Origin of the sequence: Amycolatopsis sp. cmx-8-4, from assembly GCF_046548675.1 — a bacterium.
In the GTDB taxonomy this organism is placed as follows: domain Bacteria; phylum Actinomycetota; class Actinomycetes; order Mycobacteriales; family Pseudonocardiaceae; genus Amycolatopsis.
This window is the reverse complement of sequence record NZ_JAEBDZ010000007.1, coordinates 169334-281700: the sequence shown is the minus strand read 5'-3', so window position 1 is coordinate 281700 and position 112367 is coordinate 169334. Positions and strand designations below refer to the sequence as shown.

Below are 112367 nucleotides of genomic sequence, written 5' to 3'. Positions count from 1 at the left end.
GCTCACGTGGTAGTGCCCCCGGTCGCGAGCCAGGTCCACCCCGATGTGCGCGCCCGGCGGGACCACGACGTTCTTGTCCAGGATCGCCCGCCGCACCACCGCGCCGCGGCCGACCCGGGCGCCGTCGAGCAGCACCGAGCCCTGGACGACCGCGCCCTGCTCCACGATGACGTCAGGGGAGAGCACCGAGTCGACGACCTGCGCGCCGGAGATGATGCAGCCGGGGCTCACGATCGACTGGTTCGCCGAGCCGCCTTCGACGAACTTCGCCGCCGCGCGCTGGCCGGGGTGGGCCAGGATGGGCCACTTGCGGTTGTAGAGGTTGAAGATCGGGTGCGTGGAGATCAGGTCGGTGTGCGCGTCGTAGTAGCTGTCGATCGTCCCGACGTCGCGCCAGTAGCCGTGGTCGCGTTCGGTCTCACCCGGCACGACGTTGCCGCTGAAGTCGTAGACCGCCGCCTCGCCGGACTTCACCAGGGCCGGGATGATGTCGCGGCCCATGTCGTGGTGCGACGCGGCGTTCTCGGCGTCGGCGTGCAGCGCCTCCAGCATCACCTTCGTCGTGAAGATGTAGTTGCCCATCGACACGTACGACTCGTCGGGGGAGCCGGGCAGGCCCGGCGGGTCGGCCGGCTTCTCCAGGAACGCGTCGATCATCAGGCCGTCGGTGGTGCGGATGACGCCGAACGAGCTCGCCTCGGCGCGCGGCACCCGGATCCCGGCGACCGTGACGCCGGCGCCCGAGGAGATGTGGGTCTCCAGCATCTGCCGGGGGTCCATCCGGTAGATGTTGTCCGCGCCGAACACCGCGATGTACTCGGGGTCCTCGTCGTAGACCAGGTTGAGGCTCTGGTGGATGGCGTCGGCGCTGCCCTGGTACCAGCGCGGGCCCAGCCGCTGCTGCGCCGGCACCGGCGTGACGTACTCGCCGGTGAGCGCCGAGAGCCGCCACGTCGTCGAGATGTGCCGGTCGAGCGAGTGCGACTTGTACTGCGTGAGCACGCACAACCGCCGGATCCCGCCGTGCACCAGGTTCGACAGCACGAAGTCGACCAGCCGGTGCACACCCCCGAAGGGCACCGCGGGTTTGGCGCGGTCGGCGGTGAGCGGCATCAGGCGCTTGCCCTCGCCGCCCGCGAGCACGATGCCCAGAACGTCGGCTCCACTGTTCACGAGGACCTCCCGCACGCTTCGTAGAGGGCGACCGTCTGCTCGGCGATCGCCTTCCAGCCGAACTCGCCGACCGCGCGCTCGCGGCCGGCGGTACCCATCGCGGCGGCCCGGTCCGGGTCGCCCACCAGCTCGTTGAGGGCCGCGCCCAGCCGCGCCTCGTACCCGGCGGTGTCCGCCTCGTCGTAGTGCACGAGCAGGCCGGTCCGGCCGTCGTCGACGACCTCCGGGATCCCGCCGACGTCGCTGGCGACCACGGCCGTGCCGCACGCCGCCGCTTCCAGGTTCACGATGCCGAGCGGCTCGTAGACCGACGGGCAGGCGAACACCGCGGCGTGGGTGAGCAGCTGCACGACCTCGGGCCGCGGCAGCATGTCCGGGATCCAGCGGACGCCGGTGCGGGTCTTCTCCAGGTCGGCGACCAGGCCGCGGAACTCGGCGTCCAGCTCGGGGGTGTCCGCGCCGCCCGCGCACAGCACCAGCTGCGTGTCCGGGTCGAGTGCGGCACCGGCCCGGACCAGGTGCGGGACGCCCTTCTGCCGGGTGATCCGGCCGACGAACAGCACGTACGGCCGGTCCGGGTCGACGCCGTGCTTCGCGAGGACGTCGGTGCCCGGGTCGGGCCGGTAGAGCGTGGTGTCGATGCCGTTGTGGATCACGTGGACGCGCTCGGGCGGCACGGCCGGGTACGCGGTGAGCACGTCCTGGCGCATGCCGGCGCTGACCGCGACGATCGCGTCGGCCGACTCGTAGGCCTCGCGCTCGATCCACGACGAGACGCGGTAGCCGCCGCCGAGCTGCTCGGCCTTCCACGGCCGCAGCGGCTCCAGCGAGTGCGCGGTGACGACGTGGGGGATGCCGTGGGTCATCTTCGCCAGGTGCCCGGCCAGGTTCGCGTACCAGGTGTGGCTGTGCGCGAGGTCGTGGCCTTCGAGGGCGTTCGCCATCGAGACGGCGATGTCCATGGTCGTGAACGCCGGCTGGCGGTAGCCGTGCGGGTCGGTGTGCCCGGTGGCGTCCGGGCGGTCCGGGCCCCAGCAGTGCACGTCGAGGTCGACGAGCGACCGCAACTCCCGGGCGAGGAACTCCACGTGAACCCCGGCTCCGCCGTAGACCTCCGGCGGGTACTCCCGGGTGAGCAGGCCGACCTTCATGAGGAGAACCCTATGGCCTCACCACCCCGGGGCGCAGTCTGGCGTCCCGGCGAATCTCCAGGAGTTTCCGGTGACCGATGCGGTAGGGGCGGTCAGAGGTCGTAGAGCCGGGTCCAGTTCTCCCGCGAGGTCAGCTCGGGCATCGCGCCCTGGTACCGCGCCTGCGCCCCCGCCCCCTCCTTGCGCAGCCGCTGGATCACCTTGACACCGCGTTTGGCCAGGTCGAAGGTCTTGGCGCGGTCGTAGGAGCGGACGCGGACGCCGTCCTGGTTCGCGTCAGTGACGACCACGGTCGAGAACAGCGACGTGTGCCACCAGTGGGCCTCGTCGGCCGGCACGGCACCCAGCCCGAAGCGGTGCCGGCCCCGGGTCTGGTCGAGCAGCCGCTTGAGCAAGATCACCACGGTCCGGCTCGGCGGAGGGGCGCTGTTGATGATGCCGATGTCGTTCGACGCGATCCCCGGCACGTCGGTGGCCTTGTGGCGTTTGGTCTCCGGGTACTGGTCCCGGATCCGGCGGATCTCCTTCATCGCTTCCACGCCACCGTCGCGCAGGACCTCAGGGCCTTCGAGGAAGTCCTCCACCGCCTTGATCAACGTCGCCGACAGCCCGTACTGCATCCCCAGCAGGTACCGCACCAGCTGCGCCAGCAGCACCCGGGAGAGCAGGTTCAGGTTGAACGGCGAGTGCAGCGCCGCAGTGATGATGGAGTTGCGCAGGTTGAAGTAGCGGTGCCACTCGTCCCAGTCCTTCATGTGGAAGTCCGCGTGCCACACCCCCGCACCCGGCAGCGTCACCGTCGGGAAACCGTGGGCGCGGGCCCGGTAGGAGTACTCGGCGTCGTCCCACTGGAAGAAGAACGGCATCGGGTACCCGGTGGCCTGCACCACCTCGTACGGGATCAGGCAGGACCACCAGCCGTTGTACCCGGCATCCAGGCGGCGTTCCTGCCGGTTCGGCTTCAGCGTCTCCTCGTCCACCCCGAGCAGGTCCGCGGTGGTCAGCGAGTGCTCGACCGGCTGACCGGGTTCGAGGGTGTTGAGGCGGGCGTATTCGGCGCCGACGTGGAGCTGGTTGGGGTGGAACAGGTTCAGCATCTGCCCGCCGACGATGATCGGGTTGGCGGCGCGGTTGGAGAACGCCGTCATCCGGATCACCAGGTCCGGCTCCAGCAGCACGTCGTCGTCCATGAACAGGACGTTGGCGTGGGCGGTGGCGGTGTGCCCGGCGACCTCGTAGAGCCCGCGGGTGAACCCGCCGGCGCCACCGAGGTTCGGTTGCTTGATGTAGTGCAGCTTCTCCCCGAGGTCCTTCACGACCTGGTCGAACCCGTCGCGGGATTCGACGAGGTCGGTGCCCTGGTCGGCGACGTAGATCGCGTCGAGGGTGTCGAGGGAGGACACGTCCGCGGCCAACGCTTGCAGGTTTTTGAGGCAGTCGTCGGCGCGGTTCATGGTGCAGATGGTGACCGCGGTCGGGCGGATCGTCTCGGGGGCTTCGACGGTCCAGCGGACCTGCTCCACCCGCAGGGTCTGGCCGCCTTCGGTTTCCAGGTCCAGCCAGAGCGCGCCGCCGTCGTAGAACTTGTCCAGCTTCCCGGTCAGGGCGATTTTGTGCTGGGTGACGTCGGTGACCTGCTCGGCCTCGATGACCCGCGGTTCCCCTTCGACGTCGGAAGCACCCATGGACAGCAGCCCGGTGCCGGTGACGACGGCCTCGACCGAGACTTCGGTGACGGTGGTCCAGCGCTGCCAGTAGGAGGCCGGGAACCGCCCGAAGTACGTATTACCCGACACCTTCGTGCCCGGGTCCAGCCGGATCGAGCCGCGATCCCGGATCGCCGAGCCGGTGCAGACCTCGGCGTAGAGGTCTTTGCTGACGATCGGCGCCGGGCCCGCGTACAGGCCGCGCTGCGCGGTGAGGTCGGTCATGTGTTCAAGCTCCGCTTCCGTTGCCCCGGACGAGATACAGCTGCTGGGTGCCGGCCCACGGCGACGACAGTGTCCAGTGGGCCAGCGCACCCGGCGGCGGATCACCGCGCACCAGGGCGTAGTCGGTGACGATCGGCCGGTCGCCGTGGTCGAAGTACCGGAAGTTGACGTCCACGAGCGCCCGGCCGAGCGCGCCGAGGTCGGCCTTCCGTGCGGTGATGGCCGGGCCGACGGCGCCACGGTCGTCGAAGAGGTCGACGATCGCGCAGCCGCAGCTGTAGGCGAGCACGCCGATCTCCCCGCCGCTGCGGACCGTGCCGCCGCCGACCAGCCGGCCCAGCTCCGGGCCGATCCGCTCGTAGTCCGCCGTCGAGTCGTGGTTGGACATCAGCGGCGCGAACCGCCGCGGCAGGCCGTCGGAGACGTAGCAGCCGACGCTCAGGACCAGCACCCCGGTGACGGCGACCGCGCCGGCCACCCGGGCGGGCAGGCGCACGCACGCGGCCGCGGCGGCGACCAGGAAGAGCGTCACCGTGACCAGGCTCGGCCCGTAGTACCAGTGGTAGGGCGGCACGTGCAGCCGCGTGTAGGCGAGGTAGTGCGCGAGCCCGGCGGGCACGAGCGGGGCGAACGGCAGCACCTTCGTCCACTGTGGACCACGACGGCCGGAACCCGCCAGCCAGAGCGCGAAGGCGCCCAGCGCGAGGGCGGCGGGCAGGAACGACAACGCCGTCGCCCACGGGAAGACCCGGGCGTACAGGCCTGGGCCGTTGCCGAAGTCCCAGGTACCCCAGGACTTCTGCAGCGTCTTGATGATCACCGTGTCCGGCACGGCCGACCCGAGCACCACCCAGCTGAAGGCGAACCAGGGGAGCGCGACCGCCGCCGCGGCGAGCACCGTCTGCCACGCCTTTTCCCAGAACCGGCGGCGCAGCAGGAAGAGCACCAGCGCGACCACGACCAGGTCGAGCCGGACCAGCGCGACCAGGCCGGTGAGCACGCCGAACGCGACCGGCCGCCGTTCGCCGGCGCACACCAGCAGCCAGGCGATCCCGGCCGCGCCGAGCTCGACCTCCAGCCCGATCGACGACAGCAGCAGCGGGTTCACCGTGAGCAGCGCGACGGCGGCCGGCGCGAACCAGGGCGGCAGGCCCGCCCGCGTCCCGGCCCGGCGCAGCGCGAGCACCAGCGCCACCTGGCCGAGCACGAACAGCACGCCGCAGGCCAGCACGGCGTCGCGCAGCACGAACGTCAGCACCGCGAGCAACAGGACGTTCAGCGGTGACGTCGCGGTGTTCGACGTCTCCGCCGTGATCAGGCCCCAGTGCCCGTGGAAGGCGACGTTGCGGGCGTAGGACAGGGTGATGAACGTGTCGTCGATCAGGTGCGGGCGCACGGCGGCGAACACCAGCGCCGACCCCGCGGCGACCGCCACGGGCAGCACCCAGCGTCGTGGCGTGCGGGGCCGCGGTTCGGGAGCCGTGTCCACAACGGGCTCCCGATGGGCGACGCTCACGGCTCGCGGGTGAGGACGAAGTGCCCGACGCCCTTGGCCGCCGAGTACACCTGCCAGCTGTCCGGCCCGGTGGCCGGGCCCGAGGCGTACTGCAGCCGGTAGTCCGGCTTGCGCGGCCCGGCCGAGCGGTCCAGCCAGTGGTAGTTCACCCGCAGCGCCAGGCTCATCACCGGGCTCGCGTTCGCGATCCGTTGCTGCACCAGCGAAACGGCTTCACCGCGGTCGGAGAAGACGTCGAGGATCGCGCACTGGCAGTAGTAGGCCAGGGTCCCGATCTCGCCGGGACTGGCGACGCTCGCCCCGTCGAGCCGCTGGCCGAGCTCGGTGCCGACCCGCGCGTAGTCGTCCGCGCTGGCCCAGTTCCCGAACACCACGGGCGACTTCCAGGGCAGGCCCTGCGCGGCGTCGACCGCGGCCCCGCTGAGGACCAGCAACCCGGTCAGGCCCAGCGCGAGCAGCGGGGGACCGGTCCGCAGGGCGGGGCGTTCGCGCGTCTGGGCGTACCAGGCGCCGAACGCGGCCACGGCGAACGCGCTCGTCGCGGTCACCGGCGCCACGTAGTACCAGTGGAACGGGCCTACTCCGAGGTAGGAATAGGCGATGTAGTAAAGGATCCCGCCCACGGCCAGCGCGGCGAGCGGACCCAGCGGCGGGAAGTCGGGCCAGCGGACGGCGAAGCGCGCCGCGGCCCAGCCGGCGAGCGCGACCACGCCGACCAGCGCCGGGAGGAACGACACGAGCACGGTGACCGGCCAGCCGAGGTAGTACATCATCGGCCCGGTGCTGTAGCTCCACGGCGCGAACAGCCCCGCCTGCGACTGCTTGATCACCAGGGTGTCGGGCACGAACGAGCCGAACACGATCCAGCTGACCAGGAACCACGGCGCCGTCGTCAGGACCGCGAAACCCGCCGCGGGCAGCAGCCGCCGCCGGATCGCGGGGGTGCCCAGGGCGATCACCACGACGAACACGACGAGGTCCAGCCGGGTCAGGATGGCCAGCCCGCCGGCGACGCCGAACCAGACCGCCCGGCCTTCCAGCGCGAGCGCCGTCAGCACCAGCAGCACCGCGGGGATGAGCAGGACTTCCAAGCCGATCGCGGACAACACGAACGGGTTCAGCAGCACCAGCGTGATGCCCAGCACCCCGGCCGCCGTCGGCAGCGACAGCACCCGGCCGATCCGCTGCCACGCCCAGCCGAGCGCGCCACCGCACACCACGGTCAGGATGCCCAGCGCCACCACCGGGTGCGAGCCGCCCGCGATCCGCGTCACCAGCGTCAAGGCGCCGAGGAGCAGCACGTTCAGCGGGGACGTCGCGGAGTTCGCCGGGGATCCGGGGATGATGCCCCATTCGCCGTGTTCCGCGAGGTTCTTCGCATAGGCGAGGGTGATGTAGCTGTCGTCGGTCAGGCTGCCCCGCACCACGAGGAAGACCAGCGCGCCCAGCACCGCCCCGAAAACGGGCAGCACCCAGCCGCGCGACACTCTTGTTTTCTCGGTTTCTACCGCAAGCACCTGTTCACCTCGCGGAGCCGCCACCGGCGCGGGGCCCGCCATTTGCCCGATCGACATGCCCCGGGGACCGTAATGACCCTTCATTACGAGAGTGCTACGCCCTTGTTAGGTCCACGGGCCCGCGAGGTACTTCACCCGATGGTGACACGGACCTCGTGAGCCCGCAGTGTGAAAGATCGGTCCATTGTGGAGTTACGCCTGCCGGGTCACCGGGTGCGGCGGCGGACGGTCACGAGCACCAGCGCGGTACCCCCGGTGACCAGCAGGGCACCGAGGCCGAGCAGCGGGCCGGCGTCGGTGCCGGTGTCCGGCAGGCTGCCGGAACCGCCGCCGGTGATGGTCGGCACCGGTGCGGGCGTGCTGCTGGACGTCGTGGTGTCCGTGGTGGTCGTTTCGCCGGTGGTGCTCGTCGGCACGGTGGCCGTGCTCGTGTCCGTGGTGGTCGTCGACGTCGGCCCGGTCGGGGTGGTGCTCGCGGTGTCCGTCGTCGGTGCCGTGCTGGTGGTGGTCGGTTCGCCGGTGGTGGGCTCGGTGGTGCTGGTGGTCGGCTCCGTCGTGGTGGGAGCCGTGGTCGTGGTGGGCTCGGCGGTGGTCGTCGTGGCCGGGCCGGTGGTCGGGGTCGTCGATGTCGTCGAAGTGGTCGTCGTCGTGCTGGTGGTGGGCGTCGTCGGCGTCGTCGTCGGCTCGGGCTTCGCGCACGACGGCAGGTCGCCGGTGAACGGGTACGCGTGGAACTCCTGGCCGGTGCCCGCGCCGGCGCCGGAGCCGTGGACGAGGTTGCCCGCGGTGAAGAACCGGCCGTTGCTGCCGGGCAGGGTCATCGTCGTGGTGCCGTCCGGGTTGCCGGCCAGCACGCTGCCCTGGAACTGGCCGCTGCCGGTCAGGGTGACCGTCGCCGCGTCCGGGACGTTCCACAGCAGCCGCGACCGGAGCTTGTTCAGCGGGTCGTTGTCGTCGAGGGTGCCGCTGTAGGTGTTGATCGTGCGAGGACCACCGATGAGGTTGACCAGCACCGTGGCGCCGGCCGGGATGCCGTCGAACGTGATGCCCTGCGTGCTGCCGCCCGGCCCGGCGATGTCGGCGGTGAGGTTGAAGACCTGCAGCGCGGACTTGCCGTCGCCGGTGAACGTCGTCTCGTAGCCGTGGTTGACGACGGTTCCGGTGGCGGTGCGCAGCCCGCCGTCGACGCGGGCGTAGCACTGGCTCGCGGCCGTCAGCTTCTCGCGCAGGCCCGCGTACGGCTTCATCGCCGCCGGGTCGTGGACGACGGTGCCGATCACGGTGCCCGTCAGGGATCCGGCGTGGCGCACCACGCCACCGCCCGAGTCGCCGACCGCGTCGAGCCGCTGGGTGTCGGCGACGGTGAGATCGCCGCCCACGGTGAGGAAGTCGGCCCCGTCCGGTGGCGGCACGCGTGAGCCGACCCCGGCCACGCCGACGTTGTAGAGCGACGAGCCCGCCGTCTTGCGCAGCGTGAAGTCACCGCCGACGACCACCCGGCCCTCGGCTTCGGCCGCGCTGCCGGTGACGCGCATGGTGCCGCCGACGAAGACGTTCACGCCGTTGTCGCGCCCGGCGAACGACCCGTTGCCGACCGGGGGAAAGGTGCCGGGGCAGGTGCCCGGCACGCACGGGCCGAGGCCGCCGGGCAGCGGGTCGGCGTGCGCGGACCACGGCGCGGGGAGCGCGAGCAGCACGAGCCCGCAGGCCGCCAGCGCCGCCAGAGCGGCATGGGTCACACGCACGGGGTCCCCTCCCAGTCCAGCCTTGGTCCATTGTGGACGCTTCGACCGGACGATAACCGCCTGACCCGCGCCGATCCGCCCATCGAGCGGTTATCCACCCGATGGGGGTCACCCACGCGTGCCCGGGTGTGCCCGGTGTCACAGGCTCGGGTTGAGCATCCTCGGAACAACTAAGTTGAGTCGGTAGTTGTCAACTTTGCGAGGGCGCGGCCACCACCGCCCCGGCCACGAACCCCTGGTGGGAAGGAGATCCGAAATGGTGCTGCGTACCGATCCGTTCCGCGACTTCGACCGGCTGAGCCGGCAGTTCTTCGGCGCCACCGGCACGGCGAGCCGTCCGGCGAGCGTGCCGATGGACGCCTACCGCGACGGCGACGACTTCGTCGTCCAGTTCGACCTGCCCGGCGTCACGCCCGGCTCGATCGACCTCGACGTCGAGCGCAACGTCCTGACCGTGCGCGCCGAGCGGCCCGCCAACCCGGCCGAAGGCGCTCGGTACCAGGTCAGCGAGCGCCCGCGCGGGGTGTTCACCCGCCGCCTGCTGCTCGGCGACACGCTCGACGCCGACCGCATCGAAGCGGACTACGACGCCGGCGTGCTGACCGTCCGGATCCCGGTGGCGCAGCGGGCGCAGTCCCGCCGCATCACCGTCGGTTCCGGTGCGGCCAAGGAGGAAGTCACCGCCTGACCACCCCGCGCAAGCCGGTCCCGGAACCCTCCGGGGCCGGCTTTCGCGCGTTCGGGGAATGACCACAGTGGACGGCGTTACCCTGGTCCGGTGAACGCCCCGCGGATCCTGGTCGTCGAGGACGCCGAGGCGATCCGCGTCGCCGTCGAGACGGCGCTGAGCACCGCCGGGTTCGACGTCCGGGCGCTGCCCGACGGCGCCGGGCTGGAGGCCGAGCTGTCGCGCGCCCGGCCGGACCTCGTGGTGCTGGACGTCATGCTGCCGGGCCGTGACGGGTTCGAGCTGCTGCGCGTGATCCGCCGGCTGTCGGCCGCGGGTGTCGTGATGCTGACCGCGCGCGACGGCGTCGAGGACCGGCTGCGCGGGCTCGGCGAGGGCGCCGACGACTACGTGGTGAAGCCGTTCGTGCTGGCCGAGCTGGTCGCGCGGGTGACGGCCGTGCTGCGCCGGACGGGACGCGCGCCGGCGGCGGTGGAGGTCGGCGAGCTGGTGGTCGACGTCGAGGGTGGCCGCGTCCGGTACGGCGCGGCCGAGGTCGAGCTGACCTCGACCGAGTGGAAGCTGCTGGTCTACTTCGCGCGGCACCGCGAGCGGGTGGTGGGCAAGACGCAGATCCTGACCGCGGTGTGGGGCTACGGCGACTACGCGGCGAACCTGGTCGAGGTCAACGTGAGCACGTTGCGCCGCAAGCTGGAGGCGCACGGCCCGCGGGTGCTGCACACCGTGCGCGGCCAGGGCTACGTCCTGCGCGGCGAGCCGTGACCGGGCTGCGGACGGTGTCACTGCGCCGCCGGGTCACCGTCACGGTGCTGGTGGTGCTCGCGGTGGTGCTGGTCGCCGTCGGGTTCGCCGTCGACACGGTGTTCCGCGCCCAGGCCGAGAAGGACGTCAACGGCCTGCTCACCGCCCGCGTGCAGCTGGCCCAGCAGCTGGCGAAGCAGAACGCGGCGCCGCAGAACCTGTTGCGGCGCATGGAAACCCGGGGCGTGCAGGCGTCACTGGCGCTGCCGGACGGTACGTTCCTCGGCGCGGCCGACCTGCCGCCCGCCGACCGGATCCGCCAGGTCCGCGCCACGCTGTCCGGCCCGCCCCGGATCAACGGCGCGAAGCTGACGCTGACCGCGGACGAGACCCTCGTGGCGGCCGCGGAGCAGAGCCTGCGGTGGGTGCTGCTCGGCACCGGGCTGGCCGCGCTGCTCGTCGCCGCGGTCGCCCTGCTGCTGGCGGTCCGGTTCGCGCTCGCCCCGTTGGACGCGATGACCCGGCTGGCCCGCTCGATCGTCGCCGGCCGCCGCGGTGACCGCCTCGCGCCGGAGCGGGCGACGACGGAGCTGGGCCGCGCGGCCGCCGCGTTCGACTCGGCGCTCGACGCCCTCGAAGGCGCGGAACGAGCGGCGCGGGCGTCGGAGGCGCGCACCCGGCGGTTCGTCGCGGACGCCGCCCACGAGCTGCGGACGCCGTTGGCCGGCGTGCAGGCGGCGGCCGAGGCGCTGCTGCAGCTGCCACCGGACGCCGACCCGGCCCGGCTGCAGCTGCTGGTGGTCCGCGAGTCGCAGCGGGCCGGGAAGCTCGTCGCGGACCTCCTGGACCTGGCCCGGCTCGACGCGGGCGCGGAGCTGGACCGCGCACCGGTGGCACTGCTCGCGCTGGCCCGGGCCCAGGCCGACCGCCTGGAGCTGACGGCGCCCGAGGTGACGGTGGCGGTCACCGGCCCGGACGCCCACGTGCTCGGCGACAGCGCCCGGCTGACGCAGATCCTGGCCAACCTCGCGGACAACGCGGTCCGCGCGATGGCCGGGCCCGGCACGCTGACCCTCGAGGTCGCGCCGGACGGCGTGACGGTGACCGACACCGGCCCGGGCGTCCCAGGCGCGGACCGCGAGCGGATCTTCGACCGCCTGGTCCGGCTGGACGAGGCCCGCGGCCCGGGTGGCTCGGGCCTGGGGCTGCCGATCGCGCGCGGGTTCGCCCGGGCCCACGGCGGCGACCTGTGGTGCGAGGCGGCGCCGGCCGGGGGAGCGCGGTTCCGGCTCGCCGGGCTGCCGCCCGCGTGAGGCAGCCGCAGCGGTCGTGAGTGTTTAGGAGGGTTCTAACCCTCCTGAACACTCACGACAAGCCGCGGCAGACCGCTCACCGGTGCCCCGCCTGAGTCCTAGGCGAACAAGCCGGTCAGCCGGCCGCTGTGGCCCGGCAATACCGGACCCGCGTCGGAGCCGAGGACGTCCTCCACCATCGTCGCGTAGACGTCGCGGAAGTCCGTCGTGAGCTTGAGGTCGCCGTCGTCGAGGTCGGTCAGGCTCGGCTCGGCGCCGTGGAAGCCGCCGTGGACGTTCGCGCCCAGCACGAACATCGGGCCCGCCGTGCCGTGGTCGGTGCCCTGGCTCGCGTTGGCCGTCACCCGCCGGCCGAACTCCGAGTAGACCATCACCACCGCCTGCTTGCCGCGGTCGGTCTTCGCGAGCCGCTGCACGAACGGCGTCAGCGCGCCGTCCAGCTCGGTGAGCAGCCGCTGCTGGGTGCCACGCTCGTCGGCGTGCGTGTCGAAGCCGCCCAGCGACACCGAATACGCCCGCGACGGCACGCCCGCCTCGATCAGCCCGGCGACGACGTCGAGCTGCGCGGCCAGCTCTCCCTTGCGTGGCTGGGCCTTTCCCTTGTCCTTTGTGGACACATGCGCCCCGAGCGTCGCCACCGCGCGGTGCAGGTCGCCGACCGAGCGAGCCGCGCGGGCCTGCCAGTAGCCCTCGCCGGACTGGGTCGCGCCGAGGCCCTGGAACGCCGTCCCGAGCGCGCCCTTCGGCAGGGTGAGCCCGCCGACCGGCAGCGACGCGGCCGCCGTGCGGGCGCCGGCCAGCAACGGCGGCAGTACCGGGTCGACCGACACGGCGCGCAGCGGGTCGTCGCCGGTCGCGTCGAGCCAGCGGCCGAGCCAGCCGGTCGGCACCGACGTCTCCGGCGACGCGGTCTGCCAGATCGCCATCGACCGGAAGTGGCTGTGGTCCGGTTTCGGGTAGCCGACCCCGCGCAGGATCGCCAGCTGCCCGCTGTCCCAGAGGCTCTTGAACCCCTTCAGCCCCGGGTTGAGGCCGAGCCCCTCGCCGACGTCGAGCACCTCTTCGGGTTTGTAGGCCAGCTCGGACCGGGCGTTCTGGTAGGCGCTGTCGCCCGCCGGGACGACCGTGTTGAGGCCGTCGTTGCCGCCGTAGAGGGTGACGACCACGAGCACGCCCGCGTTCGGGTCGAGCGGGTTCTCCTGCGCGGCCGACATCAGCCGCGGCCAGTCGACCTGGGTCGCGCCGGCGGCGAGCGCCGCGGCGGCCGTCACCCCGGTCGCGGTGAGGAACCGGCGTCGGTTGACCTGCACGATCGTCACCCACTCACTACGTATTCGGGGGCACAGGCGGCCACGGTGGCCAGCTGCCGGACGTCGCCGGAGACGCCGGCCAGCGCGGCCCGCGTCCGGTCCGACCACGCGTCGACGCCGAGCAGCTCGCCGATCGCCGCGGCCTTGTCCGACGCCTTGGCGACGACGCCGAGGTCGGCGTGCCCGGCGACCAGCTGGGCCAGGTGCAGCCGGGCCACCCCCGCGGACGTCGTCAGCCAGGCGCCGCCCGCCGCCCAGCCCCCGACGCTGGGCGGCAGGAACGGCACCTGACCGAGCCCGCGCAGCCCGGCCGGCAGCTGCGCGCGCGTCTTCTCGTCGAGCGAGCCGGGCCGCACGCCGAACGCGCGCAGCAGCCCGGCCAGCCACTCGACCGGCTGCTTGACCAGCGACGTCGCGCTGTCGCGGAACGCCGGTTCGGCGGTGATCGCCCGCAGCAGCGCGCGGATGTCGCGGCGGCTGCCGTAGGCGGCGACCAGCCGGTTCAGCACGTCGGGGGCGGGCGGCGCCGAAGACACCAGCCGAAACCAGATCCGCCCGGTGACGAACGGCGCCGACTCCGGCCGGCCCAGCACCAGGTCCACAAAGGACTGGGCGGCGAATTCGCCGGTGGCGCCGAGGATGTGCTTCTCGCCATCGTCGTGCCGCTTCGGCACCAGCTTCGCGGTGGTCGTGTCCCGCTGGGCCGTCCAGCCGGTGAGCGCCCGCGCGGCTTCGCGGACGTCGTCCTCGGTGTAGTGCCCGACGCCGAGGGTGAACAGCTCCATGAACTCGCGGGCGAGGTTCTCGTTGGGCTTGCCCGCCTTGTTGCTGTTGCCGTCGAGCCACAGCAGCAGAGCCGGGTCGACGACCATCGCGCGCGCCAGGTCGGTGAAGCTGCCGAGCGCGTGGTCCCGCTGGGACTGGTTCTGCGCCAGCATCAGCTCCGGGCTGCGGACCTTCTGCTCACTCGTGGCGAAGTGCCCGTGCCAGAACCAGGTCAGCCGCTCCACCGACGCGACGTCGGCGGCGGTCATCCGGTCCAGCCACCAGAGGGTGGCCTGGGCGGCCTGCGCCTGCAGCTGCTTGGTGGCCGCTTGCTTCGCGGCCTTGTCCTGCTTGTCCTGCTTGCCGGGCCGCTCGGGCGGCGCACCGGGGGCGGGCATCGGCGTCGCGGCCGCGCCGGCGTCGGGACCGGTGCCCAGCAGCCGGTCGCGCGTCTCGGCGAACCCGCGGTCGAGGTCGCCGGGCCGCGGGCCGAAGCCGAGCCGGTCGTGCAGCCGCCGCACCGCCGCTCGTTCGGAGAGGACCACCATGCCCTCGATCCTGGGGTGCCCGCCACCGGTGCCGCGACCGTGCGGCCGGTTTCTTCAGCCGATCCACAGGGGCGTCAGGAAACGCGGGTCTCCGGCCACCGGCTGACGGCCGCGCGGGCCGCGCCGAGGTCCGCGTAGAGCGGCAGCAGCGCGTCCAGCCCGAGGATCTCGAGCGGCCGCACGACCGAGGCCCGGTCGGCGGTGATGGCGAACGGGACGCGGCCGGCGCGGGCCTCCCGGTGCACGTCGACGAGCACGCTGAAGATGGTGGAGTCGCACAAGGTGACGGCGCTCAGGTCCGCGACCACGCCGCGGGCCGCCTCCCGGACGGCGGTGAGCAGCAGCCGGCGCAGCCGGGGCGCGCAGCCGAGATCGAGGTCGCCGGAACCGCTGACGGTCACGAGCGCGGCTTCGGTGGCACGGCCGATGGCGGCCGCGGTGCGATGGTCGTCCATGGGGTGTCTTCCGTGCTCGGCGATGGGAACCGCCTCCCCGGACGGGTGGTACCCCGGGGACCGGGAAACCACACGGCGGTCATCCGCGCGGGGGATCTTCCGGTGGGTACCGCATCCGTGCGGCAACGATGCCCGACCGTTGCGGGCCGGGTGTAGCTTGGCCGGGACGGGACAGCGCTTCCCGGCCGTCGCGGGTGCCGGCCGCCCGTGACCGGCAGGTCGCGAGGCGGATCACCGGTGCCGGTCGTCGCCCCGGCCGCGGCGTCTCCGCGCCGGCGCCGTGCCGCGCCGGCCCGTCGCTATGCTTCCGCCAGCTCACCCGGCCGGTGGGTGCCAACAGGACGGTGGATCCGGATGGACGTCGGCGCGATACCCGTCCCGGCCGCGGGATCGTGGGCGCCGGGCAAGGTCGCCGAGCTGCTCGGCGTCTCGCCCGTGACGCTGCGCAGCTGGAGCGCGCGGTACGGGATCGGGCCCTCGGCCCGCAGCGAGGGCCGGCACCGCCGCTACTCCGACGCCGATGTCCGCCGCCTGCAGCACATGCAGCGGCTGATCGGGCGCGGCATGCCAGTGCGCGAGGCGGCCGCAGCGGCCTTCACCACCGCGCCGCGGCCGCGCGTCCCGGCCACCCGCCGGGTGCGGGAGCTCGCCGAAGCGGCCGAGGACCTGGAGTTCGAAGCCGTCGCCGCGCTGATCGACGAAACGCTGGCCACGCTGGGCGCGGCCGCGGCCTGGACCGACGTCCTGGTCCCGGTGCTGCGGGAGCTGGGCGACCGCTGGCAGCGCGGCGACGTCTGCTTCGCGTCGGAATGGGCCCTCACGACGGAAGCTTCCTTCGCTCTCGAACGCTTCGGCCGCCGGTTCCCGGAGACGGTGCCGGGCCGTCCGGTGCTGCTGGCGTGCTGCCCGGCCGAACGGCATTCGCTGCCGATGGAGGCGCTGCGGGCGACCCTGGCCGAGTCCGGCGTACCGGTGCGCTACCTCGGCCAGCTCGTGCCGGCCGAAACGCTCGCCGAACTCGCCGAGCGCCTCGACCCGGTGCTGGTCGTGCTGTGGTCGATGGCCGCCCCGACCGCCGACGACCGCCTCGTGCTCCGGCTGCGCGACCTCGGCCTCGACGTCATGACGGCGGGGCCGGGCTGGGCGCACCTGGGGGAGTGCGGCTTCACGGTGGTCGACGACCTTCGGATCGCGGCCGACGTGGCCGCCCGGCGCATCAGCTCGTCTTGAGCCGCTCCAGCGCGGTGGTCAGCTTCGGGACCACGGCGTCGCCGAGCCCCTCGAAGACCCGCTTGAGCAGCGGGCTCGCGAGCTTCGCCAGGCCGTGGAAGACGATCGTCGCGCGGTAGTGGACCGTCGTGCCGTCCGGGCCCGGCGTCAAGGTGAAGTCGTCGGTCGAGGTGGCCGTCTTGTTCTGCCCGACGAAGGTGACGCGGCCCGGCTCGAGCCGGGTCAGCTCGTAGTCGAGCTCGGTCTGCTTGCCGCGGAACTCCGAGACGTTGTGCCACCGCGCGCCGAGGGCCACCGGACCGGCGTCGGTGCGGGTGCACCGGACCGTGCCCGGGTCCCACTCCTCGGTGTGCGCGAAGTCGGCGAGGTAGCCCGCGACCTGGTCGACCGGCGTGCGGACGGTGACGGTGCGTTCGACCTGGACCATGGCGTGCTGCCTCCTCGGGTGAACCCGCCCCGGAGCTTCGGTGCGGAGTCGACGCAACCGTACCGAGCGCGACCCCGTCCGGCAGGACGACGTCACCGCTGAGCGGGAAGCCGCACGTCGTACGATCCGCGTCGACCCGGCGCGCCGGGTGCCGCAGGCCCGGCTGCAGGTGGAGGCGTACAACGTCGCGGCCAAGCTGACCTGACGGCCGGTTTCTTAGTTCGTCGATTTCGACGAACTCGGGGGCTGATTTCGTCCCCGCCGACCAACTAGGCTGACCTCGTCCCGCCTAGCTTCGGGAGGTGCTCGTTTCCGTGAACCTGCGCCCGCACGCCAGCCTCGGCCGCGTCCTCGACGACCTGGGCGGCACCCTCCTGGACCTGGTGCTAGGCGACGGCGACCGGGCCGGCGGCATCGGCGGCGTCGCCATCCACGACCCCCTCGACGAACCGGCGTTGCCGCAGCACGCCCTCGTGCTCGGCGTCGGCCTCGGCGACCCGGACGAGGTCGTCCGGCAGCTGCGGATCCTGGCCCGCCACGACGCCGCGGGGCTCGTCCTGCGCGCGCCGGTCACGGTGACTGACGCGGTCCGGGCCGCCGTCGAGGAGACCGGCGTCGCCCTGCTCTCCCTGACGCGCGGTGCGTCCTGGACCCAGCTCGCGGCGATGCTGCGGTCGCTGCTGGCCGAGGGCGACGTCGGCGACGCCGAGCCGGAGACCCTCGCCGGGCTGCCCTCGGGCGACCTGTTCGCCGTGGCCAACGCGATCGGGGCGCTCATCGACGCGCCCGTCACCATCGAGGACCGCCGCTCCCGCGTGCTGGCCTTCTCCGGGCGGCAGGACGAAGCCGACCCGTCGCGCGTCGAGACCATCCTCGGTCGCCAGGTGCCCGAACGGTTCGCGCGCATGCTGTCCGACCGCGGAGTGTTCCGCGAGCTCTACCGCACCGACAAGCCGGTGTACGTCGACCTGCCCGTCGAACGCCTCGACGGCCTGACGATGCCGCGCGTGGCCGTCGCCGTCCGGGCCGGGGACGAGATCCTCGGCTCCATCTGGGCCGCGGTGTCCGAGCCGCTGACCGCCGACCGCACCCAGGCGCTCTGCGACGCCGCCCGCCTGGTGGCGCTGCACATGCTGCGCGTCCGGGCGGGCGCCGACGTCGAACGCCGGCTCCGCGCGGACCTGCTCAGCACGGCGCTGGAAGGCGGGGCCGCCGCTCGCGAGGCGCTGAGCCGGCTCGGCCTGGCCGACCAGCCGGTCGTCGTGCTGGCGCTGGCCGTGCTCGACAGCGGCGAGGCCGCCGACGCCGGCCTCGCCACCGAACGGCAACGTCTCAGCGACGGCCTGGCCATGCACCTCAGCGCCGTCCACCCGCGCTGCGCGGCCGCCCTCGTCGGCGACACGGCCTACGGCCTGGTCCCGGTGAGCCGCGACGCCGACGGCGAACAGCGCGCGATGCGCATCGCCCGGGACTTCCTGGACCGGGTGGGCGACCGCGTCCGCGCGGTCGTCGGCATCGGCCCGGTCGCCCGCAGCGCGGCCGAGCTGCCGGAAGCGCGCGACAGCGCCGACCGCGCGTTGCGGGTGCTGCGCACGGGCAGCGGCGCGGGCCGCCGGGCCGCGCTGCTGGCGGACGTGCACGTCGAGGCGCTGCTGCTGGAGCTGCAGGACTTGGTCGCCGCGCGGGGTGACCGCCCGACCGGCACGGTCGCCCGCCTCCTGGAGTACGACGAGCTGCACCACGCCCACCTCGTCGAGACGCTCCGGGCCTGGCTCGACGCCTTCGGCGACGTCATCGCCGCGTCGGCCGCCGTCCACGTCCACGCGAACACCTTCCGGTACCGCCTCCGTCGCCTGGCCGAGGTGGGTGGCTTCGACATGACGGACCCGGAAGCCCGCTTCGCGGCGATGCTCCAGCTCCGAGTGGTCGCCCCACCCCCGACTTCCTGAGCCCCGCCGGCCGACACGCGTGATCCAGAGGTCAACTCGCGTGATCCAGAGGTCAACTCGCGTGATTGGGGAGTCGACACGGCGCGTCCGCCCGGGCCTCGTCGTGTCGACCCCTCAATCACGCGTGTCGACCTCCTGATCACGCGAGTTGGCGTTCCAGTCACACGTGGTGTCTGCCGGGGGCGTCCGAAATGTCGGTGATTTAGCAACCGTTACCTGATCTCAAGTGGTCAGTTACCTACTTTCAGCCGGTGTGCTCACCCTTCGGGGCATGTGAACCTGCACGGACTTCACGTCAGGTGATCAAGACCTTCCACGGAGGTGTACCGGGTGTCACGCAAACGGGTCATCGTTGGGACAGCGACAGCGAGCGCTGCCCTCGTCGCGGTATCGCTGGTCGTGACCGGCTCGCCGGCGTCCGCGACCATCGCGCAGCCGTCGATGCGCGCGATGAACGCCCAGGCGATGCCGTTCGGCAGCGTGCTGCGGTCGCAGCAGGAGATCGGCGGGGTGCCGGTCTTCGGCGGGCAGACCGTCCAGATCCGCGACAAGGCGGGCGCGGTGCTCGCCACGCACGGCCGGACCACGAAGAAGACGGCGGGCGCGTTCCCGGCGAGCGACGCGGGTGCCGCCGACGCGGCCATCACCGACGTCGCCAAGCGCACCGGGCTCGCCAAGACCGCGCTGAAGGCCGACGCGCCGCGCGCCTACTGGTTCGACCCCACGCTCGGCGGGGCGAAGGGCGACAGCGTCGCCGTGTCGACCTACCAGGTCACCGTGCACGGCCAGAAGTTCCAGGACAAGTGGACCGAGGTCGTCAAGGCCGGCACGCCGCAGGTCCTGACCTCGTGGTCCGAGGTCCGCGAGGCGAACCGCGACGTCTGCGACGCCAACCGCAAGGTCGTCAGCGGCACCACCGACTCGGTCCGCTGCGGCACCGCGTTCGACGTCGCCCGCAAGGAAGGCGCGGCCGAGTCGAGCGTCGAGGACGTCAACCACGTCTACGACTTCTTCGGCCAGGCCTCGGACTTCTACTCGAAGTACGTCAACGTCGACCTGACCGGCCTGATCGGTGCCGACTACAGCGACGGGACCGGCAAGGCCCTGCGCGGCACCGTCCGAATCTGCGTCGACGGCGAATGCCCGTTCGCCAACGCCTTCTGGGACGGTGAGCAGATGGCCTTCGGCGAGGGCGTCACCACCGACGACATCACCGGCCACGAGCTGACCCACGGAGTCACCCAGGCCACCTCCGGGCTCAGCGGCGGTCAGGCCGACTCGATCAACGAAGGCCTCTCGGACGTCTTCGGCAAGTTCATCGGCATCACCTCGAACGACCCCAACGACACCGGCGGCAACCGCTGGCTGCTCGGCGCGGGCTCGTCGCTCGGCGCGATCCGCAACATGCAGGACCCGCGCTCGTCGCTGTCCCCGCAGCCGGACATGGTCAACGGCCCCGGCTGGGAGACGAACAACCCGGACGAGCACATCAACGACGGCGTCGTGAACAAGGCCGACTACCTGATCACCGACGGCGACACGTTCAACAACCAGACCGTGCGCGGGCTCGGCCTCGACAAGTCGGTCCAGGTCTGGTGGGGCGTCGAGAACACGCTGACCCCGAGCGCGACGTTCAAGGACGTCGGCGAAGCCCTCAACTCCTCCTGCGCCGCGCTGTCGAAGGCGGGCACCGCGGGCATCACCGACGACGACTGCACCCAGGTCGCCAACGCGGTGAAGGCGACGCAGCTCGACCAGGACCCCAGCTGATCCCGACCTGACCCTCCGAAAGGCCACCCCGGCAACCGTCCGGGGTGGCCTTTCGGCTTTCACGGCCGGAAAACCGGTTGGTGCCCGGCGGGGCCGTCGCTACGCTGCCCCGGAACCGCACACCCGCGCCGAACGAGAGGAGCCCGCCATGCGTCCGCGCATCGCCGTCTCCCGTTCGCGCTTCGAGGTGATCCTGGTGTCTTCGGGCCCTCGGTGCCGGCCGCGCGGCTGACACCGGACCCGTGACACACCTTTGTGGACAGTCACGCGGAATCGCGCTGCCCTGAACCGGATCACACCGCTTAGGACCGCACCGTGCGCACCTCGAACCTGGACAACGTCCGCAACCTCGGCATCCTCGCCCACGTCGACGCCGGCAAGACCACCGTCACCGAACGGATCCTGCACCGCACCGGCGTCATCCACCGGACGGGCGAGGTCCACGACGGCACCACCGTCACCGACTTCGACCCGCAGGAACGCGACCGCGGCATCACCATCTTCGCCGCGGCCGTGAGCTGCGCGTGGGCCGGCCACCGCCTCACCCTCATCGACACGCCCGGCCACGTCGACTTCACCGACGAGGTCGAGCGCTCGCTGCGGGTGCTCGACGGCGCCATCGCCGTGTTCGACGCCGTCGCAGGCGTCGAGCCGCAGAGCGAAACCGTGTGGCGCCAAGCGGATCGGCACGGCGTGCCGCGGATCGCGTTCGTCAACAAGCTCGACCGCGCGGGCGCCGACCTCGACGCCGCCGTCGAGTCGATCCGGCGTCGCCTGCACCCGGCGCCGCTGGTCGTGCAGCTGCCGATCGGACGGGAGGACGGCTTCACCGGCGTCGTCGACCTGCTGCGCCCGCACTCGGTACCCGACGCACTGACGGAGGAGGTGCGGCGACGCCGTCGCCGGCTGGAGGAGGCCGTCGCCGAGCTGCACCCGTTGGCGTTGGACGAGTTCTGCGCCACAGGGACCGTCTCGGCGGAGACCCTCGAGAAGGCCCTGCGCGACCTGACCCGCACCGGCGACGGTCTCGTGGTGCTGTGCGGCTCGGCCTACCGCGACCGCGGTATCGAGCCGCTGCTCGACGCCGTCGTGGCCTACCTGCCGTCGCCGGCGGACGTCACGCCGGTGCGTGGTGACCGGCCTGCCGACCCGGCGGCGCCGCTGGCCGCGCTGGTGTTCAAGGTCGTCGCGACGGCCACCGGCCGGCTGACGTCGGTCCGGGTGTACTCGGGAACGCTGCGGAAGGGGGAGCAGGTGCTGGACGCCGGAACCGGGCGCACGGAACGGATCGCGCGCATCCTGCGCGTCCAGGCCGACCGGCACGCCGAAGTGGACACCGCGGTGGCCGGCGACATCGTCGCGCTGGCCGGGCCGAAAGCGGCCCGCGTCGGCGCCACCTTGTGCGTGGCGGGCGACCCCGTGCTGCTGGAACCGCCGGTGCCGGCGGACCCGGTGGTCTCCGTGGCCGTCGAGGCGCGCCGGTCGGCCGACGGCGAGCGGCTGGCCTCGGCGTTGGCGCGGCTCGCCGAGGAGGACCCGTCGCTGGTCGTGCGGACCGATCCGGAGACCGGGCAGACGCTGCTGTCCGGGCTGGGCGAGCTGCACCTGGAGGTCGCGGTGGAGAAGCTGCGGCTGACGCGCGGCCTCGAAGTCGCGGTCGGGCGGCCGGAGGTCGCCTACCGGGAGACCGTCGTGCGCGGGGTGTCGGGGCTGGTCTACCGGCACGTCAAGCAGGACGGCGGCGCCGGGCAGTTCGCCCACGTCGTGCTGGACGTCGAGCCCCTTGACGAGGGGTTCGAGTTCGCGTCGGCGATCGTCGGCGGGCGGGTGCCGCGCGAGTACGTGCGCGCGGTCGAAGCCGGCTGCCGCGACGCCCTGGCCGAGGGTCCGCTGGGCGGGCACCCGGTGACCGGCGTGCGCGTCACGCTCGTCGACGGCGCCACGCACGTGAAGGACTCGTCGGAGCCGGCGTTCCGCGCGGCGGGCCGGTTCGGGCTGCGGGAAGCGTTGCGCGCCAGTGAGATGCGGCTGCTGGAGCCGGTCGCTTCAGTCGTCGTCACGGTGCCGGACGACGTCGTCGGCGGCGTGCTCGGCGACCTCGCCGCACGCCGGGGCCGGGTGGCCGGCTCGGCCGTGCGGTCCGGCACCGCGGTGGTCACGGCCACCGTGCCGCTCGCGGAGCTGTTCGGCTACGCGAACCGGCTGCGCAGCCGGACGCAAGGCCGTGGCACCTTCACGGCCCGCCCGTCCGGTTACGCCCCGGCGCCGTAACGGTCGTGAGTGTTTAGGGCGGTTCTAACCGCCCTAAACACTCACGACAAGCCGCGGCAGACTCATCAGCCGACGGCGACCGCGGCGACTCCGGCCACGAGGCGGTCGACGTCGGTTTCGCTGGTGTACGGCGCGATTCCCGCTCGCACCGCGCCGGCGTCGGCGATCCCGAGGTGACGGGCCGTCTCGATCGCGTAGAAGGTGCCGGCGGGGGCGTTCACCCCCTGGGCGGCCAGGAAGCTGTAGACCGCCATCGGCGCGACGCCGTCGACCGTGAAGAGCACGGTCGGCGTGCGCTGCCGGTCCGGTGCGCCGTACCGGGTGACGCCGGGGATGGCGGCCAGGCCCGTTTCCAGGCGCGTGAGCAGCAGGTTTTCGTGCTCCTCCAACGCCTTCAGCGACCGGGCGAGCCGATCGCGGCGCAGGCCGGGACCCTCGACGAGGTTCGAGAGGAAGTCGATGGCCGCCGTCGTCCCGGCGAGCAGCTCGTACGGGAGGGTGCCCAGCTCGAAGCGTTCCGGCACGACGTCCGTCGAGGGCAGCAGCTTGTCCGGGTGCAGCGTCTCCAGCAACGCCGGCGCGGCGGCGACCACCCCGAGGTGCGGGCCGAGGAACTTGTACGGCGAGCAGGCGTAGAAGTCGGCGCCCAGCGCGGCGACGTCGACGATCGCGTGCGGGGTCAGGTGGACGCCGTCGAGGTAGAGCAACGCGCCGGCGTCGTGCGCCGCCACGGCGATCGCGGGCACGTCCGGCCGGGTGCCGAGCAGGTTGGACGCGGCGGTGACCGCGACGAGCCGGGTCCGCTCCGACAGCAGCCCGGCGACGGCGTCCGTCGCGAGCACCCCGGTGGTCGGGTCGAAGTCCGCCCAGCGCACGGTCGCGCCGACCGCTTCGGCGGCCTGCACCCAGGGGCGGATGTTCGCGTCGTGGTCGAGCCGGGTGACGACGACTTCGTCGCCGGGGCCCCAGTTCTTGGCCAGCGTGCGGGCGAAGTCGTAGGTCAGCTGCGTCATGCTCCGGCCGAAGACGACGCCGTCCGGGGACGCGGCGAGCAGGTCGGCCACGGCCTGGCGGGCCCGGGCGACGACGTCGGAGGCGCGCCGTTCGGCGGGGGTGACGAAGCCGCGATTGGCGATCGCCGAACAGAGTGTCCCGGCCACCGCCTCGCCGACGACGTCGGGGACCTGGGACCCACCCGGTCCGTCGAAGTGGGCGGCGCCTTCGGTCAGCGCGGGAAAGTGCTGGCGGATCTTCTGCACGTCGTAGGCCACGCAGCCAGCATGCCGGGTATCAGTGGAGCTGGCGAGCCCGTACGGGCACCGGCGGCGGGACCGCGGCTCGCTTCGGCGCGGGCGCGCGCAGGTGCCGTCGCAGCCGTTGGGTCGGTTTCTCGACGTAGGTCCAGGACAGCTGCCCGACGACGTAGGCGCTGGGCAGCGCCAGCAGGATCAGCAGCCACACCTCCCGCACTCCGGCGAAGATGAACAGCTGCTGGATCGGGAAGCCCCAGATGTAGGTGCCGTAGCTGCCGTAGACCCACGGCCCGGCCGCTTCGAGGCGCTTCGGCCAGTGCATCGCCAGGGTGATCGCGCCGTAGGCGGCGCTGAGCGCCAGCGCGTACCGGCTCGCCGGCGTCTGGCTCAGGCCCAGGTAGGCGGCGAACAGGATCCACGCGTACAGCGGCCGGAACGGGATCCTGCCCCGGTAGCTGTGCAGGATCACGCCGATCACGAACGGGACCAGGAACGACACCGTCGACCCGATCGGCACGACCAGCAGTGAGCCGCCCAGGCCGTGCTGCTCGAACGTCGCGTGCAGCACCGTGTCCGTGTAGACCATGCCGCCGAGGACCAGGAACAGGAACCAGCGCGGCATCCCGATCAGGATGATGATGCCCACGACGAGGACCAGCGCGTAGCCGAGCAGCTCCATCGGCAGCGTCCAGAGCGCGCCGTTGACGGAGAACGGGTACGGGTTGCCGCTGAACACCCCGGGCAGCTCGTGCTGCATGTAGAACAGGACCGTCGTGCCGACCAGGTAGCGCCAGGTCTGGATGTGCGTCCAGTAGTCGTGCGCCGGCCAGGTCGTCACCAGCGGGCCGATGACGAACACGGTCACCAGCAGTACCACGACGAGCGGCGGCATGATCCGCAGCAGCCGCCGCGCGGAGAAGCGCCACCACGACGGGTCGCGCTCCCAGCTGTCCTGGATCTGGTAGCCGCTCATCGCGAAGAACCCCATCAGCGCGATGTAGCCCGGCGACATGTGCCAGGACGCGGGGAAGATCGTCAGCCGGTCCGGGTGCAGCAGCGGCATGCTGTGATCGACGATCACGGTGATCGCGCCGATCATCCTCAGCCAAGCGAAACCGATGTTCGGGTCGGCGTGAATCTTTGGCGAGGTCTTCGGCACGGTGGCCAATGTTAGCCCATCCGTCTGTTGGGGTTACGCCGAACGGGGTGGAAGTCCCGGTTACCCCTCACCGGCCCCGGTTGCGCGCGTGGTTGCGGGCCTGCCGCTCGTTGCCGTGCTTGTAGTTGCCCGTCGCTTTCGCCATCGCCAGCTGCGGGTCGTCCTTCTCGACGGCCGCGAGGAAGCGCGCGGCGGTGCCCCCGCGGAGCGTCCCGGCGGGACGGCCGTGGTGGGTGATCGTCACGGTGCCGCGCTCGTCGACGTCGTAGGCGAAGCCGCCCGGAATGCCCATCGGCCCAGGTTGGCCGGTTCGCTCACGCTCGGCAACCGGATTTCCCCGGGGTGGATCCGGGGGATACCCGGATGGCGCAGCCGCGGGGAACCGCCAGAATGCGAGGAGAGACGAAGGGGGGAGCGGGGTGCGGCGACGGCTGGGGAACAAGTACGTGCTGCTGGGGGCGCAACTGCTCCTGCTGGTGCCACTGCTGGTGTCGGTCACCGGCGACCGGTTGCGGTTCCCCGCGTACCGCGTCGACCTGGACGTCTACCGGCTGGGCTCGGCGGCGCTGCTGCACGGCGACGCCCTCTACGGCGCGCTGCCGCAGACCCAGGACGGGCAGTTCCTGCTGTTCACCTACCCGCCGTTCGCGGCGATCGTGCTGACGCCGCTCACGATCCTGCCGTACTGGCTCGCCTGCCTCCTGCTGACGCTGGTCACGCTCGGCCTGCTGGCCGTGGTCCTCTCGACCGTGCTGGGCGCGCTCGGCGTGCTGCCGCCCGGACTGCGGGGCTGGCGCCGGATCACGGCCGTGCTGCTGCTGGCCGAGGTGCTCGAACCGGTCCTGCGCACGGTGTACGCGGGCCAGATCGACCTGCTGCTGCTCGCCCTCGTCGTGCTCGACGTCCTGGTGGACACTCCGAAGTGGCCGCGCGGCCTGCTGATCGGCATCGCCGCGGCGGTGAAGCTGACCCCGGCGGTGTTCCTGCTGTACCTCCTGCTGCGCCGCGACACCCGCGCCGCCATGACCGCCGTCGTGACGTTCCTCGCCGCGACGGCGCTGGGCTTCCTGCTCGCCGGAGCGGACTCGTTCCGGTACTGGACGGGCGCGCTCTGGGACACCGGCCGCGTCGGCGAGCCGACCTACGCCGGCAACCAGTCACTGCTGGGCCTGCTGGCCCGGGCCGGCGTGCCGGCCGACGCGCGGACCGCGTGGTGGCTGCCCCTGGTGGCCGTGGTGCTCGTGCTGACGGCGTGGGGCGTGCGACGCGCGCTGGCCGCGGGGGAGCGCACGATCGCACTCGGTGTCAACGCCGTCGGCGGCCTGCTCGTCTCGCCGATCTCCTGGACACACCACTGGGTGTGGGCCGTGGTCGTGCTGCTCGGCTGGGCGGAGCTGGCGCGCCGCACCCGGCGTCGCGGCCTCGCGGTGTTCGCCGGGGTGGGCGCGGTCCTGTTCGTCGCGGGCCCGCAGTGGTGGTGGCCCCGCGGGGAGCAGGTCGAGCGCCACTGGACGTTCGTCCAGCAGCTGACCGGGAACGGCTATGTCCTTTTCGGACTGTCACTGCTGCTCGCCGCGGTGCTGGTGCGGTTCCCCGGCCCGGAGCTCCTCACCGCTCGCGCGGCGGTGCGTACCGGAGCCAGCCCGCGCCGAGGATGACCATCGCCGTGCCGAACCCCAGTGCGAGGCAGACGCCGGCGCCGTTCATTGGCATGACGTCGGTGACGGCGTCGGGCAGCGGGAGCAGGCCGGCGATCCCCAGTACGACGTAACAGATCCCGCCCACGAGCAGGAACCGGCTCGCCAGCGGGGCGGACCGGGTGCAGAACACGGCGGCGGCGCCGGTCAGCAGGTGCACGAGCGTCCACACCCCGGACACGGCGAACACGCCGAACAGCTGGTTGTCGGCGGTGACCCCCGGGATCAGCTCGCACGCGCCGAGCACGAGGAAGAGCAGGCCGACCAGCATGCCGATGCCCTGCACGGGGGCCGGTCCGGGTTTCGGCACCGGGGCCGCGGGTTCGATGGGCGTCATGTGACACGGGTTCCCCGCCGGTGGCCGTGTCAATCGCGCCACGGGGTGTGGACGCACCGCGCGCGGGTAACCCGCCCAGGACCGCGAACGCCCCCGAGGAGCCCCCGATGACCGAATACCGGTACACCGCGACCGCCGACCTGCCCGCCGACGAGCTGTTCTCCTTCCTCAGCCACCCGGAGAACCTGCCGCGGTACTTCCCGGCGATGAAGGTCGCCGAGCCGACCGGTGGCGAGAGCGTGCACGTCGAGGCCGAGGTGCACGGTCACCGCGTCGAGAGCGAGGCGTGGCTGCACACGGACGCGGCCACGCGCACGCTGACCTGGGGTGCCGAGGGCCCGGACGACTACCACGGCGAACTGCGCGTCGCGGACGCCGGAGCGGCGTCGGCCGAGATCACGGTCACGCTGCACAGCGTCCGCGAAGCCGACGGCGGTGAGGTCCAGAAGGGCCTCGAGCAGACCGTCGCGGCGATGACCCACGCGGCGTCGGCGGACGCCGACGTCGACGCGGCCGAGAGCGAGGGCGGCTGGGCGTCCTACGACGAGAGCCGCTGAGCCAGGACGGACTCGTCGAGTTCCGGCGGGTACGGGCCGTAGGCGTTGCCGCGCGCGCCGCGGGTGCGCAGCGCCGGGATCGCGAACAGCGCCCGCAGGAATCCCGGCGGTGCCGCGCTCTTGCCGCGGGCGCGGGCTGACGCGGACCGTTGTTCGACGCGGACCTGGTCGGCCTGGACGCGTTCGATCGCCCGGATCCGGTCGGCCTGCACCGCGGCCAGGTCCGGGGTTTCGCCTCGGCGCAACGCCGGGACCAGGCGGTTCGCCGCCGCGACGGCGTCCTGGATCGCCATCAGGATCCCGTTGCCGCCGACCGGGGAGATGACGTGCGCCGCGTCACCGAGCAGCAGCAGGCCCGGGCGGTGCCAGCGTTCGACGCGGGAGATGTCCACCGACAGCAGCGTGGTCTGCGTGAAGTCGGCGAGCAGGTGCGCCCGGTCGGCGAGCCACGGCACGCGCTCGCGCAGGAACGCGCGGATCGGTTCGACACCGCCTTCGCGCAGCGCGGCGTAGGAGCCCTTCTCGATGCTGTAGCCGACCTGCCAGTCGTGGACGCCGCCGAGGACACCGACGTAGGCGTCGCGCCCGAAGTACAGGTCGAGGTCGGCGTCGCCCGGGTCGGCGGGCGAGCGCGGCAGCCGGAACCAGAGCTGGTCCGTCGTGGCGCCCAGCGACTTCGCCGGCAGCCCGGCCAGGCGGCGCACCGTGGAGAACCGGCCGTCGGCGCCGATGACGAGCGACGCCGTCAGCTCGCCGCCCCGGTAGCGGACACCGGTCACGGTCCCGTCGTCGTCCTCCAGGAGCCCGGTGACCTTGGCGCTCGTCCGCAGGGTGAACGTCGGCAGCGCGCCCGCGCGCTCGGCGAGGAAGTCGAGGAACCGCACCTGCGGCATCAGCGCGACGTAGCCGAACGGCGTCGGGAGGCGGTCGTAGTCGGCGCAGCTGTACACCCCGCCCGGGGTGTGGAAGCGGAACGAACGCGCCTTGAAGTGGTCGAGTTCGAGGAGGTCGTCGGCCAGGCCCAGCCGGTCGAGCAGTTCGAGGGTGTACGGGTGCAGGGAGTCGCCGCGGAAGTCGCGGTCGAAGCCGGCGTGGGACTCGAGGACGGTGACCTCGACGCCGGCCCGGGCGAGCAGGTAGCCGAGCACCAGCCCGCCGGGACCGCCGCCGACGACGGCGACACTCACCGCTCGTCCTTGTCCGACAAGCGGAAGACCGCCATGCCCGGCAGGTGCTCGCGGATCTGCGCGGGGGTCGCGTCCTGTGCGACGGGGAACGCCTTGATCGCCCATGGCACCGACATGGCCGCCAGGTACGTCGCGACCACCTCGGCCGCCTCCGCGCCGCTCGCCTCCTCGACGTGGCACTCCTGGCGCCCGGCCGCCGACAGCAGCGCGCACTCCGGCGTGCCGACGAGGTTGGCGACCCAGTCGCGGTCGCGGACCGGGGAGACGAGGTAGTGCCGCCCGGACCGGGCGACCACGGCAAGGGGGACCTGGCGCGGCGTGCCGGTGCTGCGGCCGCGGGTCTCGACCACACGCAGCGCGTATCCGCCTTCGGGTGGCGTCTCGGCGGGGGCGTCGCTCAGCTTAGCCGCCATTTCGGCGTTCATCGCACGGATGTCCACGGAGGTGCCTCTCGTCGGGGTCGCTAGACAATCTAGCAACATTCGCTAGATTGTCTAGCGACCCCTAGGATGGCCGGGTGGAAGACAGCTCCGTCGCGTTGCGGGTGAACCTCGCCCTGCGGGAACTCCTGGCGCTCGCGCACGACGTGCAGCAGGCCCTCGCCCGGCGGCTCGCGCTCGGCCCGACCGACGTGCAGGCCCTGCAGCACCTGGCGGGCGGCGGGCCGATGGGCACCGTCGACCTCGCGCACGCGCTCCGGATCCGCTCGGCGTCGGCCACCGTGCTCGTCGACCGCCTCGAGGCCGCCGGGCACGTCCGCCGCGGCCCGCACCCGAGCGACCGGCGCCGGATCACGCTCACCGTCACCGACCCGGCGCGCGCGGAAGTCCGGGCCGCGCTGGCACCGCTCGTCGACGCGATCACCGCGCTCACCGACGGCCTCGAACCGGACCACGCCGAGAGCGTCGCGCGTTTTCTGGGCGCCACCACGGAAATCCTGCGGTCCTACGCCGCCGGGCCTGCGGAACCGGCGGGTCCGCGTTAGGTTCGCCGCATGTCAGGACAGACGGCCCTGTGGCTGTTCGCCGACCAGCTCGGACCCCACTTCCACAGCACACCGGAGCACCGGGACCGGGACGTGCTGCTGATCCGCTCGGCCGCCGCGTTCGCCGCGAAGCCGTTCCACCGGCAGAAGCTGCACCTGGTGCAGGCCGCCCTCTACCGGCTTGCCGAGGACCTCGGCGACCGTGTCACCCTCCTCGACGCCCCGGACTACCGGACCGGCCTGCGCCGTTTCGGCCGCCCGGTGCTGGTGCACGAGCCGAACTCCCACGCCGCGGACACGCTCGTCCGGCGGCTGCGCGACGAGGGCGTCGTCGAACGGATCCTGCCCACGCCGGGATTCGTCCGGTCCAAGGAGGACTTCGCGGCGTGGGCGTCCGGGCGGACGCGGTTCGTCATGGAGGACTTCTACCGCGACCAGCGGGGCCGGTTCGAGGTGCTGCTGGAACCGGACGGCTCGCCCGCGGGCGGCCACTGGAACTACGACCGCGACAACCGGGAGCCACCGCCGAAGACCACCCGCCTCGACGTGCCCGCGCCGTGGCTGCCGCGGGAGAACGCGATCGACGAACGCGTCCGCGCGGAACTGGACCGGGCCGAGCGTGACGGCGCTGTCCACCCCGTCGGCGCCGACGGCCCCCGCCGGTTCGCCGTGGGCCGTGACGAGGCCCAGCGGGCCCTGCGCCGGTTCCTCGACCACCGCTTGCCCGCGTTCGGGCCGCACCAGGACGCGATGCTGACCCACGACTGGGCGATGGCGCACGCCCTGCTGTCGGTCCCGCTCAACCTCGGGCTGCTGGACCCCCTGGACGTCGTGCGCCAGGCCGAGCGGCGGTGGCGCGACGGGACGGCCTCGCTCGAGAGCGTCGAAGGCTTCGTCCGGCAGGTGCTCGGCTGGCGCGAATGGGTGTGGCACCTGTATTGGCACCTGGGCCCGGACTACCTGCGCCGCAACGCGTTGCAGGCGCGGCGAAAGCTGCCGGCGTGGTGGCGTGAGCTGGACGCGGACGCCGTCGAAGCGGCGTGCCTGCGGACCGCGCTGGCCGGCGTGCGGGACCGCGGCTACGCCCACCACATCGAACGGCTGATGGTACTGGGCAACCACGCCCTCCAGCGCGGCTACGACCCGGCCGAGCTGACCGCCTGGTTCGCCACGGCGTTCGTCGACGGCTTCCCGTGGGTGATGCCCGCCAACGTGATCGGCATGAGCCAGTTCGCCGACGGCGGCATCGTCGGGACCAAGCCGTACGCGGCGGGCGGGGCGTACGTGAACCGGATGAGCGACCACTGCGGCGGCTGCGTCTACGACCCGAAGCGGCGGACGGGTCCGCGCGCGTGCCCGTTCACCGCGGGCTACTGGGCGTTCCTCGACCGCAACGCGGAACGGCTGCGCGGGAACCACCGGATGCGGCAGCCGCTGAACGGGTTGCGCCGGCTGGCCGATCTCGACGAGGTCGTCGCCCGGGAAGCCGAGCGCGACCACTTCTGAGTTCACTCCATTGTGTGGCTAGCCGGTCACGGCGAGTTCTTCTACGGTGGTTGTCTCCCTTCCCCCGGCGAGAGCGATCCCCGATGCCCGACGTGTCCTCGGCCCGCGCCGGCGTGCTGTCCAAACGCGCGCTGGTGACCGCGTCCCACGCGGTCGAACGCGCGGCGCTGGCCGAAGGCACCGGCGCGGACACCGTGGTGTTCGCGCTCTTCCAGCGGCTGCCGTACTTCGAGCGGGAGCGCGAGGTGTACGCGCGGATCGCCCGGACGGCCGCGGTGACGGTCGTCGGCATGGTCGACTCGGGCCGCCCGGACCTGCCCCACGGCGTCACCCCGGTGCTGCTGCGCCCCGACGAGAGCATGGCGCGCGAGTGGTCGGTCGCGGTCCTGTCGCCGACGTTCGGCGCGTCCGTGGTGGCGCAGGACCTCGACGACGTCGACCCGCAGGCGACGTCGGTCGAGTCGGCGCGGCTGTTCCGCGGCCGCTGGGGCCTGCGCCGCGACGAGGCGTACGCCGAGATCGTCCGGCTGCGCGACGCGCTGGGCGACCGCCTGCCGCCCGCGGTGCGGCACAAGGTCGGCGAGGTCCTCGCGTCGGTGGCCGCGCCGGCGGCCCTCGACGTCGAAAGCCGGTCGGAGGCCGCGTTGCGGCACGTGGCGGCGCGGCTGGAGGCGCTGTCGCCGGCGGCCGCGGGACCGGTCGACGCGGAGACGGGACTCGCGACGCTGGCGGGCATCACGCCGTGGCTCGGCGACGCGACGGACACGGTCCCGCTCGGCTTGGTGCTGGTGACGGTCGACGACCTGACCGCGGTGGAACGCCGGCACGGCAACCGGATCCGCATGCACACCGAGCAGAACATCGCGGACCTCCTGCGCGACGGCCTGCGCCCGCTGGACCGCGCGGTGCGCCTGGGCCCGGGCGAGTTCCTGGTGGTGCAGCCGGTGGTGGGCCCGGAGGAGCTGACCGACCGCGGCCTCCGCCTGGAACGCCGGCTGGCGGCCCTGCACGCGACGTACCCGTTCGTCGACCTCCACCCCCGCACGACGACGATGCTGACCCGCCGCCGCCCGCTCCCGTTGAACACGTTGCGAAGCCGGCTACGCCACATCCCGGCGACGACGTTGTGGCCCCCGAGCCAGGGTTCGCTGCCGATAGCGCCCCGCAGCCCGGCCACCCGCGGCGGCGGTTGGTTCCGCTGAGGCCACCCGGACCGACCGGCGGCGCGGGGTCGTGAGCGGGAAACAGTGTTCTGGCCCTGTTTCCCGCTCACGACCGCCTCCGCGGGTCCCCGCTCACGGGCGGGCTCCGGCCTCGCGACGCCTGTTCCGGCGGAAGGCGGTGGCGAGCGTGGCCAGTGCGAACGCTCCACAAGCGACACCCGCCGATACCTGCAATCCCGCCGCGCAAGCCGTCCGGGCCGCGGTGAGCAGGTCCGCCGCCATCGGTGCCGGCAGTCCCGCCGCCGCCACCTCCGCCTGGGCCGGGCCCGCCGCCGCCAGCCGGTGCGCCGCCGGTGGGAGACCGGATGGCACGGACAAGTGCGCCGCGTAGACCGCCGCGGACAGGGAACCGAACAGCGTCGTTCCGAAACCCGCGCCCAGCTCGTAGCCCGTCTTCTCCACCGCCGCCGCCCCGCCGGCCGAGGCGGCCGGGGTGGCCGACAGCAGCGTGTCCGTGCTCGACGTCAACGCCAATGCCATCCCGAAACCCAAGCCCGCCAACGCGAAACCCAGTAAGCCGACCGCCTCGAGCGCGGGGGCCAGCAGCGACACCGCGGTCACCGCGAACCCCGCCGTGCGGACCCGGGCGTTGCCGAACCGCTCCAGCAGCGCCGGGGTCACCACGCTGCCCGCGGCCGACGCGCCGAGCACCAGCAGCAGCCGTGCCGCCGCCGCCGTGGGGGACAGGCCCAGCACCAGCTGCAGGTACTGCGCGAACAGCAACCCGAGCCCGACGAGCGTGCTCATCACCAGCAGCACCCCGCCGACCGCGGCCGGCACGCCCGGCCGCCGGAACAGCGCCAGGTCCAGCAACGGCGCGTCCGACCGGCGCTGACGCCGCACGAACAGGCCGATGAGGACGCACCCGGCCAGCGCCGGCAGCACCCCGCCGAACGCGATCCCGAACACCCCGCCCGCCGCGAACAGCGCGCTGACGCCGTCCCAGCGCCGCCGCGCGGGCGGGGTCCGCGGCAGCCACCGCAGGGCGAGCACGATCGCGGCCAGGATCACCGGCGGGTTGACCAGGAACGTCGCGCGCCAGCCCCACGTCTCGACGAGCACCGCGCCCAGCGCCGGCCCGAACACCGACCCGGTGCCGGCGATGCCGCTGCACACCGCGATCGCCGTCCGCCGCCGGCGCTGCTCCGGGAACAGCTCCCGCAGCAGCGACATCGTCGCCGGCATGATCATCGCTCCGCCGCAGCCGAGCACCGCGCGGGCCGCGAGCAGCGCCGGGACGCCGGGCGCGAACGCGCAGCCCAGCGAAGCGATCCCGAACACGGCGTAGCCGGCGACGAGCACCCGGCGCCGGCCGTAGCGGTCGCCGAGCGTGCCGAACGGCAGCAGCAGCGGCGCCGCGGTGAGCGGGTAGATCGCCACGATCCACACCTGCTCCGACGCGCTGGGCCGCAGGTGCCGGACCAGGTCGGGCAGCGCGACGTGCAGCACGGTGGCGTCCACCGCGACCAGGAACAGCCCGGCGCCGAGCACCGCGAGCAGCGGCCACGCGCGGGCGGGAGCCCGGGTCACGACCACAGCAGGCCCGCCAGGTGCCGCGCGACGACGTCGACGTGCGGCGGGTCCACGACCGACAGGTGGTGCGCGGGCACCGGTACGATCTCCAGGCGCGGGCACAGGTCCGCCCAGCCCGCCGCGGCGTCGGTGCGGGAGTACCGCGGTTCCATGGCCAGCCCGGCGGCGTACGGCTCGGTCGCCCGGTAGAGCACGACCCGGCCGTCGTACCGCGGCGGCACCGCGCGTTCGGCGGCGAGGGTGTCCAAAAAGGACTGACGCTGGTGCCGCAGCACGCCGGGGCCGAGCAGCCCGGCCTCGGCGACCCGTCGCATGGTCAGCTCGATCTGCTCCTCCTCGGGCAGCGGCGCGAGCTCGTCGTGACCGAGGCGGACGGCCCGGCCGTAGGTGCCTTCGACGTACCCGGTGAACCGCAGGAACCGCCGCGCCGACGACGCCCGCGGGTCGAGGTCCGGTTCCGGCAGCGGCAGCATCGTGTCGATGAGTGCGACGAGGTCGACGTCCGCACCCTCGCCGGCGAGCCTCACGGCGACGCCGTAGGCCAGCGCCCCGCCGAACGACCAGCCGGCCAGCCGGTACGGCCCGTCCCGCTGGGCTTCGCGGACCAGCGGCAGCAGCCGCTCGACGCGCTCCTCGACGCTGCCGCCGGGGACGCGTTCGAAGCCGACACACGGCAGCTCTTCGGGCAGCCGCTCCAGCAGCGGCCGGTAGACCGTGCACGTGCTGCCGCCGGGGTGGAACAGCAGCAACGGCGACGCGCCGGCGGTCCCGCGCGCGAGGACGTGGACGGGCCCGCGTTCCTCGCGAGTGTCGAGGACGGCCCGCGCGACGTCGGCGATCGCGGCCAGGGAATCGTGCCGCAGCAGGTCGGCGGCGTCGATCGGGGTGTCCAGCTCGGCCGCGAGCCCGCCGGCGAGCAGCTGGGCGAGGCGCGCGGGCTGGTCGGTGCCGGAGAGCAGGACGTGCGTGCCGCTCGGCTCGGTCCCGGTGTGCGCGGCCCACAGCCGCAGGACCAGCCGGTCGGCGGCGTCCCAGGCGCGCCCGCGCGCCGGCCGCGGGAACTCGTCCCGCCGGAGCGCGAGATCACCGTTGAGGTCGGCGAGGGTGGCGCCCCGCAGGACGGCCGCGGCATCGGGTTCGGTGCCGAGCTCGCGCCGGACGCTTTCACGGATCCGGTTCGCCATCAGGGAGTCCAGCCCGAGTTCGACGAGCGGCACGTCGGCGTCGAGCCGCTCGGGCCGCAACCCCATGACGGCGGCGACGATCTCGGTGAGCCGATCGGTTTCCGCGCGCGGCGCCGGCCCGAGCGGGCCCGGTGGCGCCACGGCGGGCACGGCTCCGGACCCCGATCCGGAACCGTGGTCCAGCTCGGCAGGCCCCCCGGCCGTCGAGGTGAACCAGTGCCGCTCGTGGCGCCACGGCATCGGCGGGACGTCCACCAGCCGGGCCCCGTCGTGCGGCTCGGCCGGCGTGACCCGCACTCCCGCGCAGTACAAGGCCGCGGCCGCCGCCCCGAACGCGCGCACCTCGTCCTGACCGCGCCGCAGCGTCCCCGTCACGACGGCGTCGTCGATGCCCGCGGCCGAGAGCGTCCGCGCCACCGAACCCCGCAGGATCGGGTGCGGGGACACCTCGACGAACGTCCGGTACCCGTCCGCGGCCGCGGCCGCCACCGCCTGCCGGAACCGCACCGGACGGCGCAGGTGCGCGGCCCAGTACCCGGCGTCGAAGTCCGGAAGTTCGCGCGGGTCGGCCAGGACCGTGTCGTACCAGGGCACAGCGGGACGCCGCCCGCCCAGCTCGGCCAAGGCCTCCCGCAGCGCGGCCAGCACCGGGTCGACGCCCGCCGAATGCCCCGGGACCTCCACCGGCAGCCGGCGCGCGGTGCGGCCCGCGGCCGCCAGCTCGGCGACGAGCCGATCCAGCACCCCGGCGGACCCGGCCACCGTCAGCTGCCGCGGCGCGGAGTCGACGGCCAGCTCGACACCCGGGTACGCCGCCAGCTCCGCCGGCGACAGCTCGACCGCGGCCATCCCGCCGGCCGGAAGCGTGCCCAGCAGCCGCGCCCGCGTCGCCACCAGGTGGACGGCTTCGCCGACGTCGAGCGCCCCGCTCACCACGGCGGCGGCCGCCGAGCCGAGGGAGTGCCCGATGACGGCCGCGGGCCGGACGCCCAGGGCTTCCCACCGCGCGGCCAGCGCGACCTGCGTCCCGAAGATCGCCGCCTGCGTCCGCGGCAGCGGCAGCGGCTCGGACGTCGTGAGCAGCGCGCGCAGCGACTGCCCGGTGTGCTCGGTGAACCGGTCGCCGAGCTTGTCGACCTGGGCCGTGAACGCCGGTTCGGTGTCCAGGAGCCCGCGGCCCATCCCGGCCCACTGCGAACCGTGGCCGGAGAACACGAAGACCGGGCCCTCGGTGTCCCGCGCGGTGCCGATGGCCGCGCCCGCGGGCAGCGGGTCGGCCTCGACGGCGCGCAGCAGCGACGCCAGCTCGGCGGTGTCGCCGGCGACGAAGGCGGCCCGGTGCCGGGCGCCGTTGTCGCGCCGGAACAACGTGTGCGTGACGTCGGCGAGCGCGTGGGGCGACGTCTCCAGCCACGTCGCCAGCTGCGCGGCCCGCTCGGTGAGCCGATCGCGGGTCCGGGCGGACACCAGCGCGAGCCGCACGCCCGCGCCGGCCGAAGCCGGGCTCGGCGCGGCCTCTTCCACCACGACGTGCGCGTTCGTCCCGCCGAACCCGAACGCGGACACCCCGGCGGTGGCGCGCCCGGCGTGCCGGGGCCACGGCGTCGGCTCGGCGACGACCCGCAGCCGCAGCTCGTCGAACGGGATGTGCGGGCTGGGCGCGGTGAAGTGCAGCTGCGGCGGCAGCTCGTCGTGGGTCATGGCCAGCACGACTTTGATCAGCCCGGCGATCCCGGCCGCGGCCTCGGCGTGCGCGATGTTCGTCTTCACCGAGCCGATCAGCAACGGACGCTCGGGAACCCGGCCCGCACCCAGCACCGCGCCCAGTGACCGGGCCTCGATCGGATCGCCGAGCAGGGTGCCCGTGCCGTGGGCCTCGACGTAGTCCACAGTGGACGGATCGAGCCCGGCGCCGCGGTAGGCGTCGCGCAGCATCGCCTGCTGGGCCACGGGATTGGGCGCGGCCATGCCGTTGGACCGGCCGTCGGAGTTCACCGCCGAGGACCGGATCACCGCCAGCACGCGGTCGCCGTCGACCTCGGCGTCGGCCAGCCGCTTGAGCACGACGACGCCGCACCCCTCGGCGCGGGCGATGCCGTCGGCGGCGGCCGCGAACGTCTTGCAGCGGCCGTCGCCGGCGAGCAGCCCGGCCGCGGCGAACGCGGCCGTCGGCCCGGGCAGCAGCATCAGGTTGACACCGGCGGCCAGGGCCAGGTCGGCCTCGCCGTCGCGCAGCGCCCGCACCGCGTGGTGCACCGCGACCAGCGACGACGAGCAGGCGGTGTCCACGGCCATGCTCGGCCCGCGCAGGTCGTAGACGTAGGACAGCCGGTTGGCCGCGATGCTGCCCGCCGCGCCGGTGGCCGTCCACAGGTCGACGCCGTCTCCGCCCATGGTCAGGTGGCCGTAGTCGTGGGTGGCGATCCCGGTGAACACGCCGGTCCGGCTGCCGCGCAGCGACGCCGGCGCGATCCCCGCGTGCTCCAGGGCCGCCCAGGTCACCTCCAGGAGCATCCGCTGCTGCGGGTCCATCGTCGCGGCCTCGCGCGGCGTGATGCCGAAGTGCTCGGCGTCGAACCCGGCGACGTCGTCGAGGAACCCGCCGACGACCGGCGCGGCGTCGGCGCTCCAGCGGCCCGGCGGTGCGGTCCGGACGGCGTCCCGCCCGGTTCGCAGCAGGTCCCAGTACTCGTCGAGGCCGTCCGCGCCGGGCCAGCGGCAGCCGAGCCCGACGACGGCGACCGGGTCGGTGCGGCGCCGGTCCGTGGCCGGGGCGACGTCGGGCTCGCCGCCCCCGGTGAGGCTGCGGGCAAGGTGGTCGATGGTCGGGCTTTCCCACAGCAGCGTCGACGGCAGCCGCGTGCCGAGCAGGTCTTCGAGGTCCGCGGCGATGCCGACGGCCTGGCGGGAGGACAGGCCGTAGTCGCCGAGCGGGCGGTCGGGTTCGAGCCGGGCGGCGTCGACGCCGGTGTGCTCGGCGACGGTGTCGAGCAGCCAGCGGCGCAGCGCGCCGGGCGAGAGGTCTCTCATCGCGCCAAGGCCTTTCCGTACTCGTGGGCGAGGTAGCGGTCGCGGCACGCGCTCCGGGCGATCTTGCCGCTGGACGTCCGCGGGACCTGGCCCTGCGGCACGAGGACGACGTCCCGCAGCGCCAGCCCGTGCGCGTCGGCCACGAGCCGCCGGACCGTCGCGGCCAGGTCCCGTTCGGACTGCTCGGTCAGCTCGGCGTGGCCGCGGTGTTCCGCGACGACGACCGCGCCCTCGGTGTCGGCGCCCTCGACGGCGAACGCGGCGACGCTGCCCGGCCGGATCGCCGGGTCCGCGCCGGCGACGGTCGCTTCCACGTCCTGCGGGTAGTGGTTGCGGCCGTCGACGATGAGGAGGTCCTTCAGCCGGCCGGCGATGTAGAGCTCGCCGTCGTGCCGGACGCCGAGGTCGCCGGTGCGCAGCCATGGCCCGGCCGGCAACCCGTTGTGGTCACTGTGGTCACTGTGGTCGCCGGTCAGCCGGGCGCCGAAGGTTTCCGTGCTGTCGATCGGCCGCTGCCAGTACCCGTCGCCGACGTTGGGGCCGTGGACCCAGATCTCGCCGACCGACTCGTCCGGGAGCGCGACGGCGGTGTCCGGGTCGACGAGCGCCACGTGCTGGCCCGCCGGCGCACCGCAGGCGACCAGCCGGACGCCGGTACCCGCCTCCCGCGCGACGCCCTCGCCGAGCGCGTCGCGGTCGAACGTCGTGACGCGCGGAGCGGCGTCGGCGGCGGTGGTCACGAAGACGGTCGCCTCGGCCAGGCCGTAGGACGGGCGCGTCTGCCGCGGCCGGTAGCCGGCGACGGCGAAGGCCGTGTGGAAGCGGTCGAGGACGTCCGGGTTGATCGGCTCGGCCCCGTTGATGATCCCGGCGACGCCGCCGAGGCGCAGCCGGGCGCGGTCGGCCTCCCGCACGCGGCTCGCGCAGTAGTGGAAGGCGAAGTTCGGCGCGGCGCTCCACGCGCCGGGCCGGTCGCCGAGCAGTTCCAGCCAGCGGATCGGGCGTTCGATGAAGGCCAGCGGGTCCATCAGCACCGAGCGCAGGCCCAGCACCAGCGGCGTGATCAGGCCGAGGACCAGGCCCATGTCGTGGAACAGCGGCAGCCACGAGACCGTCGTGGCCTCCCGCGGGTCGAGGCCGAGCCCCTGGGTGACCTGCCGGACGTTGGCGATCACGTTCGCGTGGGTCAGCACCACGCCGGCGGGGGAGCGGGTCGAGCCGGACGTGTACTGCAGGTACGCGACGTCGTCAGAGCGCGCCTCCGGGGCGGGCCAGGTCCGGGCCGCGTCGACGCGGTCGACCGCCACGATCTCCGCGCTTCCCGCGAGGAGCTCCTCGACGGCGGGCCGCGCGGCGGACGTCGTGACGACGGCCGCGGGCGCGCAGTCGGCGAGCACCGCGGTGAGCCGTCCGGCGTGCCCGGGCAGACCGGGGTCGAACAGCGGCACCGCGATCGCGCCCGCGGCGAGCGCGGCGAGGAACCCGACGACGTAGTCCACGCCCTGCGGGCAGAGCACGGCCACCCGGTCGCCGGGCCGGACCGGCAGCGCGCCCGCCGTGACGTCGACGCGCCCGGCCAGCTCCCGCCAGGTGAGGGTCCGCCGCCGCCCGTCGCGGTCGGCGCTGAAGTCGGCGAAGGTCAGCGCGGGGTTGTCGGCCTTGACCGTCGCCCAGTGCCGCAGGCACGCGGTCAGGGTGTCGCTCGCCGGGCTTTCCGGGGTCAGGTTCATGGGGTTCTCCTCCGGTCTATCGGCCCAGCCGCGGCGCCGCGTGCTGCCACGCGGTGACGGCCAGGGTGTCGAGGTCGAGGTCGGTGGCTCCGGCGTCGCGAAGCACGACGAGCACGTCACCGGCGGCGATGGCGACGGTGCGCAGCCGCAGGCCCGGCAGCTCGGCCGGCTGGCCGGGCAGCGTCAGGACTTGCTGGTAGGACAGGGTTTCCGCGCCGGGGACGGCGGGTCCGGGGCGTACGGTGAGCGTCGAGACGGCGGTGCCCTGCGGGTCGTCGACGGTGACCTGGCCGCATCGGCGGGCCTGGTCGGCCCATACCGGCAGATCGATCGGGTGGGCGGTGCGGGCGACGAGTTCGGAAACCTGGCCGCCGGCCACGGCCGACTGGAAGCCCTGTCCGGCGGCGTCGCCGGGCCGCAGCAGCCGCCCGTGGACGACGTCGTCGCACCCGCTCCCGACGTCCGTGCGGTCCGAAGTGGACAGTGCGGTGGTGAGGTCGAAGGTGTCGCGCGGAGCCGCCGGGACCACCTCGGGCGGCAGCAGGACGCCCTGCGGAATGGCGGGCGGCCGGGAAACCGGAGGCGTCGTTTCCGGCTTCCCCGCCGATCCGGAAATGGTGACGGCCGCGGCGGCGGTGACCAGAAGCGCGGCGGCGCGCACCGGCGGAAAACGGGACGGGCGACGAATTCGGGCAGTCATGGACAAGCCCTTTCCGGTGGGGTTCGAGGGGTTCGCGGTCCCCGCGGTGGGACGGTTTGCCGGGGCGTGCGGTGGGTGCCGGCCCGGGCGGCACAGGGCGAAGGCTACGACAGGTAATCGGTTACCGGAAGAGTGTCAAGAAAACGTAAACACCCTGATCTACGCGGGGTGAGCTGCGGAATCGCCGGAATCCGGCCGGTGAGGTGCGGGGTTACCCGTGAGTACGCCAGCCATGGTCACGGTGGGTGATCGCAGGCTCACCCGCGCGGGGGAGGCTTGCGATTTTCTGTTCTTCTCCCATTCACATTGTCCGGCTGTGTGGCGGACAAGACAATTGCTGTTCGCGGCCGGTTTCCTCTAGCTTGTGCACACGCCTCGGACGTTTTCCGGGTGATCGCCGTCACTTTTCCGGATTCGATCGAACGACCGGAGAAAGGAATACGTATGCGCATGAATCGCCGCCGGCTCCCTGCCGTCGCGCTGCTGACCGCCGTGAGCTGCCTGCTGTCGGCCGGTGCCGCCGCACCGGCCCGGGCCGCCGAACCGCCGGACACGCGCGCCGACGACGGGTCGCACGTCGTCGCCGAGACCACCGTCGGCGGCGATCCGCGGACGCTGGACCTGACCGTGCGCTCGACCGGCGTCGGCGGCTACGCCATGGTGCGGCTGATCCTGCCGGCGGACTGGACCGCGCACCCGGACCGCACGTGGCCGGCGGTGTACCTGCTGGCGGGGGAGACGCGGCTGCAGGACTACCGCGGCTGGAGCGCCAACACCGACGTCCGGCAGCTCGCCGACGACGCCGGCGTCCTGGTCGTGATGCCCGGCGCCGGCCCGGCGGGCTTCTTCACCGACTGGTGGAACTACGGCAAGGACATCGCGCTCAACCAGTGGGAGACGTTCACCGCGGTCGAGCTGCCGCAGCTGATCGACCGGGCCTACCGCGGCGACGGCCGTCGCGCGGCGGCCGGGCTCTCCCTCGGCGGGTACGGCGCGATCGAACTCGCCGCGCGCCGGCCCGGCGTGTTCCGCTACGCCGCGTCCTACAGCGGGAACCTCAACCCGGCCGGCCCCACCGGCGAGCTGCTGACCGACGCCATCGTCACGTCGGCGAAGCTCGACCCCGAAGCGCTGTGGGGCGATCGGCGCCGGGAGTCGGCGGTGTGGGAGGCGCACGACCCGCTGGTGAACGCCGGCCGCCTGCGCGGCACCGAGCTGTACCTCTCGGCGGGCAACGGGCTGCCGGGGCCGCTGGACGGCAAGCTCCCGATCGACGTCCTGCCCGGCGCGATGCTCCTGGAGTACCTGTGCGGCGGCCAGACCACCGCGATGGCCGATCGGCTGCGCACCCTCGGCGTCCCCGTGACGACCGACCTCTACGGCGCGGGCACGCACCAATGGGCGTACTGGCAGCGGCAGCTGCACCGGACGTGGCCGCGGATGCTGCAGGTGCTGGCCGCGGGGGCGGCGTCGTGACGCGACTGTCCTATGTGGTCACCGGCGCGTCGTCCGGCATCGGCCGGGCCTGCGTGGCCGAGCTGGTCCGGCGGGGTGCCCACGTGTGGGCGAGCGTGCGCACCGACGCCGACGAAGAGGAGCTCGAGTGCGCGTACGGCGACGCGGTGACGGTGCTGCGGATGGACCTGCGAGACGCGGACTCGATCGCCGCGTGCGGCGCGCGGGTCGTCGCCGGCGGACCGCTGCACGGCCTGGTGAACAACGCCGGCCTCGCGCGCCCCGGCCCGCTCGAATACGTGCCCCTGGACGTGTTCCGGGAGCAGCTCGACGTGAACGTCGTCGGGCAGCTCGCCGTCACGCAGGTGATGCTGCCCGCTCTGCGCGTCGCCGAGATGCCGCGGGTGGTGACGGTCGGCTCGATCGGCGGGCGGGTCGCCGGGCCGATGATCGGGCCGTACCACACGTCCAAGTTCGCGCTGGTCGGCTTGACCGACACCCTGCGCGCCGAGCTCGCGCCCGAGGGCATCGACGTCGTGCTCGTCGAGCCGGGCGCGGTCGCCACGGCGATCTGGCCGCGGGCCCGCGCGGCCGCCGAGGAGGTGCGTGCGGCGCTGCCCGACGCGGGTCTCGTGCGCTACGCGGCCCAGCTGGCCGCGGCGGAACGCAGCGCCGCCCGCTCGGCTCGCTCGGGAGTGCCGCCGCGACGGGCCGCGCAGGTCGTCGTCCGCGCGCTGACCGCCCGGCGCCCGGCGCCGCGGTACCTGGTGGGCGCCGACGCGCGGGTGGCGGCGGTGCTGGCGAGCCTGCCGTTCCGGTTGCGCTACCGCGTCACCGCGGCGAAACGATGAGCCGCCAGGTGGTCGTGATCGCGCCCGGCTCCCGGGGCGACGTCCAGCCGTGCGTCGCCCTCGGCCGGGGCCTGGCGGCGGACGGCGACCGGGTGCGCGTCCTCGCCGCGCCTCGCTTCCGCGCGCTGGTCGAAGAGCATGGCCTGGCGTTCGCGCCGCTGTCGGCGGATCCCGGCGAGATCCTCGGCTCGGCCGCCGGGCAGGCGTGGACGACGGGTGGACCGTTGACGTTCGTGGTCCGGCTGCGCGAAGTCCTGCGGCCGGTGCTGGACCGGCTGCTGGCCGACGTCCACGCCGGTTCGGCGGGCGCGGACCTGGTGCTCGCCCCGACGCTCGGGTTCCTCGGCGCGCACGTGGCCGCGCACCTCGGCGTCCCGGACGCCGAACTGCACTACCAGCCCAGCGTGCCGACGCGGGCGTTCCCGCACCCGCTGCTGCCGTGGGCCGGCCGGCTCGGGCCGTGGGGCCGCCGGCTGAGCTTCGGCGCGGTCGACACCCTCGCCTGGCGGCTCCTGCGGTCCACTGTGGACGGCTGGCGCACCGGGACCCTGGACCTGCCCGCCGCCGGTGCGCGGGGCCCCCGGCGGGACTCCCCGGTGCTGTGCGGGTTTTCGGACGCCGTCGTGCCCCGGCCGCCGGACTGGCCGGCGCGGGTGCACGTCACCGGCTACTGGTTCCTCGACCCGCCGCCCGGGTGGCGCCCGAACCCGCGGCTGCGCGACTTCCTCGCGGCCGGCCCGCCCCCGGTGTACGTCGGCTTCGGCAGCATGCGCCCGGCGGAAGCCGAGCAGACGTTCGCGGAAGTCCGCACGGCGTTGCGCCGCGCGGGCTTGCGCGGCCTGCTGGGCACGGACGCGTCCGTCGAACCGGCCGACGACCTGCTGCCGGTCCACGACGTCCCGCACGCCTGGCTGTTCCCCCGCACCGCGGCGGTGGTCCACCACGGCGGCGCGGGCACCACGGCGGCGGCCCTGCGCGCGGGCGTCCCGTCCCTGGTCTGCCCGGTGTTCTCGGATCAGCCGTACTGGGGCGACCGGGTGTCCCGCCTCAGCGCGGGCCCCTGGCCGCTACCCCTGCGCGACCTGACGGCGGACACGCTGTCGGCCCGCCTGAGCGAGGCGACGGGCAACCCGCTGTTCCGCCGCGGCGCCCAGTACGTCGGGGCGCGACTGCGGTCCGAGGACGGCGTGGCCCGGGCGTGTTCGGTGCTGCGGGAGGTCTAGGTGGTCCGCGGCCGGATCGCCGGGACGGCACCCTCGACGGCGGCGACCAGGGCCCGCAGCGCGTCCAGTTCCGCGGCGAGGGCCTTGCGACCGGCCGGGCTGATCGAGATCCACGTCCGCGGGCGCTTGCCTTCGTAACCCTTCTCGACGTCGATCAGGCCGGCCTCGTCGAGGATCGTGACGTGCCGGGACAGGTTGCCCGCCGTCATGTCCAGGGTCCGGCGCAGGTAACCGAAGTCGACCTGGCCCGCCTCGGCGGTGATGGTCAGGATGCCGAGGCGGTGGCGCTGGTGCACGGTCTCGTCGAGGCCTGCGGCGGGGTGGTCGCTCACGTGCGCGCCCCGCGCTCGTGGAACCACGCCACGACGCCGCCGACGAGGAGGATGAGGCCAGGCAGCAGCGAACTCCTGAACACGTGCGCCGTTTCGCCTTCGTAGCGCGCGAAAACGCCGAGGTTCGCCAGCAGGGCCGAGGCGGCGAAGAGACCACTGATCACGCCCAGCAGCCTGCTCCGCTCCAGCCACGCCAGCCCGACCAGGCCGAGCCCGATGGTCACGAGCGACGCGTAGGGCCGGTAGGGCGCGAACCGGAGGTCGAGCGCACTCAGTGCGACGAGGCCGGACAGCACAGCGGCGGCCGTGACGACGCCTCGGGCGGCGTGGCCCGTCAGGGTGGATCGCAGCCACAGCAGGCCACCCAGCACCGCGGTGGCGACGATCATGACAGGCCCGGTGACGGGCGCCTGGGCGTACGGCGACCGCGCGACCCGGTAGGCGAAGGACGCCACCACCGGCATGCCGAAGGAGATCGCGACGACCCCGACGAAGCCGACAGCGAGGTATGCACCGATGGGGGTCCGCACCCCGCGGCGCCGGCCGCGGTGGAGGTACCAGCACGCCGTGGCGAGGAACCCGCCGGTCACCGCGACCAGCCAGTACAGCTCGAGGGGCGTGCCGAACCAGAGGCCGGCGACGCCGAAGAGTGCCGGTCCGCCGGACGACCACAGCGGGGCGAGCAGCACGAGCACGCCGAACAGCAGCAGCGGCGGCACGTACGCGTGCCGGTCCGCCCGGGTCCGCGTCTTGAGCCGGGCCAGCTCGTCGAGCAGGACGGCGGGCGGCAGGTCGGTCATACGGTACCTACTTCGTAACTAGTTTATTTGGCAAACCAGATCCGGTGGTGAACCTACCATGGGATCATGGCCGCATGAAGCCACGCCGCTGGAATCCCGAGACCGTCGCGCCGCCGCTGGGCCGGTACAGCCACCTGGCCGAGGTGCCGCCGGGGCACCGGCTGGTGTTCCTCTCGGGGCAGCTCGGTGTCCTCCCGGACGGGACCCTCGCCGGCCCGGACGCCGAGACGCAGGCGCGGCAGATCTTCGTCAACCTCGAGACCCTGCTTACCGCGCACGGCGCCGGGCCGGAGCACCTGGTGAAGCTGCTGACGCTCATTGCAGGCATGGAACACCTGCCCGGCCACCGGGCCGCGCAGGCTGAGGCGTTCGCGAAGTGGTTCCCGGACGGCGACTTCCCGGCCCAGTCGCTGGCCGTGGTGGCCGCCTTGGCGGGGCCGGACTACACGGCGGAGGTGGAAGCCGTCGCGGCCGTCCCGGCGGGGGACTAGACGACGGCGAGTGCGACGCCCGCCCCGGTGATCAGGACGCACGCCGCGATCGTCGTGCGGCGGTAGTGCAGGATCAACGCCGCGAACTCGCGCAGCAGGGCGCTCGGCAGGAAGTAGCGCGCGGTGGGGGAGCCGGTCGCGTGGATCGGCAGCCCGAGGCGGCGGCACTCCACCGCCGTGCGGAAGACGTGGTAGTTGCTCGTCACCGCCAGGACGCGGCCCGCCCGGCCGGACTGGGGGAGCAGCGCGGCCGACAGCCGCAGGTTCTCCTCGGTCGTCGTCGCCTGGTCCTCGCGGCGGATCCGGTCCTCCGGGACGCCGCGCTCGCGGAGGTAGCCGTGCATCGCCTCGGCCTCCGTGACGCTCTCGCCCGGCCCCTTCCCGCCGGAGACGACCAGCAGCGGCGGGTGCGCGGGTTCCCGTTCGTAGAGCCGGATCGCGCGGTCGAGGCGGCCGGCGAGCAGCGGCGGGACGCGGTCGCCGGCGAGCCCGCAGCCGAGGACGATGATCGCCTCGACGTCCCGGTGGCGCCCGACCCGGCTGTACAACACGGAGTAGACCAGCAGTGACACGAGCAGGAACCCGAAGTACCCGGTGAGCACGATGGCGATCGCCACGAGCGCCGTGCCCCAACGGCCGAGCGGCGCGAAGAAGAGCACTTCGAGCGTGATCAGCCCGACGCCGAGGGCCAGCGACAGCAGGTTCCCCCTGCTGCGGCCTTCCTTCCGCCACATCTGCGCGCCGTTGAAGATCAGCGCGGCGGGCAGCACCAGCGCGACGATCACCGCGATCGCCGCCAGCAGCACGGCCACCACCGGGGTCAGCCACTCGAGGTGCAGGGCCTCGCGCAGCAGCCAGCCGGCGGTCAGCAGCAACGCGACCCCGAGCCAGACGGCGTTCCCGAGCCGCCGCGGTTCGCGCGCGAGCCGGATCAGGAACACGAGCAGCGCGACACCGGCGGCCAAGGGCAGCGCGGCTCCGGCGAAGTTCACCCGGCCTCCCCTGACTGTTCCCCCACGAGGAAGTCAACGTAGCCGAGGGACATCGGGGCCGCGAACCGGGGCGAGTCACCCGGGAGAGTGACTCGCCCCGTTCGTCAGGCCTTCTTCTGCATGCTCGACCGAGCGGGGTTCGCCTGCTTCGCCGCCTTCGGGTCCTTTTCCCCGGCCTTGGCGCGGACGCCCGACTCGATCCGGTCGCCGATGTCCTTGTCCACGTTGCGCCAGTACTCGAAGGCGCGCTGCAGCACCGGCTCGGTCACGCCGTTGAGCAGGTGACCCACGACGTTGTCGACGAACCGCTCGCGACCGGCGTCGTCGAAGACCTCACGGATCATCGTGCCGGCCTGGCCCCAGTCGTCGTCCTCTTCGCGCAGCGTGTACGCCGTGCGGACCATGTCGCCGTCGGTGTGCCAGCCCGCGGGCTGGCCGTACTTCGCGACGTCGGCGTGCGGGCCGCCCTTGGAGTTCGGCGCGTACACCGGGTCGGCGACCTTGGTGTAGCGCATCGCGCCGTCCTTGCTGTAGCTGTGCACCGGCGACACGGGCGCGTTGACCGGCAGCTGCTTGTAGTTCGCGCCGATCCGGTAGCGGTGCGCGTCCGGGTAGGAGAACAGCCGGCCCAGCAGCATCTTGTCCGGGCTCGCGCCGATCCCCGGCACCAGGTTGCTCGGCTCGAACGCGGCCTGCTCGATCTCGGTGTGGTGATCGGTCGGGTTCCGATCGAGGGTCATCCGGCCGACGTCGATGAGCGGGTAGTCGGCGTGCGGCCACACCTTCGTGAGGTCGAACGGGTTGAACCGGTAGGTCTTGGCGTCCTCGAACGGCATGACCTGGACCTTGAGCGTCCAGCTGGGATGGTCGCCGGCCTCGATCGACTCGTACAGGTCGCGCGTGTGGTAGTCGGTGTCGGCGGCGGCCATCTGGTCGCCCTCGTCCTGCGTGAAGGTCTCGACGCCCTGGTCGGTCTTGAAGTGGTACTTCACCCAGAAGCGTTCGCCACCGGCGTTGACCCACATGTAGGTGTGCGAGCTGTAGCCGTTCATGTGGCGCCAGGTCCGCGGGATGCCGCGGTCGCCCATCAGCCACGTCACCTGGTGCGCCGATTCCGGCGACAGCGTCCAGAAGTCCCACTGCATGTCGTGGTCGCGCAGGTTGTTGTCGGCCCGGCGCTTCTGCGAGCGGATGAAGTGCTGGAACTTCAACGGGTCGCGCAGGAAGAACACCGGGGTGTTGTTCCCGACCATGTCGTAGTTGCCTTCGCTGGTGTAGAACTTGATCGCGAAGCCGCGCGGGTCGCGCCAGGTGTCGGGGCTGCCCCGCTCGCCGGCGACGGTGGAGAACCGGATCAGCAGGTCGGTCTTCGTGCCCGGCTGGAACACCGCGGCCTTCGTGTACGCGCTGACGTCGCCGGTCACCTCGAACCGCCCGAAGGCGCCACTGCCCTTGGCGTGCGGCTGCCGCTCGGGGACGCGCTCGCGGTTGAACTGCGCCATCTGCTCGATGAGGTAGTTGTCGTGCAGCAGGATCGGGCCGTCCGCCCCGACGGTGAGCGAGTGCTCGTCGCTCTCGACGGGGATGCCGGCGTCGGTGGTGGTCGGTTCGGGATGGATCTGCGTCACTGCGGTCCTCTTTCTGCGTGGTGGTTCGCGGTGCACCCGGGGCAGAAGCCCCAGAACACCACTTCCGCCTCGTCGATGGTGAAGCCGTGCCCGGTGCCGGGGGTGAGGCAGGGCGTGGCGCCGACCGCGCAGTCGACGTCCTCGGTCCGGCCGCACCCGCGGCACACGACGTGGTGGTGGTTGTCCCCGGCTCGCCGCTCGAACCGGGCGGGGTGGCCCGGCAGCTCGATCCGCCGGATCAGGCCGGCTTCCGTGCACGCGCCCAGGACGTCGTAGATCGCCTGGGTGGACACAGAGTCCAGCATGGCGCGGACGCCGGTGCCGATGGCGTCCACAGTGGAATGAGGGTGCTGCGCCAGCCAGGTCAGCACCGCCCGCCGGGGCGCGGTTACCCGCAGACCCGCCGCTCGTAACATGCCGGCCGCATCGCTCATGACTTCCTACCGTGCGCCTGTTTCTGGACTGGGTCAAGTCCACGGAAGGACGGTTTCGAAGGGGTGAAACCGGGTACACATCAGGAACTTCTGGCATCGTGAGCGGGATGGAAGACCCGCGCCCGGCGTTCGTGCTGCACGAGCACTGTCGGCCCCGGCACCACTTCGACCTGCGCTTGGAGGAGAACGGCGTGCTGCGGTCGTGGGCCGTCCCGCGCGGCCTGCCCGCCGCCGCGGGCGGCAACCGCCTCGCGATCGCCGTGCCCGATCACGCGCTCGACCACCTCGGCTACGAGGACGAGCACAAGAAGGTCGCCGACACCGGCTGGTGGGAGGAGCACGACCGGACGGCGAAGCGAATGCTGTTCACGTTGCACGGCCGGCAAGGTGACGTCCGTTACGCGTTGATCGACACGGGCCGGGACTGGCTGCTGCACCGGACCAAGGACCAGCCCGCGCGGAGCTAGGGCTTGCTTCAGAAGTGGGTTCTCAGCGGCTTCGGCTGAGGGGTAATCTTGCCGGCGGCTGCAATCCCGGTGCTGCAAAGACGGGCGATCGGGTGCCGGATACCGGGATTTTCCGTCACTCGCGCCCGTACCGAGCAACGGCTTCAGCGCCGCTCACCGAGCGCACCTAGCCCGGCAGCCCCTTCTCGATGAGGGTGAAGCAGGCGTCGATCCAGGTCGCGGCGCCGTCGTCGGGGATGCGGTCGCGGACGTCGGAGCTGGTCAGCACCCGGAACGGGGTGATCAGCAACGCCGCCGCCGCGCGCGTGGCCGGGTCGAACGGGGAGCCGCCGGCCTCGGCCGCGAGCGTGGCCGCGAGGCGCTGCTCGTAGCGTTCCCACATCAGCTGCAGCCGGCTGTGCAGCGCCGGGTTCTCGCCGATCAGCCGCGCGAACGCGACGATGCCCTCGGAGTCGTCGCCGGGCAGCGTCCCGTCGATGAGCTCGTGGGCCAGGCGGCGGACCGCCTCGGCGGCCGAGGTGCCCGCCGGGCGGCCGGCCAGCCGCTGCTCGATCCGGTCGAGCAGGGAGAACTCGTCGGCGAAGACGAGGTCCTCCTTGCTGTCGAAGTAGACGAACAACGTCTTCACCGACACGTCGGACGCCCCGGCGACCTCGGCGACGGTCACCTGGTCGAAGCCGCGCTCCCGGAACATCCGCTCGGCGTTGGCGGCCAGCGTCTCGCGGGTCAGGCGCTTCTTGCGCTCCCGCAGCCCTTCGCGCGGCTCCTCGGTCATGCCCTCACCCTTTCACAGGCGGCCGGAAACGATCAGTACGGCGTTCTGCCCGGCCGGCAGCGAAACCTGGACGAAGAACCCGATCCCGGCGCCGGCCAGGACCAGCGGCACGATCAGCCACGGCGCCGCCGCGAGCCACGCCATCGACGGGCAGCGTGGTGACGGCGCTGGTCAGCAGGTAGGCGGTGGCGATCCACGACGAACCGCCGACGTCGCCCAGGTCACGGGCGATGCTCGGCAGGGCGGTGGCGACGATCGTCTGGTCGAGGTTGGAGATGAACAGCACGACCACGAGCGGGACGAGCAGCACTCCGACGCGGGTGCCCTTCCCGGTCGCGAGGTCTGGCATGGCGGGCTCCTTCGGCATCGAACTTCGGCGATGCTCAAAGGTGACTCGCTTACACTTTGTGATGGTGTCTAGTGTGACGCAGGCGATAACGAAAGTGGCTCACGGTTTGCTGGCGTGGTCGCCGCGCGGTGCGCCCAGACGCCGAGGACGGCGAGCAGGGCGATCTCCATGAGCATCATCAGGCGTTCGACCAGTCCGGTCGCCACGGTCGGCAGGTGGCCGCCGAGCACGACGTTCACCGCGAACGGGACGATGAACGGCAGGTAGAACGGGATCGCGGCCAGCGCCAGCCGGCGCGACCAGGTGGCGAAGCGGCGCCAGCGCGGGTCGTCGCGGTGCCGCCGGCCCAGCGCCCAGCCGACGACCGGCAGGCTGAGGCACGTCACGGCGGACGCGTAGAGGTGGATCTTGCCGGTGGTCGTGATGGCCCCGCCCTGCGGATCCTTCGCGAAGATCGCGACGGTGAGCAGGCTGACGCACCAGAGGACCTTCGCCGCGACGAGCGCCGGGTTGGCCAGCAGGCCGCGGCGGTAGAGCGCGACGAGCAGCAACGCCGAGCCGGTGCTGGTGAGGATGAGCGCGCCGTCCCACATCCAGCGGCCGGGGACCAGGGCGTAGTCACTGAGCATCGCGGTGACCGGATCGAGCGGCGCGAGGCGCCGATCGAGGTGCAGCACGGCGAGCAGGACGACGGCCGCGGCGAACGCGGCTTGCGCGCCGGGCACGAGCAGCCGGGCGCGAAGGGACAGGTGGGTCGGTGCGGGGGCCAGCATGCCTAGGTTCACTCCGGGAGCGCTCAGCGGGTTCAGACGAAGTCGGCGACGCTACCCGTGACCATTCCGTGACCATTGCCGACGCGCCCGCGCTGTGACGCACCCCACGCCTCGGCCCGACCCGAAGCGGACTTTCACGTGAAAGTGCTGCTTTGTTCCGCAAACTCGCACTTTCCCTGGGAAAGATGCGTCAGTGGTCGCCGTCCTGGGGGATCTCCGCCGAGTCCGTGAGGCGCAGCTTGCGGCGCGCCCGCTGGTAGAACGTCGTCATCCCGAGGCGGACCACCCGGGCCGCGCTCGGGCGGCCTCGCAGGTCCAGGCGGTCGCCCGGGGTGACGTAGCCCGCGACCTGGCCGTCCACCTCCACCGCGAGGCGGCCGCTCGTCGGCAGGACCTCCAGCGCCACCGTGTCGTGCACCGAGAGCACCACGCCCCGGCTGTACGCCGAGTGCGGCGCCGCCGGCGTCACCAGCAGGGCCTCCACCGACGGGCTCGTGATCGGGCCGCCCGCGGAGAAGCTGTACGCCGTCGAACCGGTCGGCGTCGCGACGATCACCGCGTCCGCCGAGTAGCTCACGAACGGCTGGCCGTTGACGCGCACCGCGACGACCGCGCTGCCGTCGCCGGGGACGCGGACCACCGCGATGTCGTTGAACGCCGTGATCCGCCGGCCGTCGAACACGGCGTCGACGGCGAGGCGCGGCTCCACCGTGAACTCGTTGCCGTCGATCGCCGACAGCGCGCCCGGCAGGTCGGGCACGTCGACCTCGGCGAGGAACCCGAGCTTGCCCAGGTTCACCCCGAGCACCGGCGCGCGCTGCCCGTCGGCCAGCCGCATGGCGCGCAGCATCGTGCCGTCGCCGCCCAGGCTGACCAGCAGGTCCGAGCGGCGGCCCAGCTCCTCCGACGTCACGCCGATCGCGGCGCACTTCAACCGGACGATCTCGTCGGCGATGCCGAGGATCTCGATGCCGCGGTTCCCGGCCCAGCCGAGCACCGCCTCGACGGCGGCCGCGGAATCGCGGCGGGGGTGCAGGACCAGACCCGCGCTGTGCATCAGCGGGCCCGGCGGGGTGAAGGCGTCATGCGCCCAGTCTGCACGCTCAGGCGGGCCGCCGCGAGAACCGCAGCGCGCCGTCGTCGATCCGGCCGTGCCGCAGCTTGACGACGTCGTGCGCGTAGCTCATGCCGAGCGTCCACGGCGCCCGCGACCCGGCCTTCGGGAACGCGTCGATCGCCCGCAGCACGTACCCGGCGTCGAAGTCGAGCAACGGCCGCTCGGTGACCGCCGGGTCGTCGTTCACCGGGACGGCCTGGTCCTGCCCGGTCCGGTCGAGGTGACGCAGCAGCCGCACGACGTACTCGCCGACGAGGTCGGCCTTGAGCGTCCACGACGCGTTCGTGTAGCCGATCGTGAACGCGAAGTTCGGCACGCCGCTGAGCATCATTCCCTTGTACGTCATGGTTTCCGGCAGCTTCACGACGTGCCCGTCGACGGCCAGCTCGATGCCGCCGAAGGCCAGCAGCCGCAGCCCGGTGGCGGAGACGACGACGTCCGCTTCGAGCTCGTCGCCGGACTCCAGCCGGATGCCGGTCTTCGTGAAGGACGCGATCCGGTCGGTGACGATCGAGGCGTCGCCGTGCTTGATCGAGCGGAACAGGTCGCCGTCCGGCACCAGGCAGAGCCGCTGGTCCCACGGCTGGTACTTCGGCTTGAAGTGGGTGTCCACGGCGTACCCGGGCGGCAGCTGCTTCATCGCGGCCTTGCGGATCATCGCCTTCACCACGCCGGGGCGGCGCCGGCTGAGCTGGTAGATCAGCGTGCTCACGGCGACGTTCTTCCAGCGCGCGATGGGGTAGGCCAGCTTGGGGCCGAGCAGGCCGCGCAGCCGGTTGGCCAGCGCGTCCTCCGACGGCAGCGACAGGATGTAGGTGGGGGAGCGCTGCAGCATGGTGACGTGCTCGGCGCGGTCGGTCATCGCCGGGACGAGCGTCACGGCCGTCGCGCCGCTGCCGATCACGACGACCTTCTTGCCCGCGTAGTCGAGGTCCTCGGGCCAGTGCTGCGGGTGCACCACGGTGCCACCGAACTCCTCGATCCCGGGGAACTGCGGGGTGTGGCCGCCTTCGTAGTCGTAGTAACCGCTGCACAGGTACAGGAACTTCGCCGTGAAGCGGACGGGCTCGCCGTCGTGCGCCGCCTCGACCGTCCACAACGCGTCCTCTGTGGACCATTCCGCGCGGATCACCTTGTGTCCGAACCGGATGTGCCGGTCGATGCCCGCCTCGGTCGCGGTGTCCCGGACGTACTGCAGGATCGACGGCCCGTCGGCGATGGCCTTCTCGCTCGTCCACGGCCGGAACCGGTACCCGAGCGTCTGCATGTCCGAGTCGGACCGCACGCCGGGGTAGCGGAACAGGTCCCACGTGCCGCCGATGGCGTCGCGCGCCTCGAGGATCGTGTACGTCTTGCGCGGGAACGCTTCCCGCAGGTGGTGGGCGGCACCGACGCCGGACAGCCCGGCCCCGACGATCAGCACGTCGACGTGCTCGGTCATTTCACGGCCTCCGTCTGCCGGGCACGCATGCGGTTCCGCAGGCGGGAGAGCACGGCGTAGTAGTGGGTGGGGGTGACGCGGGTGAGCGCGTCGAACAGGTAAGCGTCCGGCCCGACCAGGATACGGGCTTTCCCGCGGTCGACGCCCGTGTGGATGATCTCCGCGGCCCGTTCGGGCGACGTCATCGTCATCGCCTCGAACTGCGCGGCCATCTCGTCCTTCGTGCGCCCGCGGCCTTCGGGGTCACGCCGCACCCGGGCGTTGCGCGCGATGTTCGTGGTGATCCCGCCCGGGTGCACGGTGATCGCGCGGACGCCGGTGCCGCGCAGCTCGTGGCGCAGCGACTCGGTGAAGCCGCGCACGGCGAACTTCGCCGCGCAGTAGGCGCTCTGGTGCGGCATCCCGGCCAGGCCGAACACGCTGGACGTGTTCACCACGGCACCCGAACCCTGCTCGGCGAGGATCGGCAGGAACGCCCGCGTCCCGTGCACGACCCCGCGGAAGTTGATGTCGTGCAGCCAGTCGTCGTCCTCGGGCACCGCGTCGAGCACGGTCGAGGTCACCGCGACGCCGGCGTTGTTGAAGACGGCGGCCAGCGGCGCCGGGAGCCAGTCGCGCACCTCATCGGCGAAGCGGAGCTGGTCGGCGGCGTCGCGGACGTCGAGAACCCGGGTGAGGACACGTCCTCGCAGGCCGGCCGCGGTGGCCTTCAGGCCGGCTTCGTCGACGTCGGCGATGGCGACGGGGGAGCCGAGCCGGGACAGCCTGGTCGCGAGCGCGCGGCCGATGCCGGACGCCGCGCCGGTGATCACCACCGGGCGGCCGGTGAGGCTAGGTGGTCGGGACATCGCTGCTCCTCGCGTGGCCGGCGATCAGGTCGAGCAGGGCGGGCCACGCGCCTTCGGGCAGGTTGTGCCCCATGCCGCGGATGGTTTCGAGACGGGCCCCGGGAATCGCCCGCGCCGTGGCGGCGCCGCCGGTCGGGTGCACCATCCGGTCGCGGTCGCCGTGCACCACGAGTGTGGGCGCGGTGATCTTCTTCAGCCACGCCGTCCGGTTGCCGGACTTGAGGATCGCGCCGAGCTGACGGCCCACACCGCCCGCCGTCGGGTCGCGGTCCCAGCCCGTTCCGGCCCTTTCGCGCACCCAGGCCTCGTCGAAGGGGAAGCCGTGCGAGCCGATGTGCCGGAACATCTTCACGGCGCTTTCGACGGCCTCTTCGCGCGACTTCGGCGGCTTCGCGCCCATCAGCCGCAACGTCGAGAACGCCGGACGGCCGATCAGCCGGGACCCGGTCGTCGACATGATCGACGTCAGGGTCCGGACCCGCGTGGGGTGCAGCGCGGCCACCGACTGGGAGATCATGCCGCCCATCGACACCCCCGCGAGGTGCACGCGGTCCAGGCCCAGCGCGTCGAGCAGGCCCACGGTGTCGGCGGCCATGTCCCTCAGATCGTACTGTTCGGGCGGGAAGCGGCCGGCGAACATCGCGGGCAGCTTCGCCGGCCGGAACCGCGGGTGCGTCGAGCGCCCGGCGTCGCGGTTGTCGAACCGGACGACCTGGAACCCGCGCCCGGCCAGCTCGGCGCAGAAGGCGTCGGGCCAGCTGTGCAGCTGCTGGCCCAGCCCGGCGACGAGCACCAGCGGTTCGGCGCCGTTGTCCCCGATCCGTTCGTAGGCCAGCGAAATCCCCCGGCCGACGTCGGCGATCTGTTCGTTCACGCGGTTCCTCCCCGGCGGCGCACGACCACGCGCCCGCCCTTGGCCGGGGCGTAGGCGACGCCCCGGGAGTGCCAGCGCTCGTCCGCCTCGGTGGTCGGCTCGAGCGTGAAGTCGCGCAGCAGGGTGCGCAGGACGACGGTCATCTCCATCGTCGCGAACGCGGCGCCGATGCAGCGGCGGGTGCCGCCGCCGAACGGGATCCACTGGTAGAGGTCCGGTCGCGCGCCGGCGAAGCGGTGCGGGTCGAACGTCGCGGCGTGTGGGAAGAGCGTGTCGTCGTCGTGGATCAGGGCGATGCTGACGAGCACCACGTACCCCTTCGGCAGCGTCCACTTGCCGAGCCGGAAGCCGTCCTGCTTGACCTGCCGGGCGGTGAGGTCGATGACCGGACGGGTGCGCTGGACCTCGAGGATCGTCGCGTCGAGCAGCTTGCTGTCGGTCGCTTCGGCGAGTTCCCGCAGCACGCCGGGGTGCCGCCGGAGCCGTTCGACCGCCCAGGCCAGCGTGGTCGCGGTGGTTTCGTGCCCGGCGGTGAGCAGGGTGAGCAGCTGATCGGCGATCTCTTCGCGGCTCAGCTCGGCCCCGTCGTCGTAGCGGCTCTGCAGCATCAGCGCGAGGACGTCGTCACGCTCGTCGAGACGCTCGTCGGCGCGGGCCTTGGCGATCAGCCGGTCGACGATCGCGTCGTAGTCGCGCCGCAGCCGCTCGAAGCGGCGCCACGGGTTCAGGCGGCCCTTCTTGGAGATCGGCAGCACGGCCAGCCGGGAACCTAGCGTCACGAACGGCGGGAGCAGCGCCCGCAGCTCGGCGAATTCGGCCCCTTCCGCGCCGAACACCGCGCGCAGGATGGCGTTGAGGGTGATCCGCATCATCGACGGCAGCGTCGCGAACGCGCGGCCCTCCGGCCAGCTCGCCAGCTCCCGGACGGTCTCTTCCTCGACGATCTTCTCGTAGGCGGCGAGCCGGCGGCCGTGGAACGGCGGCACGAGGAGCTTGCGCTGCCGGCGGTGTTCCTCGCCCGAGAGGGCGAACAGCGACCGCGGGCCGAGCACGCGCCCGAGGTTGACCTCCTGGTTGTCGACCAGGTCCGGCCCGGACATGAACAGCTGCTTGATCTCGGCCGCGCCGCTGATCACCACGGCGTGGCCGAAGATCGGCACGTTCACGGTGAAGGCGTCCCCGTACTTCTCCCGCAGCCGGCGCATGCCGCGCAGCGGGCTGGTCAGCGCGTAGGCACCCTGGACGGCACGGGGCGCGGCCGGCCCCGGCGGCAGCGTCACGGGCCCTGGGCGTGTCACGGTCGTCATCGACATCTCCCCGCTCGGTGGTACGCGAACGTACCGTCGGTACGGTACGCCGGGGTACTATCCGGTTTCAAGGGGCTCCGGCTGCGGAAGGGGTATAGCGTGACGACGGTGACCACGGTCGAGACCCACCGGTTCCGGCAGCGGCTGCTCGACGGCTTGGCCGCCTCGATCACCGAGGACGGCTTCCGCGACACGACGGTCGCCGGCATCGTCCGCCGGGCCCGGACCTCGCGTCGCACGTTCTACGAACACTTCTCCAGCAAGGAAGCGTGCTTCGTCGCGCTACTGGCCGAAGCGAACCGCCAGATGATCCGCCAGATCACCGAAGCCGTCGACCCGCGCGCGCCGTGGGCCGATCAGGTGCGCCAAGCGATCGAGGCGTGGATCGCCGCCGCGGAGTCGCAGCCGGAGATCACCCTGAGCTGGATCCGCGACGTCCCCGCGCTCGGCGCCTCGACCCGCGAGCTGCAGCGCGAGGCGATGGAGGGCTTCATCGCGATGACGCTGCGGCTGACCGACACGGCCGAGATGCGGGCGGCGGGGATCCGGCCGCTGTCCCGGCAGCTGGCGATCATGCTGCTGGGCGGGTTGCGCGAGCTGATCGCGACGACCGTCGAGGACGGCGGCCGCGCCGGCGACGTCACCGAGGTCGCGGTCCGCGCGTCTATCGCCCTGCTGGGGCCGTGACTGCGGTACCGGCGCACCAGACCCGGGTGATCGCACGGGTGGCCCGGATGTCCGCGATCGGGTCGCCGTCGATCAGCACCAGGTCGGCGCGCAGGCGCGGCTGAACGGCGCCGCGGTCGTCGAGCCCGAAGTGCCTCGCGGGCAACACCGTCGCCGCGCGCAGGGCGTCCACAGTGGACAGTCCGGCGTCGACGAGCAGCTCGAGTTCGTCGTGCAGGCTCACGCCGTGCGCGACGGTGGCCGGCACGCCCGGCTCGGTGTTGGCGTCCGTCCCGGCGAGGATGGGCACACCCGCGCGGTACAACGCCGTCACCGAGGCCTTCGCGCCTTCGTAGAGCTGCGGCTGCCCGAAGGCCGCGGACACGCCTTTCATCATGGTCAGCGTCGGCGCGACGATCCCGGCGCGGGCGACGTCGTCCGCCGTGATCGGGGCGCCCAGCGGTGCGTGCGTGAGGATGTCGACGCCGGCGTCGAGGCCCATCGTGTAGGCCCCGGCGGAAGTGGCGTGCGCGACGACCAGCAGCCCGGCCTCGTGCGCGGCGTCGGTGAGCGCGCGGGCGGCAGGCAGCTCCGGGCCGCCGCCACCGGGCGCCTCCAGGACGATCTTCAGGTAGTCGGACCCCGCCGCGACCCGCGCGGCGACGAAGTCCTTCGCCTGCCCGGGATCGGTGATGACGGCTTCGGCGGGCATGCCGGGGATCCGGGCGTGCATCCCGCCCGGCCCGATCGCCGGGATCCCGGCGCTGCGGATGTCGGTCAGGCCCGGCCGGTCGCGCAGTGAGGCGAGCAGCTCGGCCGAGAAGGTGGCCATGTCGAGGGCCGTCGTGACGCCGTGGCGCGCCAGCTGTTCGAGGTTCTCGGGGCCGTGCAGGTGGATGTGGGTGTCGATGAGCCCGGGCAGCAGGACGCCGCCACCGCCGTCGACGGTGTCGGCCCCGGCCGGGTCGGTGCCGATCGTGCCGCCGTCGATCACGACCGTGCGCGGCTCGGTGAGCCCGGTGCCGTCGAAGACCCGGACGTTCGTGACGGCGGTCCTGCTCATGCGACACTCCCCGATAAGGAACGGTACTGTTCACTAAGCACGGTACACGGGAAGGGCGGGCGATGCCGGACACGCGGCGACGGGGCGACGACCTGGTGCGGGCGATCTACGCGTCGACGCTGGCCGAGCTGGCGGAGGCCGGCTTCGAGGAGCTGAGCTTCGAGAAGATCGCCCTTCGCGCCCACACCGGCAAAGCGGCGCTCTACCGGCGCTGGTCGACGCCCGCGGAACTGGTGCTGGCCGCCCTGACCGACCCGGTCGCCGGCTTCGGCGAAACCCCGCCGCCCGGCACCGGTGATCTGCGTACCGACCTGCTGGTGCTGCTCGGCGGTTTCGCCCGCGTGCTCGACGAGCCGCACGGGCGCGCGCTGGTCCAGCTGATCACGCAGCGCCGGCGGCACCCGGCGCTGTTCGAACGGGTCCGCGACCTCGTGTTCCGGCCGCGGCAGGAGCTGATCCTGGAGCTGCTGGGGGAGACCGGCACCGCTCGCCTCGCCGCCGTCGGGCCGCGGCTGGTCCTCGTCGCGCACATCGAGGCCGGGCCGGTCTCCGAGGCCGAGGTCGAGGCCATCGTCGACGAGGTGCTCCTGCCGCTGGTCGGCTAGGCGCTGTCCTGTGAGTCTGCTCGATGGGCTTCGTGATCCAGGTGGTTCCTGGCGGTGCGGGCGGGTCGCCCTCGTACCGGGTTGTACTCGGGTGAGCCGCCCGTTCCGTCAGGGGCCGCCTGGGCGCGAAGACCGCGAGCTTGACTCGCAGGACAGCGCCTAGGTTCGAGGGTCATGGAGAGTGACAACACCCAGAGCGTGTTCGACGTCCTCGCGGAAGCCGCGGCGCTGCCCGGGACCGCCGAGACCATGCTGGTGGACAAGTACTTCGTCGACAAGGCTTCGGCCAGCGCGCGGATCTTCCGGATCTACCGCGAAGTCCCGCTGCACTACCACGACGACTGCGACGAGCACCTCTACCTGCTCAGCGGCGGCGGCACGTTCCACCTCGACGGCGAGGAGTTCGAGGCGAGGCCGGGAATGTTCCTGGCCTTCGAGCGGCGCAAGGTCCACGGCTTCCCGAGCATCACCGCGGAGCCGTTGGTCGTCCTGGCGATCGACGTCCCCCGCCGCCGCCCGGACGACATCGTGTTCGTCGACCCGTCGGCCGGGGACGCGAAGAGTTTCATGGCGCGCAACACCGAGCGCGACTGACCCGTTCCCAGCGCGCGGACGTCCGTTGACAGCCACGGAGCGTCACGGTGTACTCGGGATCATGGACGGCAGCCCCTTCACCCGCTGTACCGCCTGACCCATCCCATCCCGATCACCCGCTGCTTTGCCGTGCCCGAAACGGGTTCCGGTGCGGCGGGCGATCCGTCCTGCCCGCGCAACGATCGGAAACCCCATGACCACAACGGAGAAGACCGCCGCCGACTGGATCGCGACGGCGAAGGACGTCGCCGCGAAGCTCGCTGTCGACGCCGTCGAGCGCGATCGCGGCAACGCCACGCCGTACCAGGAAGTCCGGCTGCTCAAGGACGCCGGCCTGGTGACCCTGCTCGGGCCCCGCGAACACGGCGGTGGCGGGCAGACCTGGGACACCGCCTACCGGGTGACCCGCGAGATCGCCCGCGCGGACGGCTCGATCGGGCAGCTGCTCGGCTACCACTACCTGTGGGCGTGGGCGGCGCGCCTGGTCGCCACCGACGAGCAGATCGGCGTCGTCGAAGAGCTGTACACCACCGGCAACCTCTTCTTCGGCGGCGCGGTCAACCCGCGCGACTCCGACCTCGCCATCACCGAAGACGGCGACGACATCGTCTACAATGGACGCAAGTCGTTCTCCACCGGCAGCAAGGTGTCCGACCTGACCGTGCTCGAAGGCATCCTCGAAGGGACCGAGGACCACGTCTTCGCGATCGTGCCGTCCGCACAGGACGGGATCGTCTTCCACGACGACTGGGACAACCTCGGCCAGCGGCTCACCGAGTCCGGCAGCGTGACGATCACCGACGTCCGGGTGCCGTGGGCGAACGCGGCCGGGTACGTCGACCGGACGTTCCGCCCACTGACGTACAACACGCTCAACGTGCCGGCGATCCAGCTGGTGTTCACCAACTTCTACCTCGGCATCGCGCAGGGCGCCCTGGAAGCCGGGCTGGCCTACACCCGCGAGCGCACCCGCCCGTGGCCGTACGGCGGTGACGACAAGGACGCCGCCACCGAGGAGTGGTACATCCTCGACGGCCACGGCGACCTGCAGGCGAAGCTGTGGGCGGCCGAGGCGCTCACCGACAAGGCCGGCGCCGCGATCTCGCGGGTGCTGCACGCGTCGCGGGAGGAGCTGACGCCGGAAGCCCGCGGTGAGCTCGCCGTGCTGATCGCCGCGGCCAAGCAGCGCGTCATCGAGACCGGCCTGGAGATCGGGACCCGGATCTTCGAGCTGACCGGCGCCCGGGCGAGCGCGGCCAAGTACGGCTGGACCGGTTCTGGCGGAACCTCCGCACGCACTCGCTGCACGACCCGGTGGCCTACAAGCGGCGTGAGGTCGGCGTTTACGCGCTGCGAGGCGAGGTGCCCGAGCCGACCTGGTACACCTGAGCCACTGTCTCTAATTGCGACAGCCGGGCGGCGCCCACCGTCCTACCGTCGGTGGGCGGCCGTGCCCGGACGCGGGTGCCGGGCGGTCGCCGGAGGCGACGATGAAGGCGCTGGTCTACCACGGTCCGGGCGCGAAGGCCTGGGAAGACGTCCCGGACGCCGCCGTCCAGGAACCCACCGACGTGGTCGTGCGCGTCGACACGACCACCATCTGCGGCACCGACCTGCACATCCTGCAGGGCGACGTCGCCGCGGTGACCGACGGCCGGATCCTCGGCCACGAAGCGGTCGGCACGGTGACGGCGGTCGGCGACGCGGTCCGGGCGTTCGCCGTCGGCGACCGCGTGCTCGTCCCGGCGATCACCCAGTGCGGCCGCTGCGAGTACTGCGGGCGCGGGATGCCGTCGCACTGCCAGACGGTCGGCGGGATCGGCTGGATCTTCGGCCACCTCATCGACGGCACCCAGGCCGAGCTGGTGCGCGTCCCGTTCGCGGACACGTCGCTGTACGCGGTCCCGGACGACGTCACCAACGAGCAGGCGATCTTCCTGGCCGACTCGCTGCCGACGGGCTACGAGGTCGGCGTCCTGGCCGGCCGCGTGCGCCCGGGCGACACGGTGGCGGTGGTCGGTGCGGGCGCGGTCGGCCTGTCGGCGATCCTGACGACGGGCCTGTGGGGCGCGTCGAAGGTGATCGCGGTGGACTCCAACAAGTTCCGCCTCGAGAAGGCCCTGGACTTCGGCGCGACGGACGCGATCGAAGCCGGCCCGGACACGAAGGCCGACGTCCTGGCCATGACAGACGGCCTGGGCGTCGACGTCTCGATCGAGGCGGTCGGCTACCCCCAGACCCTGCAGACGGCGGCGTCGCTGGTCCGCCCCGGCGGCCGCATCGCGAACATCGGCGTCCACGGCGTCCCGGTGGAGCTGCCGATGCAGGAGATGTGGATCCAGAACGTCACGCTGACCATGGGCCTGGTGGACACGGTCTCGATCCCGACGCTGCTGAAGATGGTGTCCTCGGGCCGCATCCCGGCGGAGAAGATGGGCACGCACACGTTCACCTTCGGCGAGATGGACGAGGCGTACGAGGTCTTCGCGAACGCGGCGGCCAACTCGGCGCTGAAGGTGGTCATCACCCCCTGACGCCTGGTGGGCGGCCGGGCGTCAGGTCATCGTCGGGTCGCCCCAGGCCAGCTCCGCCGGCCGCCCCGCCCGGGGCCGCACCGACACGGCGGCGCCGCCGAAGGGCGAGCCGCCCGCGCCGGGACGGGACATCTCGAGCCGCAGCCGGAGCGCCCCGGTGACGTCGAGGTCGATCGTGGCCGGCTTCCCGAGCGCCACCTGGTGGGCGGACTGCGGGGCGCCGTCGAGGAAGACCTGGAAGTGCCCGACCTGGAACGGGTCGGCGGCGTCGTCGAGCACCCCGACGACCGCGGTCAGCCGCTGGTAGTGGCCGCCGAGGTCCAGCTCGACGTACCCGTCCGAGCCGGCCGGGCGCTTGGTGGGCCGCAGCACGATGCTGTTGTCGTAGCGGATCCCGTCGATCAGGGCGCTGTCACGGCGGATTCCGTTGCTGGCCACGATCCACGGCAGTTCGCTGGCCGACACCTCTTTCACCGGCGCTTCGCCGTTTCCGCGCCACTGCCCCCGCTGGGGAATCGGGTACTGACCCCGTCCGGTGATCGCCGCCAGGAGTTCGGTCACTCCGGCTTCCGTGAACTCCTCGATCTCGTACCTCGTCGTCGAGTAGGCGTTCAGGAAGGTCGGGATCTCCTCGATCGAATGCCCCGGGAGCACGACGGGCAGGACCCGTTTGGCGCCGTCGCGGAGATCCTTGGTCAGCTTGTCCCGGATGATCGCGGTTTCGAACTGGGCCCCGCGTCCCTCGTCCGGCGATGCCAGCCCTTCGGCCCGGTCCTTGTAGAGGCGCGACGCCACGACCAGGATGAAGTCCGCGTCGCGCAGGTGCTCGGTCGCCCACAGGGACCAGTCCCGGCGTTCGTTGTCGTACCACCGGTCCAGCACGACTTCGAGCCCGATCCGGCCGTGCAGGAACGTCGCGAACCGCCGGACCTGTTCCTTGTGCTCCGGGGTGTCGTGGGAGTAGCTGACGAACACCCGCGGCGCCTCGTCGTCGGGCATCGACACTCCTCTTGACGGGCGGGTCGGTGATTCACCGAGCCGGACCATCGTCTTTCCGGAAACATTCAGCGAGCGGCCGGACTTGGTCGCTACGCAGTCATCTATCCATTTTCCGCGGATCTGTCAAGGTTTGATCGGTGACCTTCCGGTTTCGTGGCCAGTAAATGTCCAGAATCTGTCAGGTTTCTCGTCTATCTCGGCGAGGTGTGTCGATCTAGGCTGTGATCCGCCTGGTGGGGAGCGGTGAAGGAGCGGCGGCACGCGTGTACCAGTACGACGTCTTCATCAGCTACCAACGTGGCGACCGGGTGGTTCCGGCGTGGGTCAGGAATCATTTTCATCCACGGTTGTCGGAATTGCTGGACAGCAATCTCGACCGTGACGTGAAGGTCTTCTTCGACGAGACCCTGCCCACCGGTTCGCACTGGCCGGCGGAACTGCGGACCGCGCTGCAGCGCACGCGGATCCTGGTGCCGGTGTGCTCTCCGAAGTACTTCCAGAGCGAGTGGTGCCTCGCCGAATGGCACTCGATGGCGAAACGGGAGGAACTGGTCGGTCGCGCGACGCCGGAGCGGCCGCGGCGGCTGATCTACCCCGTGATCTTCTGCGACTCGCGGAACTTCCCGGCGTACGCGCACGAACGCAGCATGCGGGACCTCAAGCAGTGGAACCTGCCCTACGAACACTTCCAGGCCTCGCCGGCGTACCTGGACTTCCACCAGGAGGTCGAGAAGATCGCCGAAGAGCTCGAAGTGCTGATCGACCTCGCGCCGGACTGGCGGCCGGACTGGCCCGTCGACACCCCGATGCCGGAGCCGCCGAACCGGCCCCGGATGCCGAGGTTCTGAGGCATGCCGGGGTCGGTCTTCACCTTCTACTCGTACAAGGGCGGCGTCGGCCGCAGCTTCACCCTGGCCAACGTCGCCGTGCTGCTGGCGCGGTGGGGGAACCGGGTGCTCTGCCTGGACTGGGACCTGGAGGCCCCCGGCCTGAGCGACTACTTCCGGGAGAAGCTGACCGGTCCGCCCCTCCGGGGGGTCGTCGACCTCGTCGACGACTTCCGCGCCGGCCGGTTCGACCCGGCGATGCACATCACCCGGCTGACCGGCGTGGGCGCGCTCGACTTCGTCGCCGCCGGGCGCGAAGGAGCCAGGTACGCCGGGCGGGTCCAGGACATCGACTGGGAAGGCCTCTACGACGAGGGGTTCGGCGACTACCTCGAGCGGTGCCGCGAGTGGTGGACGGCCGAGTACGACTTCGTCCTGATCGACAGCCGCACCGGGATCTCCGACATCGGCGGCATCTGCACCGCGCACCTCCCGGACCACCTCGTCGTCCTGTTCACCGCGAACATGCAGAGCGTCCGCGGCGCCGTCGACCTCGCCCGGCGCGCGGACGTCGCCCGCGACCGGATGCCGTTCGACCGGCCGCGGCTCACCGTGCTGCCGGTGTTGTCCCGGTTCGACAACCGCGAAGAGTACGACCGGTCGGAGAAGTGGCGGCGCATCTGCGTCGAGGAGACGGCGGACCTGTACCGGACGTGGCTCGACCAGACCGTGGACGCCGACACGATGTCCCGGCACCTGACGCTGCCCTACGTCTCGTACTGGAGCTTCGGCGAGCAGCTGCCGGTCCTGGAGGAGGCGACGCCGAGCGCCGACCAGATCGGCTTCGCCCTGGAGACGGTGGCCGCGGTGATCGGGCACCGGCTGGACCGCACGGACCTGCTGGCGGGCAACCGTGACGCCTACGTCGCGACGGTCCGCGAAGTCCGGCGCGAGTTCGCGCACGACGTCCGCGTCAGTATCCCGCGGTCCTCGGTGAAGGTCGCGAACGCACTGGTCGCCGAGCTGGAGCGGCTCGACGTCCGGGTCGGGAAGTCGTTGTCGGGCGACCGATCCCTGCTCGCCCGGGCCGAGGACGACGCCCGGCACCTGTGCCTGGTCATCGACGGCAAGGTCAGCCGCTGGCAGTCGGCGGAGATCGAGCTGTTCCTGCACCGGACGCTCGGCCAGGACCGCCGCGTCATCCCGGTGCTCACCCCGGGCACCGAGCCCAACGCGCTCCCGGGCTACGTCGGCAACCTCCGCTACCTGCGCCTGGGCCCGTCCCGCGGCCCGGCCGAGGTGGCCCGCGACCTGGTGGGCCAGCTCCAGGGCTTCACCCCGCTCGTCGACGCGGACGAACCCGATCTCGCCGCGCTGCTGCGCCAGACGCTCCAGGCGTGGCTGCGCCCACCGCTGTGGGACCTCGTCGACGAGCTGGTCCAGGACCTGCGCGCGGCCGTCGGCGGCGGCGATGACGCGCGGGTCAAGGACCTCGCGGCGGACCTCGCCCTGGTCATCAAACCCCGTTCCCCGAACGGCGACCGCCACCACGGCGTTCCGCTCGAGACCCGCAAGTCGATCGACATGCTTCTCCACGTCCTCGACGCCCGGGCGAAGACCACGTTTCAGCACACGAACCACCGGAAGGACCTCGGATGACCGACCGCTTGGGACACAAGCAGACCGCGGCGATGTTCACGCTGATGGTGCTGGGCCGGGAGGTGCCCAACCCCGAACTGCAGGAACGAGTGGGGTTCACCCTGACCGGCAAGGACCGCACACAGCTGAACGACACCGGGTACGTCGCCAGCGAGAAGGTCGGCCGCACGTTCGTCCACCAGCTCACCGACAGTGGATGGGCGTGGTGTGAGGCGGAGATGCAGGAACAGACCCCGCCACCGCCGCGGCCGCAGAGCGTTCTCTGCTCGGCGCTGTACCTTGTCCTGAGCGGTCTCGGAGGTTTTCTGCGCCAGGAGAAGCTCCGCCCGGCCGACGTTTTCGGTGTCGAGGCCGAACCGGAGCCCGAAGACCTCGAAGGACGCATCCGGATCGCCTACCGCGAACTGGTCAAGGAACCGCGCGGCTGGATCGGGCTGGTCGACCTGCGGCTCAAGCTCGGCGCGCCCGCCGACGAGGTCGATGCCGTGCTGAAGGAGCTGAGTGGGGCCGGGAAGATCCACCTGGTGCCGGAGGACAACCGCAAGGCCCTCACCGCCGCCGACCACGAGGCGGCGATCCGCATCGGTGGTGAGGACAACCACCTGCTCTCGATCGAGGCGCCGTGATGGACGAACTGGCAGCGTTGGCGGCATTGAGGTTCGACTGGGCGGACACCCCCGACCACGTCTGGCGGGATTCGCCGTACCACGTCGACGGGCTGCACGCCGATGCCCTCACCGCACTCGACACGGGCATCCGTGACGCCGCGGCCAGCGACGGCCCGAGCCCGATCGGCCTGGTGCTGCGTGGGCTGAAGGGCGTCGGCAAGACCCACCTGCTGGGTTTGGTCCGCCGTCAGGTGCACCGCGCGCGTGGCTATTTCTTCCTCGCCGAGGTCACCGCCGCGGACGCGTTCTGGGACAACACGGCCGAGGCGTTACGCCGGGGACTGTCCCGGCCGGACGAGTCGGGCGAGTCCCAGCTGAAGAGCTTCCTGCTGCGCGTGTGCCTGCGGGCCCAGGTCGACGCCGAGGTCACGACGAGGCTCCGGCGGGGCCGCGGGGTGACCTCGGACGACGTCGAGGCGTTCGTCGACGGGGTAGCGCATCTCGACGAGACGGTCGCCTATGACTGCGGTGACACGGCCCGCGCGCTCGTGCTCCTCGCGAGCCGGGACCGGAGCGCCCGGTACATCGGCGAGGACTACCTCGACGGGGACGACGAGCTCACGTCCGACGCCAAGGACTGGGGCATCCGGCCGCGCCCGAAACCCACTCGCGTCCTCGTGCAGGAGATCACCCGGCTGCTCGCTTTGACCGGCCCGGTCGTGATCGCCGTGGACCAGCTCGACACTCTCGTCGCGCGGTCGGTGAAGCGGACGCAGCAGATCGGGGACAGCACGGAGGAAGACCTGCTCGTGGCGCAGATCGCCGACGGGCTCATGGGGCTGCGCGAAGTCACCCACAAGACCCTGACGGTGCTGGCCTGCCTGCCCAGCACGTGGGAGCAGATCAAGACGAAGGCGGCCGGCACCGTGCCCGATCGCTTCCGCGAGTCCGTGACGCTCGGCCGGATCACCGAGGCCCGGCTCGGCCGGGCCCTGGTGGAAAAGCGGCTCGGCGTGGCCTACCGGGCCATGGAGTTCACGCCGCCCCACCCGACCTGGCCGGTGGCGCTCGAAGCCTTCGACCGGCCTTGGGAGCAGTGGACCCCGCGGGTCCTGTTGCAACGCATCGTGGCTCACATCGACACATGCCTGCGCACCGGGCAGGTCACGGAGCTCACGTCCTTCGACGAACAGGCTCCGGTGCCGGTCGCGCCGTTGCGGACCGTGCTGGAAACAGACCAGTTCGCCGCGCTCGACACCGAGTTCGAGAAGCTGAAGGCGGAAGCCGATCCCGAGAAGCTGCGCAACGAGAAGACCGAAGACAAGGTCATGCCGAATTTGCTGTCGGCCGCGTTGCGCAGCTGGATCACCGAAGTCGGGGACGACAACCTGGAATGGGTATGCGAGCACCAGAACGGGCGCGGCGAACTGCACGCCTGGCTCACCCGGACGGTGGACGAGGCGTCGGATCTCCAGGAGCACTGGGGATTCCGGGCGATCGCCGCCCGCGACGCCCGGGCCGCGCTGAGCCGGTTCCGCAAGGCCCGGTCGGCGGCGGGGCAGCGGCCGGGCGCGGACAACCGGCACCTCGTCATCATCCGGGCGCTGAAGTGGTCGCAGGGCAAGAAGACCCGGGAGGAGGTCGGCGCCTTCGAGACCGCGGGTGGACGCACCAAGCCGTTGTCCGACCCGGATGTGCGTACGTTCTGGGCGCTCGACCGGATGCTCGAGACCGGTGGTCGCGAGCTGCACGAATGGCTCGTCGACCGGCGGCCGGCCAGCCGCTCGGAGCTGTTGTCGGCGGTGTTGCCGCCGCCGTCGAACGGGCAGCGCTCCGAGGTGAAGGCGCCGTCGTCGGGGCAGGCTGCCGAAGGGACGCATCCGCCGCCGGTGGTGGTTGAGCAGCGTGGGGGAGAAACGCACCCGCCGCCGGGGGAAGGGGAGATCACGCTCGGCACGGTCGTCGGGTCGGGAGAGCCGGTGCGGATCGGGCTTTCGGCGCTGCGCAAGCACGCGGCGATATTCGCCGGGTCCGGGTCGGGGAAGACCGTGCTGCTCAGGCGGATCGTGGAGGAGTGCGCTCTGCTGGGGGTGTCCGCGATCGTCCTGGACCCGAACAACGACCTCTCCCGCCTCGGGGACGCCTGGCCCGAGCCGCCGGCCGGGTGGGGGCCCGATGATGCCCAGCTGGCCAAGCGGTACCTGGCGGAGACGGACGTCGTCGTCTGGACGCCCGGGCGGGCGACCGGGCGGCCGCTCGCGTTCCAGCCCCTGCCGGACTTCGGCGGCGTTCTCGACGACGCCGACGAGTTCACGGCGGCCGTCGAGGTGGCGGTGGCGACGCTGGCGCCGCAGGCGCGGCTCACCGGGACCACGGTCAAGGCGAACATCGGCCTGGCGGTGTTGCGCCAGGCCGTGATCCATCACGCGCGGACCGGGTCGCGCAGCCTGCCGGACCTGATCGGGCTGCTGTCGGACCTGCCCGACGACGTCAGCAACCTCAACGACGCCAGGCGGATCGCGGCCGACCTGGCCGAGGTGCTGAAGGCGGCGATGGTCAACGACCCGCTGTTCGCCGGCGGTGGTGAGCCGGTGGACCCGGGTGTGCTGCTGACGCCGGCGCCGGGGCACCGGGCGCGGGTTTCGGTGATCAGTTTCGTCGGGCTGCCGGCGGAGGAGCAGCGGCAGAACTTCGTCAACCAGCTGCAGATGGAGCTGTTCGCCTGGATCAAACGCAACCCGGCGGGCGACCGGCCGCTGGGTGCGTTGTTCGTGATGGACGAGGCGCAGATGCTGGCGGCGTCGGGCACGCTGACGGCGAGCACGCGCAGCACGATCGTGCTCGCGTCCCAGGCGCGGAAGTACGGCTTGGGGCTGCTGTTCGCGACGCAGGCGCCGAAGGGGCTGCACAACCAGGTGGTCGGCAACGCGATGACGCAGTTCTTCGGCCGCCTCAACAGCCCGGCCCAGATCGCGGCGGCCAACGAGCTGGCCCGCGCGAAGGGCAGCCCGGTCGCGGACATCTCCAGGCTGGAGCGCGCGCAGTTCTACGTGGCGGGGGAGGCGTTCGGCTTCCGCCAGGTGGCGACCCCGCTGTGCCTGACCCACCACCCGGCGAGCCCGTTGCGCCTGGAGGAGGTGATCAGCCGGGCCAGGGAAGCCTGAACCTGTCGATCCGGGCGTCGCCCGTTCGACGCGTGGGTGAAGGAGGTTCTCTCGTGTCCCAGGTGATCTTGTACATGTCGATGTCCCTCGACGGCTTCATCGCCGGCCCGGACGACCGGGCCGGCCAGGAGCTCGGCCGCGGTGGCGGGCGGTTGTTCGACTGGCTGGACGACCGGCTGGGGGAGGGGGTGAACGGCCAGGTGTACCGCGAGGCCTTGGCCACCGGCGCGGTGATCTCGGGCCGCCGGACGTTCGAGCTGGCCGGTCGCTGGCAGGGCGACCACCACGACGGCGTCCCGATCCACGTCCTGACGCACCACGTGGACCCCGGCGACGAGCCGCCGGGAAGCGCCCGGTTCTACACGGATGTCGTCGCGTGCGTGACCGACGCGGTGCAGGCGGCCGGCGACCGGCCGGTCATGGTGCACGGCGCGGGTGCGGCGCAATCGTTGCTGCGCGCGGGTTTGCTCGACGAGCTGGAGATCCACTTGGTCCCGGTCCTGCTCGGCGGCGGCCGGCGGTTGTTCGCGGAGTCGGAGCGGGTCGAGCTGGACGTCGTTCGGCGACTGGACGGAAACGGCGTGACCCACCTCCGTTACGCAGTTTCCGGTTGAGCAGAGGGCTGAGCGTCGTCGCCGATTCGGTGCCGGCCTTCCGCGATGATCACGTCTGACTTGTGGTGAACGTTCTGCACCTCTCGCACGACTCGCTGCCAGTGCCGGATGGACGCCCCCGGCATGTCGGCTTCTCGGAGGATCTCGACCCGGTCCTGGCCGTTCAGCCAGATCAGGAACGAGCGATCCACCACGTTCAGCCGCCGGGCGCCGAAGTCGTAGTCGAGGACGATCGGACTGATCTCGAGGTGGTGCATCTGGAATTCGGCGATGTTCGGCAGTTCCTTGAGGAGGTCGCGAGTGCTCGGACCGGTCCCCAGGCCGAACAATTCGATGAAGTCGACGATCTCTGTGACCTGGAGGCCGCCTTCGAGCCGGGCGACATCGCTGGCGATCACGGTGTACAGCGTCCACTGGTAGATCTCGGCCAGGTCGGCGCTCGGTCCGGCGGAGAAGCTGTCGATGAAACTCGTAGACCTGCTGGACTGGTCGCGAACGATGTCCTGCATCAGCTTCTTCGCGAGTTCCAGGGACCCTACCTGACGGACCTTGCCCTCGGAGTCGCCGATGATTCCGGCGGCGACGCACGCTTGGTAGCAGACCTGCTGCACGACCCAGACGCTACCCAGGCAGTTCTCCAGGATGTGGTCGCGAAAGTGATCGTCGAACTTGAGACCGATCAGGTTTTCACCTTTCTCGATCACGTCCTCCAGTTCGGCTCTCGACCAGTGGTCGGCGTTGACCGTGCTCAGCGCCCTTGAGAAGGACTTCTGCACACTGCTCGGCAGATAGTGGAAGTCTTCCAAGATGATCAGGGAGGTGAACTTGATGGACTTGAGTGCCCGGATCATGTCGTTGATGTCTTCGGGATCGAGTTCCAGGGGTTCTGTGGTCCGCGTTCGCTCCTGGGAGCTCTCGAGTTCCCCGCCGGTCGACGTCGTCAGGCCGAACGCGGAGATCTTGAAGTTCAGGTCGATCTTCGCGTTGATCTTCGATTTCCCGGAAACGGTGGTCGAACTCGAGCGTTCGACGCGATACCCGACGGCCTTCAGGATCGCCGCGTTCAACTCCGACAGGCTGGCGATCTCGATGCAGGCCACCACGACGTGGGGCTTGTCGTTGATGTTCCACTTGCGCAGGCAGGTCTTGCCCTGCTTCGAGGAGCCGTGGATGACGATGTGGTGGTTCTGGTTCAACGCGAGGAAGAGTTTGTTGTCGACCTTGTCCCGCTCGACGTAGTTCTTCGGCAATTCGCGGGATATGCCGAAGACTTCATCGACGAATGTCAGCTTGAGACTGTCTTCGGGGAATCTCGGATAATTTCCGACGAACTTCCCGGAATCATCGATGAAGTTCACGGATCCACCCTGCCGACATCGATCGTTTCAGTGATGAAGCACGACAGTAGACTCCGCTGGCCCGGTCCCGGGGCGCGCCCCCGGGACCGAACGCGGTCGATGTCAGTCGGCGTCGGGGAAGTGGATGTCGGCGATGTGCACGTCGACGCCCTCGACGTCGAGGCCGAGGAACTGTTCCACCGCGTCGATCACGTCGGTGCGGATCTTCTCGGCCAGGGCCTTGACGGCGTGGCCGAAGTCGATCACCACGGAGATGGTGATCGTGGCGACGTCGCCGTCGACCGCTACCTCGACGTCGTCGCTGGTGAGTTCGTGGACGCCCTCGGCCTTGCGGGCCACCCGGTACACGATCGTCACCACGACGTCGTCGCCGATGGTGGTGGCGCCGCGGGTGCCGGCGGCGGGGCGGGCGGCGGCCGCGACGACTCGCTCCGCCTCGTCGACGACCTCGACCGCCGCGACGGGTTCGACCACCACGGCCTCGGCCTCGACCGGCGTCGCGACTCGGTCGGTTTCCTCTTCGGGCACCTCGACGACAGAGTCGGCCGCGTCCTCGGATTCGGTCGTGTCTTCGTCCGCGGCCGCCTCGTCGGACTCCTCGATGACGGCCTCGTCGTCGAGATCGCCGGTCGCCTCGTCGGTTTCGGCCTCGGCGTCCTCGGTCACGACGTCCGTCGCGGTGTCCTCGGTGTCCTCGGTGTCCTCGATGTCTTCGACGGGCTCGGTGGTCTTGGCCGTGTCGGCCTCGATCCCTTCGGTGGCAACGACTTCGGGGGTGGTGTCGGCCGGGGGGTACCCGCCGGTGGCGGGGGTGCCGGAGTTGGGACGGCCGAAGATGCTGTTGATGACGTCGGACATGGGTTCCCCTTTTCGGGAGCGACGACTTCGGGTGGGGACGAGCAAGACGGCGCCACTATAGGGCATGACCGTGACCCCGATCACGTACCCCACCGTCGGGTTTCCCTTGTGTCCCAAAGATGTCCACATTTCGCGCGACGTCACTCGCGGTGGTCGGGCGGTGACGCGGCCCCGGCTCGGAAGCCGGGGCCGCTCCCGCTCACCTCACCCGTGGCGGAAGCACAGCGTCCCCCACTGGAAGCCCGCGCCGATGGACGAGACCACGTACGTGTCGCCCCGGCGGACCGCGCCCTGGCCGAACGCCGCGTGCAGCGCCGTGAACACGCCGGCCGAACCGGTGTTGCCCAGGCGGTCCACCGTGATCGGCGCCCGAGAGCGTGACACGCCCAGCTTGTCCAGCGCCGCCGTGATGATGTTCGAGTTCGCCTGGTGCAGGAAGAAGTGCGTGATCTCCTCCACCGACAGCCCGGCCTCGTCCACCGCCCGCAGGATGCTGTCCGGCAGGCAGCGGGTCGCCGTGTTCCAGACCGCGCGGCCGTCCATCTTCAGGTAGTGGTCCGACGCCGACGCGGCGGCCGGCGGGAGGCGCGAACCGCCCGCCGGGATCTCCACGTCGTACGACAGCTCCGTGCCGAAGTCCCAGCCCAGGAGCCCGGCACCCGGCGAAGACGCGCGGGTCAGGACCGCCGCGCCCGCCGCGTCTCCGAAGAACACGCGCGTCGTGCGGTCGGCCGGGTCGGTGACGCGGGACGCGCAGTCCGCCGCGATGACCAGCACCGTCGAAGCCGCCGACGTCTGCAGCAGGTGCGCCGCCAGGAACAGCGCCTGGACGCCGTTCGCGCACGCCGCCTGCGTGATGTCCAGCGTCAGCGCGCGGTCCGCGCCCAGCAGCTCCTTCACGATCAACGCCGTCGAGGGGAGGGGCTGGTCGTAGGTGTAGGTCCCGACGATGATCGCGTCGACGTCGCGGGCGGTGATGCCCGCCGCGGCCAGCGCGGAGTGGGCCGCCGCCACGCACATGTCCGACGTCGCGCGGTCCGGCGCGAGCCGGCGGCGGACGCGGATGCCCGTGCGGCTGATGATCCACTCGTCCGACGTGTCCAGCGTCGCGGCCAGCTCGGCGTTCGTGACGACGTCCGGCGGCAGGTGGACGCCGGTGCCGGTGATCGTGACCGGGACGGCCAGCGCGCTCACACCGCACCGCCCGCGTAAACGCTGCGCGCCGGGCTGAGCTGCTGGGAAAGGTCCGTGTAGAACCGGCCCGACTCGCACGGGCGGCCGAGCAGGATGCGGCGGGACGCCTCGGCGCACAGTGCGCCACCCAGCGCGACGCCGGACGCCAGCTGCGGCCAGCTGCTCAGCGTGCGCCTGAGCTCGTTGAACGACGCGGCCAGCTCGGGGCTGATCCGGTCGGCGTCCACCATCGCCAGGATGAGGTCGACCTTCTCCTGGTAGCCGAGGTTCGCCAGGTCCACGGACTTCACGTCGCCGAGCAAGCCGTGCAGCAGCGCCCGGTCGGGCTCCCGGTCGAACCGCTCGACGTCGAGCATGCCGCGGTCGTTGCAGTCCATCACCACCGGGATGCCGAGATCACGCGCGTACTCGCGGGCCGCGATCTTCACCCACGGCGTGTCGCATTCCTCGACGAGCAGGTCGATCCCGCCGGCGAAGAAGTCCTCGATCGTGTCCGCGGTCAGCCCGTCGCGCTCGATCTCGATGTCGAGGTAGGGGTCGATCTCGAACATCTGCCGCGCGGACAGCACGGCCTTGTTCACGCCGAGGTGGTGCACGCCGGCGCGCAGCCGGTTCAGGTTGGACAGCCCGAAGTCGTCGAAGTCGGCCAGCCGGTACGCGCCGCCGATGCCTTCCAGCGCGAACGTCAGCGCCGCGCTGTTGCCGACCGAGAGGCCGATGATCCCGATCCGCTTGCCGAAGAGGTCACGCTGTTCCGGCCGTTCGATCCGGCCGCGGTTGCGGTCGGTGCGGACGAGCCGGAACTCCTCGCGCGGCAGCACGTGCACCAGCCGCCCCGACCACGGGTACCACACCCAGGTGCCGTACTCCCACGCCGCGACGCCGGTCAGCTGCTCGCGCTTCTTGCGGTCGATCTCGGCGTCGTCCCGGCACGCCGGTTCGCGGCTGCGGACCAGTTCGGTGAGCTGCTCGTCGAGCGTGTCGTGGACCTCGCGGACCTCGCCGGAGGCCAGCAGCCGGGTGAGCGCGTCGTGGTCGGCCGCGGTGAACAGCACCGGCTGCCAGACGTCGCGGTCGGGCGTGGCGGCTTCGGTCAGCGTGAGCGGCGCCGCGCGTGGCGCCCGCGGTGCGGGGAGCAGCGGCGACGGGCCGCTCGCGGCGATCAGCGGGAACTCGTCCCGCAGCCGCGTCACGAGGTCGTGCTGCCGGCCCGCGCCGTCGAGCACGCGGTGGAACATGATCACGACGTCCTCGTTGTAGTGCGGGACGTAGCGGCGGGTGCCGGGCACCGGCCGGAAGCCGAACCGTTCGTGGAACCGGTCCTGGCCGTCCTTCGTGCCGGACGTGCCGATCATCGCCCGCGCGCCCAGGTGGTGGGCCGCGCCGATCGCCAGCGCGTTGAGGTACTGCCCGAGCCCGAGCTTGCGGGCCCGGTGCTCGACGACGAGCCGGCTGTGCTCGAACATCTCGGACACGGGAATGCCTTCGGCCGCCAGGAGTTCCTCGTAGCTCGCGTCGCCGAGGTAGGCCCGGGACTGGAACCGCTCGCCGGAGTCCGGTGTGGACAGCCGGATGTAGCCCAGTGGCTCACCGCCGGGGCTGCGGCGGGCGATGAAGTGCCACGCGCCGAAGTCGAGATCCTGGTCGTCGGCGTGGGAGCCGTCCGAGCGGAGGAACGCGGGGCGGCGGCCGTGGTCGAACAGGATCCGGGCGCGCAGCTCGCGGACCGCGTCGATCAGGGTGTGGTCGCCGGCGCCCGGCTGCGGCCCGCGGAAGGCGGTGACGTGCCAGTCCGGCGAGCCGGGCTGCGGGGACCACGATTCGCGGGGGCCGGGGTGGTTCAGGTCGGTCAAGTTCCGTCTTTTCTCAAGGAGTTCCGGGGGACCTGTCCGGCCGCGGCGAGCGTGGTCCGGACCAGGGCAGGCGGGACACTAGCAGCGGGCGGACGGCCCGGCCCGGCGGTGCGCCGCGGCGATATTCCCGCTCGGCCCAGCCGGGAAATCCTTTACTCGTAAGAGAATTGACGGTGTGTCACACATGAAGACCACGAACGATGAAGATCGACCGGCGGCATCACTCGATGGAGTGGCGGTGTCTCTCGCAGGGCGACGGAGAGAGGATCAAGCCGGCCACGCTCCACAGAGGATTGTGGTCGGCTTCACAAGCGCGTCTTCCCCCCCGCGGGGGAGCGTCAGCGGTGCTCGAACAGTCCAAAAGGGACACTCGACGCGAGCGCCCGGTACCCGGCCGGGTCGAGGTGCAGGTGGTCGCCGACGTCGTAGGCGGGCCGCAGCTGCCCGGGCACCGCCGGATCGCGGGCCACGCGGTCGAAGTCGGGCACCGCGACGAAGTGGCCACGGATCCACGTGTTGACCCGCCGCCGAGCCGCTTCGCGCTCGGGGGTGTCGTAGGGGAGTCGCCGATCACCGCGCGCGGAGACGTGGGCGGTCTGCCGCAGCGAAGCGTTGAAGGGCGCTTCACACCGAGAACTCCGGCGCCAGTACGCGATCGAACCCGACCTCCCGGCGAGGCCCGGACAGCGTGCAGTGCAACGTCGCGACGATCTGCTCGCTCGACGTGCCGACGCGCAGTTCGACGTCGCCCGGCTCGACCAGGCGGTGACCCGCGCGGCCGGTGTAGGACGTCAGGTCCGCGTGCAGGCCGATGTCCAGGACCTTCGCCTCACCGGGCTCGAGGTCGACCCGGCGCGCGGCGATCAGCTGACGTTCCGGGCGGGCCACCTCGGCGACCGGGTCGTGCAGGTACACCTGGACGACTTCGGACGTCGGCCGGTCGTGGTCGTTGCGCAGGGTCACGCGGACCCGGCAGGTGCCGTCGGTCGGCCACAGCGACCCCGTCGCGCTGACGTCCTGCCAGGTCGCCGGCGCGTAGGAAAGCCCGTGCCCGAAGGGGTACAGCGGTGTCGGGTCGACCGTGCTGACCTCGCTGCGCCGGCCCAGCGGCGCCGCCAGGTACGTCGACGGCTGGTTGGCCCCGGCCGCCGGGAAGCCGACCGGCAGCCGGCCGGAGGGGTTGATCCGTCCATTGAGGACACTCGCGAGCGCGGGCGCGCCCTCTTCGCCGGGGTAGAAGCCGCAGACGATCGCGGCCAGCCGGTCCGCCTGCCGCGACAGCTCGTACGGCCGCCCGGACAGCAGGATGAGGATCACCGGCTTGCCCGTCGCGAGCAGGGCTTCGAGGAGTTCCTCCTGCCGGCCGGGCAGCCGCAGGTCGGGCGCGTCGCAGCCTTCGCCGGACGTCCCGCCGCCGAACAACCCGGCCCGGTCGCCCAGCACGGCGACGCAGACGTCCGCGGCCGCCACGGCCGAGACGGCCTCGGCGATCCCGTCGTCGTCCCCGCCGACCACCGGGCAGCCCAGCGCGTAGGTGACGTCGTGGTCGCCGCGCAGGGCCTCGACGACCGTCGGTACCTCGACGCCGAACGGGACGTCGGGGTGGTGGACGCCCACGTGCAGCGGGAACGAGTAGCAGCCCATCATCGCGCCGGCCGCGTCCGCGCGCGGGCCGACGACGGCGACCTGCCGGCCGGGGGCCAGGGGGAGCGTGCCGTCGTTGCGCAGCAGCACGATCGAGCGTTCGGCCACTTCACGGGCCAGGTCCCGGGACTCCGCGTCGTCGAGGTCGATCTCTTCCGGCACCTCCGGCGCCCAGTCCGCGTCGAGCAGGCCCAGCTCGCACTTCTGCCGCAGCACGCGTTCGAGGGCCCGGTCGACGACGGCGGCATCGACCGAGCCCTCTTCCACCGCGGCGAGCAGCGGCTCGCCGTAGCAGTCCATCGTCGGCAGTTCGACGTCGATGCCCGCGGCCAGCGCCTGACCGGCGGCGTCACCGCGACCGCTCGCGACGCCGTGCAGCCGGTGCAGGAACGCCACGGAGAAGTAGTCGGCGACGACGGTGCCGGTGAACCCGTAGGTGCCGCGCAGCAGGTCCGTCAGCAACGTCGCGTCGGCCGCGGCCGGGACACCGTCGATGTCGTTGTAGGCGTTCATCACCGAGCGCGCGCCCGCGCGCAGGGCCAGCTCGAACGGCGGGAGCAGGACGTCCGCGATCTCGCGCGGGCCCGCCGACATCGGCGCGAGGTTGCGGCCCGCGCGTGATGCCGAGTAGCCGACGAAGTGCTTCAGCGTGGCGATGACGCCCGCCGACTCCAGGCCGGCGACGTAGGCGGCGCCGATGGTGCCGACCAGGTACGGGTCCTCGCCGATGGTCTCCTCGACGCGGCCCCAGCGCAGGTCGCGGGCGACGTCGAGGACCGGCGCGAGCCCCTGGTGCACGCCCAGGCGGCGCATGGTGATCCCGATCCGTTCGCCCATGCGGCGCACCAGGTCCGGGTCGAAGCTCGCGCCCCAGGACAGCGGCGCCGGGTAGACCGTGGCCTGCCACGCCGCGAGCCCGGTCAGGCACTCCTCGTGCACCACGGCGGGAATCCCGAACCGGCTGCTCGTGGTGATCTGCCGCTGGGTGCGCGCGAGGCTGCGGGCGCCGATCGCCGGGTCGACCGGGCGGGTGCCGAACGCCCTGGTCAGCTGGCCGATGCCGTGCCGGGCCAGGTCGTCGAGGTCGATCTCGGCGTCGACGAAGTCGTGCTGGTGCGGGGCCATCTCGCCGGCGGCGTCGATACCGACCCAGACGCCGTAGAGCTGGCCGAGCTTTTCGCGCGGGGTCATCCGCGCCATCAGCGCGCGGACGCGCTCGGCCGGGTCGGCGGCGGGGTCACGCCACGGCTCCGAAGAACCGGTGGCCTCGGTGGCCTCGGTGGCCTCGGTGGCCTCGGTGGGCTGCGTGGTCAAGGCTGTCCGCCCTTCGTAGGGGAGAAGATCAGGGGAGGGCGCGGGTCGAGCGCCGCACCACCAGGCCGGTGTCCAGGGTGAGGTGGGTGCGCTCGACGGCGTCGCCGTTGATCAGCGCGATGAGCATGCTGATCGCGCGGTGGCCCATCTCGCGGATCGGCTGGTCCACTGTGGTCAGTGGCGGGCTGCAGAGCGCCGACTCGGGCACGTTGTCGAAGCCCACCACGGAAAGGTCTTCGGGCACCGAGAGACCCAGCTCCCGGGCGGCGCCGACGGTCGCGATGGCCGAGATGTCGTTCGCGGCGAACACCGCGGTCGGCCGGTCGGGCCCGGTCAGCAGCTCGTGCGCCGAGGCCGCGGAGATCTCCGGGTCGTAGGCGCCGTCCCGGATCAGCGCCTCGTCCACCGCGACGCCCGCCGCCGTCAGAGCGCGCAGATAGCCGGTCTTGCGCAGCTCGGCGGACTGCAGGTCGGGCCGGCCGGCGAGGAAGCCGATCCGGCGGTGGCCCAGCTCGAGGAGGTGCTCGGTGGCCAGTTGCGCGCCGCGGAGGTTGTCCGAGTCGATGGTGGGCAGGTGCGACGGCCCGGTGTGCGGGTCGACCGCGACCACCGGCGTGCCGGGCACGGCCTCCAGCGAGACGGCCGGCGTGACCAGCACGGCGCCGTCGACGAGGGTGCCGCTCAGCCGGGAGAGGTAGCGCTTCTCCCAGCCTTTCGGGTCGCCGGTGCGCCCGCCCGCGGAGTAGACGACGAGCTCGAAGCCGCTGCCGCGGATCGCGTCCGCGGCCCCCTTGAGCAGCTCGGTCGAGAACGGTTCCAGGTCGGCGACCAGGATGCCGATCACGTTGGTCCGGTGGTTGCGCAGGCTCTGCGCGACGAGGCTCGCTTCGTAGCCGAGCTCTTCGATCACCGCCCGGACCTTCGCGAGCGTCGCGGCGGAGACGCCGTAGCGGTCGTTGATGACTTTGGAAACCGTGGCCACCGAGACGCCGGCGTGGGCCGCGACGTCACGGATGGTCACCCTGGAGCTGGGCTGCATCGCCTCAGACTAGCCATGTAAAACGTTATCGACAACGATTGACATCCGTTTTTCGCTGGCGCAGACTCTTCGCCAACCCGGGCGTTGTCACGCCCCGTCCAACTCGGCCGAAGTCGTCAGGAGTGGACCAGAGATGTTTGTGAAACGCAGAATCCCCGCAGTCGCCGCGCTCGCGGCCGTCGTGCCGCTCGCCCTCGCGGCGTGCAGCGGGGGGAGCGACACGGCCGCGCAGCCGAGCGGCCCGGTCACCCTCACGTGGTGGCACAACGGCACCACCGACCCGATCAAGTCGATCTGGGAGAAGGTGGTCACCGACTACCACCAGGCACACCCGGACGTCACCATCAAGGCCCAGCCGTTGCAGAACGAGGACTTCCCCACCAAGGTGCCCCTCGCCCTGCAGGGGGCCGAGCCACCGGACGTCTACCAGTCCTGGGGTGCCGGCGACCTGGCTTCGCAGATCACCTCGGGCAAGGTCGCCGACATCACCGACGCCACGAAGTCGTGGATCTCCGCGACCACCGGCAAGTTCGGCGAAAACTGGCAGGTCGACGGCAAGCAGTACGGCGTGCCGTTCGAGCAGCACTTCGTCGGTTTCTGGTACCGCAAGGACCTGTTCTCCGACGCCGGGATCACCGAGCCGCCGAAGACCATCGACGACCTGAACACCGCCGTCACCAAGCTCAAGGCCAAGGGCGTCGCGCCGATTTCGGTCGGTGGCAAGGACCGCTGGCCGGATGCCTTCTACTTCAACTACTTCGCCGTCCGCGAATGCTCGGTCGACGTGCTCAAGCAGTCGGTGAAGGCGATCAAGCTCGAGGACCCGTGCTGGACGAAGGCGGGGCAGGACCTGAAGAACTTCCTGGCCACGCAGCCGTTCCAGACCGGGTTCGCCGGCACCGCCGCCCAGCAGGGCGCGGGCAGCTCGGCCGGCCTGGTCGCCAACGGCAAGGCGGCGATGGAGCTGCAGGGCGACTGGGAGCCCGGCACGATGTCGGCGCTGACCGAGGACAAGCAGCTGGACTCCAAGGTCGGCTGGTTCCCGTTCCCGTCCGTGGCCGGCGGCGCGGGCGACCCCGCGGCCGTGCTCGGCGGCGGTGACGGTTTCGCCTGCACCACCCGCGCGTCGAAGGCGTGCGCGGACTTCCTGCAGTACCTGGGCAGCGAGCCGGTGCAGACGCAGCTCGCCGCGCAGGGCGCCGGCTTGCCGGTCAACACCGTTGCCGCCAAGGCGCTGAAGACCGACACCCTGAAGGCCGTCTACGACTACGGCACGAAGTCGCCGTACCTGCAGATGTACTTCGACCGGGCGTTCCCGACGGCGGTCGGCGCCGCGCTGAACGACGCGGTGGCCAACATGTTCGCCGGCCAGGGCACTCCCGAGGGCATCGTCACGGCCGTCAACCAGGCCGCGGCGGGCAACAAGTGACCACGACCACCAGTCCGGTGCGGGCGGCGCGACCGCCCGCACCGGCGGTGCCGCCCCGGAAGCGGCGCTCGAGCCTGCGCAAGCGGCTCGAGCTGGCGTTGCTGCTCGGCCCGGCGCTGCTGCTGTTCGCCGGGTTCGTCCTGGTACCGATCGGGATCGCCGCGTTCTACAGCCTGTTCAACTGGAACGGCTTCGGCGCGCTCGACGACTTCGTGGGCTTCGACAACTACGTCGACGCCTTCGGCGGCGACGTGTTCCAGAGCGCGATCGTGCACAACCTGATCATCGCCGGGCTGTCGATCGTGGTGCAGTTGCCGCTGTCGATCGGCCTGGCGCTGCTGCTCAACCGGAAGCTGCGCGGCCGGGCGGTGCTGCGGTCCCTGGTGTTCGCGCCGTACGTCCTGTCCGAGGCGATCACCGCGGTGATCTGGGTGCTCATGCTGCAGCCGAGCGGGTTCGCCGACCAGGTGCTCCAAGGCGCCGGGCTCGGCGGCCTGGTCCGGCAGTGGCTGGCCGACCCGGGCATCGTGCTCTACACGCTGTTCGCGGTGATCACCTGGAAGTTCATCGGCTTCGGCATCATCCTGCTGCTGGCCGGGCTGCAGGGGGTGCCGGCCGAGCTGCGCGAGGCCGCCGCGCTCGACGGCGCGTCGGCGTGGCAGACCACCCGCCACGTCGTGCTGCCGCTGCTCGGGCCGACCATCCGGATCTGGATCTTCCTGTCGGTGATCGGCTCGCTGCAGCTGTTCGACATCGTGTGGATCATGACGCTCGGCGGGCCCGCGAACGCGTCGACGACGATGGCGACCTACCTGGTCGACCACGGCTTCAAGCGCTACGAGTTCGGGTTCGGCTCCGCCGTCGCGGTGATCCTCTTCGTCATCTGCTTCGTGTTCGCGCTGCTGTACCAGCGGTTCGCGCTGCGCCGGGATACCCAGGGCGCCCTGACCAGGATGGTGGGCTGATGCGCTCGCGCCGGTTCGGCCTGTCGATGGGGTATCTCGCGGCGATCGTCGTGGTCGGCGTGACGCTCGTGCCGCTGCTTTTCGTGGTGCTCGGCGGGTTCCGCAGCAACGCGCAGATCAACTCCGACCCGGCGGGGCTGCCCGGCCCGTGGATCACCCAGAACTATGCCTCGGTCCTCGGCTCGAGCGCGTTCTGGACGTTCCTCGGCAACAGCGCGCTGATCGCGGTGATCGCGACCGCCGTGGCCGTCGGCCTGGGCTCGATGGCCGGGTTCGCGCTGTCGCGGTACCACTTCAAGGGCCGTGAAGCGCTGTACACGCTGTTCACGCTCGGCCTGCTGTTCCCGCTCACCGTCGCGACGCTGCCGCTGTACCTGTGGCTGCGCCAGCTCGGGATGCTGGAGAGCTTCTGGGGCGTCGCGATCCCCGAGGCGGCGTTCTCGCTGCCCGTGACGATCGTGATCCTCCGCCCGTTCATGCACGCCATCCCCGGCGAGCTGGAGGACGCCGCGGTGCTCGACGGCGCGAGCCGGCTCGGGTTCTTCTGGCGGATCCTGCTGCCGCTCTCGGCGCCCGCGCTGACGACGGTCGGCGTGCTCGCCTTCGTCACCAGCTGGAACGCCTACCTGCTGCCCCTGCTCGTGTTCAACGACTCCGCGCACTTCACGCTCCCGCTCGGCGTCGCCACGTTCCAGTCCCAGTACTCCCAGGACACCGCCCGGGTGCTCGCGTTCACCGCGTTGTCGATGATCCCCGCGCTCGCGTTCTTCGTGCTCGCCGAACGACGCATCGTCGGCGGGCTCACCGGATCCGTGAAGGGCTGACTCAGGAGGTCTCCCGTGACGTCCGAGGTACACCGCCGTGCCTTCCTCCAGCTGCTGGCCGTGGCCGGCGCCGGAACCGCCGCGTTGCCGGGAACGGCCGAAGCCGGCACGGGCTTTCCGCTGGTGGCGCGCGGGAAAGCCGCGACCATCGTGGTGAGCGCCGGGGATCGGCCGGGGGTGCGACGCGTCGCCGGCGACCTCGCGGCCGACGTCGAGCGCGTCACGGGTGTGCGGCCCGCCGTCTCGATCGACGTCGTCCCCGCGCACGGGCCGGTGGTGCTGGTCGGCACCCTCGGCCACAGCCCGCTCGTTGACGACCTGGTTCGCGCGGGCCGCCTCGACGTCACCGGGATCGCGGGCGAGTGGGAGACGTCGCTGAGCCAGGTCGTCGACGGGACGCTGGTGCTCACCGGCAGCGACCAGCGCGGCGTGATCTACGGCGTCTACGAGATCTCGCGGCGCATCGGCGTCTCGCCGTGGTACTGGTGGGCCGACGTCCCGCCTCGGCGCAGCGCGGAGCTGCACCTGCCGGGGGAGCGGTTCAGCCTGGGCACGCCCCGCGTCAAGTACCGCGGGTTCTTCATCAACGACGAGAACCCGGTGCTCGGCACCTGGGCACCGGCGTACTTCGGGCCGGGCAAGGCGCCGGGCTACCCGGGCGGCTTCACCCACGAGTTCTTCGCGAAGGTCTTCGAGACCATGCTGCGGCTGCGGGCCAACTACCTGTGGCCGGCGGTGTGGGGCCGCGCGTTCGCCGAGGACGACCCGCTCAACCACGCGACGGCCAAGGAGTACGGCGTCGTCATGGGCACCTCGCACGAGGCGCCGATGATGCGCGGGATCGAGGAGTGGAACCGGCACGCGGTCCCCGCGGTCCGCGACGCGGCGGGGACCGTCGTCACGCCCGGCCACGACCCGTACGGCGGCACGGGGAGTGGAGCTTCCGTCGCAACGGCGAAGCGATCAAGGCCTACTGGGCCGACGGGATCCGCCGGATGGCCCGCGAGGACTTCGAAGGCGTCGTCACGCTCGGCATGCGCGGCAACGGCGACGTCGGCCTGCCCGACGGCGACGGCATCGAGCTGATGCGCGAGATCCTGGCCACCGAACGGGAAATCCTCGCGCGGGAGCTGAACACGGACGTCCCGCAGGTGTGGACGCTCTACAAGGAGGTCCAGCGCTACTGGGCGCAGGGCCTGCGGCCGGCCGACGACGTCATCGTCGTGTTCACCGACGACAACTGGGGCAACATCCGCAAGCACCCGGACCTTTCCTTGCCGCCGCGGCCCGGCGGGTACGGGCTCTACTACCACTTCGACTACGTCGGCGGCGGCCGCAACTACAAGTGGGTCGACACCAGCCTCATCGCGAACACCTGGGAGCAGCTGAACCAGGCCGTCTCCTACGGCAACGACCGGCTGTGGGTCGTCAATGTCGGTGACCTGAAGGGCAACGAGCTGCCGCTGCAGTTCTTCCTCGACTACGCCTGGAATCCCTCGGCCCTGCCCGCGTCGCAACTGTCCACATGGGAACGGGACTTCGCGGCGACGAACTTCGGGGCCGCGCCGGCGTCGGACATCGCGTCGGTGCTGCACGACTACGGGCGGCTGCAGTCCCGCCGGAAGCCGGAGCTGCTGAACCGGAAGATCACGCTCCAGCCGGACGGCACGATCGCGTACGACGACCAGGCGACGCCGTTCAGCCTGGTGAACTACCGCGAGCTGGACACGGTCACCGACGAGTGGCAGGCGCTGGCCGCGCGTGCGTCGAAGATCTCTTCGCGACTGCCCGCGGTCTACCGGGACGCCTACTACGAGCTGGTGCTGTACGAGGTCGAGGCGACGGCGAACCTGTACGCGTTGCGGCGCGCCGAGTTCACGAACCTGCTGTACACGGCGCAAGGACGTGCGTCGGCGAACGGGCTCGCCGCCGTCACCGAGGCCCGGTTCGCCGACGACCTCGCGCTGGCGGCGAAGTACAACACGGGCATCGCCGGCGGCAAGTGGAACGGATTCCAGACCCAGCCGCACATCGACTACGGCGACGTCGCGCGCTACGGCCCGAACGCGCCGTGGCAGCAGCCGGAGAAGGACAACGTCGCGCTGCCGGACGTCATCTTCCCGGCGGTGCAACGGGTAGCTCTCGCGTCGGGTGCCGAAATGGGAGTCGCCGTCGACGGGTCCGACCAGTGGTGGCCCGCGGCGCCGGGACGTCCGGTGCTGCCGGAGTTCAGCCCGTTCCAGAGCACGCCGGCGCAGTACGTGGACGTGTTCAACCGGGGGCGGACGCCGTTCCGCTGCACCGTCACGGCCGGGGCGCCGTGGGTACGCATCGAGCCGCGCGGCGGCCGGGTGGACGAGGAGCTGCGGATGACGGTGCGGATCGACTGGGCCCGGGCGCCGAAGGGCACCACGACGGTACCGATCACGGTGTCGGGCGCGGGTCGCTCGGTCGTCGTGGACGCGATGGTCCTCAACCGTTCGCTTCCGGTGACGTGGCGGCACGGGTTCGTCGAGGCCGGGGGACACGTCTCGATGGAGGCCGACCACGGCGACGCCGTGCCCGCGGCGGGTGTGTCGTGGCGGCGGGTCCCGGACCTCGGCCGCACGGGCGCCGGGATGACGCCGTTCCCGGTGACGGCGCCGAGCCGGGCGGCGGGCGCGGGCCCGCGGCTGGAGTACCGGATGACGCTGTTCACGACCGGGCCGGTGACGGTCTGGGCGTACCTTTCGCCGCGCAACAACGTGCTGCAGGGTGCCGGGCTGCGGTACGCGGTCTCACTGGACGACGCGGCCCCGCAGGTCGTCAACATCACGAAGGCGTCCGGCGCGGACGACACGACCATGAACCGGCAGTGGGAACGGACGACGTCGGACAACGTGAACCTGACCTCGACGCGGCACGTCGTCGCCGCGCCGGGCCCGCACGTGCTGAAGGTCTGGATGATCGACCCGGCGGTGGTGGTGCAGAAGCTGGTGGTCGACACGGGCGGGCTGCGGCCGAGCTACCTCGGGCCGCCGGAGAGCACGAGGCTGGGAAGGTGACCGGCCGCTGCGCCCGGTCGCGGCGCGCGGTCCGGAGGGCGTCCGCCGTGACCGGCCGTGCTGCCGGGCGGCGCCGGCCCGGCTACCTGGGTGCGGGGATCACGTGCTCCGCCGGGGCCGCTGTGCTGTGGCGGACCACCAGGCTCGTCGCCAGCTCCAGCCGCCTGGCCTCCGGGGCCATGCCGCGGGCCAGCGCGATGGCCAGCCGGGCGCCCGCGGCGGCCATCTCCTGCAGCGGCTGGCGGATCGTCGTCAGCTCCGGCGTCAGCCAGCGGGCGACCGGCAGGTCGTCGAAGCCGACCACGCTCAGGTCGCCGGGGATCTTCAGGCCCGCGTCGCGGGCCGCCTCGTACACGCCCAGGGCCTGCAGGTCGCTGCCGGCGAAGACCGCCGTCGGGCGGTCGGGGAGGGTGAGCAGTGATGCCAGCTCGCGGTAGCCCGACCGGACGTGGAAGTCGCCCCGGCGGACCAGGGCCGGGTCGAACGCCAGGCCCGCCGTCTCCAGCGCCGTGCGGTAACCGTCGATCCGGGCGCGGCTGCACAGCACGCCGTCCGGGCCGCCGATCATCGCGATCCGGCGGTGGCCCAGCTCCACCAGGTGCCGGGTCGCGGTCAGCCCGCCCTGCCAGTTCGTCGCCCCGATCGAGGGCGTCTCCGGGCCGGGCGCGCCGGCGGGGTCGACGATCACCAGCGGGATGTCCCGCGCGCGCAGCTTCGCCAGCTGCCCGCTCGTGAAGTCGGAACACACCGAAACGATGCCGACCGGCCGCCGGGCGAGCACGCTTTCCAGCCAGCTCTGCCCCGGCGTGTGCCGTCCCGATGATTCCGCCAGCACGACCGCCATTCCGTTTTCGCGGGCGACGTACTCGACCCCGCGGATGATTTCGAGCGCCCACGTGCTTTCGAGTTCGTGGAACATCAGTTCCAGCAGCCGGGAACGGCGGGAACGCTCGTCGGCGCGCCGCCGGTAACCGTATTTCCCGATGACGGCTTCGACGCGGGCGCGCGTGCTTTCGGCGACGTCCGGTCGCCCGTTCAGCACCTTCGAAACGGTCGGCACGGAAACGCCGGTCTCGGCGGCGATCCGGGCGATGGTGACCCGCGACGTTGCGGGTTCGAGATCGTCGGATTTCACTGGCATGAAGGGGATTCTAGGTCATCCGGCGCGGAATGGACACGCCCGAAACTTTCGAGCATTGCTCCGAAAGGTACCTTGACCGCCGTCGACGGCGGCTCCTATCGTCGGAAACTCCCTATTTCCCCGAGGAGTCACGAGATGGTGCCCGCAATTCCGGTCGAACGCGTCCTGGTCGCGGTGGTGGCGTTCGCGCCGTCCTCACCCGGAATTCGACAACGTGACGCCGGAGAACGAGATGAATAAGGCCCGACCTGAAGCCGACCTACACGCGTATCAACCCGTGACCGCGGCCGCGCGCAGGCCCCGGAAAACGAGCGCGGCCAGGATGCGGGGGACGGCGGCGACGGTCGACGCGTAGCCGCCGTCGTGCATGAGGATGATCCCGCCCGGCTCGACCGCGGCTGCGGCGTCGACGATCTCGCCGGTCGAAACCCCGGCCCAGTCGCGGGTGTCGACCGTCCACAGGACGTCGGTGAGTCCGTGTCCGGCGATCGTGGCCGCCACCGAAGCGTCCGTGTCGCCGTACGGCGGACGGAACAGCACGGGCCGGGTGCCGGTGATCCCGGCCAGGAGGTCCTGCGTTCGCGCCACCTCGAGCTCCCGGTCCCCGGGCGAGAGCGACGGCAGCCGCGGGTGCGTCCAGCTGTGGTTGCCGATGGTGTGCCCGGCCGCGGCGATCGCCCGGACCAGGTCCGGGCGGGCCGCGGCGCAGGAGCCCTGGAGGAAGAACGTCGCCGGCGCGTCGCCCAGAGCGGCGAGCAGTGCCGGCGTCGTCGCCGGGTGGGGGCCGTCGTCGAAGGTCAGGGCGACCGTGTCCATCCGTCCACGGTCCACCCCGCCCGCGACGACCGGCAAGGAGTTTCGGCGGGCTTTCTAGCGCGCCATGGCGGCGAGGCGCTTGGCCGTCGGCCAGCGGACCTGCCAGGCCCAGCCGAGCTTCTCGAACGCCCAGATCACCCGGGCGGAGATGTCGATCTGGCCGCGCTGCACGCCGTGGCGGGCCGAGGTCGGGTCCGCGTGGTGGGAGTTGTGCCAGGACTCGCCCATCGACAGGATCGCCAGCGGCCAGAAGTTCGCCGAGCGGTCGCGGCTCGCGAACGGCCGTTCGCCGATCATGTGGCAGATCGAGTTCACCGACCACGTCACGTGGTGCTGGAAGGAGATCCGGGCCAGCCCGGCCCACAGGAACGCGGTCAGCGCGCCCCACCACGACAGCGTGATCAGGCCGCCGAGCAGCGCCGGGAGCAGCAAGCTCGTCACCACCCACACGGGGAACAGGCGGTCGACGACGCGGATGTCGCGGTCGGCGGCCAGGTCGGGGGCGAACCGCTCGATGTTGGTCTTGTCGCGGCCGAAGAGCCAGCCCATGTGCGCGTGCCAGAAGCCGCGGGCCAGCGCGACCGGGGACCTGCCGAACAGCCACGGGGAGTGCGGGTCGCCCTCGCGGTCGGAGAACGCGTGGTGGCGGCGGTGGTCGGCCACCCAGGTGATCACGGGGCCCTGGGCGGCGAGGCCGCCGGCGACGGCGAGCGCGATGCGCAGGGCCCGCTTCGCCCGGAACGCGCCGTGCGTGAAGTAGCGGTGGTAGCCGATGGTGATCCCGAGCGTCGAGACGACGAAGAAGCCGCCGCCGATCGCCAGGTCCAGCCAGTTGACGCCCCAGCCCCAGAACACCGGGACCGCCGCGGCGAGCGCGAGGAACGGGATGAGGAGGAAGGCGCGGATGGTGAGCAGCTCGGGGATGGTCTGCTTGCCGGAGAGGACCGGCTTCGGGGCAGGTCGGGGTTTCACCGGGGTGGGTGAGGTCATGCACCACTCGTTTCGAGGTCTTCGCCACGCGCGGAGGGGGTCCTGCGCGGGAGGCCGGGGACGCGGGACACCCGGCTCGTTCAGCTGTGTACGCGCGGCCCGCCGCACGGTCGCCGCTCCTGCCGGCGCCCGGCCGTCAAGGGCCGAGGGGACGGGAGTGTGTCCGGCACTGCGCCGGCGTACGAGGTGCTCCCGTGCTTTCGAGGCTACCCGAGCCGCGTGTGAACCCGCAGTGTGGCGAACGGGGGAGCCCCTGGGCACGCACCGGCGCAGTACGGTGGGCGGATGGCAGAACGAGCAGGTGGACCCGCGCTGGACCCGACCCTCTCCGAATGGCTCAAGGCCCGCGACGAGACCCACCGGCACCTCGGTACCGCCGAGGCCACCGTCGACGCCGGCTGGACCCAGCGCCTGGCCGACCTGCTGGCCACCGAGCAGTCCTGGCAGGCCCAGTACACCGAGCTCGTCGCCCTCGGCACCCCCGGCCGCCGGTTCCCGACGTCCAACCGCTGACCGCGTCCCGGCCCCGGAGACCTCGGCGACCTCGGAGAACCCCGGAAAAGGGGAATGCCCCCGCCCCGAGGGGGCGAGGGCATTCCATGTCGCGTGGTTCAGATGACGCTGACCCGCTGGGCCTGGGGGCCCTTCTGGCCCTGGCCGATTTCGAACTCCACACGCTGGCCCTCGTCGAGCGACTTGAAGCCGGTGCCCTGGATTTCGGAGTAGTGGACGAACACGTCCGGACCCCCGCCATCCTGAGCGATGAAGCCGAAGCCCTTTTCACCGTTGAACCACTTGACACTGCCCTGAGCCATACCCATACCTACTTCTCATCAGTGAGCCTGGCCGCCCCGTTCGGACGCCCGGTCTCGTGACTATCCTCGCAGAAGTGCGCGCGAGAGGCACGCCCGGTCTCAAACACCCCAGTCGGGACGCAGCGGCATCCCCATTCCGCCCTGGTTGTCGGTGCGTACGCCGAGGATCTGGTGGAGCTCGATCTCCCGCCGTTCGAACGCCAAACGGCAGGCCGCGAGGTACAGCGCCCACACCCGGCTCCGGCCCGCCCCGGCCTCGGCGACGGCCTCGTCCCAGTGCTCGTCGAGGTTGGCGCACCAGCCGGCCAGTGTGGTCGCGTAGTGCTCGCGGAGGTTCTCCGAGTGGCGCACCTCCAGGCCGCTGTCGTGCATGGCCGTCATCAGCTCGCCGGGGGCCTCCAGCTCGCCGTCCGGGAAGACGTAGCGGTCGATGAAGCCCCGGGAGCGGTGCGCGACGCTCGAGTCCGGGTTGGTGATGCAGTGGTTGAGCAGCCGCCCGTGCGGCTTGAGCTTGGCGGCCAGGAAGCGGAAGTAGCCGGGTACGTTCCGGGCGCCGATGTGCTCGGTCAGGCCGATCGACGAGATCGCGTCGAATCCGGTTTCGGTGACGTCCCGGTAGTCGAGGTGCCGGATCTCGGCGCGGTCGGCCAGGCCGAGGGCGACGATGTTCTTCTGCGCCCACTGCGCTTGTTCACGCGAAAGTGTGACCCCGAGCGCCTCGACGCCGTAGTGGCGGACGGCGTGCGCGACCATGCCGCCCCAGCCGCAGCCGACGTCGAGCAGCTTCATGCCGGGCTTGAGGCCGAGCTTGCGGCAGACCAGGTCGAACTTGTGCTCCTGGGCCTGCTCCAGCGTGGCGCCGTCCTCGGGGAACACGGCGCAGGTGTAGGCCATGGACGGCCCGAGGACCAGCTCGTAGAACCGGTTGGAGACGTCGTAGTGGTTCGAGATCGCGCTGCTGTCGCGCTCCTTCGAGTGCCGCAGGCCGGACAGGCTCCGCCGGAACCGGCCGGGCAGCTCTTCGGCGGGCGGCTCGACACGGCGCAGGTGGGCGGGCCCGAGCTTGCGCAGCAGCCAGACGCGGTCGGCCGGGGTCAGCTGGTCGACCTGGGCCGCCAGCGCGTGCAGCGCCGTGTAGAGGTCGCCCTTGACGTCGATGGCACCGGCGACGTAGGCGCGGGCCAGGCCGAGGTCACCGGGGGAGGAGATCAGGTAGTCCAGCGCGAGCGGCGAGCGGACCTCGATGGCCACCGGCGCGTCGGCCGGGCCGGTGCCGGTACCGTCGTAGGCGGTGATGGACACCGTGGAGCTGGGGCCGAGCAGGCGTGCGAAGACTTCGCCGACCGGGATGGTTGCCTTGGTCACGTTCGTTCCTTTCAGGGCGTTCACCGGCGCCGGACGCACTTCTCGTAGAGGCCGAGCAATCGGCCGTCCGGGTCGTAGGCCCGCTTGAGCTCCCGGTAGGCGTCGCCGTTGTAGAGGCGCCAGAACTCTTCCTCGGAGTAGAAGCTGTCCGAGTAGAGCGACTTGTGTCCGCCGAGGCGGGTGACCTCGGCTTCGATCATCCGATTGTGGACGCCGTCGCGTTCGCCCGGGTCCAGGGGTACCGAAGACCAGAACCCGAAGTTGACGTAGAGCTCCTCGGGGTCCAGTTCGTAGAGCGGCCAGCGCACCCCGCCGGGGCGCTGGCGCAGCGGGCAGATCCACACCGGGCTGATCGGGATCTCCCGCTCGAAGAACTCGAGGAAGTCCGCGGCGCGGGTCAGCGGCACCTCGATGTCCTGCACGATCGTCTCCTCGGGCGGCATCCGCCGGAGCTTGAGGAGCTTGGCGGCGATCCCGAAGCGGCGGTCGAGCGCGACGAGCTTCCAGTACACCGAGGAGCGCAGGAACCGGCGGCCCATCAGCAGCCGGGGCAGCCGGGACTGGACGCCGAAGGCGCGCGAGCACCAGAACCAGTCGGTGTCCCAGCGCCACAGGTAGTCACGGACGGTGAGGTGGTCGGTCTCACGGCGCTGGATCGAGCGGTAGTAGATGTCGAGCCAGGTGTAGTCGCTCGTCGCCGGCGCGGTGTCGGTGAACGTGCCCAGCGTGAGGTACAGCTCGTCCGGGCCGAACACGGTGCCGTCGACGAAGTCGACCGCTTCGCCCTCGTACGTCCGAGTGGTACAGACCTCACCGAGGGCCGCGAACAGCGCCTCCCGGTCGTGGTGGCGGACGTGGCGCACCTTCACGAACGGCTTGACCGGTTCCAGCCGGATCCGCAGGCGCAGCGCGTACCCGAGCGTGCCGTAGGAGTTCGGGAAGCCGTGGAACAGGTCACGGTGCTCGTTGTCCGGCGTGGCGACGACGATGCCGCCGTCGCCGGTCATGATCTCCAGCTCCAGCACCGACTCGTGCGGCATGCCACTGCGGAACGAGCTCGACTCGATGCCGAGGCCGGTGACCGCGCCGCCGAGGGTGATCGTCTTGAGCTGCGGCACCACCAGGGGCATCAGCCCGTGCGGCAGCGTGGCGTCGACCAGCTGCTCGTAGGTGACCATGCCTTCGACGTCGGCGGTCAGCGTCTCCGGGTCGACGCGCAGCACGTGGGTGAACCCGGAGACGTCCAGGCCGGGGTGCCCGGCCGACGTGCGGGAGCGGAAGAGGTTCGACGTCCGCTTCGCCAGCCGGACCGTGGCTTCGCCGGCGACCGCCGCCAGCTGCCGCCTGAGGTCGTCAACGCGGGATTCGTGTTCGGGGAAGGCCGGGCCCGGGCGGGCCTGGGGCGCACCGGCCTGATCGATCGTCACACCCCGATCCTGCCTCACGGGGGAAGGCAGCGCACCGTGCCTGTCCTCTCGCTGTCCCGTCGGCCGGGACCGGGTGCCCGGCGGCGCGGTTGATCCGCCGGGCCGCGGGGTATCCGCGATCGGGTCGCGGAAGATCCCGCGGCCGATGGGGAAAGCGAGGCGGCGTTGAGCATTTCCATCGATTTCGGGCGCGACACGGAGTTCTCGTTCGAGCGGCGGTTGCGCGGTTACCTGGGGGCGGTCGCCCGGGCCGTGGGGGTCGGGCCGGAGTCCGGCACCATCGACCTCGACACCCCGGTGTCGGCCTACGTCGCCCTCGACTGGCGGCTGCGCCGGTTCCCCGGGCACGATCTCGCCCTCGTCTGGGACGAGGTGCACGGCTGGGCCGTCGCGCTGGAGGACACCGGCGGCGACGCCGTCGTGCTGGCCTACCTCGGCGGCGAAGTGCTTCCCGAACCTCGCGCCGTCGTGCGGTTCCTCGCCGCGGTGCGCGCCGGCGACCCCGCCGCGGGGCTGCTCGAGGCACCGGTCCTGCGTGCGGCGGGCCACCACGAGGAGCTGCTCGGCGCGCTCCCGGAGGGATGACCGCGCCGGCCGACGTCCTCGACCACCCGATCTCGCCGCCCCGGTTCACGGTCTGGCTCTCGGACAAGAACCACACCCGCTGCCGCCGGCACCGCGTTACGGGCACCGCTCCGGTGCTCGACGACTGCGTCGGCTGGTTCGCCGGCGAGATCCTCGGCCGCGAACGCACCGGCGACCACGTCACGCACCTCCTGCGGCCCATCAAGGCCACCGAGGCGGACGTCGGTGCTCCCGGGACGCAGCCGGGGTTCCCGGCCGTCCGTGACCTCACGCCGGGGAACGAGCCGTGAGCGGTCAGTGGTCGCGGAACAGCTGGGCCGGGACGAGCGCCCACACCGTCTTGCCCGGTTCGGTCGCGCGCACGCCCCACCCCAGCGACAGCTGTTCGACCAGCTGCAGGCCGTGGCCGCCGCCGGCCGCGACGCGCTCGACCGACGGGTCTTCGTCGACGACCTCGACCAGCAGGCCGCGCAGCTCACGCGTCACCCGCAGCGAGGACGGGCGCGGGGTGTGGTCGTAGGCGTTGCCGACCAGCTCGTCGACCACGAGCAGCAGCGCGCCGAGCGGCTCGTCCTTCGTCCGCCCGAAGCCGAGGCAGCCGGCGACGGTCGAGCGGATCCGGCGCAACGCCGGCCGCGTCGTGAGGTCGACGGTCAGCTCCGCGGCCGTGGCGACCCGCAGGCTGAGCCGCTCCACGACCAGGTCCCAGCCCGGGGGCAGTGCTTCGCCGTCCATCCATCGCTCCCTCGCACCCGGACACGCCCATCAGAGATTCGGCGCCACGGGTCGCGCGGATGGCTGACAGACTGCGTTCATGGGGAACCTGAGTGCCGAAGCCGTCGTCGACCGGATCGTGCCCAGGGAGCCGCGGGTTTCCCCCGACGGCCGCTGGGTCGTGTACCTGACGACGACCCGGGGCCGGAAGGCTGGTGACCTGTGGCTCGTCCCCGCCGGCGGCGGTGCGCCGCCGCGCGAGCTGGCCGGCACCGCCGAGGCGCCCTGGTGGGCCCCGGACTCCGGCTCGGTGTTCTACCTGGCCGCCGGGCGGCTCCACCGGGTCCCGCTCACCGGGAACGCCGAACGCCTGACGGACCGGGCCGTCACCGCCTGCGTCCCGCTGCCCGGCGATCTCGTGTTCCTCGTCGGGCCCGGCGAGGAGCCCGCGAAAGACCCGTACCTGCGCGTGCCGAGCCCGCCCGACCGGCTGTGGCTGCTCGACCTGACGACCGGAGACGTCCGCCCGCACGGCGACCTCGGTGACCGGCACGTCGTCGAAGTCGCGGCGCACTCCGGCGGCGGCCCGCTCGCCGTCCTGACCTGGCCGGTCGCCGACCCCGATCCCGGCATGCTCGAACCGCGGCTCCACCTGGTCGGCGGCCGCGACCTCCCCGCCCCGGCCGTCGAGGCGTCCGCGCTCACCTGGTGGGGCGACCGCCTCCTCTACCGCGGCGTGACCCCGCCCGGACTCGTCGGCGGCTACGCGATCTTCGACGCCGAGGACGGCACCAACCTCACCGAGGGGATGGACGTCTGCCCGGTGGAACTCGTCCAGGTCGACGACGGCCCGCCGCTCGCCCTGTTCGCCGAAGGCCTCGACACCACGATCCGGCGGCTCGACCCGGCCACGCGCAGGTTCGTCGAGATCGCCCACGCGCCGGGCTCCCTCGATTTCCTGAGCCACGGCGGTGGTTTCGTCGCCGTGGTCGCGAGCACCGCGACCGAGCCCGACGACATCCACACCGGACCTCCGGGCGGCCCGCTGACCCGGCTCACCGACTGCAGCCCGGAGCTGCGTACCAGGACCTGGGGCCCGCAGGAGCGCCTGGCTTACCGCGCCGCCGACGGCCTGGAGCTGGACGGCCTGCTCGTCCTCCCACCCGGCACCACTCGCCGTGACGGCCCGTTTCCGCTGGTCACGCTCGCGCACGGCGGCCCGTACGACCGCTACGCCGACCGCTTCATGGTCGGCTGGTTCCGGCAGGCGCGGTGGCTGGCCGACGCGGGGTTCGCCGCCTTCCTGCCCAACCCGCGCGGCAGCCAGGGTCACGGCCACGCGTTCGCCGTTTCCGTCGCCGGTGAGGTCGGCGGCGCGGAGTGGACGGACATCCTCACCGGCATCGACCTGCTGATCGACGCCGGTGTCGCCGATCCGGACCGGCTCGGCATCGGCGGCGGCAGCCACGGCGGGTTCCTCGCCGCCTGGGCGGCCGCGCGCAGCGACCGCTTCGCCGCGGCCTTCGTCAACGCGGGCATCAGCGACTGGGGCATGATGGCCGCCACCGGCGAGCAGGGCGCCCCCTTCGAGGGGGCGCTGGGCGGCAGCATCGGCTGGGAGGGCCCGGGCCCGCACCGGCACGACCGGAACAGCCCGATCTCCTACGCCGCCGACATCCGGACGCCGATCCTGCTGCTGCACGGCGCGGACGACACCAACGTCCCGCTCTCGCAGGCCGAGTTCCTCCACCGCGCGCTGCGCCACTTCGGCGTCGAGCACGAGTTCGCCGTCTACCCCGGGGAGAACCACTCGCTGCGCGGACGCGAACACCAGCTTGATTTCCTGCACCGCACCCGCGAGTGGTTCACCCGGTGGCTCAAACCTGCTCGCCCAGCTTGAATTCGGCATCCTTCGACGTGTACGAGAAGCCGTCGGCGCCGATGGTGACGTCGGCTTCGCGCGCCTCGGCCCGGGCGACCAGCGGCTGGGGCTTCCCGTCGAGGTCCAGCACCGTCGACGCGTCGGCGTACCAGCTCGGCACCACCGGGTTGCCCCACCAGTCGCGGCGCTGGTTGTCGTGCACGTCCCAGGTGATCACCGGGTTGTCCGGGTCGCCGGTGTAGTAGTCGTGGGTGTAGATCTCGATCCGGTGCCCGTCGGGGTCGCGGACGTAGAGGTAGAACGCGTTCGACACGCCGTGGCGGCCCGGCCCGCGTTCGATCATGCCGGACTGGCGCAGCGCGCCGAGGTGGTCGCAGAGGTGCAGGATCTGCGTCCGCTCGTGGCTCGCGAACGCGATGTGGTGCAGCCGCGGCCCGTCGCCGCCGGTGAGGGCGACGTCGTGCACCGTCGGCTTGCGGAACATCCACGCCGCGTACACCGTGCCCTCGTCGTCCTGGATGTCCTCCGACACCCGGAAACCCAGGCCCTCGTAGTACTTCCGGGCCGCCGGGACGTCCGGGGTGTCGAGGTTGAAGTGGTCCAGCCGCGCCAGCGCGCCGGCGCCGTGGACGTCGTAGCGCTGGGTGAACCGCTCGACGTGCTCGGCCTCGCAGAAGAACTCCACCGGGAACCCGAGCGGGTCTTCGACGCGGACCGCCTCGCCGATGCCGCGGGTCGCGCCCGCCGCCCGGCGCTCGACCCGGCAGCCGAGGCCGCGGTAGTACGCCTCGGCGAGGTCGAGGTCGGCCGCGCTCCGGACGCGGTAGCCGAGCACGGCCAGCGCGGGCGTCGCACCCTTCCGCAGCACCAGCGAATGGTGCAGGTACTCCTCGAACGCCCGCAGGTACAGGGCGTCTTCGTCCTCATAGGACACGACGAGCCCCAACACGCCGACGTAGAAGCCGCGTGAGGCGGCCAGATCGGTGACGACGAGTTCGGCGTACGCGCAGCGCAGGACGTCCGGCGGGGTGGCGGTCATGACTGTCCTTTCCGGACGCTGCCGAAGCGGGCCGTGTGCACCGGCCCGAGCGAGACGTGGATCGCCTGCTGGTGGGTGTAGAAGTCGAGCGAGCGGTAGCCGCCCTCCTGGCCGAGACCGGACGCCTTGACCCCGCCGAACGGCGTGCGCAGGTCGCGGACGTTGTGCGAGTTCAGCCAGACCATCCCGGCCTCGACCGACTGCGCGAAAGTGTGCGCCCGCTCCAGGTTCGACGTCCAGAGGTAGGCGGCCAGACCGTACTTGACGCCGTTGGCCAGCGCCAGGGCCTCCGCCTCGGTGTCGAACGGCGTCAGCGCGACCACCGGGCCGAAGATCTCCTCCTGGAAGATCCGGGCGTCCGGGGCGACGTCGGCGAACACCGTCGGCGCGACGTAGTTGCGACTGTCCACACCGGACGGACGGCCGCCGCCCGCGAGCAGGCGCCCCTCGGACTTGCCGAGTTCGACGTACCGCATCACCTTGTCGTAGTGCTCCGGGTGCACCAGCGCGCCGACCTCGGTGGCCGGGTCGTGCGGGTCGCCGACGACGATGTTGCGCGCGCGCTCGGCGTAGCGTTCGCAGAACTCGTCGTAGATCGGGCGCTCGACGAGGATCCGGCTGCCGGCGGTGCAGCGTTCGCCGTTGAGCGAGAACACGCCGAACAACGTCGAGTCGAGCGCGGCGTCGAGATCGGCGTCGGCGAAGACGATCGCCGGGGACTTGCCGCCCAGCTCCATCGACATGCCCTTGAGCCCGGTCGCGCAGTTGCGGAAGATCGTCTGGCCCGTCGTGGACTCGCCGGTGAACGAGATCAGCGGGACGTCGGGGTGCTTGACGAGCGCGTCGCCCGCTTCCTCGCCGAAGCCGTTGACCAGGTTGAACACGCCGTCGGGCAGGCCCGCGTCGGCGAAGATCGCCGCCCACAGGCTCGCCGACAGCGGCGTGAACTCGGCCGGCTTCAGCACCACCGTGCAGCCCGACGCCAGCGCGGGCGCGAGCTTCCAGCTCTCCAGCATGAACGGCGTGTTCCACGGCGTGATCAGCCCGGCGACGCCGACCGGCTTGCGGTGCACGTAGTTCACCTGCCGCCCCGGCACCTGGTAGGTGTCGTCGGCCTGGGCGACGACGAGGTCGGCGAAGAACCGGAAGTTCTCGGCCGCGCGCTGCGCCTGGCCCAGGGCCTGGGTGATCGGCAGGCCGGTGTCGAACGTCTCCAGCTCGGCCAGCCGCGCGTCCTGCGCCTCGACGGCGTCGGCGATCTTGTTCAGCACCCGGGCCCGCGCGCGCGGCACCAGCCGCGGCCAAGGGCCCTCGGCGAACGCCGTGCGCGCCGCGGCGACCGCCCGGTCGACGTCCTCGGCCTGGCCCGCGGCGGCGGTGACGTACGGCGTGTTCGACACCGGGTCGAGCACGTCGAAGGTCTTGCCCGAGACGCTGTCGACGAGCTGCCCGCCGATGTAGTGCTTCAGCTCGCCCGGCAGTCCTTCCGGGACGTGGTGACTCATGACTTTCCTTCCACGGTGAAGCCTTCGGCCGGCGAGAGGTACTTCGCGCCTTCGGCCAGGAAGTCCTTGATCCGGGCGACGCCGGCCTCGGACGGCGGGAGCAGCGGCGGCCGGACGTGGCCGGACCCGATCAGCCCGCGGTGTTCGAGGACCCACTTCCCGGGCGCCGGGTTGGTCTCGACGAACAGCAGGTCGACCAGCGGGTGCAGGCCGTAGTGGATCTCCCGCGCGCGTTCGAGGTCGCCGGCCTGCCAGGCCCCGTACATCTCGGCGCAGGCGGCGGGGGCGATGTTCGCCGTCGCGCTGACGAACCCGGCGCCACCGAGGGCCAGCAGCGGCAGGCAGAGCAGCTCGATCCCGGACCACACGATCAGCTCCCGCCCGCACAGGTGCAGCACGCGCGAGAAGTGCTCGAAGTCCTTGGTCGTCTCCTTGATGCCGACGAAGTTGTCGCACGAACGGAACAGCCGCGCGACGGTCTCCGGCGCGAGGTCCACGGCGGTCCGGCTGGGCACGTTGTAGGCGACGATCGGCAGGTCGGGGAACTCGTTGGCGACCGTGCGGTACCAGACGAACAGCGCGTCCTGGGTCGGGCGCGCGTAGTACGGCGTGATCACCAGCGCCGCGTCGATCCCGGCGTCGCGCCCGGCGGCCGTCAGCTCCAGGGTCTCGTCCAGCTTCGCGGAACCGGTGCCCGCGGCGATCGGGACGCGGTCGCCGACGGCCGCGGCGACCGTGCGGATCGCCGCGGCGCGTTCGGCGACCGTCTGGGACCCGGGCTCGCCGGTGGAGCCGCCGATCGAGATGCCGTGGGTGCCGGACGCGAGCTGCCAGCGCACCAGGTTGGTGAGGCCGTCGTGGTCCACCGCGCCGTCGGCGGTGAACGGCGTCATCAGCGGCGCGATCGACCCGCGGATCGCCTGGGGGTCGGAGCGGAATCGCATGGGTTTCCCTTCTGCGTCAGGGGTGGCGGTGGGCCAGGAAGGTGTTCAGGGTGGCCAGCCGGTGGTCACGCACGGCCCGCTCGACGTCGGCGGCGGGGGCGCCGGCGTCGAGCAGGCCGAGGATGGCTTCGTGCTCGGCCACCGACTCGTGGGCGCGGCCCGGCACGAAGCTGAACGTCGAGGTCCGCAGGCCGCTGAGCCGGTTCCAGCCGCGCTCGACCAGGTCGAGCACCTGCGGGTTGGGACAGGCGCCGAACAGCACCGCGTGGAAGTCCCGGTTGAGCGCGGTGAACCGCGCGGGTTCGAAGTGCCCGAGGCTGTCGGCGAGCCGGTCGTTCAGCTCGCGGGCCTCGTCGAGGGCGCCCGGCGGCAGCAGCGGCGCGGCCAGGGCGGCCGCGTAGCCCTCCACCAGCGCGAGCGTCTGCATCGTGTGCTGGTACTCGCGCTCGTCGACCATCGCGACCTGCGCGCCGACGTTCCGTTCGAACGTGACGAGTCCTTCGGCCTCCAGCAGCCGGATCGCTTCGCGGACGGGCACCACGCTGACGCCGAGCTCCTGCGCGAGCTGGCCGAGGACCAGCCGGTAGCCGGGGGAGAAGGTGCCGTCGCCGATGCGGGCCTTGATCCATTCGTAGGCGATGCGCGACTTGCTCAGCGCGGCGCCGGTCACCGTTGCGCGAGCCATGCGGCGTACCTCCCGCGCCAGTGCTCGTCCAGCGGGTAGAGGCCTTCGACGCGCTCGCCCGCGGCGACCTGCTCGGCGATGAACGTCTCCTGCCGCTCCTGCTCGATCGCCGCGTCGACGACCTCCTCGACCAGGTGCGGCGGGATGACGAGCACGCCGTCGCTGTCACCGGCGATGACGTCGCCGGGGCAGACGGCCGCGCCACCGCAGGCGATCGCGACGTCGACGTCCCACGGCACGTGCCGCCGCCCGAGCACCGCCGGGTGCGGCCCGGCGTGGTAGGTCGGAATGTCCAAAGCGGACACCGCGGCCAGGTCGCGGACGCCGCCGTCGGTGACGATCCCGGCCGCGCCGGTGACCTGGGCGCGCAGCGCCAGGATGTCGCCGACGGTCCCGGTGCCGCGTTCGCCGCGGGCTTCCATGACCAGGACGTCACCCGGGCCGAGGGCGTCGATCGCGCGTTTCTGCGCGTTGTAGCCGCCGCCGTGCGCGCGGAACAGGTCTTCGCGGTAGGGCAGGTAGCGCAGGGTCCGCGCGCGGCCGGTCAGCCGGGCGCCGGGCCGGGTCGAGGTGAGGCCCTCGATGAAGACGTCGTGGTACCCGCGTTTGCGGAGCTGGACGGAAAGCGTCGCGGTACCGACGGATTCGATCCGCGCCCGCAGTTCCGGCGTCAAGGTGAACTCCGGCTCGGCCGTTCCGTGGGCGTCCGCGCGCTGCTGCTCGTCGACGCGGGGGAGCGCGCCGAACGGTCCGAACGGGACGGTGCCGGCCGCGATCGGCGTGACCAGGCGGCCGGTGGTGTGCCCTCCGGTGCTGACCTCGACCTCGACGACGTCACCCGGGCCGGCTACCGAGGCGCCCGCCGGGGTGCCGGTGAGCACGACGTCGCCGGGTTCGAGGGTGATCAGCTGCGAGAGGTCGGCGACCAGCCGGCCGAAGCCGAACAGCAGGTCGGCGGTGGTGTCGTCCTGGACGAGGTCGCCGTTGAGCCAGGTCCGCAGCCGCAGCGCGGCCGGGTCGACGTCCGCGGCGGGCAGGACGGCCGGGCCGAGCGGGGTGAAGCCGTCGCCGCCCTTCGAGCGCAGGTTGCTGCCCTTGTCGGCGTAGCGCAGGTCGTAGACGCCGAAGTCGTTGGCCGCGGTGACGCCGGCGACGTACGACCAGCCGTCCTCGGGGGAGACGCGGCGGGCGAGCCGGCCGATGACCAGCGCGATCTCGCCTTCGAAGCCGAGCAGCTCGGTGCCGGCCGGGCGCTCGAGGACGTCCCCGCTCGCCGCGACCGACGTCGGCGGCTTGAGGAAGTACGACGGCTGCTCGGGGACCCGGCCGCGTTGCGCGGCGCGGGAGCGATAGTTCAGGTGCAGCGCGATGATCTTGCCGGGCCGCGCGATGCTGGTCATCCGTGGTTCCTGCCTGCCGGTTCGGGCGAAGATATCCCAAATAATATACGATCTGCGGCGCGGGGAAAGCCCGGATCAGTAGCCCGCTTTTCAGTAGCCATAGTGCAGCCAGACCGACTTGGTCTCGGTGTAGACGTCGAGGGCCCACGGACCCATCTCGCGGCCCCAGCCGGACGCCTTGTAGCCGCCCCACGGTGCGGCCATGTCCGGGATCGGCGGCATGTTGACGAACACCGCGCCGGCCCGGATCCCGTCGGCGTAGCGCTGGGCGGTGCGGATGTCGCGGGTCCAGATGGTCGCGGCCAGGCCGTACTCGGTGTCGTTGGCGCGCCCGAGCACGTCGTCATCGTCGTCGTAGGCGGTGACGGCCAGGACCGGCCCGAAGATCTCCTCGCGCATGACCGCCATCCCGTCGGTGACGCCGGCGAACAGCGTCGGCCGGTAGAAGTAGCCGTTGCCGTCGACCGGGCCGCCGCCGGTCACCAGGTCGGCGCCCTGTTCGCGGCCGGTGGTGACCAGGAAGTCGACGTGCTCGCGGTGCTTCGCCGACACCAGCGGCCCGAGCTGGGTGCTTTCCTCGGCGCCGGGGCCGAGCCGCAGGCCTTCGAGGCCGCGGGCGAGCTTGTCGACGAACTCCTGCTCGCGCTTGCGGTCGACGTAGAAGCGGGTGTAGGCCGCGCAGACCTGGCCGGTGTTGAGCGTCGCCCCGGCGAGGTTGCCCGCAACGGCGGCGTCGATGTCGGCGTCGGCCGCGATGATGCTCGGCGCCTTGCCGCCGAGTTCGAGCGTGAGGCGCTTGAGGTTGGACGCCGCGCTGGCCGCGGTGATCAGCTTCCCGACGGCCGTCGAGCCGGTGTAGGAGAGGTGGTCGACGCCGTGGTGCTCGCTGAGCATCGCGCCGACCGCGCCGTCCCCGGTGACGAGGTTGACGACGCCCGGCGGGATGCCGGCTTCGTGGGCCAGTTCGACCAGGCGGATGCTGGTCAGCGGCGTGACTTCGCTCGGCTTGATCACCACGGTGTTGCCGGTGGCGAGCGCCGGCGCGAGCTTCCAGGCGAGGATCATCAGCGGGAAGTTCCACGGCGTGATCAGCGCGTTCACCCCGACCGGCTCACGGCGGGTGTAGTGCAGCGTGTCCGGGAACGACACCGGGTTCGTGGTGCCCTGCAGCTTCGTCACCCAGCCCGCGAAGTACCGGAAGTGCTCGGCCGCGCCGGTGGCGCTCACCTGCCGGGACACCCCGATCGGCTGGCCCTGGTCGCGGGTCTCCAGCTGGGCCAGCTCCTCGTGGTGCGCGTCGATCAGGTCGGCGAGCCGGAACAGCAGCGCGGCCCGCCGGCCCGGGAGCAATCCGGCCCACGCCGGCGCGGTCAGCGCGCGCCGGGCGGCCGCGACAGCGGCGTCGACGTCGGCCTCCGACGCGGTGCCGACCTCCTCGAGCACGCGGCCGGTGGCCGGGTCGAGCGTGGGAAGGGCACCGCCGCCGGCCTCGGTCCACTGGCCGTCGATGCACAGGCGTGTCGCCATCCCGGGTTCCTCCTTCGTGGGGTGGACCGAGTATCGGGCGCGAGCCGGCCGCGGGTCTTGTCCGCTCACGCATGCCGGTTGACCGACGGCGAAGGGATCCGCGCCGGCGGCCGGGACGCGCGTCAGGCTGGGCCCATGGACGTGATCGTGGTGGGCGCGGGTTCGGCCGGGTGCGTGGTGGCCCGGCGGCTGGTCGACGCGGGTGCGGCGGTGACGCTGCTGGAGGCGGGCGGCCCGGACGTCAACCCGGCCGTCCACGACCCGGCGCGGGCCGGGGAGCTGTGGCACGGCCCGGAGGACTGGGACCACTACACGGTTCCGCAGCCGCACGCGGCGAACCGGCGGCTGCACCTGCCGCGGGGCAAGGTGCTCGGCGGTTCGCACGCGCTCAACGCGATGATCTGGGTCCGCGGCGCGCCCGCCGACTACGACGGCTGGGGTGTGCCGGGCTGGACCTGGGACGACGTCCGCCCGGTGTTTGAGCGCGTAGAGAAGGACCTTCTCACGATCGTGCCGAACGAGCCGCTGCACCCGATCCAGCAGTCCATTGTGGACGCCGCGGTCTCGGTCGGGCTCCCGCTCAACCCGGACTGCAACGGTGCCACGCAGGACGGCGTCTCGGTCGAGCGGATCACCGCTCGCGACGGCCGTCGTGTCACCACTTGGCGCGCCTACGCTTCGCCGGTGGCTGCCCGGATGACCGTCCACACGGGAGCGCTGGTCCACCGGGTGTTGTTCAAGGGCTCGCGCGCCACCGGGGTGGTGGCCTCGATCGGTGGTGAACCGCGGGAGCTGTCCGCCGATCTGGTGGTGCTCGCGGCGGGCGCGCTGGCGTCGCCGGCCATCCTGCTGCGCAGCGGCGTCGGCCCGGCGGACGAACTGGCCGCGCTCGGCATCGACGTCGTCGCCGATCTGCCCGTCGGGCGCAACCTGCACGATCACCTGCTCGCACCGGTGATCTTCGGGACGGATCGTCCAGTCGAGCCGCCAGTGGCGGGCCGGTCGGTCACGCAGGTCCACTGGTTCTGGCGCAGCCGTCCGGGACTGGCGGTGCCGGACACGCAGCCGATCTGCTTCAGCGTGCCGATGTACGAGCCGGGGATGACCGGGCCGCCGACCGGGTTCTCGCTGATGGCGGGCATGGTGACGCCGGAAAGCCGCGGCAGCGTGCGGCTGTCACCGGACGGCGGGGTGCTGATCGACCTGGGCGCGCTGTCCGCGCCGGCGGACTTCGAGAGCCTGGTGGCGTCGGTGGAGCAGTGTGTCGCGGTCGGCCGGGCCCCGGCCCTGGCCGCCGGGTGGGGCGCGCGACGGCTGTACCCGGCACCGGACGACGACGTGCGCGAATACGTCCGCCGCACGGCGATCACCTACCACCACCAGGTCGGTACGTGCGCACTGGGCACCGTGGTGGACCCGGACCTCAAGGTGCACGGGCTGGAGGGGCTGCGGGTCGCGGACGCGTCGGTGCTGCCCCGGGTGCCGACGGGCAACACGAACGCCCCCGCGGTGCTGGTGGGGGAGCAGGCGGCGCGGTTCATCCTCGGCCCGTAGCGCCCAGCAGCCGCCGCAGCCACGACGACCGCGTCGCGAGGGCCGCGCGGGTCACCTCCGCGTCCGGGGCGAAGCGGTCGAAGCCGTGGTGGGCGCCCGCCCAGACGTGCAGTTCCGTCGGGACGCCCGCCTGGGCCAGCCGCTGGGCATACGCGACGTCCTCGTCGCGGAAGATCTCCGCCCCGCCCACCTCGACGAACGCCGGGGGCAGGCCGCCCAGGTCCGTCATCCGGGCCGGCACCGCGTAGGGCGACGTCTGCCCGGCCAGCAGGCTTCGCCAGCCGAAGTCGTTGGCCTCGCGGGTCCACACCGCGTCCGGGACGTCCACCGTCGTGCGGTCGTCGAGCATCGGGCACAGCAGGAGCTGTCCCGCCAGTGCCGGGCCGCCACGGTCGCGGGCCAGCAACGCGCACCCGGCGGCGAGCCCGCCACCCGCGCTGCCACCCGCCACGACCAGGCGGTCGAGGCCCACCTCCGCGGCGAACCACACGAGACCGGCGTAGCAGTCGTCGAGGGGCGCGGGGTGCGGGTGTTCCGGCGCCAGCCGGTACTCGACGGTCGCGGCCACGAACCCGAACTCCTCGATCAGCGCGACCAGCCGGGGCAGGTCGGCGAACCGGTCGTCCATGACCATGCCACCACCGTGGATGCTGAACAGCGCGGCCTTCGGTTCGCGCGGCCGCAGCACGGTGACGACGACGCCGGTGCCGGGCACGACGTGGTCCGACCAGGTGATGTCCCGGTCGCCGACCGCCTCGGCGCAGGTCGGGTTGCGCATCGCTTCCCGGATCGCGGGCAACGTCGACGCGGACAGTGGCAGCTGCGGGCCGGTCACGGCCCCTCCGGGGCGACAGCGTCGCGATCGGCCCAGAACGGCTCCACGAGCGCCCGCAGCTCGGCGGCCCCCACCCGCTCCAGGAGATCGACCGCGGCCAGGTTGTCCTCCAGCTGCCGGACGCTGGTGGCGCCGAACAACGTCGTCGTGGTGGCCGGGTGGGTGAGGGTGAAGGCGAGGCACAGCTGCGCGGCCGTCGCACCGAGGCTCCCGGCGACCTTCCGGATCCCCTCGGCGGAGTCGGCGATGCGCTGCCGGACGTCACCCGGGTCGCGGCCGACCTGGCGGCCGCCCTTGCCGAGCAGCACGCCACCCTCGAAGACGTCCGACGCCTGGAGCGTGACGCCGAGGTCGTCGAACACCGCGGCGAACGGCACACCGTCCGGAATGGACCGTCGCGCGACGCTGTACTTCAGCTGGGCGATGGCCGGTCCGGGCACGCCGTCGGCGAGCGCGAAGTCGTGCACCGCGCGGATCGTCGAAGCCGACCAGTTGTTGACACCCCACTGCCGGATCAGCCCGGCCTCGTGCAGCTGCGCCAGATCGCGGGCGAGGGCGTGCAGGTCCGTGTCGTCGCGGCGCAGGTCCCCGAGGATCACGAGGTCGGCGTGCTCGACGCCGGCGCGGAAGAACGCGTTCTCCAGCTGCTCGCGCAGGCTGTGCCCGGGATAACCCTCGAGCCACAGCTTCGCCGAGAGCAGGTAGTCGTCGCGGCGCAGGCCCGCGGCGCGGACCATCGCGGAGAACAGCACGTCGGTGAACACCGGGTCGCTGCCGGGAAAGCCGTAGACCCCGACGTCGAACAGGGTGATCCCGGCGTCGACGGCGGTGCGCAGCAGCGTCACCGCCTCGCGGAAGTCCATCCGGTCGTAGGTGTGCCACGAGCCGAGCGACAGGACGCCGGTGTGCGGGCCGTCGCGGCCGATGCGGCGCTGGGGAATGCTCACGTAGCCCTCCTAGGGCAGTCGGGGGTCGATGACGGCTTTGAGCTCGCCGAGCCGGGACATCGACTCGACGGCGGCGGACGCACCGGACAGCCCGACGGGCGGGCTGAACAGCTCGTCCCAGGGCATTCGCCCGGCGAAGGCGCGGAAGAACTCGACCGAGCGGTGGTAGTCGGCGATGTCGCCGTTGAGCGAGCCCACGATGGTCAGTTCCTTGCCCATCACCGTGCCCAGCGGAACGGGGGCGGGCGCCGGGCCGGTCGACCCGACGATCGCGACCGTGCCGCGTTGCGCGGCGAAGGCGACGGCCTCCTCGCCGATCGTCGGGCCGCCGGCGAAGTCGAAGACGTGGTCCGCGCCGCGGCCGCCGGTCAGTTCCTGGACCCGTTCGATGCGCTCTTCCGCCGAGGAGTCGACGGGGATCGTCGCCGTGGCGCCGAAGCGCAACGCCGTCTCCAGGCGGCTCGCCGGGCCGCCGACGGTGAGCACCGTGCCCGCGCCGCACAGCCGTGCGACCGCCGTGGCGAACACGCCGAGCGCGCCGGCGCCCTGGACGACGACTGTCGCGTTCGGACGGATCCCGCCGGACCGGGCGACCGCCCGCAGCACGGTCTTGCCCGCGCAGCCCGACATCGACGCCCAGGTGTCCGCGACGTCGCCGGGCAGCAGGAGTTTCGCGGCGCCGGGCGTGACGTAGCAGTGCCGCGCGAGCCCGCCGGTCGCGTACGGGAACCGGTCGGACCGCTGGAGGAAGCCGTAACCACGGGACTCGCAGGCGACGGGCTCGCGCAGGATCGTGCAGCCGGAGCACTTCCCGCAGACCGACTCCGACCAGCCGATCCGGTCGCCCGGCTTGATCTCCCGGCCGAGCGTGTCGGTGGTGCCGGGCCCGGTGGCGACGACCTCGCCGACCATCTCGTGCCCGAGCACCATCGGGAGCATGCCGGGGAAGCTCATCTGCCCGGCCCACAGGTGGACGTCGGTGCCGCACAACGTGGTGCAGGTGAGCCGGACCAGGGCGGCGCCGGGTTCCGGTTCCGGCAGGGGGAGTTCGCGCAGTTCGAGGGGCGCGTGGTGGCCGGTGAGGACCGCGGCCTCGGTGCGGGTGGGCAGTGCCATCTTTTTAGTCTACAGTCGTGGAAGAAAAAGTCCAGATCCGGGAGGAAACCATGACGAGCCAACGGATCCACCCGGCGCAGCTGGTCGTGCGCGGGGGCACCGTGCACACCTTCGACCGGCTCGCCACGGTGGCGGACGGCCTCGCGATCAGGGACGGCCGGATCGTCGCGGCCGGCGCCGACCTGACCGCCTGCATCGGACCGGACACCGAGGTCGTCGACCTCGCCGGGCGCACGGTGCTCCCCGGGATCAACGACGCCCACCTGCACGCGACCTGGCTGGGCGCCCGCTGGCCGCACCCGCTGCTCGGACCGCCGCACGAGGAAGAGCCGGTGACGACCTCGGCGGAGCGGCGAGCGGCGATCCTGCGCGCGGGCGACCTCTGCGCGTCGCTGGGCATCACCAGCTACACCGAACCCGGTCTCGGCCCCGGCGAAACCGGCTGCTTCTCGGCGGCGGTCCTCGACGAATACGCCGCGCTGCAGCGGGAAGGGCTGCTGCGGGCGCGGGTCACCGTCCTGCGCCTGTTCGGGCTCCTGGACGGCGCCAGTTCGCTGCCGGACTTCGAGCTTGGTCTCGAAACGCCCGTGCCGCGGGCGGACCCGGACTGGCTGGCCGTCACCGGCGTCAAGATCTTCGCCGACGGGATCCCGCCGATGGGCACGGCCTGGACGCACCACTGCTACGCCGACGGCGGCCACGGCGCCCTGCTCGTCGACGGTCCGGACGACGACGCCCGCGCGGGCAACCTGGGCGCGATGATCGGAGCGGCGCACGAGGCCGGCCTGGTCGTCGGCGTGCACGCGACGGGGGAGCGCAGCATCGAGACCGCGCTCGCGCACCTGCGCCGCGGTGACCACCTCGTGCACGGCGACCTCGTCACCCCGGCGCAGCTGCGCTGGATGGCGGCCCGGGGTGTCGGCCTGACCACCCAGCCCGCCATCGCGACGGCCATGCGCCCGATGGTCGCGGCCGCGCTGGGAGCCGACGTCGCCGCGAGCGCCTGGCCACTGCGGGAGATCCTCGCATCCGGCGTCCCGCTGACCCTGAGCAGCGACGCGCCGGTCGTCACCCCGGACTGGCGGGTGCACCTCGCCGCGGCCGGAGACCTGCTGGGGGCGCGCGGGGTGACGCCGGAGCTGACGAGACGCCTGGTGCGCTGCTGCACCACCGAAGCCGCGGTGCAGGACGGGTCCGCGAGCTGGAAGGGCACCCTCGCGCCCGGGATGGCCGCCGACTTCTGCGTCCTGGCGGCGGACCCCCTCGACGTCGCCTTGGCCGACCTGCCGTCGGTCGCGGTCGAGCTGACCGTGACCGCCGGCCGGATCGTCCACAAGGGATAGTCAGGTGAGCAGCTGGCCGCCGTCGACCGCCAGGCTCACCCCGGTGATGTGCCCGGCGGCGGGCGAGGCCAGGAACACCACCGCCGGCACGACGTCCTCGACGGAGGCGATGCGGCCCAACGGGATCCGCGATTCCCAGGCCGCGCGGGCCGCGGTGTCGGCGGCGAACCCGGCGGTCATCGGCGTGAGCACCGGGCCGGGCGCGACGGCGTTCACCCGTATCCCGTGCGGCGCCAGTTCGAGGGCCGCGGACCGGGTCAGCGCGTCGACGGCCGCCTTGGTGGCCTCGTAGTGGCCCAGGCCGGGGGTCGGCTGGCGGGCGCCGATCGACGAGACGTTCACGATCGCGCCCCGCGTGCCCGCTTCGGCCATGTGCGCGCCGACCGCGCGTGTCATCAGGAACGTGCCGCGGAAGTTGACCCGCACGCAGCGGTCGAACACCTCGACGTCGAGCGCGGTCACCGGGCCGCCGCCACCCGCCAGCCCGGCGTTGTTGACCAGCACGTCGATCGGCCCGAACTGCCGCGTCACCAGCGAAACCGCCGCGTCGACGGAAGCCGGGTCGGAGATGTCGAGCTCGACGTGGTCCCGGCCGGTGTCGTGGGCCGCGCGGGCGTCGACGTCGGCGACGATCACGCGGTCGCCCGCGGCGAGGAAGCCTTCGGTGACGCCCCGGCCGATCCCGCTCGCGCCGCCGGTCACCACCACGATTCGCTGTTTCATTCTACAATCGTAGACTAAAGATAGGTTGCCGGAGAAGGGAAACAGCATGATCGGCAGATCGGCCTTCGGGCTCGGCTCGTGGAACACCTGGGACCGGATGGACTTCGGCGACGCCGTCGCGCTGCTGCGGACGGCCGTCGATGCCGGCGTGACGTTGTTCGACGTCGCGCACTACGACATGGGTCCGCACGCCGAGGGTTCGAACACCGACGTGATCTTCGGGAAAGCCGTGCGGGAAGCGGGAATCGCCCGCGAGGACTACGTGCTGTGCGGGAAACTCTGGCTGTGGGACCACCCGCGGACGGGGTTCGCGCGGCAGCTGGAGACGTCGCTCGGCCGGATCGGCACGGACCACGCGGACCTGGTCGTCGTGGGCGACTACCGCGACCGCCCGGACATTCCGCGGGTCGTCACCGAGGTCGCCGAGCAGATCGGGGCCGGGCGGATCGGCGGCTGGGGCGTCAACAACTGGCTCGCCGCGGACCTCGATCTCGCGCTGGAGTTCGCGGATCGTGAAGGCCTGCCGGCGCCGGAGTTCGCCCAGCTGAAGTACTCGATCGCCCGCCGGTCCATGGCCGAAGGTCCGCACTACGGCAAGCACTGGGGACGGCTCGCGCTGCAGGCGTCGGACGTGTTCGAAGGCGGCGTCCTGCTGGGCAACCCCGTGCCCACCCGGAAGATCGGCGCGGACGTCGGCGGCATCCGGGCGTCCATTGTGGACGCTTCCGCCGAGCTGGCCACCATCGCCGCGGAGTTCGGCGCGACCCGGGCGCAGCTGGCCCTGGCGTTCTGCCTGGCCTACGCGCCGGTGGCGAACGTCCTCTTCGGCGCGAGCCGCGCCGAGCAGCTGACGGACAACCTGGGCGCGCTCGACCTGGCCGAGCGCCACGGCACCGAGATCCGCGCGGCGGTCAACCACCTCCAAGCCGACCGAGGAGTAAGCCCCGACGGATCCTGGTGAGGCTTGTCGTGAGTGGTAATGAGGGTTCTAACCCGCATTACCACTCACGACCGGGTCAGGGCGTGTCGAGGAAGGTGAGCACCGCGGTCTTGAAGGCGGCGCCGCGCAGGGCGCCGCCGTGGTCGCCGGGCACCAGGAGCAGGTCGCTGCCCGGCACCAGCGGGACCAGGGTCTCGATGCCCTGGCTGACCGGGTCGTCCCGGCCCGCGACGAACCGCGTCGGCACGCCGATCGTGCCCACCTGCGGCGCGAACGGCTCCCGGCGCAGGCCCTCGACGCACCGGAGCAGGGCCGCGGGGTCGCGACCCGGCGCGGTGATCATCCGGGCGATCGCCGCGGTCAGCGGGTCGGCCGGCAGCCGCCCGCCGTCGGCGAAGGCCTGCGCGGCCTCGACGTCGACCGCGCCGAACGGCTCGTGCGGGCTGATCCCGGCCAGCACCAGGCGCCGGACGGGCAGCAGCGCGGGCAGCTCCCAGGCCAGCCGCGCCCCCAGCGAGTAGCCGACGACGTCCACTTCGGACACGTCGCCGACCGCGAGGACGAGTTCTTCGGTGACGGCCTTCGGGGTGGCGTCGGCGAGTGCCGGACTCGAGCCGTGACCCGGCAGGTCCGGTACGACGACCGGGCGGCCCGCGGCCGTGAGGGCCGCGGGCCAGCCGGTGCCGATCCAGTCGGTCGGGCCGTCGGAGGCGAACCCGTGCAGGAGCAGCACCGGTGGGCCGGCGGTCGGGCCGTCGGGGGCGAACCGGCGCACGGCCAGGGAAGTCGGGACGGTCAAGGAGATCCTCTCTCACGAACGGGCACGGGCGGGACGGCGGACGCGCAGGCGCTGCAGCTCGCCGAGGGTGCGGGCGCGGGGGTCGACGGCGATCCGCAGCGCGGAGCCGATCAGGTTGAGCAGGAGCACGCAGAGCACGATCGTCACGCCCGGCACGAGCATCAGCCACGGCGCGACGACCAGGTACGAGCGGCCTTCGGCGATCATGTTCCCCCAGGTCGGCGTGGGCGGGGCGATGCCGAGGCCGAGGAAGCTCAGCGCGCCGTCGACCAGCATCGCGGCCGCGGCGAGGATGACGACCTGGACCAGCGCGAGCGGTAGCACGTTGGGGAAGACGTGCACCAGCAGGATCTTGCCGCGGCTCATCCCGGACACCCGCGCGGCGCCGATGTACTGGCGCCCGGCGATGCCGAGCACGCGGCTGCGGATGACCCGGGCGGTGAACGGCGTGAAGATCACCGTCAGCGCGATCAGCTCGGTCCAGATGCTGGCGCCGAGCGCGATGGCCAGCGCCATGGCGAGGATGATCGCCGGGAAGGACATCCACGCGTCCATCAGCCGCATCAGCACCGCGCCCGCGGTCCGGTAGAAGCCGCTGACCAGGCCGATGACCATGCCGGAGAACGCCGCGCACAGCGTGATCAGCGCCGAGAGCCCGAGCGACGCCCGCCCGCCGGACACCAGCCGCGCGAGCACGTCACGGCCGTAGGAGTCGGTGCCGAGCAGATGTCCCGGCGACGGTGGCAGCAGCCGGTGCACCGGGTCGGTGGCGCTGACGCTCGGCAGGAAGACCGGCAGCACCACCACCGCCGCGGCGATAAGGCCGAGCAGCACCGAGCAGACGACCAGCGTCCGGTTGCGGCGGAACACCCGGGCCGCGCGCCGCGGCGGGGGAGCGGCCACCGCGGGCGCCTGGTCTGCGAGGGCGAGGCTCATGCGACACGCACCTTCGGGTCGAGCAGCGCGTACGACAGGTCCACCAGCAGGTTGACCGCGACGAACAGCACCGCGACGAACAACGTCACGCCCTGGATCAGCGGGAAGTCACGGGTGGACACCGCGCCCATGAGCAGGTGGCCGAGCCCGGGCACGACGAAGATCGATTCGATGATCACGATCCCGCCGACCAGCATGGCGAAGTTGCTGCCCAGCTGGGTGATCAGCGGCATCAGCGCGTTCGGCAGCACGTGCTTGAGCAGCACCCGGCGTTCGGGCAGGCCCTTGACGCGCGCGGTGCGCAGGTAGGCCAGCGGCAGCTCACCCAGGACGCTCTCGCGCAGGGTCAGCACGAACAACGCCGTCTGGCCGATGACGAGCACCGTCAGCGGCAGCACCAGCGCCGGCACCGCGCCGGCCGGGTCGGTCAGCAGGTCGTGGTAGCCGCTGGAGGGGAACCAGCGCAGCGTCACCGAGAACACCAGCACCAGGACCAGCGAGATCCAGAAGTCCGGCAGCGCCATGCCGAGCGACGAGAGCCGGTCGAGCGTGCGGGCCACCGGGTTGCGCGGTGACACGGCTTGCCACGCCGTGATCGCCACGGACAGGACGAAGCTGATGATCGTCGACAGCACGGCGAGCGTCAGCGTCGGGACGATGTGGCCGGCGACCACGCCCAGCACGGGCTGGTGGTAGGTGATCGACGTCCCGAAGTCGCCGCGCAGCACGTGCCCGGCCCAGGTCAG

Annotated in this window: 101 protein-coding genes and 2 pseudogenes (2 of these 103 running past the window's edge); 41 read left to right on the top strand and 62 right to left on the bottom strand. The window is 72.3% G+C overall.

The genetic code is table 11. The features are described from left to right. The 6 genes from glgC to ACLJQZ_RS17495 all read right to left on the bottom strand — a co-directional run. On the bottom strand, window positions 1-1173 hold the 5' portion of the coding sequence (gene glgC, locus ACLJQZ_RS17520; RefSeq protein WP_410621044.1) for a glucose-1-phosphate adenylyltransferase. Its footprint begins 45 nt before the window's first position; 1173 of the gene's 1218 nt are visible here — the first part of the coding sequence; the start codon lies at window positions 1171-1173; its stop codon lies off the left edge, out of view. Continuing rightward, the gene (glgA, locus tag ACLJQZ_RS17515; protein ID WP_410621043.1) at window positions 1170-2324 is read right to left on the bottom strand and encodes a glycogen synthase; all 1155 of its coding nucleotides are present in this window, start codon (window positions 2322-2324) and stop codon (window positions 1170-1172) included. The genes glgC and glgA overlap by 4 nt, the downstream gene beginning before the upstream one ends. 92 nt (window positions 2325-2416) lie before the next feature. Further along, entirely contained in the window at window positions 2417-4255 is a 1839-nt protein-coding gene (locus tag ACLJQZ_RS17510; RefSeq protein ID WP_410621042.1) for a glycosyltransferase, read from the bottom strand. Window positions 4256-4259: 4 nt separating this feature from the next. Next, window positions 4260-5744 carry a hypothetical protein gene (locus tag ACLJQZ_RS17505; protein WP_410621041.1) on the bottom strand — a complete coding sequence of 495 codons (1485 nt, stop codon included), beginning with the start codon at window positions 5742-5744 and terminating at the stop codon, window positions 4260-4262. Window positions 5745-5767: 23 nt separating this feature from the next. Then, on the bottom strand, window positions 5768-7288 hold the full coding sequence (locus ACLJQZ_RS17500; RefSeq protein ID WP_410621040.1) for a hypothetical protein: 1521 nt from the start codon (window positions 7286-7288) through the stop codon (window positions 5768-5770). A gap of 206 nt (window positions 7289-7494) precedes the next feature. After that, a complete protein-coding gene (locus ACLJQZ_RS17495; RefSeq protein WP_410621039.1) occupies window positions 7495-9033 on the bottom strand; it encodes a choice-of-anchor A family protein in 1539 nt (512 codons plus the stop codon). A 256-nt stretch (window positions 9034-9289) separates the two neighbouring features. Between ACLJQZ_RS17495 and ACLJQZ_RS17490 the strand changes: the two genes are divergently transcribed. From ACLJQZ_RS17490 to ACLJQZ_RS17480, 3 genes are all read left to right on the top strand, one after another. Next, on the top strand, window positions 9290-9721 hold the full coding sequence (locus ACLJQZ_RS17490; RefSeq protein ID WP_410621038.1) for an Hsp20/alpha crystallin family protein: 432 nt from the start codon (window positions 9290-9292) through the stop codon (window positions 9719-9721). Window positions 9722-9811: 90 nt separating this feature from the next. Beyond that, window positions 9812-10483: a response regulator transcription factor gene (locus ACLJQZ_RS17485; protein WP_247052432.1), complete on the top strand. Its 672-nt coding sequence runs from the start codon at window positions 9812-9814 to the stop codon at window positions 10481-10483. Beyond that, complete coding sequence (locus ACLJQZ_RS17480; RefSeq protein ID WP_410621037.1) at window positions 10480-11775, top strand: sensor histidine kinase; 1296 nt, start codon at window positions 10480-10482, stop codon at window positions 11773-11775. The genes ACLJQZ_RS17485 and ACLJQZ_RS17480 overlap by 4 nt, the downstream gene beginning before the upstream one ends. 98 nt (window positions 11776-11873) lie before the next feature. Here the strand turns inward: ACLJQZ_RS17480 and ACLJQZ_RS17475 are convergent, their stop codons facing one another. The 3 genes from ACLJQZ_RS17475 to ACLJQZ_RS17465 all read right to left on the bottom strand — a co-directional run bounded on the left by ACLJQZ_RS17475 (window position 11874) and on the right by ACLJQZ_RS17465 (window position 14853). After that, window positions 11874-13094 (bottom strand): DUF1501 domain-containing protein, encoded by a 1221-nt coding sequence (locus tag ACLJQZ_RS17475; protein ID WP_410621036.1) that lies wholly within the window; start codon window positions 13092-13094, stop codon window positions 11874-11876. After that, a complete protein-coding gene (locus ACLJQZ_RS17470) occupies window positions 13091-14398 on the bottom strand; it encodes a DUF1800 family protein (RefSeq protein WP_410621035.1) in 1308 nt (435 codons plus the stop codon). Before ACLJQZ_RS17470 ends, ACLJQZ_RS17475 begins: the two co-directional genes overlap by 4 nt. A gap of 74 nt (window positions 14399-14472) precedes the next feature. After that, complete coding sequence (locus ACLJQZ_RS17465) at window positions 14473-14853, bottom strand: STAS domain-containing protein (protein WP_410621034.1); 381 nt, start codon at window positions 14851-14853, stop codon at window positions 14473-14475. 354 nt (window positions 14854-15207) lie between these two features. Here ACLJQZ_RS17465 and ACLJQZ_RS17460 point away from each other — a divergent pair, with 354 nt between their 5' ends. Next, a complete protein-coding gene (locus tag ACLJQZ_RS17460) occupies window positions 15208-16083 on the top strand; it encodes a MerR family transcriptional regulator (RefSeq protein WP_410621033.1) in 876 nt (291 codons plus the stop codon). Here the strand turns inward: ACLJQZ_RS17460 and ACLJQZ_RS17455 are convergent. Beyond that, a complete protein-coding gene (locus tag ACLJQZ_RS17455; protein ID WP_410621032.1) occupies window positions 16070-16510 on the bottom strand; it encodes an SRPBCC family protein in 441 nt (146 codons plus the stop codon). The two genes, ACLJQZ_RS17460 and ACLJQZ_RS17455, sit on opposite strands and share 14 nt — an antisense overlap. A gap of 40 nt (window positions 16511-16550) precedes the next feature. Between ACLJQZ_RS17455 and ACLJQZ_RS17450 the strand changes: the two genes are divergently transcribed. The 4 genes from ACLJQZ_RS17450 (at window position 16551) to fusA (ending at window position 22500) form a co-directional block, all read left to right on the top strand. Then, on the top strand, window positions 16551-16715 hold the full coding sequence (locus ACLJQZ_RS17450) for a hypothetical protein (protein ID WP_410621031.1): 165 nt from the start codon (window positions 16551-16553) through the stop codon (window positions 16713-16715). 97 nt (window positions 16716-16812) lie between these two features. After that, window positions 16813-18459, top strand: a complete 1647-nt coding sequence (locus ACLJQZ_RS17445) for a PucR family transcriptional regulator (RefSeq protein ID WP_410621030.1) — start codon at window positions 16813-16815, stop codon at window positions 18457-18459. Between the two features lie 330 nt (window positions 18460-18789). After that, on the top strand, window positions 18790-20229 hold the full coding sequence (locus tag ACLJQZ_RS17440; protein WP_410621029.1) for a M4 family metallopeptidase: 1440 nt from the start codon (window positions 18790-18792) through the stop codon (window positions 20227-20229). Between the two features lie 315 nt (window positions 20230-20544). Beyond that, window positions 20545-22500 (top strand): elongation factor G, encoded by a 1956-nt coding sequence (fusA, locus tag ACLJQZ_RS17435; RefSeq protein ID WP_410621028.1) that lies wholly within the window; start codon window positions 20545-20547, stop codon window positions 22498-22500. 65 nt (window positions 22501-22565) lie between these two features. Here the strand turns inward: fusA and ACLJQZ_RS17430 are convergent, their stop codons facing one another. The 3 genes from ACLJQZ_RS17430 to ACLJQZ_RS17420 form a co-directional block, all read right to left on the bottom strand. Further along, on the bottom strand, window positions 22566-23771 hold the full coding sequence (locus ACLJQZ_RS17430) for a cysteine desulfurase-like protein (protein WP_410621027.1): 1206 nt from the start codon (window positions 23769-23771) through the stop codon (window positions 22566-22568). A 19-nt stretch (window positions 23772-23790) separates the two neighbouring features. Continuing rightward, the gene (locus ACLJQZ_RS17425) at window positions 23791-24912 is read right to left on the bottom strand and encodes an acyltransferase family protein (RefSeq protein ID WP_410621026.1); all 1122 of its coding nucleotides are present in this window, start codon (window positions 24910-24912) and stop codon (window positions 23791-23793) included. A gap of 67 nt (window positions 24913-24979) precedes the next feature. Beyond that, window positions 24980-25204 carry a hypothetical protein gene (locus tag ACLJQZ_RS17420; RefSeq protein WP_410621025.1) on the bottom strand — a complete coding sequence of 75 codons (225 nt, stop codon included), beginning with the start codon at window positions 25202-25204 and terminating at the stop codon, window positions 24980-24982. Window positions 25205-25331: 127 nt separating this feature from the next. Here ACLJQZ_RS17420 and ACLJQZ_RS17415 point away from each other — a divergent pair, with 127 nt between their 5' ends. Next, window positions 25332-26570, top strand: coding sequence for a glycosyltransferase 87 family protein (locus tag ACLJQZ_RS17415; RefSeq protein ID WP_410621024.1), 1239 nt, complete (start codon window positions 25332-25334; stop codon window positions 26568-26570). On the opposite strand, the gene ACLJQZ_RS17410 is transcribed toward ACLJQZ_RS17415, so the two are convergent. Then, the gene (locus ACLJQZ_RS17410; protein ID WP_410621023.1) at window positions 26521-26946 is read right to left on the bottom strand and encodes a DUF4383 domain-containing protein; all 426 of its coding nucleotides are present in this window, start codon (window positions 26944-26946) and stop codon (window positions 26521-26523) included. The genes ACLJQZ_RS17415 and ACLJQZ_RS17410 overlap by 50 nt on opposite strands. Window positions 26947-27053: 107 nt before the next feature. Here ACLJQZ_RS17410 and ACLJQZ_RS17405 point away from each other — a divergent pair, with 107 nt between their 5' ends. Next, entirely contained in the window at window positions 27054-27503 is a 450-nt protein-coding gene (locus tag ACLJQZ_RS17405) for an SRPBCC family protein (protein ID WP_410621022.1), read from the top strand. On the opposite strand, the gene ACLJQZ_RS17400 is transcribed toward ACLJQZ_RS17405, so the two are convergent. Together ACLJQZ_RS17400 and ACLJQZ_RS17395 are read right to left on the bottom strand one after the other, a co-directional pair. Further along, window positions 27485-28690: an FAD-dependent oxidoreductase gene (locus ACLJQZ_RS17400; protein WP_410621021.1), complete on the bottom strand. Its 1206-nt coding sequence runs from the start codon at window positions 28688-28690 to the stop codon at window positions 27485-27487. The two genes, ACLJQZ_RS17405 and ACLJQZ_RS17400, sit on opposite strands and share 19 nt — an antisense overlap. After that, on the bottom strand, window positions 28687-29103 hold the full coding sequence (locus tag ACLJQZ_RS17395) for a nitroreductase/quinone reductase family protein (RefSeq protein WP_410621020.1): 417 nt from the start codon (window positions 29101-29103) through the stop codon (window positions 28687-28689). Before ACLJQZ_RS17395 ends, ACLJQZ_RS17400 begins: the two co-directional genes overlap by 4 nt. A gap of 104 nt (window positions 29104-29207) precedes the next feature. Between ACLJQZ_RS17395 and ACLJQZ_RS17390 the strand changes: the two genes are divergently transcribed. The 3 genes from ACLJQZ_RS17390 (at window position 29208) to ACLJQZ_RS17380 (ending at window position 32383) form a co-directional block, all read left to right on the top strand. Further along, entirely contained in the window at window positions 29208-29675 is a 468-nt protein-coding gene (locus ACLJQZ_RS17390) for a MarR family winged helix-turn-helix transcriptional regulator (RefSeq protein ID WP_410621019.1), read from the top strand. Window positions 29676-29684: 9 nt separating this feature from the next. After that, window positions 29685-31181 (top strand): cryptochrome/photolyase family protein, encoded by a 1497-nt coding sequence (locus tag ACLJQZ_RS17385; protein WP_410621018.1) that lies wholly within the window; start codon window positions 29685-29687, stop codon window positions 31179-31181. Between the two features lie 83 nt (window positions 31182-31264). After that, window positions 31265-32383 carry a DICT sensory domain-containing protein gene (locus ACLJQZ_RS17380; protein ID WP_410621017.1) on the top strand — a complete coding sequence of 373 codons (1119 nt, stop codon included), beginning with the start codon at window positions 31265-31267 and terminating at the stop codon, window positions 32381-32383. Between the two features lie 93 nt (window positions 32384-32476). On the opposite strand, the gene ACLJQZ_RS17375 is transcribed toward ACLJQZ_RS17380, so the two are convergent. The 4 genes from ACLJQZ_RS17375 to ACLJQZ_RS17360 are packed head-to-tail and all read right to left on the bottom strand — an operon-like array spanning window position 32477 to window position 40581. After that, entirely contained in the window at window positions 32477-33934 is a 1458-nt protein-coding gene (locus tag ACLJQZ_RS17375; RefSeq protein WP_410621016.1) for an MFS transporter, read from the bottom strand. After that, the gene (locus tag ACLJQZ_RS17370; RefSeq protein WP_410621015.1) at window positions 33931-38151 is read right to left on the bottom strand and encodes a beta-ketoacyl synthase N-terminal-like domain-containing protein; all 4221 of its coding nucleotides are present in this window, start codon (window positions 38149-38151) and stop codon (window positions 33931-33933) included. The genes ACLJQZ_RS17375 and ACLJQZ_RS17370 overlap by 4 nt, the downstream gene beginning before the upstream one ends. Next, the gene (locus tag ACLJQZ_RS17365) at window positions 38148-39881 is read right to left on the bottom strand and encodes a fatty acyl-AMP ligase (RefSeq protein ID WP_410621014.1); all 1734 of its coding nucleotides are present in this window, start codon (window positions 39879-39881) and stop codon (window positions 38148-38150) included. The genes ACLJQZ_RS17370 and ACLJQZ_RS17365 overlap by 4 nt, the downstream gene beginning before the upstream one ends. Before the next feature lie 16 nt (window positions 39882-39897). Then, on the bottom strand, window positions 39898-40581 hold the full coding sequence (locus ACLJQZ_RS17360; RefSeq protein ID WP_410621013.1) for a hypothetical protein: 684 nt from the start codon (window positions 40579-40581) through the stop codon (window positions 39898-39900). 444 nt (window positions 40582-41025) lie between these two features. Here ACLJQZ_RS17360 and ACLJQZ_RS17355 point away from each other — a divergent pair, with 444 nt between their 5' ends. From ACLJQZ_RS17355 to ACLJQZ_RS17345, 3 genes are read left to right on the top strand one after another with little or no spacing between them, the layout of a single operon-like run. Continuing rightward, window positions 41026-42057 (top strand): alpha/beta hydrolase, encoded by a 1032-nt coding sequence (locus tag ACLJQZ_RS17355; protein ID WP_410621012.1) that lies wholly within the window; start codon window positions 41026-41028, stop codon window positions 42055-42057. Further along, window positions 42054-42887 carry an SDR family NAD(P)-dependent oxidoreductase gene (locus tag ACLJQZ_RS17350; protein WP_410621011.1) on the top strand — a complete coding sequence of 278 codons (834 nt, stop codon included), beginning with the start codon at window positions 42054-42056 and terminating at the stop codon, window positions 42885-42887. Before ACLJQZ_RS17355 ends, ACLJQZ_RS17350 begins: the two co-directional genes overlap by 4 nt. Beyond that, window positions 42884-44110, top strand: coding sequence for a glycosyltransferase (locus ACLJQZ_RS17345; RefSeq protein WP_410621010.1), 1227 nt, complete (start codon window positions 42884-42886; stop codon window positions 44108-44110). Before ACLJQZ_RS17350 ends, ACLJQZ_RS17345 begins: the two co-directional genes overlap by 4 nt. Here the strand turns inward: ACLJQZ_RS17345 and ACLJQZ_RS17340 are convergent. Beyond that, complete coding sequence (locus ACLJQZ_RS17340; protein ID WP_410621009.1) at window positions 44107-44442, bottom strand: transcriptional regulator; 336 nt, start codon at window positions 44440-44442, stop codon at window positions 44107-44109. The genes ACLJQZ_RS17345 and ACLJQZ_RS17340 overlap by 4 nt on opposite strands. Further along, a complete protein-coding gene (locus tag ACLJQZ_RS17335) occupies window positions 44439-45242 on the bottom strand; it encodes a hypothetical protein (protein ID WP_410621008.1) in 804 nt (267 codons plus the stop codon). Before ACLJQZ_RS17335 ends, ACLJQZ_RS17340 begins: the two co-directional genes overlap by 4 nt. Before the next feature lie 74 nt (window positions 45243-45316). Between ACLJQZ_RS17335 and ACLJQZ_RS17330 the strand changes: the two genes are divergently transcribed. Further along, window positions 45317-45733, top strand: coding sequence for a RidA family protein (locus tag ACLJQZ_RS17330; protein WP_410621007.1), 417 nt, complete (start codon window positions 45317-45319; stop codon window positions 45731-45733). On the opposite strand, the gene ACLJQZ_RS17325 is transcribed toward ACLJQZ_RS17330, so the two are convergent. From ACLJQZ_RS17325 to ACLJQZ_RS17315, 3 genes are all read right to left on the bottom strand, one after another. Beyond that, window positions 45730-46725 (bottom strand): ElyC/SanA/YdcF family protein, encoded by a 996-nt coding sequence (locus ACLJQZ_RS17325; protein ID WP_410621006.1) that lies wholly within the window; start codon window positions 46723-46725, stop codon window positions 45730-45732. The two genes, ACLJQZ_RS17330 and ACLJQZ_RS17325, sit on opposite strands and share 4 nt — an antisense overlap. 104 nt (window positions 46726-46829) lie before the next feature. After that, window positions 46830-48353, bottom strand: coding sequence for a catalase (locus ACLJQZ_RS17320; protein ID WP_410621005.1), 1524 nt, complete (start codon window positions 48351-48353; stop codon window positions 46830-46832). Beyond that, a complete protein-coding gene (locus tag ACLJQZ_RS17315; RefSeq protein ID WP_326949331.1) occupies window positions 48350-48787 on the bottom strand; it encodes a Fur family transcriptional regulator in 438 nt (145 codons plus the stop codon). The genes ACLJQZ_RS17320 and ACLJQZ_RS17315 overlap by 4 nt, the downstream gene beginning before the upstream one ends. A 107-nt stretch (window positions 48788-48894) precedes the next feature. On the opposite strand from ACLJQZ_RS17315, the gene ACLJQZ_RS17310 reads away from it, so the two are divergent. Next, on the top strand, window positions 48895-49254 hold the full coding sequence (locus ACLJQZ_RS17310; protein ID WP_410621004.1) for a DNA polymerase ligase N-terminal domain-containing protein: 360 nt from the start codon (window positions 48895-48897) through the stop codon (window positions 49252-49254). 166 nt (window positions 49255-49420) lie between these two features. Here ACLJQZ_RS17310 and ACLJQZ_RS17305 read toward each other — a convergent pair whose 3' ends face one another. From ACLJQZ_RS17305 to ACLJQZ_RS17270, 8 genes are all read right to left on the bottom strand, one after another. After that, window positions 49421-50029, bottom strand: a complete 609-nt coding sequence (locus ACLJQZ_RS17305) for a TetR/AcrR family transcriptional regulator (protein WP_410621003.1) — start codon at window positions 50027-50029, stop codon at window positions 49421-49423. 4 nt (window positions 50030-50033) lie between these two features. Then, the gene (locus ACLJQZ_RS17300; protein WP_410621002.1) at window positions 50034-50378 is read right to left on the bottom strand and encodes a hypothetical protein; all 345 of its coding nucleotides are present in this window, start codon (window positions 50376-50378) and stop codon (window positions 50034-50036) included. Window positions 50379-50446: 68 nt separating this feature from the next. Continuing rightward, window positions 50447-51151 carry a DUF998 domain-containing protein gene (locus ACLJQZ_RS17295; protein WP_410621001.1) on the bottom strand — a complete coding sequence of 235 codons (705 nt, stop codon included), beginning with the start codon at window positions 51149-51151 and terminating at the stop codon, window positions 50447-50449. Between the two features lie 190 nt (window positions 51152-51341). After that, complete coding sequence (locus ACLJQZ_RS17290) at window positions 51342-52208, bottom strand: NAD(+)/NADH kinase (protein WP_410621000.1); 867 nt, start codon at window positions 52206-52208, stop codon at window positions 51342-51344. A gap of 46 nt (window positions 52209-52254) precedes the next feature. Continuing rightward, on the bottom strand, window positions 52255-53709 hold the full coding sequence (locus ACLJQZ_RS17285) for a flavin-containing monooxygenase (protein ID WP_410620999.1): 1455 nt from the start codon (window positions 53707-53709) through the stop codon (window positions 52255-52257). Then, window positions 53706-54557 (bottom strand): SDR family NAD(P)-dependent oxidoreductase, encoded by an 852-nt coding sequence (locus ACLJQZ_RS17280; RefSeq protein WP_410620998.1) that lies wholly within the window; start codon window positions 54555-54557, stop codon window positions 53706-53708. The genes ACLJQZ_RS17285 and ACLJQZ_RS17280 overlap by 4 nt, the downstream gene beginning before the upstream one ends. After that, on the bottom strand, window positions 54541-55431 hold the full coding sequence (locus ACLJQZ_RS17275) for an alpha/beta fold hydrolase (RefSeq protein WP_410620997.1): 891 nt from the start codon (window positions 55429-55431) through the stop codon (window positions 54541-54543). Before ACLJQZ_RS17275 ends, ACLJQZ_RS17280 begins: the two co-directional genes overlap by 17 nt. Then, entirely contained in the window at window positions 55428-56738 is a 1311-nt protein-coding gene (locus ACLJQZ_RS17270) for a cytochrome P450 (RefSeq protein WP_410620996.1), read from the bottom strand. Before ACLJQZ_RS17270 ends, ACLJQZ_RS17275 begins: the two co-directional genes overlap by 4 nt. Window positions 56739-56837: 99 nt before the next feature. On the opposite strand from ACLJQZ_RS17270, the gene ACLJQZ_RS17265 reads away from it, so the two are divergent. Continuing rightward, window positions 56838-57425 (top strand): TetR/AcrR family transcriptional regulator, encoded by a 588-nt coding sequence (locus ACLJQZ_RS17265; protein ID WP_410620995.1) that lies wholly within the window; start codon window positions 56838-56840, stop codon window positions 57423-57425. Here ACLJQZ_RS17265 and ACLJQZ_RS17260 read toward each other — a convergent pair. After that, window positions 57403-58467: an amidohydrolase family protein gene (locus tag ACLJQZ_RS17260; RefSeq protein WP_410620994.1), complete on the bottom strand. Its 1065-nt coding sequence runs from the start codon at window positions 58465-58467 to the stop codon at window positions 57403-57405. The two genes, ACLJQZ_RS17265 and ACLJQZ_RS17260, sit on opposite strands and share 23 nt — an antisense overlap. 62 nt (window positions 58468-58529) lie before the next feature. On the opposite strand from ACLJQZ_RS17260, the gene ACLJQZ_RS17255 reads away from it, so the two are divergent. The 4 genes and pseudogenes from ACLJQZ_RS17255 to ACLJQZ_RS17240 all read left to right on the top strand — a co-directional run bounded on the left by ACLJQZ_RS17255 (window position 58530) and on the right by ACLJQZ_RS17240 (window position 62200). Then, entirely contained in the window at window positions 58530-59072 is a 543-nt protein-coding gene (locus ACLJQZ_RS17255; RefSeq protein WP_410620993.1) for a TetR/AcrR family transcriptional regulator, read from the top strand. 174 nt (window positions 59073-59246) lie between these two features. Beyond that, window positions 59247-59666, top strand: coding sequence for a cupin domain-containing protein (locus tag ACLJQZ_RS17250; RefSeq protein WP_410620992.1), 420 nt, complete (start codon window positions 59247-59249; stop codon window positions 59664-59666). Window positions 59667-59859: 193 nt separating this feature from the next. After that, window positions 59860-61055: pseudogene (locus tag ACLJQZ_RS17245) on the top strand (acyl-CoA dehydrogenase family protein). A 101-nt stretch (window positions 61056-61156) separates the two neighbouring features. Continuing rightward, a complete protein-coding gene (locus ACLJQZ_RS17240; protein WP_410620991.1) occupies window positions 61157-62200 on the top strand; it encodes an alcohol dehydrogenase catalytic domain-containing protein in 1044 nt (347 codons plus the stop codon). A gap of 21 nt (window positions 62201-62221) precedes the next feature. On the opposite strand, the gene ACLJQZ_RS17235 is transcribed toward ACLJQZ_RS17240, so the two are convergent. Beyond that, window positions 62222-63199, bottom strand: a complete 978-nt coding sequence (locus tag ACLJQZ_RS17235) for an SEFIR domain-containing protein (protein WP_410620990.1) — start codon at window positions 63197-63199, stop codon at window positions 62222-62224. A gap of 221 nt (window positions 63200-63420) precedes the next feature. Here ACLJQZ_RS17235 and ACLJQZ_RS17230 point away from each other — a divergent pair, with 221 nt between their 5' ends. From ACLJQZ_RS17230 to ACLJQZ_RS17210, 5 genes are read left to right on the top strand one after another with little or no spacing between them, the layout of a single operon-like run. Then, the gene (locus ACLJQZ_RS17230) at window positions 63421-64047 is read left to right on the top strand and encodes a toll/interleukin-1 receptor domain-containing protein (protein ID WP_410620989.1); all 627 of its coding nucleotides are present in this window, start codon (window positions 63421-63423) and stop codon (window positions 64045-64047) included. Between the two features lie 3 nt (window positions 64048-64050). Further along, the gene (locus ACLJQZ_RS17225; RefSeq protein ID WP_410620988.1) at window positions 64051-65685 is read left to right on the top strand and encodes a CATRA system-associated protein; all 1635 of its coding nucleotides are present in this window, start codon (window positions 64051-64053) and stop codon (window positions 65683-65685) included. Next, window positions 65682-66311 carry a hypothetical protein gene (locus ACLJQZ_RS17220; protein WP_410620987.1) on the top strand — a complete coding sequence of 210 codons (630 nt, stop codon included), beginning with the start codon at window positions 65682-65684 and terminating at the stop codon, window positions 66309-66311. Before ACLJQZ_RS17225 ends, ACLJQZ_RS17220 begins: the two co-directional genes overlap by 4 nt. Next, a complete protein-coding gene (locus ACLJQZ_RS17215) occupies window positions 66311-69457 on the top strand; it encodes an ATP-binding protein (protein ID WP_410620986.1) in 3147 nt (1048 codons plus the stop codon). The genes ACLJQZ_RS17220 and ACLJQZ_RS17215 overlap by 1 nt, the downstream gene beginning before the upstream one ends. Window positions 69458-69510: 53 nt before the next feature. Beyond that, window positions 69511-70071, top strand: a complete 561-nt coding sequence (locus tag ACLJQZ_RS17210) for a dihydrofolate reductase family protein (RefSeq protein WP_410620985.1) — start codon at window positions 69511-69513, stop codon at window positions 70069-70071. Here ACLJQZ_RS17210 and ACLJQZ_RS17205 read toward each other — a convergent pair. The 7 genes from ACLJQZ_RS17205 to ACLJQZ_RS17175 form a co-directional block, all read right to left on the bottom strand. Then, entirely contained in the window at window positions 70053-71429 is a 1377-nt protein-coding gene (locus tag ACLJQZ_RS17205; protein WP_410620984.1) for a hypothetical protein, read from the bottom strand. The genes ACLJQZ_RS17210 and ACLJQZ_RS17205 overlap by 19 nt on opposite strands. 102 nt (window positions 71430-71531) lie before the next feature. After that, on the bottom strand, window positions 71532-72287 hold the full coding sequence (locus tag ACLJQZ_RS17200; RefSeq protein ID WP_410620983.1) for an Asp23/Gls24 family envelope stress response protein: 756 nt from the start codon (window positions 72285-72287) through the stop codon (window positions 71532-71534). A 204-nt stretch (window positions 72288-72491) separates the two neighbouring features. Continuing rightward, complete coding sequence (locus tag ACLJQZ_RS17195) at window positions 72492-73481, bottom strand: 3-oxoacyl-ACP synthase III family protein (RefSeq protein ID WP_410620982.1); 990 nt, start codon at window positions 73479-73481, stop codon at window positions 72492-72494. Next, window positions 73478-75334 (bottom strand): ThiF family adenylyltransferase, encoded by a 1857-nt coding sequence (locus ACLJQZ_RS17190; RefSeq protein ID WP_410620981.1) that lies wholly within the window; start codon window positions 75332-75334, stop codon window positions 73478-73480. Before ACLJQZ_RS17190 ends, ACLJQZ_RS17195 begins: the two co-directional genes overlap by 4 nt. Window positions 75335-75672: 338 nt before the next feature. Then, window positions 75673-75822, bottom strand: coding sequence for a hypothetical protein (locus ACLJQZ_RS17185; RefSeq protein ID WP_410620980.1), 150 nt, complete (start codon window positions 75820-75822; stop codon window positions 75673-75675). Between the two features lie 136 nt (window positions 75823-75958). Next, window positions 75959-78178 (bottom strand): beta-glucosidase family protein, encoded by a 2220-nt coding sequence (locus tag ACLJQZ_RS17180; RefSeq protein WP_410621193.1) that lies wholly within the window; start codon window positions 78176-78178, stop codon window positions 75959-75961. Window positions 78179-78320: 142 nt separating this feature from the next. Next, on the bottom strand, window positions 78321-79331 hold the full coding sequence (locus ACLJQZ_RS17175) for a LacI family DNA-binding transcriptional regulator (protein ID WP_410620979.1): 1011 nt from the start codon (window positions 79329-79331) through the stop codon (window positions 78321-78323). Window positions 79332-79464: 133 nt separating this feature from the next. On the opposite strand from ACLJQZ_RS17175, the gene ACLJQZ_RS17170 reads away from it, so the two are divergent. The 6 genes and pseudogenes from ACLJQZ_RS17170 to ACLJQZ_RS17145 all read left to right on the top strand — a co-directional run bounded on the left by ACLJQZ_RS17170 (window position 79465) and on the right by ACLJQZ_RS17145 (window position 85593). After that, on the top strand, window positions 79465-80760 hold the full coding sequence (locus ACLJQZ_RS17170; RefSeq protein WP_410620978.1) for an extracellular solute-binding protein: 1296 nt from the start codon (window positions 79465-79467) through the stop codon (window positions 80758-80760). Beyond that, window positions 80757-81725, top strand: a complete 969-nt coding sequence (locus ACLJQZ_RS17165) for a carbohydrate ABC transporter permease (RefSeq protein WP_410620977.1) — start codon at window positions 80757-80759, stop codon at window positions 81723-81725. Before ACLJQZ_RS17170 ends, ACLJQZ_RS17165 begins: the two co-directional genes overlap by 4 nt. Beyond that, a complete protein-coding gene (locus ACLJQZ_RS17160) occupies window positions 81725-82549 on the top strand; it encodes a carbohydrate ABC transporter permease (protein WP_410620976.1) in 825 nt (274 codons plus the stop codon). Before ACLJQZ_RS17165 ends, ACLJQZ_RS17160 begins: the two co-directional genes overlap by 1 nt. A 15-nt stretch (window positions 82550-82564) precedes the next feature. Next, on the top strand, window positions 82565-83635 hold the full coding sequence (locus ACLJQZ_RS17155; protein WP_410620975.1) for a glycosyl hydrolase 115 family protein: 1071 nt from the start codon (window positions 82565-82567) through the stop codon (window positions 83633-83635). Further along, a pseudogene (locus ACLJQZ_RS17150) lies at window positions 83533-84123 on the top strand (glycosyl hydrolase 115 family protein); the annotation flags it as partial. The gene ACLJQZ_RS17155 and the pseudogene ACLJQZ_RS17150, both read left to right, overlap by 103 nt. A 585-nt stretch (window positions 84124-84708) precedes the next feature. Further along, on the top strand, window positions 84709-85593 hold the full coding sequence (locus tag ACLJQZ_RS17145; protein ID WP_410621192.1) for a hypothetical protein: 885 nt from the start codon (window positions 84709-84711) through the stop codon (window positions 85591-85593). Between the two features lie 82 nt (window positions 85594-85675). Here the strand turns inward: ACLJQZ_RS17145 and ACLJQZ_RS17140 are convergent, their stop codons facing one another. The 3 genes from ACLJQZ_RS17140 to ACLJQZ_RS17130 all read right to left on the bottom strand — a co-directional run bounded on the left by ACLJQZ_RS17140 (window position 85676) and on the right by ACLJQZ_RS17130 (window position 88540). Continuing rightward, window positions 85676-86734, bottom strand: coding sequence for a LacI family DNA-binding transcriptional regulator (locus ACLJQZ_RS17140; protein ID WP_410620974.1), 1059 nt, complete (start codon window positions 86732-86734; stop codon window positions 85676-85678). Window positions 86735-87004: 270 nt separating this feature from the next. Beyond that, window positions 87005-87550, bottom strand: coding sequence for a polysaccharide deacetylase family protein (locus ACLJQZ_RS17135; protein ID WP_410620973.1), 546 nt, complete (start codon window positions 87548-87550; stop codon window positions 87005-87007). A gap of 54 nt (window positions 87551-87604) precedes the next feature. Continuing rightward, on the bottom strand, window positions 87605-88540 hold the full coding sequence (locus tag ACLJQZ_RS17130) for an acyl-CoA desaturase (protein WP_410620972.1): 936 nt from the start codon (window positions 88538-88540) through the stop codon (window positions 87605-87607). A 285-nt stretch (window positions 88541-88825) separates the two neighbouring features. Between ACLJQZ_RS17130 and ACLJQZ_RS17125 the strand changes: the two genes are divergently transcribed. Further along, window positions 88826-89053 carry a hypothetical protein gene (locus ACLJQZ_RS17125; protein ID WP_326949367.1) on the top strand — a complete coding sequence of 76 codons (228 nt, stop codon included), beginning with the start codon at window positions 88826-88828 and terminating at the stop codon, window positions 89051-89053. Window positions 89054-89151: 98 nt separating this feature from the next. On the opposite strand, the gene ACLJQZ_RS17120 is transcribed toward ACLJQZ_RS17125, so the two are convergent. The 3 genes from ACLJQZ_RS17120 to ACLJQZ_RS17110 all read right to left on the bottom strand — a co-directional run bounded on the left by ACLJQZ_RS17120 (window position 89152) and on the right by ACLJQZ_RS17110 (window position 92147). Beyond that, on the bottom strand, window positions 89152-89355 hold the full coding sequence (locus ACLJQZ_RS17120) for a cold-shock protein (RefSeq protein ID WP_086680104.1): 204 nt from the start codon (window positions 89353-89355) through the stop codon (window positions 89152-89154). Between the two features lie 99 nt (window positions 89356-89454). Next, complete coding sequence (locus tag ACLJQZ_RS17115) at window positions 89455-90720, bottom strand: cyclopropane-fatty-acyl-phospholipid synthase family protein (RefSeq protein WP_326949368.1); 1266 nt, start codon at window positions 90718-90720, stop codon at window positions 89455-89457. A gap of 20 nt (window positions 90721-90740) precedes the next feature. Then, complete coding sequence (locus ACLJQZ_RS17110) at window positions 90741-92147, bottom strand: FAD-binding oxidoreductase (protein WP_410620971.1); 1407 nt, start codon at window positions 92145-92147, stop codon at window positions 90741-90743. Between the two features lie 165 nt (window positions 92148-92312). Between ACLJQZ_RS17110 and ACLJQZ_RS17105 the strand changes: the two genes are divergently transcribed. After that, entirely contained in the window at window positions 92313-92732 is a 420-nt protein-coding gene (locus ACLJQZ_RS17105) for a DUF6292 family protein (RefSeq protein ID WP_410620970.1), read from the top strand. Then, entirely contained in the window at window positions 92729-93022 is a 294-nt protein-coding gene (locus ACLJQZ_RS17100; RefSeq protein WP_410620969.1) for a hypothetical protein, read from the top strand. The genes ACLJQZ_RS17105 and ACLJQZ_RS17100 overlap by 4 nt, the downstream gene beginning before the upstream one ends. A gap of 4 nt (window positions 93023-93026) precedes the next feature. On the opposite strand, the gene ACLJQZ_RS17095 is transcribed toward ACLJQZ_RS17100, so the two are convergent. Further along, window positions 93027-93467 carry an ATP-binding protein gene (locus tag ACLJQZ_RS17095; RefSeq protein WP_410620968.1) on the bottom strand — a complete coding sequence of 147 codons (441 nt, stop codon included), beginning with the start codon at window positions 93465-93467 and terminating at the stop codon, window positions 93027-93029. A gap of 79 nt (window positions 93468-93546) precedes the next feature. Between ACLJQZ_RS17095 and ACLJQZ_RS17090 the strand changes: the two genes are divergently transcribed. Continuing rightward, the gene (locus ACLJQZ_RS17090) at window positions 93547-95346 is read left to right on the top strand and encodes a S9 family peptidase (RefSeq protein ID WP_410620967.1); all 1800 of its coding nucleotides are present in this window, start codon (window positions 93547-93549) and stop codon (window positions 95344-95346) included. Here the strand turns inward: ACLJQZ_RS17090 and hpaD are convergent. From hpaD to ACLJQZ_RS17060, 6 genes are all read right to left on the bottom strand, one after another. Further along, the gene (gene hpaD, locus ACLJQZ_RS17085) at window positions 95324-96367 is read right to left on the bottom strand and encodes a 3,4-dihydroxyphenylacetate 2,3-dioxygenase (protein ID WP_410620966.1); all 1044 of its coding nucleotides are present in this window, start codon (window positions 96365-96367) and stop codon (window positions 95324-95326) included. The genes ACLJQZ_RS17090 and hpaD overlap by 23 nt on opposite strands. After that, window positions 96364-97872, bottom strand: a complete 1509-nt coding sequence (hpaE, locus tag ACLJQZ_RS17080) for a 5-carboxymethyl-2-hydroxymuconate semialdehyde dehydrogenase (protein WP_410620965.1) — start codon at window positions 97870-97872, stop codon at window positions 96364-96366. Before hpaE ends, hpaD begins: the two co-directional genes overlap by 4 nt. Further along, entirely contained in the window at window positions 97869-98816 is a 948-nt protein-coding gene (gene dapA / locus ACLJQZ_RS17075; protein WP_410620964.1) for a 4-hydroxy-tetrahydrodipicolinate synthase, read from the bottom strand. Before dapA ends, hpaE begins: the two co-directional genes overlap by 4 nt. Window positions 98817-98832: 16 nt before the next feature. After that, window positions 98833-99501 carry a GntR family transcriptional regulator gene (locus tag ACLJQZ_RS17070; protein ID WP_410620963.1) on the bottom strand — a complete coding sequence of 223 codons (669 nt, stop codon included), beginning with the start codon at window positions 99499-99501 and terminating at the stop codon, window positions 98833-98835. Continuing rightward, window positions 99483-100901 carry a fumarylacetoacetate hydrolase family protein gene (locus tag ACLJQZ_RS17065; RefSeq protein ID WP_410620962.1) on the bottom strand — a complete coding sequence of 473 codons (1419 nt, stop codon included), beginning with the start codon at window positions 100899-100901 and terminating at the stop codon, window positions 99483-99485. Before ACLJQZ_RS17065 ends, ACLJQZ_RS17070 begins: the two co-directional genes overlap by 19 nt. A gap of 90 nt (window positions 100902-100991) precedes the next feature. Beyond that, window positions 100992-102428 (bottom strand): aldehyde dehydrogenase family protein, encoded by a 1437-nt coding sequence (locus ACLJQZ_RS17060; protein WP_410620961.1) that lies wholly within the window; start codon window positions 102426-102428, stop codon window positions 100992-100994. 135 nt (window positions 102429-102563) lie between these two features. Here ACLJQZ_RS17060 and ACLJQZ_RS17055 point away from each other — a divergent pair, with 135 nt between their 5' ends. Continuing rightward, window positions 102564-103982, top strand: coding sequence for a GMC family oxidoreductase (locus ACLJQZ_RS17055; RefSeq protein WP_410620960.1), 1419 nt, complete (start codon window positions 102564-102566; stop codon window positions 103980-103982). Here ACLJQZ_RS17055 and ACLJQZ_RS17050 read toward each other — a convergent pair. From ACLJQZ_RS17050 to ACLJQZ_RS17040, 3 genes are read right to left on the bottom strand one after another with little or no spacing between them, the layout of a single operon-like run. After that, a complete protein-coding gene (locus ACLJQZ_RS17050) occupies window positions 103966-104817 on the bottom strand; it encodes an alpha/beta hydrolase fold domain-containing protein (protein WP_410620959.1) in 852 nt (283 codons plus the stop codon). The genes ACLJQZ_RS17055 and ACLJQZ_RS17050 overlap by 17 nt on opposite strands. Next, window positions 104814-105764, bottom strand: a complete 951-nt coding sequence (locus tag ACLJQZ_RS17045; RefSeq protein ID WP_410620958.1) for an aldo/keto reductase — start codon at window positions 105762-105764, stop codon at window positions 104814-104816. The genes ACLJQZ_RS17050 and ACLJQZ_RS17045 overlap by 4 nt, the downstream gene beginning before the upstream one ends. A 9-nt stretch (window positions 105765-105773) precedes the next feature. Further along, window positions 105774-106874: a zinc-binding dehydrogenase gene (locus ACLJQZ_RS17040; RefSeq protein ID WP_410621191.1), complete on the bottom strand. Its 1101-nt coding sequence runs from the start codon at window positions 106872-106874 to the stop codon at window positions 105774-105776. 56 nt (window positions 106875-106930) lie between these two features. Here ACLJQZ_RS17040 and ACLJQZ_RS17035 point away from each other — a divergent pair, with 56 nt between their 5' ends. Then, window positions 106931-108223: an amidohydrolase family protein gene (locus ACLJQZ_RS17035; protein WP_410620957.1), complete on the top strand. Its 1293-nt coding sequence runs from the start codon at window positions 106931-106933 to the stop codon at window positions 108221-108223. Here ACLJQZ_RS17035 and ACLJQZ_RS17030 read toward each other — a convergent pair whose 3' ends face one another. Then, window positions 108224-108946: an SDR family NAD(P)-dependent oxidoreductase gene (locus ACLJQZ_RS17030; protein ID WP_410620956.1), complete on the bottom strand. Its 723-nt coding sequence runs from the start codon at window positions 108944-108946 to the stop codon at window positions 108224-108226. 46 nt (window positions 108947-108992) lie between these two features. On the opposite strand from ACLJQZ_RS17030, the gene ACLJQZ_RS17025 reads away from it, so the two are divergent. Beyond that, complete coding sequence (locus ACLJQZ_RS17025) at window positions 108993-109907, top strand: aldo/keto reductase (protein WP_410620955.1); 915 nt, start codon at window positions 108993-108995, stop codon at window positions 109905-109907. 55 nt (window positions 109908-109962) lie between these two features. On the opposite strand, the gene ACLJQZ_RS17020 is transcribed toward ACLJQZ_RS17025, so the two are convergent. The 3 genes in view from ACLJQZ_RS17020 to ACLJQZ_RS17010 are tightly spaced (at most 12 nt apart) and all read right to left on the bottom strand, a layout consistent with a single transcriptional unit that may run on beyond the window. After that, complete coding sequence (locus ACLJQZ_RS17020) at window positions 109963-110685, bottom strand: alpha/beta fold hydrolase (protein ID WP_410620954.1); 723 nt, start codon at window positions 110683-110685, stop codon at window positions 109963-109965. Between the two features lie 12 nt (window positions 110686-110697). Beyond that, window positions 110698-111621, bottom strand: a complete 924-nt coding sequence (locus tag ACLJQZ_RS17015; RefSeq protein ID WP_410620953.1) for an ABC transporter permease — start codon at window positions 111619-111621, stop codon at window positions 110698-110700. Continuing rightward, window positions 111618-112367, bottom strand: the 3' portion of a protein-coding gene (locus ACLJQZ_RS17010) for an ABC transporter permease (protein ID WP_410620952.1). Its footprint extends 195 nt past the window's final position; the window shows 750 of its 945 coding nt (coding positions 196-945); the start codon falls outside the window, past its right edge; its stop codon occupies window positions 111618-111620. Before ACLJQZ_RS17010 ends, ACLJQZ_RS17015 begins: the two co-directional genes overlap by 4 nt.

What these genes read in the sequence shown, in the direction of transcription:
- ACLJQZ_RS17215 (WP_410620986.1), top strand. Translation starts at nt 66,311, where the DNA reads ATGGACGAACTGGCAGCGTTGGCGGCATTGAGGTTCGACTGGGCGGAC.
- ACLJQZ_RS17100 (WP_410620969.1), top strand. Translation starts at nt 92,729, where the DNA reads ATGACCGCGCCGGCCGACGTCCTCGACCACCCGATCTCGCCGCCCCGG.
- ACLJQZ_RS17420 (WP_410621025.1), bottom strand. Translation starts at nt 25,204, where the DNA reads ATGGGCATTCCGGGCGGCTTCGCCTACGACGTCGACGAGCGCGGCACC.
- ACLJQZ_RS17175 (WP_410620979.1), bottom strand. Translation starts at nt 79,331, where the DNA reads ATGCAGCCCAGCTCCAGGGTGACCATCCGTGACGTCGCGGCCCACGCC.
- ACLJQZ_RS17330 (WP_410621007.1), top strand. Translation starts at nt 45,317, where the DNA reads ATGAAGCCACGCCGCTGGAATCCCGAGACCGTCGCGCCGCCGCTGGGC.
- ACLJQZ_RS17220 (WP_410620987.1), top strand. Translation starts at nt 65,682, where the DNA reads ATGACCGACCGCTTGGGACACAAGCAGACCGCGGCGATGTTCACGCTG.
- ACLJQZ_RS17460 (WP_410621033.1), top strand. Translation starts at nt 15,208, where the DNA reads ATGGACGTCGGCGCGATACCCGTCCCGGCCGCGGGATCGTGGGCGCCG.
- ACLJQZ_RS17315 (WP_326949331.1), bottom strand. Translation starts at nt 48,787, where the DNA reads ATGAGCGATGCGGCCGGCATGTTACGAGCGGCGGGTCTGCGGGTAACC.
- glgA (WP_410621043.1), bottom strand. Translation starts at nt 2,324, where the DNA reads ATGAAGGTCGGCCTGCTCACCCGGGAGTACCCGCCGGAGGTCTACGGC.
- hpaE (WP_410620965.1), bottom strand. Translation starts at nt 97,872, where the DNA reads ATGAGTCACCACGTCCCGGAAGGACTGCCGGGCGAGCTGAAGCACTAC.
- ACLJQZ_RS17130 (WP_410620972.1), bottom strand. Translation starts at nt 88,540, where the DNA reads ATGACCTCACCCACCCCGGTGAAACCCCGACCTGCCCCGAAGCCGGTC.
- ACLJQZ_RS17355 (WP_410621012.1), top strand. Translation starts at nt 41,026, where the DNA reads ATGCGCATGAATCGCCGCCGGCTCCCTGCCGTCGCGCTGCTGACCGCC.
- ACLJQZ_RS17490 (WP_410621038.1), top strand. Translation starts at nt 9,290, where the DNA reads ATGGTGCTGCGTACCGATCCGTTCCGCGACTTCGACCGGCTGAGCCGG.
- ACLJQZ_RS17380 (WP_410621017.1), top strand. Translation starts at nt 31,265, where the DNA reads ATGCCCGACGTGTCCTCGGCCCGCGCCGGCGTGCTGTCCAAACGCGCG.
- ACLJQZ_RS17060 (WP_410620961.1), bottom strand. Translation starts at nt 102,428, where the DNA reads ATGGCGACACGCCTGTGCATCGACGGCCAGTGGACCGAGGCCGGCGGC.
- ACLJQZ_RS17095 (WP_410620968.1), bottom strand. Translation starts at nt 93,467, where the DNA reads ATGGACGGCGAAGCACTGCCCCCGGGCTGGGACCTGGTCGTGGAGCGG.
- ACLJQZ_RS17395 (WP_410621020.1), bottom strand. Translation starts at nt 29,103, where the DNA reads ATGGCGGCTAAGCTGAGCGACGCCCCCGCCGAGACGCCACCCGAAGGC.
- ACLJQZ_RS17510 (WP_410621042.1), bottom strand. Translation starts at nt 4,255, where the DNA reads ATGACCGACCTCACCGCGCAGCGCGGCCTGTACGCGGGCCCGGCGCCG.
- ACLJQZ_RS17225 (WP_410620988.1), top strand. Translation starts at nt 64,051, where the DNA reads ATGCCGGGGTCGGTCTTCACCTTCTACTCGTACAAGGGCGGCGTCGGC.
- ACLJQZ_RS17455 (WP_410621032.1), bottom strand. Translation starts at nt 16,510, where the DNA reads ATGGTCCAGGTCGAACGCACCGTCACCGTCCGCACGCCGGTCGACCAG.
- ACLJQZ_RS17055 (WP_410620960.1), top strand. Translation starts at nt 102,564, where the DNA reads ATGGACGTGATCGTGGTGGGCGCGGGTTCGGCCGGGTGCGTGGTGGCC.
- ACLJQZ_RS17280 (WP_410620998.1), bottom strand. Translation starts at nt 54,557, where the DNA reads ATGTCCCGACCACCTAGCCTCACCGGCCGCCCGGTGGTGATCACCGGC.
- ACLJQZ_RS17255 (WP_410620993.1), top strand. Translation starts at nt 58,530, where the DNA reads ATGCCGGACACGCGGCGACGGGGCGACGACCTGGTGCGGGCGATCTAC.
- ACLJQZ_RS17250 (WP_410620992.1), top strand. Translation starts at nt 59,247, where the DNA reads ATGGAGAGTGACAACACCCAGAGCGTGTTCGACGTCCTCGCGGAAGCC.
- ACLJQZ_RS17200 (WP_410620983.1), bottom strand. Translation starts at nt 72,287, where the DNA reads ATGTCCGACGTCATCAACAGCATCTTCGGCCGTCCCAACTCCGGCACC.
- ACLJQZ_RS17140 (WP_410620974.1), bottom strand. Translation starts at nt 86,734, where the DNA reads ATGCCAGTGAAATCCGACGATCTCGAACCCGCAACGTCGCGGGTCACC.
- ACLJQZ_RS17385 (WP_410621018.1), top strand. Translation starts at nt 29,685, where the DNA reads ATGTCAGGACAGACGGCCCTGTGGCTGTTCGCCGACCAGCTCGGACCC.
- ACLJQZ_RS17180 (WP_410621193.1), bottom strand. Translation starts at nt 78,178, where the DNA reads ATGGCGCGGATGACCCCGCGCGAAAAGCTCGGCCAGCTCTACGGCGTC.
- ACLJQZ_RS17270 (WP_410620996.1), bottom strand. Translation starts at nt 56,738, where the DNA reads ATGACGACCGTGACACGCCCAGGGCCCGTGACGCTGCCGCCGGGGCCG.
- ACLJQZ_RS17170 (WP_410620978.1), top strand. Translation starts at nt 79,465, where the DNA reads ATGTTTGTGAAACGCAGAATCCCCGCAGTCGCCGCGCTCGCGGCCGTC.
- ACLJQZ_RS17335 (WP_410621008.1), bottom strand. Translation starts at nt 45,242, where the DNA reads ATGACCGACCTGCCGCCCGCCGTCCTGCTCGACGAGCTGGCCCGGCTC.
- dapA (WP_410620964.1), bottom strand. Translation starts at nt 98,816, where the DNA reads ATGCGATTCCGCTCCGACCCCCAGGCGATCCGCGGGTCGATCGCGCCG.
- ACLJQZ_RS17410 (WP_410621023.1), bottom strand. Translation starts at nt 26,946, where the DNA reads ATGACGCCCATCGAACCCGCGGCCCCGGTGCCGAAACCCGGACCGGCC.
- ACLJQZ_RS17370 (WP_410621015.1), bottom strand. Translation starts at nt 38,151, where the DNA reads ATGAGAGACCTCTCGCCCGGCGCGCTGCGCCGCTGGCTGCTCGACACC.
- ACLJQZ_RS17405 (WP_410621022.1), top strand. Translation starts at nt 27,054, where the DNA reads ATGACCGAATACCGGTACACCGCGACCGCCGACCTGCCCGCCGACGAG.
- ACLJQZ_RS17290 (WP_410621000.1), bottom strand. Translation starts at nt 52,208, where the DNA reads ATGCACAGCGCGGGTCTGGTCCTGCACCCCCGCCGCGATTCCGCGGCC.
- ACLJQZ_RS17300 (WP_410621002.1), bottom strand. Translation starts at nt 50,378, where the DNA reads ATGCCAGACCTCGCGACCGGGAAGGGCACCCGCGTCGGAGTGCTGCTC.
- ACLJQZ_RS17235 (WP_410620990.1), bottom strand. Translation starts at nt 63,199, where the DNA reads ATGCCCGACGACGAGGCGCCGCGGGTGTTCGTCAGCTACTCCCACGAC.
- hpaD (WP_410620966.1), bottom strand. Translation starts at nt 96,367, where the DNA reads ATGACCGCCACCCCGCCGGACGTCCTGCGCTGCGCGTACGCCGAACTC.
- ACLJQZ_RS17090 (WP_410620967.1), top strand. Translation starts at nt 93,547, where the DNA reads ATGGGGAACCTGAGTGCCGAAGCCGTCGTCGACCGGATCGTGCCCAGG.
- ACLJQZ_RS17365 (WP_410621014.1), bottom strand. Translation starts at nt 39,881, where the DNA reads ATGAACCTGACCCCGGAAAGCCCGGCGAGCGACACCCTGACCGCGTGC.
- ACLJQZ_RS17025 (WP_410620955.1), top strand. Translation starts at nt 108,993, where the DNA reads ATGATCGGCAGATCGGCCTTCGGGCTCGGCTCGTGGAACACCTGGGAC.
- ACLJQZ_RS17145 (WP_410621192.1), top strand. Translation starts at nt 84,709, where the DNA reads ATGGGAGTCGCCGTCGACGGGTCCGACCAGTGGTGGCCCGCGGCGCCG.
- ACLJQZ_RS17285 (WP_410620999.1), bottom strand. Translation starts at nt 53,709, where the DNA reads ATGACCGAGCACGTCGACGTGCTGATCGTCGGGGCCGGGCTGTCCGGC.
- ACLJQZ_RS17295 (WP_410621001.1), bottom strand. Translation starts at nt 51,151, where the DNA reads ATGCTGGCCCCCGCACCGACCCACCTGTCCCTTCGCGCCCGGCTGCTC.
- ACLJQZ_RS17470 (WP_410621035.1), bottom strand. Translation starts at nt 14,398, where the DNA reads ATGGTGGTCCTCTCCGAACGAGCGGCGGTGCGGCGGCTGCACGACCGG.
- ACLJQZ_RS17070 (WP_410620963.1), bottom strand. Translation starts at nt 99,501, where the DNA reads ATGGCTCGCGCAACGGTGACCGGCGCCGCGCTGAGCAAGTCGCGCATC.
- ACLJQZ_RS17260 (WP_410620994.1), bottom strand. Translation starts at nt 58,467, where the DNA reads ATGAGCAGGACCGCCGTCACGAACGTCCGGGTCTTCGACGGCACCGGG.
- ACLJQZ_RS17160 (WP_410620976.1), top strand. Translation starts at nt 81,725, where the DNA reads ATGCGCTCGCGCCGGTTCGGCCTGTCGATGGGGTATCTCGCGGCGATC.
- ACLJQZ_RS17135 (WP_410620973.1), bottom strand. Translation starts at nt 87,550, where the DNA reads ATGGACACGGTCGCCCTGACCTTCGACGACGGCCCCCACCCGGCGACG.
- ACLJQZ_RS17120 (WP_086680104.1), bottom strand. Translation starts at nt 89,355, where the DNA reads ATGGCTCAGGGCAGTGTCAAGTGGTTCAACGGTGAAAAGGGCTTCGGC.
- ACLJQZ_RS17310 (WP_410621004.1), top strand. Translation starts at nt 48,895, where the DNA reads ATGGAAGACCCGCGCCCGGCGTTCGTGCTGCACGAGCACTGTCGGCCC.
- ACLJQZ_RS17125 (WP_326949367.1), top strand. Translation starts at nt 88,826, where the DNA reads ATGGCAGAACGAGCAGGTGGACCCGCGCTGGACCCGACCCTCTCCGAA.
- ACLJQZ_RS17360 (WP_410621013.1), bottom strand. Translation starts at nt 40,581, where the DNA reads ATGACTGCCCGAATTCGTCGCCCGTCCCGTTTTCCGCCGGTGCGCGCC.
- ACLJQZ_RS17015 (WP_410620953.1), bottom strand. Translation starts at nt 111,621, where the DNA reads ATGAGCCTCGCCCTCGCAGACCAGGCGCCCGCGGTGGCCGCTCCCCCG.
- ACLJQZ_RS17030 (WP_410620956.1), bottom strand. Translation starts at nt 108,946, where the DNA reads ATGAAACAGCGAATCGTGGTGGTGACCGGCGGCGCGAGCGGGATCGGC.
- ACLJQZ_RS17240 (WP_410620991.1), top strand. Translation starts at nt 61,157, where the DNA reads ATGAAGGCGCTGGTCTACCACGGTCCGGGCGCGAAGGCCTGGGAAGAC.
- ACLJQZ_RS17345 (WP_410621010.1), top strand. Translation starts at nt 42,884, where the DNA reads ATGAGCCGCCAGGTGGTCGTGATCGCGCCCGGCTCCCGGGGCGACGTC.
- ACLJQZ_RS17305 (WP_410621003.1), bottom strand. Translation starts at nt 50,029, where the DNA reads ATGACCGAGGAGCCGCGCGAAGGGCTGCGGGAGCGCAAGAAGCGCCTG.
- ACLJQZ_RS17465 (WP_410621034.1), bottom strand. Translation starts at nt 14,853, where the DNA reads ATGGACGACCATCGCACCGCGGCCGCCATCGGCCGTGCCACCGAAGCC.
- ACLJQZ_RS17065 (WP_410620962.1), bottom strand. Translation starts at nt 100,901, where the DNA reads ATGACCAGCATCGCGCGGCCCGGCAAGATCATCGCGCTGCACCTGAAC.
- ACLJQZ_RS17035 (WP_410620957.1), top strand. Translation starts at nt 106,931, where the DNA reads ATGACGAGCCAACGGATCCACCCGGCGCAGCTGGTCGTGCGCGGGGGC.